The sequence below is a fragment of the Tamlana crocina genome (genome assembly GCA_040429635.1).
Taxonomy (GTDB): domain Bacteria; phylum Bacteroidota; class Bacteroidia; order Flavobacteriales; family Flavobacteriaceae; genus Flavisericum; species Flavisericum crocinum.
In genome coordinates this window covers 2,727,818-2,843,160 of sequence record CP158972.1, presented here as the reverse complement: position 1 = coordinate 2,843,160, position 115,343 = coordinate 2,727,818, and the positions used below count along the sequence as shown (strand labels likewise).

Annotated in this window: 74 protein-coding genes and 1 tRNA gene (2 of these 75 running past the window's edge); 57 read left to right on the top strand and 18 right to left on the bottom strand. The window is 36.8% G+C overall.

What is annotated here, in order from left to right; genetic code table 11:
* The 4 genes from ABI125_12390 to rho all read right to left on the bottom strand — a co-directional run.
* Positions 1-170: the start of a DUF6428 family protein gene (locus ABI125_12390; protein ID XCF05520.1), read on the bottom strand. The gene continues 298 nt to the left of window position 1, outside the view; only the first 170 of its 468 coding nucleotides appear in the window; it begins with the start codon at positions 168-170; its stop codon lies off the left edge, out of view.
* 7 nt (positions 171-177) lie between these two features.
* Positions 178-789, bottom strand: a complete 612-nt coding sequence (locus ABI125_12385) for a hypothetical protein (GenBank protein ID XCF05519.1) — start codon at positions 787-789, stop codon at positions 178-180.
* Between the two features lie 59 nt (positions 790-848).
* Positions 849-1,178 (bottom strand): metalloregulator ArsR/SmtB family transcription factor, encoded by a 330-nt coding sequence (locus ABI125_12380; GenBank protein ID XCF05518.1) that lies wholly within the window; start codon positions 1,176-1,178, stop codon positions 849-851.
* Positions 1,179-1,286: 108 nt separating this feature from the next.
* The gene (rho, locus tag ABI125_12375; protein XCF05517.1) at positions 1,287-2,906 is read right to left on the bottom strand and encodes a transcription termination factor Rho; all 1,620 of its coding nucleotides are present in this window, start codon (positions 2,904-2,906) and stop codon (positions 1,287-1,289) included.
* Between the two features lie 188 nt (positions 2,907-3,094).
* Between rho and ABI125_12370 the strand changes: the two genes are divergently transcribed.
* Complete coding sequence (locus ABI125_12370; GenBank protein ID XCF05516.1) at positions 3,095-3,505, top strand: DUF4293 domain-containing protein; 411 nt, start codon at positions 3,095-3,097, stop codon at positions 3,503-3,505.
* A gap of 275 nt (positions 3,506-3,780) precedes the next feature.
* Here the strand turns inward: ABI125_12370 and ABI125_12365 are convergent, their stop codons facing one another.
* Positions 3,781-4,275 (bottom strand): metallophosphoesterase family protein, encoded by a 495-nt coding sequence (locus ABI125_12365; GenBank protein ID XCF05515.1) that lies wholly within the window; start codon positions 4,273-4,275, stop codon positions 3,781-3,783.
* Positions 4,276-4,366: 91 nt separating this feature from the next.
* Between ABI125_12365 and truA the strand changes: the two genes are divergently transcribed.
* Together truA and ABI125_12355 are read left to right on the top strand one after the other, a co-directional pair.
* Positions 4,367-5,110 (top strand): tRNA pseudouridine(38-40) synthase TruA, encoded by a 744-nt coding sequence (gene truA / locus ABI125_12360; protein XCF05514.1) that lies wholly within the window; start codon positions 4,367-4,369, stop codon positions 5,108-5,110.
* Positions 5,111-6,880 (top strand): ABC transporter ATP-binding protein, encoded by a 1,770-nt coding sequence (locus tag ABI125_12355; GenBank protein XCF05513.1) that lies wholly within the window; start codon positions 5,111-5,113, stop codon positions 6,878-6,880. It abuts the gene before it with no gap.
* Here the strand turns inward: ABI125_12355 and ABI125_12350 are convergent.
* From ABI125_12350 to folP, 3 genes are read right to left on the bottom strand one after another with little or no spacing between them, the layout of a single operon-like run.
* Positions 6,877-7,662, bottom strand: a complete 786-nt coding sequence (locus ABI125_12350; GenBank protein XCF05512.1) for a diadenylate cyclase — start codon at positions 7,660-7,662, stop codon at positions 6,877-6,879. The genes ABI125_12355 and ABI125_12350 overlap by 4 nt on opposite strands.
* A gap of 35 nt (positions 7,663-7,697) precedes the next feature.
* Positions 7,698-8,378, bottom strand: coding sequence for a hypothetical protein (locus ABI125_12345; protein ID XCF05511.1), 681 nt, complete (start codon positions 8,376-8,378; stop codon positions 7,698-7,700).
* A gap of 19 nt (positions 8,379-8,397) precedes the next feature.
* Entirely contained in the window at positions 8,398-9,228 is an 831-nt protein-coding gene (gene folP, locus ABI125_12340) for a dihydropteroate synthase (protein ID XCF07904.1), read from the bottom strand.
* 195 nt (positions 9,229-9,423) lie between these two features.
* On the opposite strand from folP, the gene ABI125_12335 reads away from it, so the two are divergent.
* The 11 genes from ABI125_12335 to ABI125_12285 all read left to right on the top strand — a co-directional run bounded on the left by ABI125_12335 (position 9,424) and on the right by ABI125_12285 (position 20,215).
* Entirely contained in the window at positions 9,424-9,963 is a 540-nt protein-coding gene (locus ABI125_12335; GenBank protein ID XCF05510.1) for a DUF1599 domain-containing protein, read from the top strand.
* 114 nt (positions 9,964-10,077) lie between these two features.
* Positions 10,078-11,388, top strand: a complete 1,311-nt coding sequence (locus tag ABI125_12330; protein XCF05509.1) for a BT_3928 family protein — start codon at positions 10,078-10,080, stop codon at positions 11,386-11,388.
* Positions 11,389-11,394: 6 nt separating this feature from the next.
* Complete coding sequence (locus ABI125_12325; protein ID XCF05508.1) at positions 11,395-12,471, top strand: ABC transporter permease; 1,077 nt, start codon at positions 11,395-11,397, stop codon at positions 12,469-12,471.
* A gap of 145 nt (positions 12,472-12,616) precedes the next feature.
* Positions 12,617-13,108 (top strand): TlpA disulfide reductase family protein, encoded by a 492-nt coding sequence (locus ABI125_12320; protein XCF05507.1) that lies wholly within the window; start codon positions 12,617-12,619, stop codon positions 13,106-13,108.
* 35 nt (positions 13,109-13,143) lie between these two features.
* On the top strand, positions 13,144-13,893 hold the full coding sequence (gene tpiA, locus ABI125_12315; GenBank protein ID XCF05506.1) for a triose-phosphate isomerase: 750 nt from the start codon (positions 13,144-13,146) through the stop codon (positions 13,891-13,893).
* Positions 13,894-14,052: 159 nt separating this feature from the next.
* Entirely contained in the window at positions 14,053-15,189 is a 1,137-nt protein-coding gene (locus ABI125_12310) for a hypothetical protein (protein ID XCF05505.1), read from the top strand.
* 12 nt (positions 15,190-15,201) lie between these two features.
* The gene (locus tag ABI125_12305; protein ID XCF05504.1) at positions 15,202-16,392 is read left to right on the top strand and encodes a T9SS type A sorting domain-containing protein; all 1,191 of its coding nucleotides are present in this window, start codon (positions 15,202-15,204) and stop codon (positions 16,390-16,392) included.
* A gap of 87 nt (positions 16,393-16,479) precedes the next feature.
* Positions 16,480-18,411, top strand: a complete 1,932-nt coding sequence (locus tag ABI125_12300; protein XCF05503.1) for a sensor histidine kinase — start codon at positions 16,480-16,482, stop codon at positions 18,409-18,411.
* Positions 18,401-19,036, top strand: coding sequence for a response regulator transcription factor (locus tag ABI125_12295; protein ID XCF05502.1), 636 nt, complete (start codon positions 18,401-18,403; stop codon positions 19,034-19,036). Before ABI125_12300 ends, ABI125_12295 begins: the two co-directional genes overlap by 11 nt.
* A gap of 36 nt (positions 19,037-19,072) precedes the next feature.
* Positions 19,073-19,909 (top strand): 50S ribosomal protein L11 methyltransferase, encoded by an 837-nt coding sequence (gene prmA / locus ABI125_12290; protein ID XCF05501.1) that lies wholly within the window; start codon positions 19,073-19,075, stop codon positions 19,907-19,909.
* Positions 19,910-19,939: 30 nt separating this feature from the next.
* Positions 19,940-20,215 (top strand): ATP-dependent Clp protease adaptor ClpS, encoded by a 276-nt coding sequence (locus ABI125_12285; protein ID XCF05500.1) that lies wholly within the window; start codon positions 19,940-19,942, stop codon positions 20,213-20,215.
* Between the two features lie 58 nt (positions 20,216-20,273).
* Here ABI125_12285 and ABI125_12280 read toward each other — a convergent pair whose 3' ends face one another.
* The 6 genes from ABI125_12280 to ABI125_12255 form a co-directional block, all read right to left on the bottom strand.
* Positions 20,274-20,486, bottom strand: coding sequence for a DUF2892 domain-containing protein (locus ABI125_12280; GenBank protein XCF05499.1), 213 nt, complete (start codon positions 20,484-20,486; stop codon positions 20,274-20,276).
* A 136-nt stretch (positions 20,487-20,622) separates the two neighbouring features.
* Complete coding sequence (locus tag ABI125_12275; GenBank protein XCF05498.1) at positions 20,623-22,035, bottom strand: MBL fold metallo-hydrolase; 1,413 nt, start codon at positions 22,033-22,035, stop codon at positions 20,623-20,625.
* 68 nt (positions 22,036-22,103) lie between these two features.
* The gene (locus ABI125_12270) at positions 22,104-22,895 is read right to left on the bottom strand and encodes a sulfite exporter TauE/SafE family protein (protein XCF05497.1); all 792 of its coding nucleotides are present in this window, start codon (positions 22,893-22,895) and stop codon (positions 22,104-22,106) included.
* A 3-nt stretch (positions 22,896-22,898) separates the two neighbouring features.
* A complete protein-coding gene (locus tag ABI125_12265; GenBank protein XCF07903.1) occupies positions 22,899-23,312 on the bottom strand; it encodes a DUF6691 family protein in 414 nt (137 codons plus the stop codon).
* A 5-nt stretch (positions 23,313-23,317) separates the two neighbouring features.
* Entirely contained in the window at positions 23,318-23,875 is a 558-nt protein-coding gene (locus ABI125_12260) for a YeeE/YedE thiosulfate transporter family protein (protein XCF05496.1), read from the bottom strand.
* Between the two features lie 225 nt (positions 23,876-24,100).
* Positions 24,101-24,730: a Crp/Fnr family transcriptional regulator gene (locus ABI125_12255; protein ID XCF05495.1), complete on the bottom strand. Its 630-nt coding sequence runs from the start codon at positions 24,728-24,730 to the stop codon at positions 24,101-24,103.
* Positions 24,731-24,890: 160 nt separating this feature from the next.
* On the opposite strand from ABI125_12255, the gene ABI125_12250 reads away from it, so the two are divergent.
* The 20 genes from ABI125_12250 (at position 24,891) to ABI125_12155 (ending at position 66,814) form a co-directional block, all read left to right on the top strand.
* Positions 24,891-25,889, top strand: coding sequence for a metal-dependent hydrolase (locus ABI125_12250; GenBank protein ID XCF05494.1), 999 nt, complete (start codon positions 24,891-24,893; stop codon positions 25,887-25,889).
* A 187-nt stretch (positions 25,890-26,076) separates the two neighbouring features.
* Positions 26,077-26,150, top strand: a tRNA-Arg gene (locus ABI125_12245).
* A 760-nt stretch (positions 26,151-26,910) separates the two neighbouring features.
* Positions 26,911-27,969, top strand: coding sequence for a GntR family transcriptional regulator (locus ABI125_12240; protein XCF05493.1), 1,059 nt, complete (start codon positions 26,911-26,913; stop codon positions 27,967-27,969).
* Positions 27,970-28,129: 160 nt separating this feature from the next.
* Positions 28,130-32,170: a two-component regulator propeller domain-containing protein gene (locus ABI125_12235; GenBank protein ID XCF05492.1), complete on the top strand. Its 4,041-nt coding sequence runs from the start codon at positions 28,130-28,132 to the stop codon at positions 32,168-32,170.
* Positions 32,171-32,747: 577 nt separating this feature from the next.
* Positions 32,748-34,136 (top strand): DUF1080 domain-containing protein, encoded by a 1,389-nt coding sequence (locus tag ABI125_12230; GenBank protein ID XCF05491.1) that lies wholly within the window; start codon positions 32,748-32,750, stop codon positions 34,134-34,136.
* A gap of 2 nt (positions 34,137-34,138) precedes the next feature.
* Positions 34,139-35,482: a Gfo/Idh/MocA family oxidoreductase gene (locus ABI125_12225; protein ID XCF05490.1), complete on the top strand. Its 1,344-nt coding sequence runs from the start codon at positions 34,139-34,141 to the stop codon at positions 35,480-35,482.
* A 3-nt stretch (positions 35,483-35,485) separates the two neighbouring features.
* On the top strand, positions 35,486-36,697 hold the full coding sequence (locus ABI125_12220) for a Gfo/Idh/MocA family oxidoreductase (GenBank protein ID XCF05489.1): 1,212 nt from the start codon (positions 35,486-35,488) through the stop codon (positions 36,695-36,697).
* A 3-nt stretch (positions 36,698-36,700) separates the two neighbouring features.
* The gene (locus ABI125_12215) at positions 36,701-40,225 is read left to right on the top strand and encodes a sulfatase-like hydrolase/transferase (protein XCF05488.1); all 3,525 of its coding nucleotides are present in this window, start codon (positions 36,701-36,703) and stop codon (positions 40,223-40,225) included.
* A 109-nt stretch (positions 40,226-40,334) separates the two neighbouring features.
* Positions 40,335-42,431: a BNR-4 repeat-containing protein gene (locus ABI125_12210; GenBank protein ID XCF05487.1), complete on the top strand. Its 2,097-nt coding sequence runs from the start codon at positions 40,335-40,337 to the stop codon at positions 42,429-42,431.
* A 119-nt stretch (positions 42,432-42,550) separates the two neighbouring features.
* Entirely contained in the window at positions 42,551-44,302 is a 1,752-nt protein-coding gene (locus ABI125_12205) for a DUF5060 domain-containing protein (protein XCF05486.1), read from the top strand.
* Between the two features lie 263 nt (positions 44,303-44,565).
* Entirely contained in the window at positions 44,566-45,537 is a 972-nt protein-coding gene (locus ABI125_12200) for a Gfo/Idh/MocA family oxidoreductase (GenBank protein ID XCF05485.1), read from the top strand.
* A 43-nt stretch (positions 45,538-45,580) separates the two neighbouring features.
* Complete coding sequence (locus tag ABI125_12195) at positions 45,581-46,891, top strand: family 43 glycosylhydrolase (GenBank protein XCF05484.1); 1,311 nt, start codon at positions 45,581-45,583, stop codon at positions 46,889-46,891.
* Positions 46,892-46,914: 23 nt separating this feature from the next.
* Positions 46,915-49,176, top strand: coding sequence for a glycoside hydrolase family 3 N-terminal domain-containing protein (locus tag ABI125_12190; GenBank protein XCF05483.1), 2,262 nt, complete (start codon positions 46,915-46,917; stop codon positions 49,174-49,176).
* Positions 49,177-49,183: 7 nt separating this feature from the next.
* Positions 49,184-50,311, top strand: coding sequence for a glycoside hydrolase family 88 protein (locus tag ABI125_12185; protein XCF05482.1), 1,128 nt, complete (start codon positions 49,184-49,186; stop codon positions 50,309-50,311).
* Between the two features lie 68 nt (positions 50,312-50,379).
* Entirely contained in the window at positions 50,380-52,125 is a 1,746-nt protein-coding gene (locus ABI125_12180) for a sulfatase (protein XCF05481.1), read from the top strand.
* A gap of 29 nt (positions 52,126-52,154) precedes the next feature.
* Positions 52,155-54,752 carry a glycoside hydrolase family 2 TIM barrel-domain containing protein gene (locus ABI125_12175; GenBank protein ID XCF05480.1) on the top strand — a complete coding sequence of 866 codons (2,598 nt, stop codon included), beginning with the start codon at positions 52,155-52,157 and terminating at the stop codon, positions 54,750-54,752.
* A gap of 97 nt (positions 54,753-54,849) precedes the next feature.
* Entirely contained in the window at positions 54,850-58,311 is a 3,462-nt protein-coding gene (locus ABI125_12170; protein ID XCF05479.1) for a glycosyl hydrolase, read from the top strand.
* A gap of 1,575 nt (positions 58,312-59,886) precedes the next feature.
* Positions 59,887-63,105, top strand: coding sequence for a BNR-4 repeat-containing protein (locus ABI125_12165; protein XCF05478.1), 3,219 nt, complete (start codon positions 59,887-59,889; stop codon positions 63,103-63,105).
* 247 nt (positions 63,106-63,352) lie between these two features.
* Entirely contained in the window at positions 63,353-64,900 is a 1,548-nt protein-coding gene (locus ABI125_12160; GenBank protein ID XCF05477.1) for a T9SS type A sorting domain-containing protein, read from the top strand.
* Entirely contained in the window at positions 64,901-66,814 is a 1,914-nt protein-coding gene (locus ABI125_12155; protein XCF05476.1) for a hypothetical protein, read from the top strand.
* Between the two features lie 773 nt (positions 66,815-67,587).
* Here the strand turns inward: ABI125_12155 and ABI125_12150 are convergent.
* The 3 genes from ABI125_12150 to ABI125_12140 all read right to left on the bottom strand — a co-directional run bounded on the left by ABI125_12150 (position 67,588) and on the right by ABI125_12140 (position 69,701).
* Positions 67,588-68,037, bottom strand: coding sequence for a hypothetical protein (locus ABI125_12150; protein ID XCF05475.1), 450 nt, complete (start codon positions 68,035-68,037; stop codon positions 67,588-67,590).
* Between the two features lie 14 nt (positions 68,038-68,051).
* Positions 68,052-68,381, bottom strand: coding sequence for a hypothetical protein (locus ABI125_12145; protein ID XCF05474.1), 330 nt, complete (start codon positions 68,379-68,381; stop codon positions 68,052-68,054).
* Between the two features lie 393 nt (positions 68,382-68,774).
* Positions 68,775-69,701 carry a hypothetical protein gene (locus ABI125_12140; protein ID XCF05473.1) on the bottom strand — a complete coding sequence of 309 codons (927 nt, stop codon included), beginning with the start codon at positions 69,699-69,701 and terminating at the stop codon, positions 68,775-68,777.
* A gap of 1,100 nt (positions 69,702-70,801) precedes the next feature.
* Here ABI125_12140 and ABI125_12135 point away from each other — a divergent pair.
* The 5 genes from ABI125_12135 to ABI125_12115 are packed head-to-tail and all read left to right on the top strand — an operon-like array spanning position 70,802 to position 81,907.
* Positions 70,802-73,912, top strand: a complete 3,111-nt coding sequence (locus ABI125_12135; GenBank protein ID XCF05472.1) for a TonB-dependent receptor — start codon at positions 70,802-70,804, stop codon at positions 73,910-73,912.
* Between the two features lie 12 nt (positions 73,913-73,924).
* Positions 73,925-75,814 (top strand): RagB/SusD family nutrient uptake outer membrane protein, encoded by a 1,890-nt coding sequence (locus tag ABI125_12130; GenBank protein XCF05471.1) that lies wholly within the window; start codon positions 73,925-73,927, stop codon positions 75,812-75,814.
* A gap of 2 nt (positions 75,815-75,816) precedes the next feature.
* Positions 75,817-78,969 (top strand): SusC/RagA family TonB-linked outer membrane protein, encoded by a 3,153-nt coding sequence (locus tag ABI125_12125; protein ID XCF05470.1) that lies wholly within the window; start codon positions 75,817-75,819, stop codon positions 78,967-78,969.
* A 25-nt stretch (positions 78,970-78,994) separates the two neighbouring features.
* Positions 78,995-80,701, top strand: coding sequence for a RagB/SusD family nutrient uptake outer membrane protein (locus ABI125_12120; GenBank protein ID XCF05469.1), 1,707 nt, complete (start codon positions 78,995-78,997; stop codon positions 80,699-80,701).
* A 39-nt stretch (positions 80,702-80,740) separates the two neighbouring features.
* Positions 80,741-81,907, top strand: a complete 1,167-nt coding sequence (locus ABI125_12115; GenBank protein ID XCF05468.1) for a DUF5627 domain-containing protein — start codon at positions 80,741-80,743, stop codon at positions 81,905-81,907.
* Positions 81,908-81,977: 70 nt separating this feature from the next.
* Here ABI125_12115 and ABI125_12110 read toward each other — a convergent pair whose 3' ends face one another.
* On the bottom strand, positions 81,978-82,859 hold the full coding sequence (locus ABI125_12110) for an AraC family transcriptional regulator (GenBank protein ID XCF05467.1): 882 nt from the start codon (positions 82,857-82,859) through the stop codon (positions 81,978-81,980).
* A gap of 184 nt (positions 82,860-83,043) precedes the next feature.
* Here ABI125_12110 and ABI125_12105 point away from each other — a divergent pair, with 184 nt between their 5' ends.
* The 18 genes from ABI125_12105 to ABI125_12020 form a co-directional block, all read left to right on the top strand.
* Positions 83,044-86,304 (top strand): family 78 glycoside hydrolase catalytic domain, encoded by a 3,261-nt coding sequence (locus ABI125_12105; GenBank protein XCF05466.1) that lies wholly within the window; start codon positions 83,044-83,046, stop codon positions 86,302-86,304.
* Positions 86,305-86,318: 14 nt separating this feature from the next.
* Positions 86,319-87,764, top strand: a complete 1,446-nt coding sequence (locus ABI125_12100; GenBank protein ID XCF05465.1) for a sulfatase — start codon at positions 86,319-86,321, stop codon at positions 87,762-87,764.
* A gap of 28 nt (positions 87,765-87,792) precedes the next feature.
* Entirely contained in the window at positions 87,793-90,318 is a 2,526-nt protein-coding gene (locus ABI125_12095; GenBank protein ID XCF05464.1) for a family 78 glycoside hydrolase catalytic domain, read from the top strand.
* 17 nt (positions 90,319-90,335) lie between these two features.
* The gene (locus ABI125_12090) at positions 90,336-93,584 is read left to right on the top strand and encodes a family 78 glycoside hydrolase catalytic domain (protein XCF05463.1); all 3,249 of its coding nucleotides are present in this window, start codon (positions 90,336-90,338) and stop codon (positions 93,582-93,584) included.
* Between the two features lie 10 nt (positions 93,585-93,594).
* A complete protein-coding gene (locus tag ABI125_12085) occupies positions 93,595-95,004 on the top strand; it encodes an L-fucose/L-arabinose isomerase family protein (GenBank protein XCF05462.1) in 1,410 nt (469 codons plus the stop codon).
* Between the two features lie 102 nt (positions 95,005-95,106).
* Positions 95,107-97,488, top strand: coding sequence for an alpha-L-rhamnosidase C-terminal domain-containing protein (locus ABI125_12080; protein XCF05461.1), 2,382 nt, complete (start codon positions 95,107-95,109; stop codon positions 97,486-97,488).
* A 19-nt stretch (positions 97,489-97,507) separates the two neighbouring features.
* Entirely contained in the window at positions 97,508-98,212 is a 705-nt protein-coding gene (locus ABI125_12075; GenBank protein XCF05460.1) for a DUF1080 domain-containing protein, read from the top strand.
* Positions 98,213-98,254: 42 nt separating this feature from the next.
* Entirely contained in the window at positions 98,255-100,180 is a 1,926-nt protein-coding gene (locus ABI125_12070; GenBank protein ID XCF05459.1) for a heparinase II/III family protein, read from the top strand.
* Positions 100,181-100,197: 17 nt separating this feature from the next.
* Entirely contained in the window at positions 100,198-102,564 is a 2,367-nt protein-coding gene (locus ABI125_12065; GenBank protein ID XCF05458.1) for a beta-galactosidase, read from the top strand.
* 32 nt (positions 102,565-102,596) lie between these two features.
* Positions 102,597-104,147, top strand: a complete 1,551-nt coding sequence (locus ABI125_12060; protein XCF05457.1) for a sulfatase — start codon at positions 102,597-102,599, stop codon at positions 104,145-104,147.
* A gap of 3 nt (positions 104,148-104,150) precedes the next feature.
* The gene (locus ABI125_12055) at positions 104,151-105,239 is read left to right on the top strand and encodes a PKD domain-containing protein (protein XCF05456.1); all 1,089 of its coding nucleotides are present in this window, start codon (positions 104,151-104,153) and stop codon (positions 105,237-105,239) included.
* A 338-nt stretch (positions 105,240-105,577) separates the two neighbouring features.
* A complete protein-coding gene (locus ABI125_12050) occupies positions 105,578-106,981 on the top strand; it encodes a sulfatase (GenBank protein XCF05455.1) in 1,404 nt (467 codons plus the stop codon).
* Positions 106,982-107,005: 24 nt separating this feature from the next.
* Entirely contained in the window at positions 107,006-109,282 is a 2,277-nt protein-coding gene (locus ABI125_12045) for a glycoside hydrolase family 3 N-terminal domain-containing protein (GenBank protein XCF05454.1), read from the top strand.
* Positions 109,283-109,321: 39 nt separating this feature from the next.
* A complete protein-coding gene (rhaT, locus tag ABI125_12040) occupies positions 109,322-110,374 on the top strand; it encodes an L-rhamnose/proton symporter RhaT (protein ID XCF05453.1) in 1,053 nt (350 codons plus the stop codon).
* Positions 110,375-110,439: 65 nt separating this feature from the next.
* The gene (locus ABI125_12035; GenBank protein XCF05452.1) at positions 110,440-111,900 is read left to right on the top strand and encodes a sulfatase; all 1,461 of its coding nucleotides are present in this window, start codon (positions 110,440-110,442) and stop codon (positions 111,898-111,900) included.
* A gap of 15 nt (positions 111,901-111,915) precedes the next feature.
* On the top strand, positions 111,916-113,139 hold the full coding sequence (locus tag ABI125_12030; GenBank protein XCF05451.1) for a mandelate racemase/muconate lactonizing enzyme family protein: 1,224 nt from the start codon (positions 111,916-111,918) through the stop codon (positions 113,137-113,139).
* A gap of 110 nt (positions 113,140-113,249) precedes the next feature.
* Positions 113,250-114,932: a hypothetical protein gene (locus ABI125_12025; protein XCF05450.1), complete on the top strand. Its 1,683-nt coding sequence runs from the start codon at positions 113,250-113,252 to the stop codon at positions 114,930-114,932.
* A 311-nt stretch (positions 114,933-115,243) separates the two neighbouring features.
* Positions 115,244-115,343: the 5' end (the start) of an alpha-L-rhamnosidase gene (locus tag ABI125_12020; protein ID XCF05449.1), read on the top strand. Its footprint extends 2,759 nt past the window's final position; only the first 100 of its 2,859 coding nucleotides appear in the window; its start codon is at positions 115,244-115,246; its stop codon lies beyond the right edge, outside the window.

Here is a 115,343-nt window from a genome sequence, read left to right as displayed (position 1 = left end):
AAGTTTACTACTTCCTCGTTGCGAACGGTACCACCGCAATCAATAAAGTGCTTGGTTATTTTCCCTACTTCGGTAACATGAAAATGTTTTGGTACCAATTGTCGGTTTGGTAATTGAAAGGCGATGTTCTTTTCTCTTGCAAGGATGTTTTTTATTTCTGAAAGTTTCATGATGAAATTATTTAATTATTTGTTCTAAATTATTGATACGAGTTGCAATATATAGCATTTCTTTAGGGATACTATGGGTGTCGTTTAGGTGTAAAGTAATATGGTTTTTTAGAATTCCTTCTTCGGTGGCGATTTTAATGGTTCGAGGGGTTTCGGTTAAGCTTTCTATGTTTTTGGGGTGAATGTCCCAACTCCCGGAGCCAAACTTGAGTTTTATTTTGTTGTTTTTATCATTTTTAACCTTAAAACCGAATTGATTTAGCGAATTAAGATTTACATGTTTCGAATTATTTTCAATACCAGCAGACTCGATGTTGAATAGGTTTTCAAGTCCGTAATAATGAAGCCCTGTTTTTAACCAAATCATGGCAAGCTGGCTCGTTTTATCATTTTCTTTATCAATAAAAATGGCATGTGCAGTGTTATTTCCTTTTTTTTCTTTGTGTAGTTTGTAGGCTATTTGGTCTAAAATAAGTAATTCTTCTTTGGGAATTTCAGTAAAAGTTTCACCAATTTCAACAACAGATTTTTTAATTTTATTACTTAGCGATTGTGCTTGCATGGTAACTGTGCTTGCCAACAGAAGGCTTAAAAAGGCGATTAATGATTTTGTTTTCATGGCTGTGATGTTTTATTTATTGTTATATCGCAATATTGCAATTAACGTAGAGAAATTTTTTAGCAACAACTTTGCTTATTGAGGTCTTGGTCTAAAAACTGGAGCATGACATTTTTCATTTTAGTCCAGTTTTCAGAGTCGATGCAGTAACAAACACTAGTGCCTTCTACGCTGCCTTTAATCAATCCTAATTGTTTAAGTTCTTTTAAATGCTGTGAAATAGTGGGTTGGGCCAAACCGATTTCATCAACTAAATCGCCACAAACACAAGTGTCTATTTTAAATAAATGCTGTAAAATGGCGACTCTGGCTGGGTGGCCAAATACTTTTGCAAAAACAGCGATTTCGTTTTGCGCTTCGGTAAATATTTCAGTTTTTGATATTCCCATTTTATTATTTATATATTGCAATATTACGATTAATTAGTTTTTCCACAAAAAAAAGACCTTAAAAATTTTTAAAGGTCCTTTTAAAATTATATGTTTTTTGATGGGTTTTTAACCATTCATTGAAATCAAAAATTCCTCGTTGTTTCTGGTTTGCTTAATGCGGTCGTTAATAAATTCCATGGCCTCAATAGGATTCATGTCGGCCAAGTATTTACGCATTACCCACATACGTTGTATGGTATTGTCGTCCAATAATAAATCGTCGCGACGAGTGCTCGAAGACGTTAGGTCGATGGCAGGGAAAATTCTACGGTTGGAAATTTTTCTATCCAACTGAAGTTCCATGTTACCTGTTCCTTTAAATTCTTCAAAAATAACTTCGTCCATTTTAGATCCGGTTTCGGTAAGTGCCGTGGCGATAATGGTTAGTGACCCACCGTTTTCAATATTTCTAGCCGCACCAAAGAACCTTTTCGGTCTGTGCAACGCATTGGCGTCAACACCACCACTTAATATTTTACCGGATGCCGGCTGAACCGTGTTGTAGGCTCTGGCCAAACGGGTAATAGAATCTAAAAGAATCACCACATCGTGGCCGCATTCTACCAAACGCTTTGCTTTTTCAAGCACGATATCGGCAATTTTTACGTGTTCGTGAGCCTCTTTATCGAATGTAGAAGCAATCACTTCACCATGAACGTGGCGTTGCATATCGGTAACTTCTTCCGGGCGTTCATCAATTAATAAAATCATTTGGTACACTTCGGGATGGTTGGCGGCAATGGCGTTGGCTACATCCTTGAGTAACATGGTTTTCCCCGTTTTGGGTTGCGAAACGATCATACCACGTTGACCTTTCCCAATAGGAGAAAACAAGTCCATGATTCTAGTAGAAATGGTGCTCTGTCTTTCAGCAATATTGAATTTTTCCTGCGGGAACAACGGTGTTAAATGCTCGAACGATACGCGGTCGCGCACCACTTCCGGTTTTTGGCCGTTAATGCGGTTTACTTTAATGAGTGGGAAATATTTTTCGCCTTCTTTTGGTGGGCGTACATTTCCTAAAACGGTATCGCCTTTTTTAAGTCCGAATAAACGAATTTGCGATTGCGATACATAAATATCGTCTGGAGATGACAAATAATTATAGTCAGAAGAGCGTAAAAAGCCATACCCATCCTGCATAATATCCAACACGCCTTCACTTTCAATAATGGCATCAAATTCAAAATCAGGTTCGCGATAGCGATTTCTGTTGTCCTTATTGCCTTTATCTACGTTAGTATTCTTTTGGTTTTTATTTTGACCTTTGTTGTTGTGGGGTCTTTTGTTTTGCTTGGGCTGGTTGTCGTTTTGAGCCTTTTGTTTAGGGGCGTTATCTGTTTTTTGCTCTTCTACTTTTTGCTTCGGAGCGTTTTCCTCTTTTTTAGGGGCATCACTACTTTTCTCGGCAGCTGGTTTGTTGTCGGCTTTTGCAGGAGCATTGCGCTGCACCCTTTGCCTTGGTTTTCTTGCGGGCTTATTGTCGTCTTTAGCCTCTGTTTTTGCCTCACTTGGGTTAGGGGCAACTGCTTCTTTAACCGCATTTGGGTCGGCAGCCTGCTGGTCTAGTATTTGGTAAACTAAATCCAATTTTTTTAACGAACGGTATTTTGGTACGTTCAATTTTTTAGCAATCTCCTGTAGTTCAGCGAGCTTCTTTGCTTTTAATTGTGAAATTTCAAACATCTATGTTAATTGAAGATTTTATTTGCGAATACAAACCGTAGTTATATTCTGAAAAATGATTTTTTATTTTCTGAAGAAATAACCGCTTGTAAATGCGGTCGTTGAGAATTAATACTGCAATTATACAACTTTATTTTATTTTTTACCGCTAATTCTTTTATTTTTGCGGTCTAGTTTTAAAAAAAAGTATGCTACAGCGTATCCAAACCGTTTATCTTTTAATAGCTGCCGGAATTTCCGGAGGCTTGATTTTCGTATTTGAATTGTGGCAAACCGACGATGCCGAAAAAATATTTGCAGCCCATGTGCCTATTGTTTTAGTTGGGTTTTTATTATCGGTTTTGTTATCGTTGGTTGGTATAATGAGTTATAAAAATAGGAAGTCTCAGTTTATTTTGGGGCGACTTAACATCATATTAAACTTTATTTTACTAGGATTTTTCGTGTACCGATCGCTAAATTTATCTGGAGAAACGGCGGTTTCTGAGAAAGGTATTGGGATGCTTCTCCCTATTGTTTCTATCGTGTTTTTGGCCTTGGCCAATAAAGCCATCAAGAAGGATGAAGATCTTGTAAAATCTGTTGATCGATTGCGTTAAACCTAACATCTTAGTAGTATTAGTGCGTTAAAAACCCAAAGTGAAAGCTTTGGGTTTTTTTAATGAAACCCAGTTTTGAAAAGTTGCAAAAACAACGCATTCAAAAGTGTAGGTTAAATTAATTCCGATGCATATCGGGATCCCTTTATGTTTGGGCGTTACCCTGTCGGGTCGGGCTTTACGTTACAAGTCCTCGCTCGTGCCTCGCTGTGGGCTTTCCTCTGCAATCCCTAACGCACTTATCTGCCAAAAGCCGTTATAACCCCAAAGTACGATTACCGTTTATCAAACTCAATAACTTCTAAATTCTCAATCTTTTTCCCGTCAATAGTAAAACGCAGCATGGTACGCACTTTGTGGAAGCCATGTTTGCCAACGGCACCAGGGTTCATGTGGATTAAGTTCAATTTTTTATCCGGCATTACCTTTAAAATATGCGAATGCCCACAAATAAAAATCCGTGGCGGATTTTGTTTGATTTCACTGTAAACACGAGCATTGTATTTTGGCGGATAGCCACCAATATGAGTCACCCAAACATCAACATCTTCACACAAAAACCGATTATGCTCAGGAAATTCACCTCTCATTTTGGCATCATCAATATTACCATAAACCGCTTTTAATGGTTTCAATGCTTTTATGGCATCGGTCACCTTTAAATCGCCAATATCTCCGGCGTGCCAAACTTCATCGGCTTGCTTAACATATCTTAAAATGTCGTTGTCAATATATCCGTGGGTATCAGAAAGCAGTAATATTTTTGTCATTTCATTAAACTATTCTTAAAACTTCCGGCTTCCGTCTTCAAGCTTCGGTCTTTGTGTTATCTTTGTGCAGCTACAAAAGTATTAAAACACATTGAGGTATTTTTTAGAACTTTCGTATAACGGAACAGCCTATCACGGTTGGCAAAATCAGCCAAATGCCATTTCGGTGCAAGAAGTTATAGAAAAAGGGTTGTCGACATTATTGGGGGAGGATATGGTTATTGTTGGCGCCGGACGTACCGATGCCGGTGTGCATGCCAGCCAAATGTTCGCGCATTTCGATACGGAAAAGAAAATAAACGAGACTGATTTAGTTTATAAACTCAATTCCTTTTTGCCAAAAGATATCGCTATTCACGATGTTTTTAAAGTGAAGCCAGAAGCACATACGCGTTTTGATGCCTTGAGTCGTACGTATTTGTACCGAATCACATTGAGTAAAAATGTGTTTAATTTCGATTCGGCCTATTATGTGAAACAGCCTTTAAACGTTGAAAAAATGAACGAAGCATCAAAAATCTTGTTGCACTATAAAGATTTTCAATGCTTTTCAAAAAGTAAAACCGATGTAAAAACGTATTATTGTGATGTGGAGCAGGCCGATTGGTTTTTTAAGGATGGCGAGCTGCATTTTGTGGTGAAAGCCAACCGGTTTTTAAGAAACATGGTACGGGCTATTGTGGGCACTATGGTAAACATTGGTTTAGGCAAGATTGAGGTGGACGATTTGCATCAAATCATCCAATCGAAAAATAGGAGCGAAGCCGGGTTTTCGGTGCCAGCGCATGCACTGTATTTAACAAAAATTGAATATCCGGAGGATATAAAATTATAGATGAGTAAGACAAAGGAAAGTATTTTTGATTACCAACTGTTCAAACGCCTTTTTGAATACATAAAACCGTATAAAGGTATTTTTATAGGGCTTATCGTTTTGGTGGTGCTTTTGGCCATTTTTAGTTCGGCCACGCCATACATTACCAAAGATGCCATTGATGATAGTATTACCGATAAAGACACCGAAAACTTTTTATTTTACATCGTGTTGATGTTGGGTGTTTTAGTGTTGCAAACCGTATTCCAATTGCTGTTTATTTATTACGCGGCTTGGTTGGGGCAGAATTTGGTGATGGACGTTCGCGTAAAGCTTTTCGACCACCTGTTGAAATTTAAAATGAAATACTACGATAATTCTTCAGTGGGCGTGCTCATTACCCGAGCCGTGACCGATATGGAACGTATCGCCGATATTTTCGGGCAAGGCCTGTTTATGATCGTGCGCGATTTGCTTACCATGGCAGTGGTTTTTGCGGTAATGGTTTACATCAATGTGAAGCTTTCACTTATCGTTTTTGCCATGTTGCCCATTTTACTTTACGCGACGCGGGTATTCCAAAAATACATGAAAAAAGCTTTCGAGGAAGTGCGTACCGAAGTGTCCAACTTAAATTCTTTTGTGCAGGAGCGTTTAACTGGAATGAAAATTTTGCAGTTGTTCACCCGAGAAGCCGTTGAATACGAAAAATTCAAAGCCATAAACGAACGCCATAAAAAAGGTTGGCTAAAAACGGTTTGGTACAATTCCATATTTTTCCCGATAGCCGATTTGGCTTCGTCGGTAACCATTGGTTTGGTGGCTTGGTACGGCGGACTCAATGTGGTTTTTGATGGTACTAATGTATCCCAAGGTGATTTGGTGGCATTCATCATGTTCGTACCTATGTTGTTTAGGCCATTGCGCCAAATAGCCGATAAGTTCAATACTCTGCAAATGGGTATGGTGGCCGCTACGCGTGTGTTTAAGGTACTCGATACCTCTTCGCAAATTGATGACCATGGTCTTATTGAAGCCGATGGGTTTAAAGGTGAAATAAAATTTAACAATGTCTATTTCAGTTATGTTGAGGATGAAGACGTATTGAAGGGTATTTCATTTAATGTAAATGTGGGTGAAACTGTGGCCATTGTTGGGGCTACTGGGGCTGGAAAATCGACCATCATCAATTTATTGAACCGCTTTTACGAAATAAAAGGAGGTACCATTTCCATTGATGGAGTTGATATAAAGGAGGTAACATTGGCGTCGTTACGGACCCAAATTGCCGTGGTACTACAGGATGTGTTCTTGTTTGCCGATACTATTATGAGCAACATTACTCTTAACCATCCTGAGATTTCTGAAGAGCAGGTGTACCAAGCTGCAAAAGATATAGGTATCCATGATTTCATCATGAGCTTGCCCAACGGTTACCACTACAACGTTAAGGAGCGTGGGGCAATGTTGTCCTCTGGGCAACGCCAGCTTATTTCTTTCTTGAGGGCTTATGTGACCAACCCCAGTATTTTGGTGCTGGACGAAGCGACGAGTTCGGTCGATTCGTATTCCGAGCAACTTATTCAAAATGCTACCGATAAAATCACCAAAGGCCGTACCTCAATAGTGATTGCCCACAGATTGGCAACCGTGAAAAAGGCCGATAATATTATTGTAATGGATTCGGGAGAAATTGTGGAACAAGGCACACACAATGAATTGTTGAGCAAAGAAAACGGTTATTACAAAAACCTTTACGAAGTGCAGTTTTTACAGGAAGAGGCGGTTTAACCCAAGTCCTTTTTTATCATGGAACTGAGTTCGGAAGTGTCTTCAAAAACCACAAACTCTCCATCTTTAAAATAGGAAATATGCCCAGTTTCTTCGCTTACGGCCAAAGCCACAGCATCGGTTTTTTCGGTAACTCCAATGGCGGCCCGGTGACGTAAACCAAAGCGCTGCGGAATATTTTTGTCGTTATTTACAGGCAGAATAACCCTTGTAGCTTTTACCACGTTATTGCTGATGATAATGGCGCCATCGTGCAACGGACTGTTCTTAAAAAAGATACTTTCAATGATGGGTTGGGTGACTTTTATATTCATCTCGTCGCCCGATTCCGATAGGAAATCCAAATTGTTATTGCGTTCAAAAACAATAAGCGCGCCGGTTTTAGACATGCTCATTTTGTTACAGGCCGAAACCACCGCATCTACATCGGTTTCTATTTCCTGAACAGTTTTTAAAAATTTGAATTGCTGCATGAATTTTTTCCGACGGTTGAAATTGGTCGAACCCACCATGAGCAAAAACTTTCGTATTTCTGGTTGAAAAACCACAATCAATGCGATAATCCCCACTTGCATAAAACCACCAAAAATGCCGGTGAGCAGTTCCATTTCAAGAAAATCGGTCAGTTTCCAAACCAGATAAATAATGATGATGCCTATGAAAATATTAATGGCCACGGTGCCCTTTACCAGTTTGTAAACATAGTAGAGCAGGAGGGCTACCAAAATAACATCGATGATGTCTACTACAGAAAGATCAAGAATATCTTTAAAAATTTCCAAGGGCAATGGGTTTTGGTAAATTTAGTAATTTATGGTTAATTTGAAATGAGTTCTTCTTTCGATATTAAATTTCCTTTTTCCTCCAGTGTCTTTAGGAATGATTTAAAAGTAATATAATCTTGAAATGGCAAGTTTTTATCAAATGAAACATAAATTGAATCTTTCCTTAACTCGAAATCGAAATTGTTATAGTTTTTTAATAAATCTTTCCAGTCCGTTGTGGCGTGATTTCCATCGGACTGATGAATACTTATAGACTCTTTGGAATCAAAATCTATCGCTGTTGAATATAAAATTGAAACAGAATCTTCCTCAGAATTAATGGTTTCCTCATTAGGAGTTTTATATTTCACTTCGGTAAACTCAATAAACCCTAAATTGTTTCGACTGGTATCGTTGCAGGTAAAATAGTTTTTGGCGTTTTCGTTTTTGTGCATTTTAGCGTTTCGCCTTTTGTCCTGTAAATATTTTATATGCGGAATGGCCTGTTTTAAAGTCAGTCGTTTATCAACATTCACTAGCCAATTAGTAGTGCCAATTAGGTTTTTTCGGTTGAACTCTACACTGTCTTTTTGGGTTTCGTCGTAAAACAAATAGGCTGCTGATATGTCGTGTATTTCGGTGATTTCAGAATGGTCGATTTCTGGTAATTGGATGGTTTTTTCGGTTCCACAGGCAAAAATTAATAAAGATGTCGCCAATAAAATATATTTCATAACTTCTAACTTCTAACTTCTAACTTCTAACTTCTAACTTTTCAACCAACTTAATACATTCCATAGCCTCTTTTACATCATGCACCCTTAAAATGGAAGCGCCTTTTTGCAGCGCAACGGTATTTAAAACCGATGTGCCATTTAAGGCTTCGTTGGCCGTTGAACCTAAGCTTTTATAAATCATTGATTTTCTTGAAATGCCCACAAGCAAAGGTTTTTCAATTATTTTGAAAAGCTCCAATTGGTCCATCAATTCAAAATTCTGCTCCAAAGTTTTAGCAAATCCAAAACCGGGATCAACGATAATATCTTTTATGCCCAATGCCTGGGCGGCGTGTATTCTTTCAGAAAAATAAAAAAGAATATCCTTCGTAAGATTATTGTATTCTGTTTGCTGTTGCATGGTTTTTGGCGTGCCGCGCATGTGCATCATAATATAAGGTACGTGCAAGCTGGCAACGGTTGGTAGCATCTGTTCGTCCAATTTTCCCGCTGAAATATCATTAATCAGTGCCGCGCCAGCATCAATACATTGCTTGGCTACTTCACTTCTAAATGTGTCAATAGAGAGCAGTGTTTCCGGAAATTCCTTTAAAATAATTCCAATAATGGGGAGTATGCGCTTGAGTTCGGTGGCTTCATCTACATGATCGGCATTGGGGCGCGAGCTGTAAGCACCAACATCAATAAACGTAGCACCTTTGGTAAGCATGAGTTCCACATGGCTTAAAATATCGCTTTCGTTTTTGTGTTTTCCGCCATCGTAGAACGAATCGGGTGTGAGGTTTAAAATCCCCATCACTTTCGGCGATGATAAATCAATGAGCTGTCCTTTGCAGTTAATGGTCATGTTTTGGTTTCGGGTTTCAAGTTTCAGGTTCAAAATTCAAAGTTCAAAGTTTTGGGTTTTAGGTCTCTAATCTTTGAAATTAGTTGTTGGTTTTTGGAATTTTCGCCTCAAAGGTATTAACATAATCTTAAACTCTGGTTTGAGTTTTGAACTTTAAACTATTTAAGCGAAATTTACGCAAAATAAAACAGATACATGCAAAATACCTCACAACAGTACGATGCCGTAATCGATACTTGCAAAAGTTTATTTGAAAAGAAAATGAGCGATTATGGCAGTGCTTGGCGCATATTGCGATTACCTTCGTTAACCGATCAAATTTTTATAAAAGCACAGCGCATAAGAAGCCTTCAGGAAAACGAAGTTAGAAAAGTAGATGAAGGCGAGGCGAGTGAGTTTATTGGCATTATCAACTACTGTATCATGGCTTTGATTCAGTTGGAAAAGGGTGTGGCAGAACAGCCTGATATGAGCACCGAGGAAGCTGTTGAACTGTACACTGAAAAGATAGCCGAAACCAAACAACTCATGGAAAACAAAAACCACGATTACGGCGAGGCTTGGCGCGATATGAGGGTAAGCAGTTTAACTGATTTGATTTTGCAGAAACTATTGCGCGTTAAATCTATTGAAAACAATAAAGGAAAAACCCAAGTAAGTGAAGGCGTTGATGCCAATTATCAGGATATGATTAATTATTCGGTGTTTGCGTTGATTCACCTCAATGAAAAATAGCTAGAATTTAGTTGTGTCACACTGAGCGCAGTCGAAGTGTAAAGCGGCATTCGCCAATAAAAATTAATTAAGAATATAAAAGGCTTCTTTCCTTCCAAGAATATAAAAAAAAGCATGAAAGTACTCGTAAGTTTAAGCAGAATACTGGTCGGAATCCTATTCATTATTTCCGGGTTTATAAAACTGAACGACCCACTGGGGTTTTCGTATAAATTACAGGAATATTTTAGTCCAGATGTTTTGAATATGCCGTTTTTGGAGCCCTATGCACTGATTATTTCGGTGTTGGTGGTGGTTTTTGAAGTCGTTTTGGGCGTATTTTTAATCATTGGTTACAAACCCAAATTTACTGTTTGGAGCTTGTTGGCTATGATTGTGTTTTTTACGTTTTTAACCTTCTATTCGGCCTATTTCGATAAGGTAAAAGATTGCGGTTGCTTTGGCGATGCGCTTAAGCTCACCCCTTGGGAAAGCTTCACAAAAGACGTGGTACTGCTCATTTTTATCCTCATTTTATTTTTCGGAGTAAAGTACATAAAACCCGTGTTTGGAAAGTTGCAAACCACCGTTTTCGCCCTTTTGGGCTTTATTTTAAGTTTGTGGTTTGCTTACTATGTTTTGATGCATTTGCCGGCTATCGATTTCCGTGCTTATAAAATAGGAAATAATATAAAGGAGGGCATGGAAATTCCGGAAGATGCCCCAAAACCTGTTATTGAATACACTTGGAAATTCAACGTAAACGGTGAAGAACAAACGTTCGTTACCAACGGCTCATACCCTTCGGTGGAAGGTGATTTTGTTGGGGTGGATACCAAAGTTATCAAGGAGGGCTACACGCCACCGGTGGTTGATTTTTCGATTGAAAGTGAAGATGAAGATTTAACCGAACATTTTTTAAACGAAGAAAACCTGATTGTGGTGATTTCGTATAGTTTAGAAAAGATTGAACGCGATGGCGCTTTAAAGCTGAAAGCCTTACAGGATAAAGCGATTGAAAATGGTTATGCTGTTATCGGTCTGACAGCCTCGGGCGAAGATGCTAAAGCGTACATTAACAAAACCTACAAATTGGATTTCAATTGGTATTTGTGTGATGAAAAAGCACTGAAAACCGTGGTGCGCTCCAATCCGGGAGTTTTGGAATTGGATGCCGGAACAGTAAAGCAAAAAGTACATTGGAATGATTTGGAGGATTTGAAGTTGCCAAAGGTTGAACGAAAGGAAAAACCAAAAACCATCGAGGAAAATATCGCTTATTTTGTAAACGGCGAAGCCTCTTCAGAAGAAGCAGTTGAGGTTTTGGATTCCACAAAGATTGAAAGCGTTAATGTTATAAAGGATTCCGTTCAACTCAAAGAATTCAATACTGAAAACAATACCAGTTATACCGGAATCATTGAGGTGAAATTAAAAGACGAATAATTTTATTTGATTAGCTATTTCCTAAATAAAACCTTTTACGCACTGCTCACCTTATTCGGAGTGGTAACGGTGATATTCTTTTTGTTCAGTGTGCTTCCGGGCGATCCCGCACAAATGATGATGGGTCAAAACGAAGATAGTGAGCAATTGGCGGCCGTAAAACAAAAATACGGTTTCGATAAGCCCATCGGCACGCAATACCTGTATTATTTAAACGATTTGTCGCCCGTTTCATTCCATTCAAAAAACGAAGACGATTATACGTTTTTAAGAAAAGGAAAATACAGTGCAGCCAAATTGTTTTCCGTTGGAAATACCACAACGGTTATAAAGTGGCCTTATTTACGGGAATCGTTTACCAAGCAGGGCAAGCGGGTGAGCGAAGTTTTGGGGGAGACGTTGCCCAATACCTTTGTTTTGGCGGTGTCGGCCATAACCATAGCCATGATTTTAGGGATGTCCCTAGGCATTGTTTCCGCCTTGTATAAAGATAAATGGCTCGATAAAGCCATACAGGTGTTGAGTACTTTGGGTATGAGCGTACCGTCCTTTTTCAGTGCTATTTTGTTTGCCTGGTTTTTTGGATTTATCCTTCATGAATATACCAACTTGGAAATGACGGGCAGCCTTTACGAGCTCGACGATTTTGGCGAGGCCATGCACATAAAATGGAAAAACCTCATTCTGCCCGCCGTGGTATTGGGAATTCGTCCGTTGGCGGTGGTGATTCAACTCATGAGAAATTCGCTTTTGGAAGTGTTCAACCAAGATTATATCCGAACTGCACGCGCCAAAGGGTTAAGCGAATATCAAATTATAAAAAAGCATGCGGTTAAAAATGCATTAAACCCAGTGGTGACGGCTATTTCAGGGTGGTTTGCCTCCATGTTGGCAGGTGCCGTTTTTGTGGAGTATATTTTCGGGTGGAACGGCCTCGGAAAAGAAATCGTAAACGCACTAAATACCTTAGATTTGCCCGTAATTATGGGTTCGGTGTTAATTATCGCGGTATTGTTTATAATAATCAATATTTTTGTGGACGTTATTTACGTTTGGTTAGATCCGAAGGTAAAATTAGAGTAGAAGATTGTTCCGCGGAAGCGATAAAAAATAAAAGAAAAAGAATGAAACCGACATGTTTAAAATCATCATTTAATACACAGCGGAATGATTATTTTAAACATCAAAGTTTACATGTGACCGTTGAAAAAAAAATAAAAATAAACATATGAAAAAGTTACTTGGTGTTGTGGTGTTGTTTACCATTTTAAGCTGTAAAACGGAGGAACCCACGCAGTTTACGGAAGCTGCGTTAAATGATAATATGATTACTTTAGATGGCTCTTCCATCGCGTTTAAAGACATATTGAAACAATACGAAGGCAAAACCGTTTTTGTTGATGTTTGGGCCTCTTGGTGTGGCGATTGCATAAAAAACATGCCCAAGGTAAAGGCGCTTCAAGAAAAATATACAGACGTGGTTTATCTTTTTTTGTCTTTAGATAGAGGACAAAAATCGTGGAAAAAAGGCATAGAAAAATACAACGTACAGGGTGAGCACTATTTTATCCCCTCGGCTGATGACAGTGCGTTTACCGATTTCGCCGATGTGGGGTGGATTCCGCGTTACATGGTGCTTGGCCCGCAAGGAAATATAAAATTGTTTGAGGCTATTGAGGCTGATGACGCACGTATAAAAGAGAACTTAATTAATAACTAAAATAAAAAATCCTTTTTTGAAAAGGTAACGAGGTAATGAGAAAACAAATAGTAGCCGGAAACTGGAAAATGAACAACGATTTGGCACAAACCGAAACGTTGATTACCGCTTTAAAGTCACAAAAAAATACATCAAACGCTGAGGTGATGATAGCACCAACGGCAACCAACTTGTGGCAGGCATACAATAGTTTGAAAAACTCAAATATTGAAGTAATTGCACAAAACATGCACTTTGCAGAAAATGGTGCTTATACAGGCGAAATTAGTGCCAACATGCTAAAGAGCATTGGGATTAACACCGTTATTTTAGGACATAGCGAGCGTCGTGAATATTTTAATGAAACTGACGAACTTTTAGCAAAAAAGGTTGACGCAGCCTTGGCTAAGGGCATGAATGTTATTTTCTGTTTTGGTGAAGAATTGGCCGATAGAAAAGCTGGAAACCAAGAAAAAGTGGTGGAAAGCCAAATTAAAAACGCATTGTTCCATTTAGAAGGTTCAGCGTTTAGAAATATTATTTTAGCTTACGAACCCGTTTGGGCTATTGGTACGGGTGAAACTGCAAGCCCAGACCAAGCACAGGAAATGCATGCGTTTATTAGAAAAACTTTGGCCGATAAATACGGAAGTGATATCGCTGAGTCTGTGTCCATCCTTTACGGAGGAAGTGTTAAACCGAACAATGCTGAAGAGATTTTTTCGAAAACAGATGTTGATGGAGGTTTAATAGGTGGCGCTTCATTAAATGCAGATGACTTTTTTGCCATTGTAAATGCATTTTAAGTAAGAATGTCATTGAGAGCATAACGCGGCAATCTTATTAAAAATAACTAAGTTTTAAGGGTATTCCCTGATTTTTAATAAATCAAGGAATGCCCTTAATTTTTTCCGAATGTTTGAAAGTAACTTGTGAAGGTCTATTAACCAATAAAACTTTTAATCATGAAGCTTTCAAACAAACACCGTAATTTGGTCAATGCCAATCTTTTTGACCTTAAAAAATGTATGATAACATTCACTTTCCTTTTAGGGCTATGCTATATTCTTCCCGCCCAATCGGTTTACGTGGTAGATAATAACCAAGGCTCGGGAGCGGAATTCACGAGTTTACAGGCTGCTATTGATGCAGCGGCGGCAAACGATATCATTTATGTTCAACCATCACCCAACGGTTATGGAAACATAAATATGACCAAGCCAATTACCATTTACGGACTGGGGCACATTCCAGAATTAAATGCGGGACAGTATGCCAGTGTTTCTAACATTTTTTTTAGAAGTGCCAATGCGTCTGGATCAAAAATATCAGGGCTTTACATCAATAACATTTATTTGGATAACACAACTTACACCAACCATGATGTGGTGATTACAAACAACAGGGTGGCTTATATAGTGGGGAACAGTACCACCACTCAAGCCAACAACGTCATTATTTCGGGAAACTATATCAGAAATGCTAATTTTAATGCCATTGACCCTTACAATTCCCAAAACTGGATCATTTCAAACAATATTATGGAGCAGCCTAATACAAGTGCTACTTGGAGCTCTTTCAACCGATTTAATTCATCAATCATTTTTAATAACAACATTGTATTGACGCGGCAAAACGGCAACGGAAGCGGGGCTATTCAATTATTTGCTAATTGCAGCGGTACGCAAATCACCAATAATATTTTTCTGTTTAAAGGCACGAGTGTTTCAAACTTCAATTTAGGGTCAAACAACGCATTAAGCTTTCAGAATAACTTAACGTACAATTACAACGGTACTTTAGATGCACTTTCAGGTTCGGGAAATATCGATAATGCCGACCCTCAATTCGTGGCCTTCAACTCGAATGCATCGTTAAATACCACGGCCAACGATTATCACATTCAAACGGGGTCGCCAGCAGAAAACGCTGGGACAGATGGTAACGATTTAGGGGTTTACAATGGCGGTTTTCCGTTTAGTCCGCGAGGCTATCCAACCGAACTTCCTTATTTAACCGATTTTGTGATATTCAATAATATCATTACTCCCGGAAGTACCTTGAATGTTAATATAAAGGCCAATGCCAATCTTAATAATTAAAATCCAGTTATTATGAAAAGGCTTATTTTAATATTAATAATCCTCGTGGCTTTTACAGAGTTGCGGGCGCAGATAAGCGCCGGAGAGTATTTTTTCGATAATGATCCCGGGATAGGAAATGGCATCGCGTTAACACTTTCGGGCAATGAGTTGGATGTGGATTTTAATATCCCGACAACTGGACTTTCAAGCGGCGTGCATAAATTGTATGTACGGGTTTTAGACCAATTGGGAAATTGGAGCTTGTACGATAAAAACGTGTTTTATGTGAATGCCTATAACGAAAATTCGGCAAATATCGCTTCCGCGGAATATTTTTTTGATACCGACCCCGGTGTGGGTAACGGAAAGGCTTTAGCCGTTTCGGGTAATGTGGTTGATCAAGATTTTAGCATAGCAACCACAGGACTTTCAAGCGGTGTGCACAAATTGTACATAAGGTTAGTTAATACTGATGGCGCTTGGAGTCTGTACGATAAAAATGTGTTTTATGTGAGTCCGGACAATGAAAATTCAGCAAATATCGCTTCCGCAGAATATTTTTTTGATACCGATCCGGGAGTTGGCAACGGAACAGCTTTAGCAGTATCGGGCAATATAATTGATCAAAATTTGAGCATACCAACTACTGGGCTTTCAAACGGTATTCATAAATTATATGTTCGAATGGTCAATACCGATGGCACGTGGAGTCTGTACGATAAAAATGTGTTTTATGTGGATCAAGGCCATTCGAATACAGCATTGATTACAGCAGCAGAGTATTTTTTTGATATCGACCCCGGCATTGGAAATGCCACAGCAATTGATTTGGACGACGAGGAAACGATTGACATGGACATGGCCATTGATGTGCCCACCGATTTGCCTGCGGGCGACCATTTTTTGTACATGCGGGTTCAAAATACCAATGGCCAATGGAGTTTATATGCTTTAGGAGAGCTACAAGGCCCATTGTCGACTGTTGAAGAGGAAAAAATAGCATTTAGGTTTTATCCGAACCCCGTAAAAGATGTCGTGTACTTTCAGATACAAAATCAGAGAGCTATCGATTTAAAAGTTATCAATTTAAAAGGTGAAGTAGTGCTTGAAAGAAAATTGAGCAATCATCAAATAGACCTTAGTTTTTTAAGCTCGGGGGTATATTTGTTTTATTTAAAAAATGAAAACGTTCAAGTTTCGAGGACGTTTATAAAACATTAAAAGTTAAACGAAATATCTAATTCATGCGCCTAGGTTAAGAAATGGGCGCTGATTTTCTTAAATTTATTCGGAAAAAAAGTAAGAACGTTGAAATCGGTACTATCAATAGTTGGTCTGTGGTTTGTTTTGGCAAGTGCTTTTGCTCAAAACGAATCGCCCATTGATAGTTTAAAATTCGAATTGACAAAACCACAACCCGATAGTACCCAAGTTAAGATTTTAAATGAGTTGGCTTATTACTATTCGTACAAAAATATCGATACGTCCTTTGTTTATGCCAGGGATGCTTTAAAAAAAGCAAAACGGTTGGGGTTCCACGCTGGGCGGGCAAAAGCCAATTTATATATTGGAAATGCTTTTATGTTCACCAATCAATACGATTCGGCGCGATATTATTTTAATGCGGCTTCCAAAATTTGCGACAAACACAATGTTAAAAAATCGGCTGTGTATAGCTCGCTGGGCATTCTTTACAAAGCAGAGGGGAATTACGAAAAGGCCATTGATACTTATTTTGAGGGCATAGCTTACGATGAAAGTACCAATAACGACTATGGTAAATTCATTAAGCTGATTAATCTCGGGAACGTCTATTCCAAAACCGGAAATTTAAACAAAAGTACAGAGTATGAGTTGCAAGCGTTAAAGTTGGCCAAAACGTCAAAAAATGAAAACATGCAATTCGCCCTCGGCACTTTGTTAAACAATATTGGAGGAGGCTATGCACAATTGAAAGATTACGATAAGGCCTTACAGTATTTTAATGAGTCGTTGGCGGTCAACATCGAAAACCAAAACACCAAGGAAATAGCCAGAAATTACAATAATTTAGGGGTTGTTTACCATGAAAAGGGCGATTTCGAACAGGCTTTACATGTGCTCAAAAAAGCCTTGAAAATCAGGGAAGATTTAAAAGATGAAGACGAGCAGATTGAGACGCAAATGGTTCTGGGCACGGTTTACGGAAAAATGAAAAACGAAACCTTATCGGAATTGCATTTTTCAAAGGCATTGCAAATCGCCCGAAAAATAAACGATAAATCACTGATATCCGAAGTGTACTTGGCCATGAGCGATAGCTATGTGCTTCAAAACAAGCATTCAAGGGCGCTACAAAATTTTAAAAACCACGCTCAGTTTAAAGATAGCGTGTTGTTAGAGAATAATTTAAAGAACATCAGCGAAATTGAAATTAAATATCAAACCGAGAAAAAAGACAAGGCAATTGTTGAACAACAATTAAAACTGCAAAAACAGGAAGCTCAAAACAGCTTCATGCTCGGAACACTTATTTTTTTGGTACTGTTGGCAACCTTACTGTTTTTCCTATTTCAGCAACGCCAAAAACGCAAAAATCAAGAAATATTAACCTTAAAACGCGAGTTCCAAATAAAAACTTTAGAGTCGTTAATCGAAGGTGAAGAAAAAGAACGATTGCGCATTGCCAAAGAGTTGCACGATGGGGTAAACGGCGATCTTTCGGCCATAAAATATAAACTGTCTTCCCTCATGGAAATGAACAATAAGGTGATAAAAGAAACCATTGCTATGATTGACGATTCCTGTAAACAGGTGCGTGCCATTTCGCATAATTTGGTGCCGCCTTCGTTGGAAAGTTTTAATTTAGTGGAGGCCACCCAGGTGTATTGCGATAATTTAAACGAATTGCATTCGGGATTAAAGATTGTTTTTCAGCATTTGGGTGATGCGGTTAACATGCGTAAAAAGGCCGAGATAAATGCCTATCGAATCATTCAGGAGCTGGTGGCCAATAGCTTAAAGCACGCCGAAGCTACCACCATAAACGTACAAATCAGTTCGCACGGCGATACCGTTCAAATTACGGTTGAAGACGATGGAAAAGGGTTTGACAAAAACGAAGTGGACGCTTCTGGAATTGGGTTGAGCAATGTGCAATCCAGAGTGGATTATTTAAAGGCTGAAATTGATTTTATTTCAAACGACAACGGCACCTCTTGTATTATTGACATTGATAAAAAAGACTTCAATGAAAATTAAAATAGCCATAACAGACGATCATCCTTTGGTGCTTAACGGCATCGCGTCGATGCTCGAAGGTACACCCGATATTCAGGTGGTGGGTGCTTATGAAAATGCCAGCCAAACATTAGAAAGTATTGAAAAGGATTCACCTGATATTTTGCTTTTGGATATCAATCTACCTGATGTCAATGGTATTGATTTAAGCAAAAGGTTGCTGAAAGCATACCCAGAACTAAAAATTATAGCATTGACCAATTTTGAGGATTTATCGTATGTAAAGCGAATGTTGAAAAACGGGGTACATGGCTATTTGTTGAAAAATACCGATAAACTTGAATTGATTACAGCCATGAAAACGGTGTTGCAGGGAGAGTTGTTTTTGCCTGAAAACATCCAAAAGCGTTTATTGAGTCAAGCTCCTAAAAAGACGGTAGACAATGGATTGAAACCGAATTTAACACGTCGCGAACACGAAGTGCTTCTGGCTATCTCAGAAGAATTGACCACACAGGAAATTTCAGAAAAACTGTTCATTAGCCCTAAAACCGTTGAAACCCACCGTATGAATATTATGAGCAAACTTGGTGCAAAAAACAGCGTGGGCATCATTAAAATTGCTATTGAAAAGCAGCTGCTTTAACATTTAAGGCTATCTTTGTGCTTTCAAAAAGCAAGCATGTCGAACACCATTTATTTAGGATATTATTTTAAGGTAGAACCTTTGCAACCCGCTGTTGAAATTTTAATAGCGGAATTGGGGTATACAGGTTTTGAGAGTTTTGTTGAAACGGAAGATGGCGTTACGGCCTATATTCAACAAGATGAGTGGAATGAAGCCATTTTGGAGGATGTACAAATTTTGAATTCAGAGGAATTCAAAATCAGTTACACTTTCGAAGAAATAGAGCAGACCAATTGGAACGAAGAGTGGGAGAAAAATTTTAATCCCATTGAAGTGGATGGTATGGTAACGGTACGTGCACCGTTTCATGAGAAAACCGATACTGAATTCGATATAGTTATAGAACCAAAAATGAGTTTTGGCACGGGGCACCACGAAACGACTCATATGATGATTCAACATATTTTGAAAAACGATTTTAAAGATAAATCGGTACTCGATATGGGCTGCGGAACTGGGGTTTTAGCTATTCTAGCCGAAATGAAAGGTGCTAAACCCATTGATGCGGTCGATTATGACAACTGGTGTTACCTTAATAGCTTAGAAAATGTGGAGCGTAATAATTGCGAACACATTACAGTAATTGAAGGTGATGCTTCGGTTTTAAAAAACAAAACATACGACATCATAATAGCCAACATTAACAGAAATATTCTGCTGCAGGATATGGCTGTTTATGTCTCTTGCTTAAATAAAAAAGGGATGTTGTTTTTGAGCGGTTTTTACAATGATGATATCCCGATTATTCAGCAAGCCTGTGAAAATCAGATGTTAAAATTTGATGAAAAATTAGAAAGAAACCAATGGGTTGCCTTAAAATTTTTAAATTAGTGGCATAAAATTACCCCAAAAACGAGTATTATGAGTTCCCAAGAAAAAGTATCAGAGGAATTATTACTGGAAGAAGAGGTCGTTACCCAAAACGAAATCGTGTTGTACAATGACGATGTGAATACGTTCGATCATGTTATCGATACGCTTATTTACGCTTGCGATCACACGCCCGAGCAAGCCGAGCAATGTTCGTTGATTGTACACTACAAAGGAAAATGCACAGTCAAAACCGGGGTTTATGACGATTTAAAACCGCGTTGCTCTATTCTTTTGGAGGCAGGGTTGAGTGCTGAAATTGTTTAGCAACCGTCTTTTCAAAAAAATCAAAATAACTTCTTTTTGCCAAGATGCATTTGTGGTGTTAGTTTTCCGTTTTTTTATTCCGCGTTTTTATGTCGAAAAGTGAATATAGTGGGCAAAAACTAACAAATCCGGTAATTAGGCATATTACGGCAATTACCATTAAAATATAACCCAGCGCGCCATCAATAATACCTGTGTAATAAAGTATTCCCGTGATTATTGAGAGGATAATCCTTAGGACTTTATCTAGAACACCTAGATTTTTTTCCAATATAACTTCAAATTAATTAATCAAGGCAAAGGTAAGATTATTAATGAGTTAAGTGACGCTATTTGATTGAAATGCAAATCTTTTGTTAGTTTCGGAATATAACTAACCGTGTTTTGAATAGTTTGCTTTTTTAACATTATAAAGTTGACGGGCAAACAAAATCTGTGGTAGGTAAATCGGTTTCTTTAATGGCTCCAAATCCACCAGCTATATCTATTAATTTGTCAAAACCTCGCGCCTTTAATATTGAAGTTGCAATTAGCGAACGATATCCCCCAGCACAATGCAAATAATAGGTGCTTTTTTTGTCAATGGTATCCATGTTGTCATTTATAAAGTCTAGAGCAAAATGTTGCACTTGGTCACTTTTTATGTGCTCAGATTTGTATTCGCCATCTTTTCTAACGTCAAGAATATTCACGTTTTTTGTTTTGAATTCGTTTGCAAATTCATTGGCGGTAATTGAATTTACGGTTTCTATGTCTTTGCCAGCGGCTTTCCAAGCCTCCATGCCACCTTCTAAATAGCCAAGGGTATTGTCGTAGCCCACACGCGATAGTCGGGTAACGGCCTCTTCTTCTTTGCCTTCCGGGGTAACAAGCAAAATAGGTTGCTTCAAATCAGTGATTAGAGCGCCAACCCAAGGCGCAAATGAACCATGAAGACCAATAAAAATAGAGTTCGGGATGTGCGCTTTAATAAAATCTTTTTCCTTTCTCACATCAAGCACCAAGGCACTATATTGGTTGGCAACGGTTTCAAAAGTTTCAGGGCTTAAAGGCGTGTTTCCTTTTTCAAGTACAGACTCAAAATTATCGTATCCTAATTTGTTCATCATGGCATTTTTTTCAAAATACTGTGGTGGGGGAGCAATACCCGAAAGCACTTCTTCAATAAATTCTTCCTTGGTCATATCAGCTCTAAGGGCGTAATTTGTTTTTTTCTGTTCGCCCAAAATACCAACCGTTTCTTTGCTTAGGTTTTTGCCACAAGCAGAGCCTGCTCCGTGGGCTGGATAAACAATCACATCATCGGGTAAAGGCATGATTTTGTTACGTAGGGAATCGAACAGCATGCCAGCTAAATCTTCCTTGGTTAAATCGGACTTTATGGCCAAATCGGGTCGGCCCACATCGCCCAAAAACAGGGTGTCACCGGAGAAAATAGCGTGTTCCTTTCCGCTTTCGTCTAGTAAGAGATAGGTTGAAGATTCTAAGGTGTGACCCGGCGTGTGAAGCACTTTTATGGAGATTTTACCCAGTTTGAAAGTCTCATTGTCTTTGGCGGAGTAAATATCGTATTCCGTTTCTGCACCCGGCCCGTAAACAATGGTTGCGCCTGTTTTTTTAGCCAAATCGACATGTCCCGAAACAAAATCCGCATGAAAATGCGTTTCAAAAATGTACTTTATTTTAGCGTTTTCCTTTTTGGCTTTGTCTACATATTGTTGGGTTTCTCGTAAAGGGTCGATAATCGCCACTTCACCGTTAGATTCTATATAATAGGCACCCTGTGCCAAACAACCGGTATATATTTGTTCGATTTTCATCTGTTTAATTTTATTCAAAATTACAAAAGGTATCTTGTACAGTTTGTAACAAGTATTACATACCTAAATTAATTCAATTCTTTGTTTATAATGTAAATGGCCATAATCAAAATGAAAAAGCCGAAACCCTTTTTGAGCTTTTTGCTGCTGATATATTTCGAAAAAAATACCCCTAAAATGATGCCCAAAATAGCAATAGCGGTAAATGAAAGTAAAAATATCCAGTCGATTTCAAGGGTTTGTACATCGCCCAAAAAACCAATCAACGAATTGATGGAAATAATAATAAGTGAGGTGCCCACGGCTTTTTTCATAGGGATTCTCGCCCAAAGTACCAAAGAAGGGACATATAAGAACCCGCCACCAGCGCCTATTAAACCCGTAATAGTTCCAATAATTAAACCTTGGAAAAAGGTTTTGTAGTAGGATTGGTTTTCAGTTTTAAGATTTTTCGATTTTTGTTTTTTTATCATGGAAACCGAAGCCAATAACATGATGATAGCAAAGAAAATCATGATGGCTACATCTTTGGTTAAAGTTGTACTTCCGAAGGAAAAAATAGTATCCGGAATACTGGGCACTATGTAACGACGGGTAGCATATACGGCCACAAACGACGGGAAAGAAAATGCTAGCCCGGTTTTAAAATCGACCAGCCCTTTTTTATGTTTTTGAAAGGTGCCTACCACAGACGAAACACCCACCACAAACAACGAATAAGCTGTCGCAACAATGGGGTTTAGCCCCAAAACATACACCATAACTGGTACGGTTAAAATAGAACCGCCACCTCCAATAAGCCCCAAAACCAAACCGATTAGCAATGCGCCAACGTATCCTAAAATTGGGGTGTAATCCATAGATTAATGGGGCAGTTTGTCTTTTAAAATTCCGTAAATGAATGTGCCCAAAATGGCAGCGCCAATAACGATAAGCATGGTGTAAACGCCTGTGCCAAGAAGAATGTACATGGGGCCAGGGCAAGCACCGATTAAGGCCCATCCCAAACCAAAAATAGAACCCCCAATAATATATCTGGTTATACCGTTATCTTTTTTAGGAACGAAAATATCGGCACCACTAATGCTTTTAACGAATCCTTTTTTTGAAATTTGTAAAAACAGAACTCCGCATGCAATGGCTGTACCGATGATTCCATACATATGAAAGGATTGAAACCTGAACATTTCGTAAATACGGTACCAGGAAACTGCTTCAGATTTTACCAAAACAATACCGAAAAATATTCCAACCAATAAAAATTTTATAAACTTCATCATAACTAAAAGATTAAGGGGAGAATTAAATTGGCCATAATCAGTCCGCCTATAAAAAAGCCAATTACCGCGATTAATGAAGGTTTTTGAAGGCTGCTTAGCCCAGTAATGGCATGGCCCGAAGTACATCCGCCGGCATATCGGGTGCCAAAGCCTACTAAAATACCACCAATAATAAGGATGAGTAATATTTTTGGGGAATTGATAGCTTCCATACTAAACATTTCATCGGGAACCAGTGTAGCTCCTGCGTTTTTAAAACCCATGTTTTGAAGCTCGACAACGGTTTTAGGGTTGAGGTTGGTTTTACTGTCGTTTGATAAATATTGGGTGGCGATAAACCCGCCAATAATAGCGCCTAAAACTACGGTGAGGTTCCAGAGTTGGCTTTTCCAGTTGAACTTAAAAAAGCTTGAAAACTTACCCGCACCACCAATGGCACACAGCGTTCGTAGGTTTGAAGACATGCCGAAAGTTTTTCCGAAGTAGAGCAACAGCGCCATGACTAAGGCTATTAAAGGCCCCGAAACATACCAAGGCCAAGGGTTTAAAATGTGTTCCATGTTTAAATGTTTTTTACAAAATTAAATCTTGGCTTTTTATTGTTTGTAATAAATGTTACTTAGGAAAGTGATGCACAATTAATTTTGACAAATACCTTGGGAAGGTTGCGCTAGGGATTGAGGCTATTGTTGGAGCTCCTGGAACAGAGCGACTGCCGAAAGCCCGACCCAAGCGATGGATGTGGCTGCAGGGAAGGGGGGCGCCCAAATCGATTGATGGTTCCGTTAAAGGATTTCGATTTTACTGCGGCTAAGTTTTATTTTGTTTTCGTTTTCGAGTTGCTTTAGCACTCTTGAAATCACCACTCTGGAGGTATGTAAATCTTCAGCGATGTCTTGGTGCTTTATATTTATGTTTTCTGAACCATTTAGTATGGCTTTGTTTTTTAGGTAGTTGTATAGGCGCTCGTCCATTTTCATAAACGCGATATTGTCGATGGTGTTTAGCATTTCATCGAATCGTATTTGGTAGCTTTGAAGAATAAATTCTCTCCAACTGGCATTATTATGAAACCAAGTTTTCATGTTTTCCACCGGTACCATTATTAAGCTCGAATCTTTTTCGGCAACAGCCCTTATCTTACTTTTTGGAGTGCCTAAGCAACATGTAAGTGACATGGCACAGGTTTCGCCAGCTTCTAGAAAATATATGAGTAATTCGTTGCCATTTTGGTCTTCGCGTAAAATTTTAATGTCGCCAGATAAAATTAAAGGAATGTACTCCAGGGATTGGTTAACATCAATAATGATGTCGTTTTGCTTAAAAGTTTTAAACATCCCTATTTTAGAAATTTCCGATAAGATTTCGGTGTCTAAAATATGCGCAAATTTCTCTTGAAGTAAGTCTTTATCCATGCTCAAAAATAAGAATTAAAAAAGAACTTTTGTTGCAAGGAAACATAATTCTGAAGGAGGTAATTTAGGTGTTAAGGTCTATAATTAGCGAATAAATTAAGTTAAAAAGGGTGTGGTATGTTGCGTTTTTAACTTGACATGCTTTACTTTTATGCCGACCATGGATTCATTAACTCAAATTGTATTAGGTGCTGCTGTAGGAGAAGCGGTTTTAGGAAAGAAAGTAGGGAATAAAGCTATGCTTTATGGCGCTATTGCGGGTACCATTCCTGATTTTGACGTGTTTGCTTCGCATTTTACAGATACGGTAACAGCGCTTTCCATACACCGCGGTTTTACGCATTCGGTGGTGTTTTCGGTGTTATTTGCCCCCATTTTCGGGTGGTTGGTTTCTCGTATCGAAAGGCATAAATCCTTTAAAGATTGGTCGTGGTTGTTTTTTTGGGCGTTCATAACGCACCCAATATTAGATACCCACACTACTTGGGGTACACAATTGTTATGGCCTTTAGATTTGCGCCTGGCCTTTAAGACCATATTTGTTATCGATCCGCTTTACACCCTGCCGTTTTTAGCCTGTTTGGTGTTGGCTATGTTTCAGAATAAAACATCGCATAAACGACGATTTTATAATAACTTGGGCTTAACACTTAGTACAGCTTACTTAGTCCTGACTTTTTTGTTCAAACACATGGCTATTAGTGCGTTCGAGGAGGCGTTAATAAACCAGAATATTGATTATGATAACATAGATGTTAGGCCATCGCCATTAAATACGGTGCTGTGGAGCGCCAACGTAGACACTAAGGATGCTTATTTACTGGCCAATTATTCTTTTTTTGACACGCAGCCCATTTTGTTTGTAAACCATCAAAAAAATCATGATTTATTGGGAAGCCTTGCTGAAAATGAAAAAGTACAGCGTATGATTGCCATTTCTGAGGAATGGTTTACCATAACGGAAAACGAAGGAGATTTATATTTTAACGATTTGAGGTTCGGACTTTTGGGATTGAACCTGAATTCTGAAAACTTCGTATTTCAGTATAGGATTGACGTAGAAGATGGTGATAAGGTGAGTTTTGTAGAAATGCCAAAAACAAACCGTGATGCTAAAAAACTATTGGCAGAACTATGGAAACGCATTAAGGGAAATTGAAACATGCTTAAAACCTTATACCTCACCTAAAACTTAGTGGATTTGCATTTTGGTTATAAGTGAGTTGCAAAATGTTAATGAGTTCTGTTCTAGTCTACTATAAATGACCGTTCGAGTTTTTCAAATTATTTTAAAATAAGATTTGTTTTTGTTTTAATAAAAAATGTATATTTGCAACCGCAAAAACGGCCACGTGGCGCAACTGAATAGCGCACTTGATTACGGCTCAAGAGGTTCCAGGTTTGAATCCTGGCGTGGTCACTTCCTTAAAACCCCAGCAATGCTGGGGTTTTTTGTTTTCTGTCCGAAAAATAAAAATTTAAAAACATTGGTTTTTGGTGTCAAAAAGTGGTAAAATTGTATCAAAAGTGTATGTGAAATGTATGCAATTTGAAAGCTTCAGTTTTTTTATTCACATCACAAAGAAAGATAAAAAACGGCTATCCGATGTGTGTGGCGCTTTATGATTCGAATAGAAAAAAATTAGCTAAACTCTTCATGGTTAAAGCAAAATATTCCACATTCTTCATTAGTGCATAACTTTTATGCCAAACTTAAATGGTTTTGTTTTTTCAGCAAGACTGTATTGGTAAATTAGTTGGAAGGAAAGCATTTGAAAACTAACTGGGAAAACTATTTAAAAACATTATAATTACAGGAAGCTGTTTTGTAAATCAAATGAAACAGGGTACCCACTTGTTTATAACTAATTAGAATTAAATAAAGACATCAATCGATTTTTGTTCAGTGTAAATTTTCACTAAGGGTTCGGTAAGATAAAGAGGTGAAGAAATAAAAAAATAACAGAAGTTTAACTATTATTAGTTAAATTTGAGGACAGATCTTGGTGGTATAAAAAATCTAAGTATATAGAGAGTACTATGTGAAGTACTGTGGAGTTCTTTCCGTTTAGGGGTGTATGTCATCAAAAAGTACTTTTCGCCCCCTTTTAGGTATAATTTAACTCATCATTTACAGTAAATTGCATTTGTAATTTTTAAAACCTTAAGCCTTTTGATTTATGGAAACAGTGATGGACGCAATTAACTATATAGACATTAACAAGAATTCGAGGGTGCCAATGTACCAACAAATTGTTGATTCGATAATCAATAATATATCCAATGGCAACATTGTTCTAAATGAGAAGCTACCTTCTATCAATACCATTAGTGAGGATTTTTATTTATCCCGTGATACAGTTGAAAAAGCATACGGTATATTAAAAGAGAGAAATATAATAGTATCAATACCTAGAAGGGGGTATTATGTGTCTAAAATAGAGACCACGCACAAGTTGAAAATTCTGTTTCTTGTAAACAAACTGAGTTCGTATAAAATGAAAATGTACAATTCATTTCTCGATAGAATAGGGCTCAACTCAAAAATAGATTTAGTGGTTTATCATTGTGATGAATTTTTCTTTTTAAATACCCTAAAAAATAACAAGGCTGGGTATGATTATTATGTTATTATGCCCCATTTCAAAACAGAAACATTACAGCACACTAGCTATACAGATGCGGTTATCAAAGCCATAAACACCATACCAAAAAGCAAATTGATGATTTTAGATAATTTGATGCCTCCGTTTACAGACGGTATTGGGGCTGTTTATCAAGAATTTGACAAAGATATTTACGAAGCGTTGAATGATGGCATGTCTAAAATATCTAAGTATAAAAAAATGGTTTTAATTTATCCGGAAAATTCTGTTTACCCGTTTCCAAGAAGGATTTTACATGGTTTCAGAAAGTTCTGTTTAGAGAATGAAATTGATTATGAAATTCTGGGCGAAGTGTGTGACGATATGGTATTTAAGAAAGGAGATCTGTTTATAACCATTGAGGAATCCGATTTGGTTGATTTGGTTAATCAGATAAGAGAAAATGAACTCAAGATGGGAGATGAAGTAGGGGTGATCTCATACAATGACACACCGCTTAAGCAGTTGTTGGGAATAGCTGTAGTATCTACAGATTTTAGAATAATGGGTGAAATGGCGGCGCAAATGATTTTGAGTGGCGAAAATAGTAAAATTAAAGTTCCTTTTTATTTTATAGATAGAGCTTCCGTGTAATTTAAATATTAAATTAAAGATATATTTTTAAAGTATTAGAACAGGTATTTATGGATAAAAGAAATAAAGTTATCTAGTTTATCTCGCTTGGGGAAACAAAAACTTTGGTTAACTTTACTTGACCTTTAAAATACCATTAATTAAACAGTACTTTTTAAATATGCAAAAGTATTTTGCAATACTCTTTATTTTTTGTTTTGTAACCTTTGGGGCCTCTCAAAATGATGTTTATAAGTTTAAGCATTTAACGGCAGCCGATGGTTTATCACAGAACACAATAATAGATATCAACCAGGATTATTTAGGTCAAATTTGGATTGCTACAAGAGATGGGCTTAATAAATATGACGGGACAGAGTATACAATTTACAGACACAGCAAAAATGATTCTCTCTCAATAAGCAACAATGATGTACTTTGCATAGAAAATGGCAGTGATGGTTTCATGTGGGTGGGCACTTACTCTGGTTTAAATAAGTACGACCCCCGGAATGATACCTTTGAGACTTTTCTGAAAAGCGAACAAAACACTTCACTTGTAAGCAACATCATTTGGACAGTTAAGGAGCTGTCAAATAAAGAAATCTGGGTGGGCACCCCCTCGGGGCTTGCTGTGTACGATGTCTCTGAAGATTCTTTTAAAAATTTTTTAGTTACCGGTCAAGTACTCGTCATTTTTGAAACAAAAAATGGTTCAATTTTTTTAGGAACCAATAATGGGTTGGTAAAGCTACTTCATAAAGATAAAAAGGAATACAAATTTAAGTTGTTGGAGGGTACAGAAGGGATTGTAATACAAGATATTGAAGAAAGCCCAAGTGGAAAACTCCTTTTGGGGACTCGAACCCAAAATATTTTGCTCTATGATGCTCATGACAATTCGTTAACGCCTTATCTTCATGATTCTCAACTCAAGGAAGTAGATAGAAATGTTAGGGAACTGCAATTTGATGATATTGGAAATTTATGGGCAGGCACCTATCGAGGTGTTCAAATAATAGATCAAAATAAAAATTTATTACCTCTTTATAGTGATATAAATGATGATGAATCTATTAGTGGTAATTTTATAAAAAGTATATTCAAAGATAAAAAGGGGGCTATCTGGATAGGCACCTATTATGGAGGCATTAATATTTGGGATGTGTCAAATATCAATTTTATAAATATTACTCAAAAATCAGGTAGGAAAGGATTAGGGTTCAAGGCGGTAAGTACTATAGTGAATTATAATGATAAAGTGTTTTTTGGTACAGAAGGGGGAGGGGTTTCCATATTAAACACTAAAGATAAATCCTTTGAATACTTAACATCGAAAAATACACCTAGCTTAAAGAGCGATAATGTTAAATCCTTGTTTTTGTCTGGAAATGAGAACCTTTGGATAGGCACTTTTGAAGATGGACTGGCTTTGTATAACTTGAAAGATAAAAAAACAATAAATAATATCTTACCAAAAGAGTTACTTGATTACACCCAGAACATAGGTATAAGCTCAATAAGCGAAGATTTGAACAAGAATATATTAATTGGAACCAAGGGAAAAGGTTTAATAAAATACAATCCAATAAATAAATCTTTTAGTGTTATAAACGAAGGTTTAGCCATTAACATTGTAAAATCAATACATGTAGATTCTAAAAATAATATATGGGTAAACACGCTAAGGGGAATTAATTCTATTAGTCCAGAAGGGGCAATAAGCCACTATTTTTATGATTTAAATACAAAAATGGGCTTAAGTGCCACTACTGTTTTTGAAGATTCTAATGGTACAATATGGGTGGGAACCGAGTTTGACGGACTTTTTAGGTTTGTTGATGGAGAGTTTGTTTCGGTAGATTTAAAAATTGAAGATGATGCTTCTATTATTGGGGTAAGAAGCATAGTTGAAGACGATAACGGTAATTTATGGCTCGGCACAACAAATCAGGGTATAGTATGTTTTAACCGCCCAGAGAACAGCATTATTGAACACTATACCAAAAAGGATGGTTTGGTGGGTAATCAATTTAACAATAACGCTAGTTTGCGCATAGGAGATTCGCAGTTTGTGTTTGGCGGACAATCTGGAGTGTCTTATTTCAATTCCAAGAAAATAGTAAAAAACCAATATGCACCACAAGTGCTGATTACAGATTTTAAAATAAAAAATAAATCTGTTGGCGTAAATAGTAGTGATGGCGTGCTAAACCAAACAATTACCTTTACGGATAATCTAGAACTTTCGCATGGCCAAGGAAATTTCAGTATTACGTTTTCAATGCCCAACTTTATCAATTCAAGTAGAAACAGGTACTTATATCGTTTGAAAGGGCTAGAGGAAGAGTGGATAGAAACTACAGGGAACACCGCAACTTACACTATTCAAACCCCAGGGAATTATACCTTCGAAGTAAAAGGTATAAATAATGATGGCTTTTCCAATAAAGAACCAACACGATTAAATGTTTATGTAAGTCCTGCCCCTTGGCGATCTTGGTGGGCCTTTTTACTTTATGGATTACTTATTTTTTGTGTGCTCTATTATTTAATGAATATATTAAAATCAAGAACAAAGTTGAAACACCAATTGGCTTTAGAGCAAATCGAAGCAAAGCAAGCTAAAGATGTGAATAAAGCTAAATTAGAATTTTTCACCAATATCTCCCATGAGTTTCGAACGCCACTCACCTTGATTTTGGGGCCGTTAAATCAAATATTGGATAATTACAGAGGAAGCAGTTCCATGTACAAAAAGCTAAAAGTAATAGAAAGTAGCGCCAACCATTTGCTTCAGTTAATAAACCGGTTGATGGATTTCAGAAAACTTGAAAACAACTTGATGAAATTAGAGGCAGCAGAAGGCAATGTGGTAAAATTTTTGAGAGAAATTTATTTGTCTTTCACGGAATACGCTAAAAATGGAAATTACGATTATACTTTTGAGACCACATCTGATGATATACAGGTTTACTACGATCGCTATAAACTGGAGCGGGTATTTTACAACCTTATTTCAAATGCCTTCAGGTACACACCGAAAGGAGGAAAAATAGCATTGAGAGTTATTGAAGAGACCGATAAAATTTGTATTCGGGTTGAAGATTCGGGTGTTGGTATAGCCGAAGAATATAAAGATAAAATTTTTGAACGGTTTTTTGAGCTATCAATCAACAGAAAACCTGATAATAACTATAACAAGGGCACGGGGATAGGGCTTTCCATTGTGAAAAATATCGTAGACCTGCACAAAGGACAAATTAAGGTTTTTGATAACGAGGCTGGTTCAGGTTCCGTCTTTTCAGTTGAACTTCCATTAGGAAAAGAACATTTGGAGGATACTGAAATTATACAAGATTTTAAATTTTCTGATGATTTATCGCAATACGTTACGCAATTGGATGACGAACAAGTTTTACTTGAAAAAGATGTACTTGAACGAAAACATGTTGATGAGAAACCCACTATTTTAATTGTTGAAGATAATAAACAACTAAGAAAGTTTATACTGGACATTCTCATAAAAGAATATAACGTTTTAGAAGCAGAAAATGGTAAGGTTGCCTACAAATTGGCCATAGCAGAACAGATTGATCTTGTGGTAAGCGACGTGGTTATGCCAAAGATGACCGGTACAGAACTTTGTTCTTTAATTAAAGAAGATATTAGGACAAGCCACATTCCAGTAATTTTGTTAACCTCAAGATCATCCTTGATTTTCAAAATGGACGGATTGGAAAGTGGTGCGGACGATTACATCAGTAAGCCATTTAACGTTAAAGAATTTAGGCTTAGGATAAAAAATGTTTTGGCGACTATTTTACGCTTAAAGGAAAAGATAAATTCTAATGAAGTTCTTCAGCCCGATGATATTGTGCTATCTTCAATAGATGAAAAGTTATACAAAAAAGCATTGTCCATTGTTGAAGATAATATAAGTAACGAACAATTTGACATCCCGTTTTTTTGTGAAGAATTAGGCGTAAGCAGAACAGTGCTTTTTAAAAAAATAAAAGCGTGGACTGGTTTCTCTCCAAAAGATTTTATTCAACATATCCGATTGAAAAGGGGGGCTCAGTATTTAGAGCAAGGCAAACTCAATATTTCCCAAATCAGTTATAATCTTGGATTTAAAAATCCAAAATACTTCAGTAAATGTTTCAGGAAAAAATTCGGTAAAACTCCAACTGAATATATTAAAACCTTTTCAGATTACTAATAATTAGAGAGGTTTTGTTGGTTTTCTTCAAATTTAGCTAAGCCTACTTGTTAGTTATTTGTTTATCACTGTCCAAAAGTATTATCTCCTCCCTTTTGTGGACATATTTACTCCTGCTATTTGTTAATTTTGAAACACTGTAGCGAGTAATAGGTTGTTTCGCAATCTTTTTTGTGATTATAAAACGAATTAATTAAGCGAATGAAAAACAAGAAAACAAGTTTCTTGGAATTAACCATAATTCTTATTATGGTGTTGTTTTCTTTAATGATTATTTATTTTGCTGATTAGTTTTTTGAAAAAAATAAAGAAGTTTAATGGTGACGACGGTTTCTGGTCCATAAATGAACGAAAAAGATGCACTTTGTTTAGTAAAGCATCACAAAACAGGACAGAGGTTGTAATCTAAAACATTAACATTGTAATTATAACAAAATGATAGGTTTAAAAGTAGTTGATTGAGTTAGTCGTTGGAGTTTAGTTTAGTTTAAAGGGCCCTCTGTTTAAAAATATAGAGGGCTTTTATTTCGTCTAGCAATTGTTTCAAATTCAAACATCCAAAATAAAAATACAGATAATGAAAATTGTTAAAAATATTCAATTAAGTTTGGTTCTCACAATAATAACAGTATTGGGCTTGTACTCCTGTAAAAATGAGGCTAACAAAATTCCTTGGAAACAATTAATAACAGATAGCTCTCTGCAAGGTTGGAATATCAAAGGCGGTGAAGCAACCTATAAAAATGAAAATGGTATTATAATAGGAACTACTGCGGCCAATACACCCAATACGTTTTTAACTACAGATAAAATGTATGATGATTTTATTTTGGAGATTGAGTTTAATGCTGATTCGGTAATGAATTCCGGAATACAAATTCGAAGTAATAGTTATCCGTATTATGAAAATGGCCGTGTACATGGTTATCAAGTAGAAATAGATCCTTCAAAACGGTCGTGGAGTGGAGGTATTTACGATGAGGGTAGGCGGAAATGGCTCAATACACTAGAGCACAATAAAGATGCGCAAAAAGCATTTAAGCAAAACGACTGGAACCATTATAGAATAGAGGCCATAGGAGATACTATTAAAACATGGGTAAACAATGTGCCTGCGGCCTATTTGATTGATGATAAAACGGCATCAGGGTTTATAGGGTTGCAAGTGCACTCCATAGGGAAAAGTAAAGAAAAACTGGGTAAGCAAGTAAAATGGAGAAATGCTAAAATATTAACTAAAAACCTGTCTCAATATTCCAGAACATCACCGCTAAAACCTGTTATAACTAAAAACAACCTGACGGTGCTTGAGGAGAAAAATGGCTGGATAATGCTTTGGGATGGAAAAACCACCAAGGGCTGGCGAGGAGCTAAACTTGATGGATTTCCGGAAAAGGGCTGGTCTATTGAAAACGGTGAGTTGATAGTGGCCGATACTGGTGGAGCAGAATCTGCCGCAGGTGGAGATATTGTAACGGAAGACTCTTATAGCGATTTCGAATTAAAGGTAGATTTTAAACTAACGCCAGGAGCCAACAGCGGTATAAAATATTATGTAGATACCGAAATTAACAAAGGTCCTGGTTCGTCCATAGGCTTGGAATATCAAATATTGGATGACAATTTACATCCTGATGCAAAGTTGGGTTCGCATGAGGGGAGCAGAACGGTAGCTTCGCTTTACGATTTAATTCAGGCCGATCCTAATAAGCCTATAAATCCGATCGGTGAGTGGAACACGGCGCACATAAAATCGATTAATAATCATGTAGAACATTGGTTAAATGGAGTAAAGGTGTTGGAGTACGACCGAGGAAGCGATGCGTTTTTAAAACTGGTGTCTGAAAGTAAATACGAAAAATGGCCAAACTTTGGTATGTTGGAGAAAGGACAAATTTTGTTGCAGGATCACGGAGATAAAGTGGCGTTTAGAAATATTAAAATTCGTGTGCCAAAGAAGAAATAATTATGGATAACAAAAGAAGGGATTTTTTAAAGAAAGCTACATTGGCAACAGCAGGAATAACCATAGGCAGTGGTGTAAATGCCATGACGGCACAAAGTTATAATAATGTAATTGGTGCCAATGACCGGATAAATGTGGCTATTCAGGGTTTAGGAAGACGATATGGAGCTTTTATAGATGGGATAATTACTAAACAGAGTAATGCCCGTATAAGTTACTTATGTGATGTGATGCCTAGTCAAATGGATAAGGCACTTAAAAAGGTGGGTGAAAAAATCAACTACAAGCCAAGCTTAGAGGAAGATATCCGTAAGATACTGGGCGATAAAGAGGTTGATGCCGTTTTTATGGCTACCCCAGATCACTGGCACACCCCCGGAGCTATAATGGCTATGAAAGCGGGTAAACATGTTTATCTAGAAAAACCATGTAGCCATAACCCTCACGAAAATGAGCTGGTTGTTGCTGCACAAAAAAAATATAATAAAGTAGTGCAGATGGGGAATCAACAACGCTCCTCTGCGCAGAGTATAAAAGTCATAAAGGAAATCCATGATGGAAAAATAGGTGAGGCTTACAAAGCCATTGCGTTTTACGCAAATGCTAGGGGGAAGGTAACTTTACCGGTAAAGGCAACACCTCCCAATGGTTTGAATTGGGATTTGTTCCAAGGGCCTTCTCCCCGAAAAGATTATACCCACGATACATGGAATTATAACTGGCATTGGTACGGATGGGATTTCGGAACAGCAGAAATGGGAAACAATGCAACGCACGAGTTGGATATAGCACGTTGGGCATTGAACGTAAACTATCCAAAACATGTCGAGGCTTTGGGGTGGAAAAACCACTTTCAAGACGACGGTTGGGAAATGTATGATGAAATGTTGGCCACATACACTTTCGAAAAAGACAAGGTAATCCAATGGGACGGTGTGAGTAGAAATTCATACAAGAAATACGGTAAAGGCAGAGGCACCATCATAATGGGAACGGAGGGCTCTGCAATGATTGACCGAAGCGGATATGAACTTTTCGATAGACGTGGAGAAAAAATAGATGAATGGAAGTCTGGTAGCACAGAAGGCGGAGTCGCTTTGGGTGGTGGCGGAAACCTGTCAACCATGCATACCGTCAACTTTTTCAACGCGATTAGAGGTAAGGAAGCCTTAACCTCTCCCATCGAAATTGGTGCTATGTCACAAATGTTAACCCACTATGCAAATATCTCGTATAGGGTAAATAAAGGTTTTGAGGTTGATGAACAAACAGGTAGAATTTACGATAAGGAAGCCATGAAGTTATGGTCAAGACAGTATGAACCAGGTTGGGAACCAAAACTATAAAATTTGAAAAGACGATTATTTATACAAAAAGCAGGAATAGCTTCGGCAGCAATTGCCAGCTCATCATTGTTGTACGGTAATGTGTTCTCTGGTAGCGGTGCTAATAATATACTTAATATTGGGGTTATTGGTACAGGTGCTAGAGGCGGAGGACTCACTTCTATTATCAACTCAATAGATGGAATTAGCGTTGTGGCTTCTTGCGATGTTTTGCCATTTAGATTAGAAAATGGCCTGTCGAGAGCAGACTCCCAGAGTATGGGATACACTGATTATCGCAAATTATTGGAGGATAAAAACGTTGATGCTGTAATTGTGGCCACGCCATTCAGTACACATTCAAAAATAGCTTGTGATGCCCTTGATGCAGGAAAGCATGTGTATTGCGAAAAAACCTTGGCCATGGGGTATAGCGGGATTAATACTTTGGTCGAAAAAGTAAATCAATCCAATTTAATATTTCAAACAGGGCACCAATACCATAGTTCTCGGCTTTATACCCACGTACATGAGTTGATAAAAAATGGTTTGGTTGGTAAAATACAAGCTTTCGAGTGTCAATGGAACCGACATGGTAATTGGAGGCGGCCCGTACCAAAGCCAGAATATGAAGAGGCCGTAAACTGGAGAATGTATAAAGAGTTTTCGGGTGGTTTAACGGCTGAGTTGTGTTCGCATCAAATCGATTTTGTGAATTGGGTTTTAAATGAAGTGCCAAGTCAGGTTTTTGGTACCGGAGGTATTGATTACTGGAAGGATGGGAGGGAAACCTTTGACAATGTACACCTAATCTATTCATATCCAAGTGGTGTTAAAGCAAAATTTACCTGTTTAACAGGTAATGCCAATAATGGTTACCAAATAAAGGTATTAGGTGATAAAGGCACGATAGTTATAGATACCAAAAAAGCATGGTTTTATCCTGAAGGAAAGAAAAATAAGATAGTTACGGACGTTGATGGCGTTAGCGGTGCCACAAATTCATGGGATGAAGAAAAAGGCTATTCCTTGAATGTAGAGCACTTAAACCCGAGTGAACAAGCCCTATTGGATTTTAAAAAAGCAATCGATAACCAAAAACAACCTAAATCAAATATTAATACAGGTGCAAATACAGCGGTTTGTGTCCAGATGGGACTTGATGCCCTATACGAAAATAAAGTGGTCGAGTGGCCTGCCGAATTTCATAAAATATTAAGTTATAAACTAAACTAAGATATGTATAAAAACATTTTTTTAATTACAGTAATAAGTGTATTGGCTAGTTTGAATGTAGCCAAAGCTCAAAATAGTAATAGTGATAAACCAAATATCATTTTTATACTTACCGATGATCAACGGTTTGATGCTATTGGTTATGCCGGAAATAAATATGTTGATACTCCAGAGATGGATAACTTGGCTCAGTCGGGGGCGTATTTTCATAGTGCTGTTGTTACTACTCCTATCTGCGCTGCGAGTAGGGCAAGCATATTAACAGGGCTTCACGAGAGGTCACACAATTTCAATTTCCAAACAGGGAACGTTCGTGAGGAGTATATGGCAAATTCATATCCGAAGCTTTTAAAGGATAATGGTTACTATACTGGTTTTTACGGTAAGTATGGTGTGCGTTATAACGATTTAGATAAGCAATTTGATGAGCATGATGACTATGACCGCAATAACAGGTTTAAAGATAGACGAGGTTATTACTATAAGACTATAGATAAAGATACCGTTCACTTAACGAGGTATACCGGGCAACAGGCACTCGATTTTATTGAAAAGAATGCTAAAAATGAAAAACCATTTTGTTTGTCATTAAGCTTTAGCGCGCCTCATGCCCATGACGGTGCACCCGAACAATACTTTTGGCAAAATACCACCGACAATCTTTTGCAAAATACCACTATTCCTGGTCCAGAATTAGGAGAGGATAAGTATTTTGAAGCACAGCCAAAGGCCGTTAGAGATGGGTTTAATAGATTGCGCTGGACTTGGCGTTACGATACTCCTGAAAAGTACCAACACAGTTTAAAAGGCTATTACAGAATGATTTCAGGAATAGACTTGGAAATCAAAAAAATTAGGGAGAAGCTAAAAGAAAAGGGAGTAGATAAAAACACGGTTATCATTTTAATGGGTGATAACGGCTACTTTTTAGGCGAACGTCAATTGGCCGGAAAGTGGTTAATGTACGACAACTCGGTGCGTGTACCGTTAATCGTTTTTGATCCCCGAGTAAATAAGCATCAAGATATAACCGATATGGCACTTAATATTGATGTGCCATCAACCATAGCCGATTTAGCAGGAATAAAGGCTCCGGAATCTTGGCAGGGTAAAAGTTTAATGCCCATTGTAAAGCAAGAAACAAATACCATGGGTAGAGATACAATTCTTATAGAGCATTTATGGGATTTTGAAAACATTCCGCCAAGTGAGGGGGTACGCACCGAAGAATGGAAATATTTCCGTTATGTAAACGATAAAACCATTGAAGAGCTTTATAACCTCAAGAAAGATCCAAAAGAAGTTAATAACTTAATCGGGAAGAAAAAATATCAAAAAGTAGCAGATAAGCTTCGTGCAAAACTTGATGAACTAATAGCTGAAAATAGTAATGAATACAGAGCCGCACCAACCGATTTGACAGTTGAGTTGATAAGAGAGCCAGAAACAGAAGTTGAGGTATTCGATTTGAAACCAGAGTTTGGTTGGACGGTGCCTTTAGGTTCAACATTTCAATCGGCTTACCAGATATTGGTCGCATCAAACCAAGCCAGTATCAATGCTAATAACGGTAACGTTTGGGATAGCGGCCAAGTACGCTCATCTCAATCTACAGATGTAGAATACCAAGGTAACGCTTTAGAAATAGGCAAAACCTATTATTGGAAAGTTAGAATTTGGGACGAAGAAAATCGACTGGTTGATTATTCAAAAGCTCAAAAATTTACTACGGGAAAAAGTGATAGCTATATCATTTCTACCGAAAATAAATTTGTTACGGATAAAATAAAACCAACAAAATTTGAAAATAGAAATGGCGTATATTTTATCGATTTTGGTAAAGCCGCTTTTGCCACTATGGATTTTACTTACCATGCGGAAACCCCACATACTTTAACCGTAAGAGTTGGCGAAATGGTTGACGATAAAGGAAACGTTAACAGAACGCCTCCAGCCAAAAGTAACATACGCTACCAAGAATTAAAGATTAACGTAAAGCCTGGCAAAACCTCGTACAGAATTCCTGTTCAAACAGATGAAAGAAATACAAGGCCTAATATGGCCATTCCGTTGCCAGATGGTTTCCCGCCTCTAGTGCCGTTTAGGTATGCCGAAATTGAAGGCACTCAGTCGGAAATCAAATTAAGCGATGTTGAGCAACTGGCATTTCGTACCTATTGGGATGACAAAGCCAGTAATTTTGAAAGTGATAACGATATATTGAATCAAGTTTGGGATTTATGTAAATACTCCATAAAGGCAACAACCTTCAATGGTTTGTATGTTGATGGTGACAGAGAGCGTATTCCTTACGAAGCAGACGCCTACCTAAACCAGCTAAGTCATTATACCACCGACAGGGAGTATGCCATGGCAAGAAGAACCATTGAGTATTTTATGCAAAACCCCACATGGCCAACTGAGTGGCAACAACATGTGCCCCTTCTCATCTATGCAGATTATATGTACACTGGGAACATCGAGCTTATTGAGCGCTATTATGAAGCTTTAAAACATAAGTCGCTTTATGAACTTTCCAATGAAGATGGGCTTATTACTTCTACTAAAGTAGATGCCGAATTTATGAAAAAGTTAGGTTTTCCTGAAGGTTACAAAAAGCCGTTAACCGATATTGTAGATTGGCCCTCAAAGAATTTTGCAGGAAGTAAAACTAAAGGAGAACGCGATGGTTTTGTTTTCATGCCTTACAGTACCGTAATAAACTCGTTCTTCTATGAAAACATGAAAATCATGGCAGAATTTGCTCAGCTCTTAGGAAAAACGCAAGAAGCATTAGACTTTGAATATCGTGCAGCCAAAGCCAAAAAAGCGGTTAACGAGCAAATGTTTGATAAGGAACGAGGAATATATGTAGATGGTATTGGTACAGACCATGCTTCATTGCATGCCAATATGATGCCATTAGCCTTTGGTTTGGTGCCTAAGGAACATTTTGACTCTGTTGTAGATTACGTAAAATCCAGAGGCTTAGCCTGTAGTGTTTACGGAGCACAATTTTTAATGGATGGTTTATATAATGCAGGAGAAGAAGATTATGCACTTGAGTTATTAACGAGTAAAGCAAAAAGAAGTTGGTACAATATGATTAGGGTAGGTTCAACGATTACCTTAGAGGCTTGGGATTATGAGTATAAAGTGAACTTAGATTGGAATCATGCTTGGGGCGCAGCACCTGCTAATATAATACCAAGAGGATTATGGGGTATAAAGCCAAAAACTCCAGGGTTTGGTATTGCTACAATAAAACCACAAATGGGTAAGCTGAAGTCCAGTGAAATAGTTGTACCAACAGTACGCGGATCTATAAAAGCAAAGTACACTCATAATGGGCCAAGGTTGCAAACTTATGAAATTGAAATTCCAGGAAATATGGTTGGCGAATTTTCACTAAATGACTTAGGAGGTAAAGACCTAATCTATAATGGTGAAAAAGTACCATCTGCTTTTAAATATATAAGATTGTCACCAGGTAAACACACTATTCAGCTTAAAATTAATTCATTTTAAAGAAGAATGAATAAATAATTATAAGGCCAGTAAAAGATTATGTTTTTACTGGCTTTTTTGTAAGTCTTCTAAAGCAATAAGGACAAATAATTAAAATAAAATTAGAAAAATGAAAAAGAGTTACTTTGTATTGTTTTTGTTATTAGTGTTTTGTTCTTTAGTTGAAGCTCAAAAGGAATTAGTTGCCACATTAGACAGTTCAACTAGAGTGTCTGGTGATGGTGAAGGCGGTTTGTATTTTGCAGGAACTAGGAATGTAAACTATAGGTTTTCTCCAAGAATAACACCACATGGCGATTGTGTAGATGTTGTTAACGGTTATGCCTTTGTTACTTGGTACAAAGGAGGTATGGATGCACGAAATTTAATGTTGTCAAGAAAGAATTTGAATGTACCAAATTCCAATTGGGTTACTATTGAATTTCCGCACCAACATGTAGGACAAGGCGGTGAACTTCTAAATGGTACAGGTATACGTGGCGATTCTCATAATACAGCTGCTATTGGCGTAAGTACAATTGATAATACCATTCATATATTATATGACATGCATGCGTATAGGTCATCTTCATTGCCCAATCATTTCTTTAATTATTCAGTTTCAAAATCAAACATGGCTTTTGTACCTGATAATGAGTTTACTTTGGATATTTTTAATCCTAAGCGAAATTATTTAAAATCCGGAGAGGACTATGAGCGTATGACTTACCCGATGATCCACAGAGCTGATAATGGAAGTTTAATTGCGAGATACAGGCAAGGTGGTTCAGGTAATGGCGATATACTTTTAGCACATTATGATGGTAGTGTGTGGAGTGATAATTGGTTATTTCATGAAGGTACGCTTGCGTTACCTAATAGAAACAATATGTATGGTGGTGAGCGCTTTTTAAACGGCAAATTTTATTCTGGTTTTTCTATACGATACTCCACTAATAGTGATACAAATACTAGTAATGGGTATATGTTAAATAGCGGATTATATTATGCATACACCAACGGAATTCCTGCAAACGCATCTACACCTTGGTTTGATGTAAATGATACTTCTATTGCTTTACCAATCAGAAATAATATTAATCCTAATTCAGATCCGGTTCAAATAGCACAACCAGGAGATGATTATGGGACAGTTTCATTGCCTCGTTCGTCTTCCGATCCAGCGTGGACAGTTACTGAAAATGGTGCGATTCATTTTGTGCAACGTGTTGATAATAGAAATGTACACTATTACAAGTTGGCTACTGATATTAATTTTTCTAGCAATGTAGATGGGCTCATCCCAAATCCACAAGTTCGTGGGGAAATTTATAGCTATAAAAATCATGTGTTTATGGTAGAGCTTATAGCAGGAAAGGTCAATATAAAAACAACATTAGAAGGTGCAAGTGATTGGGAAATAGTATATACTGGAACAGAGTCTTTAAATTTCGCTCATTTTGATGCTTTCGTTACTGGTAATAAACTATATGTTTATCTCATGGAAGATACAGGGAACAATACACCAGGAGTTGGAGATAAGCGCCCATTGTATTTTCAGGAATTTACATTATCAGAAACTAATGCCCCAGTTTTAATAGCATTAGAAGCTGAAGATTATACAACAGCTAGTACTGACATAAATATAGGGTCGAGTACTTCGGCATCAGGAGGAGAATATATAGACGCTTTTGCTTCAAATCAGTTTATAGAACATAAATTTCAAGTTGCCACTGCTGGTACTTATGATTTTATTCTTTTTGCAGCAAATAGAAATAGAGATGATTCCATCATGGATATTGAAATAAACGGAACTTTATACGACGATGTTTTAATTACAAGGACCTTTGACTGGAATATATATTTAGAGACAAGAATTCCAAATATTACTTTAAATCAAGGTGAAAACACAGTAAGGCTTACGCAACGAAGATCATTATCAAGCGAACCTGATAAAATTGAGTTTGAGTTGAAGACAGCTTTAAGTGCAAACGACTTTAATATCCCAAAAGTATTGGTTTATCCTAATCCTAGCAAAGGTGTTTTCAACGTTAAATCTAATAGTCAAAACTTTAAGTATAACTTATTTAATATTCAAGGTCAAGTTATTCAAAGTGGAAGTGTTTCTGAAAACAAAGTAGACTTTTCAAACCAAACTCAAGGGATTTATTTTTTAGAATTATCCAACGAAAATAGTAAGCTAGTTAAAAAAATAGTTGTTGATTAAGTCAATATAAAATGAATAAACTTCTTAATTTTCTATTCTTCTTTCTCCTAATTCTCAGTTCTTGTCAACAACAAAAGGTTGCTAAAATTGATGGTCAATTAAAAAAGTGGCACAGAATTGTGCTTAATTTTAAAGGTCCGGAAACTAGTGAAATGGATGCTAACAATCCATTTTTGAACTATCGCTTGGATGTAACGTTCAAAAATGGTGAAAACACATTTGTTATCCCAGGGTTTTATGCTGCCGATGGCAATGCTGCCAATACAAGTGCAGATAAAGGAGATATTTGGCAGGTCCGTTTTACGCCCAATGCTATTGGGGAATGGACCTATAACGTTTCTTTTAAGGAAGGAGAAAATGTTGCCATTGCAGAAGATGTGTCCAATGCCTCAAATGCCGGTTTTGTGGATGGGCAAACGGGTAGTTTTACCATTACAGAATCTGATAAAACGGGTGTTGACAATAGGGCTAAAGGAAAGTTGCAGTATGTTGGTGAATCATATCTCAAGTTTGCGGACAGCCAAAAATATTTTATAAAATTGGGAGTGGATGCTCCCGAGAATTTACTCGCCTATACTGATTTTGATGTGTCTACCAATGCACTCGGTTTTCAAAAAGCATGGGAGCCACATGCTAAAGATTTTGATGATATTGCCGCTCCATACCTATGGCAAGAAACCAAAGGAAAGAACCTTATGGGAGCTATCAACTATTTGGCAAGTGAGGAATTAAATGTATTTTCTTTTTTAACCTTTAATGTTGATGGAGACGACCGAAATATTTTCCCTCATTTATTAAAAGTCCCGATTGAAGATTACGAAACTTACGCCAGTGTAAAGAAAAATAAAGAAGCGTGGGAAAGCATGTTCCACAAAACACGGTTTGATGTTTCTAAACTAGACCAATGGGAGCGCATATTTGAATATGCTGAAACCAAAGGCATGTTTTTACATTTTAAAACCCACGAAACTGAAACCGACCATTTAATGGATAAGGGCGTTTTTGGTACAGAAGGTAAATTGTATTACCGCGAGCTTATTGCACGTTTTGGGCACCATTTGTCATTGAACTGGAATTTAGGAGAAGAAAATAATCAACCTACTGAGGAAGTCCTAAAAGTAGCGGACTACGTTTCAAAATTAGATGCTTATAAGAGTCATTTGGTTTTGCATACCTTCCCAAATAAGGACGATAGGTACTACGATTTTATTGGAGACAAATCACCCTTAACGGGAGCGTCTTTGCAACTTAGTCATCCAGATTTTAATGATGTTCATGGAAGGGTTTTAAAATGGAGGGAAAAATCGGACGCCACAGGTAAAAAGTGGGCTTTGGCCGTTGATGAACCGGGAAAAGCAAATATTGCATTATTACCCGACGATGAAGATCCAGAACATAATTATGCCAGAGGAAGGGTTATGTACGGTACGCTGATGGCAGGTGGTTATGGGGTTGAATGGTATTTTGGCTATGCCAGTCCTAATTCCGATTTAACATGTCAGGATTTTAGAAGTCGCGACTTGTTTTGGGATCAAAACAGATATGCTTTGCATTTTTTCAATAATTATATCCCGTTTTGGAAAATGGAACCGAGTGATGATTTAGTAATTTCCGAAGAAATATCATATTGTTTAGCCAAGGAAGGGGAGGTTTATGCTATTTATACAGAAGCGAATGCAGGTGAAATAAACCTAGATTTAGGAGCCTCTACTAACTCATATAAAATAAAATGGTTTGACCCAAGGAAGGGCGGTGATTTGCAAGAAGGCAGGATTTCTTCGGTCAAGGGCCCGGGAATAGTTGAATTAGGAGAGCCACCGTCAGAAATTGATAAAGATTGGATGGTTTTAGTGAGTACGGATTCCATTTGAGCTAATTGGGTCAAAATGGTTTGTTCGTTCAATGTAAAGTGATTTTTTCTTTTTCGCTAGCAATTACCGCACAGTACAGGACAGGTCTACAGATTTCAAATTTTATCTTTAACATTATTTTTAAAAATTGAATTTAGGACCTCTGCCCTCGGGCATAAGTAGAGGTTTTAGTCAATGAATTTATCAATTTACATTATTTAAAATCAGACAAAACATCATCTCAAGTGCAAAATGCTACTTTAAGCGAGATAACTTGTAATTATATGACTATAAGAAATATCAATTGGGGGATTATAGGTTGTGGCGATGTTGCGGAAATTAAAAGTGGTCCTGCTTTTCAAAAGGTACAGAACTCGTCTTTAATAAGTGTCATGCGTCGAAATGAGGAAAAAGTAAAGGATTTTGCCGCGCGGCATCATGTACCAAATTATACTACGAGTGCTTCAGAGTTAATTAACGATAAAAAGGTGAATGCTGTGTATATAGCAACTCCGCCTTCTTCACACTTAAACTATACAAAACAAGCCATTCAAGCCGGTAAAAATGTGTACTTAGAAAAGCCCATGGTACTAAATAGTAAGGAGGCCGATGAGCTTTTAGGAATAGTGAACCAAAGCAATGTAAAGGTTACCGTAGCGCATTATCGTAGAAATTTACCTTTGTTTATCAAGGTTAAGGAATTGTTAGAAGCCAATGCAATTGGTAAAGTATCTTCGGCAGAAATTGATATTGCACAATCTCAAAACGCCAATTTAATAGCCAAAACCGATGAAAATTGGCGGATAAATCCTGAAGTTTCGGGTGGTGGTTATTTTCATGATATAGCACCACACCAAATAGATTTAATGTATCATTATTTTGGTGAAGTTGCCAAAATAAACAAAGGGTATATTGATAATAATATCTCAACAGGTGATGTTGTTAGGGGTGAATTGGCATTTAAAAATGGTGTTCATTTTAAAGGTAGTTGGGATTTCGCTGCTTCTAAAGACAGGGATAGATGTATTATTACTGGAGAAAAAGGCACTATTTCGTTTTCTTTTTACAGTGATGAAATTAGTGTTGAAACTAGTGATAAAACGGAAACTTTTAAGTTCGAAAGTCCTAAACACGTGCAGCAACCTATGATAGAGAAGGTGGTTGGCTACTTTTTAGGAGAAAACGAAAATCCATGCTCCGTAGAAGAGGCCGCAGTAGTTACAAAAATTATGGATACCTTTTGTGGAATTGAATAATTTGAAAAGAAATATTAAAATATCAAACGGAATTGTAGGAGTAATGCTATTAGTTATTACAACTGCATTTACTCAAAATCCTATTGTACCGAACGTAGGGTTAAACGATCCTCATATTCATATATTCAACGATACTGCTTACGTTTATGCTTCGCATGATAAATCTATAGACAATGATAAATTTATTATGGAAGATTGGTGGGTGTGGTCCTCGCCTGATTTGGTTAACTGGACCAAACGCAGTGTTTTAAGACCCAAAGACACCTATATTGGAAAAGAATTTTCAAGATGTTGGGCTACCGATGCGGCCTATAGAAATGGGAACTATTATTTTTATTTTTCCGAAGGTAACGAACAAACAGGGGTGGTAGTTGGAGAAACACCAGTAGGCCCTTGGAAGGATGTTTTAGGTAAACCACTATTGTCCTCAGATTTAACACCTACACATGAATACGATATGGCCATTTTTGAAGACAATGGTGAACATTATATCATATTTGGTGTATGGGATTATTATATAGCTAAACTAAATGAGGATATGATAAGTTTAGCAGAATCACCAAAGAAAATTGAAATAAATAACCCACGAGGGCCCTATAATCCCTATGGAGACAACAAAAAAATGCCAACAGACGATAAGCCTTTTGTACATAAATATAACGGCAAGTATTATTTATCATGGGGTTGTTTTTATGCTATGGCTGATAATCTTTATGGACCGTATGATTATAAAGATTCTGTGATAAAGGAATCTAGTTTTGCAGAAGGTTTTGAGGCGCCCACATGGCCTAACGGGTTTTTACAAGGGCGTCATGGGTCTTTCTTTGAATGGCATAACCAATGGTATTATATTTATTGTGATGTTAGTCAAACAGGAAATCGTTATTTTAGGGATAGTTTTATAAGTTATATTCATTATAAGGACGATGGCGAAATGGCGGCCATAAGAGTTGATGGTATTGGAGTAGGTAATTATGATGCCGATATGAGTATTGAGGCAGAGGATTATTTTAAAGCCGAAGACATCAAAAAAGTTGAAAACACGTTAGGAGGATTTTCTATTCAACCATTAAAAGATAACAGTTATGTGATTTACCCTAATGTGAAAGGGTTGGATGATAAAACAGTGTTGGAGTTAGAAGTTTTATCAAGCGAGGCTAGTATAATTGAATTAAGAGAATCCAATGCAGATGGTAAATTATTAGCAATCCTAGAAATACCTAAAAATGATATTTATACCTTTCAAAAAAGACAATTTGATATAAAAAATTTAAACGATGTAAACTCAATTTGCTTTGTGTTTAAAAATAATCATCAAACCTTAGCAATAAATCGATTTACATTCAATAACTAAAACTATACAAACATTACAAACTAATGAGAAAATTACTTTTTTTAGCGTTATTGGCAGTTTTTGTTTCATGTGAAAAGGGAGACTCAAATTCCAAAGATTACAAAGATGCTTCGTTGTCAATAGAGGAACGTGTAGAAGCACTATTACCAAAGTTGTCCATTGAAGAGAAGGTGGCACAAATGCGAATTTTTCATGCCAATATTGGTACAAAACCTGATGCTAATGGCAACTTAAAATTGTCAAAAAAAGTTATAGAAAAATTAAAGTTGGGCATTGCAGGAATTAAAAACCCCGGTGAGCATATTGATGCCGTTGCCGCCGCAAAAATGAACAACGAACTTCAAAAATACATCATTGAAAATAACCGTTGGGGTATTCCAGCGTTATTCGTAACAGAGTCATACAACGGTGTTGATGCAGAGGGATGTACTCGATTTGGACGCCCAATGACATCTGCAGCATCTTTTAACCCAGAATTGGTGCAGCGCCAATGGGATGTTGTGGGTAGAGAAGCAAGACTACGAGGGATGCACATGTGCCATTCACCCGAAGCAGATTTAGTGCGCGACCCTCGTTTTGGTCGTATGAGTGAGGCCTTTGGTGAAGACACATATTTAACCACGCAAATGGTAAAAAACGCTGTTATTGGTGTACAAGGTAATTACGAAGGCTTAGGTAATGGTACCCATATTGGTGCAGTAACTAAACATTTTGCAGCTTACGGACAAGTGTTAGGTGGCTCTAACTTTGCAGCTATTGAAATTTCTCCTAGAACATTAATTGATGAAATATATCCGCCCTTTGAAGCTGCGGTTAAGGAAGCTAAAACTTTAGGTATAATGGCATCACATGGTGATATAAATGGCGTGGCGTCTCATGGTAATCCAGAGTTGCTTACAGGTGTTTTAAGAGACCAATGGGGATTTGAAGGTTATGTAGTTTCAGACTCAAATGATATAGCCCGTTTATTTTATTTTATGAATGTTGCCGAATCTCCAGAAGCTGCTGCACAAATGGGACTAGAGGCTGGAATTGATATCGATTTATATGCAGAAGATTCTTATGCCTATCTTCCTGAAATGGTAAAGAAAAATCCAGAACTTGAAAAACTAATTGACAGATCTGTAAGACGTGTTTTAAGAACAAAATTCATTTTAGGGCTTTTTGATAATCCTTACATTAATATCGAAGATGTAGAGAAAGGAAACAGAGCAGAATCGTCTTTAGAATTAGCAAAAGAATCAGATTTAGAGTCTATTATTCTTCTAAAAAATGAAGCTAAAACGTTGCCACTTGATGCTAAAAAACCTACTAAAATTGCGCTTTTAGGTCCTCTTGTTACAGAAAATACCAAAGCTATGTTTGAATCTGTGGCAGACGACAATATTAAATTTGTTGCAGAAAAAGGGTTTCATTTAACAGATGAAAAAGGTGGTGAACCAAAACTGTTGCCAAGAGATGGAAAAGCCTTAGATAAATTGGTATCCATTGCTAGAAGTTCTGATGTTATTGTTTTATTTATGGGAGGGGATGAGTTTACCTCAAAAGAAGCGTTCTTTACGCATGCCTTAGGTGATAGAGCCACCATAGATCCGGTAGGACCACAAGACGAATTGATTGAGCGTGTAAAGGCCTTGGGTAAACCAGTTATTGTGGTATTAAAGCATAGAAGAACACTTTCTATTAATGCCATTGCGGAGCATGCTGATGCTATTCTGGATACTTGGGATTTAAGCGAGTTTGGGGACGAATCTACTGCAAGAATTATTTTCGGCGAGGTGTCTCCATCAGGTAAATCGCCTGTAACCATCCCAAGGTCTATTGGGCAAATACCGTTTCATTATAGTATGAAGGAAATCAATTATAAGAAAGAATACTTATTTCTTGGTAAAGGACCATTGTATCCGTTTGGCCATGGTTTAAGCTATGGTGATTTTGAATATTCAGATATTTCAATTTCTAACGGAGAAATTACACCAGATACTGAACTTGAGGTAAGTGTTAAGGTTACCAACAACGGAAGTATGAAAGCCAAGGAAGTGATTCAAATGTATATTAAAGACGAAATAGGGTCTGTTACAAGACCTGATAAAGAGCTCAAAGGATTCCAAAAGATAGAATTTAATGCAGGAGAAAGTAAAACGGTTTCATTCAAAATAACGCCTAAAATGCTCGAGTTCACTCGTCTAGACATGCAAAAGGGACTAGAAGCTGGAGATTACACCGTGATGCTTGGCACCTCTTCAAAAGATTATTTAGAAACTAAATTTAAACTTGTAAAATAAAAACATCATGAGTAAATCCATTGTAACACTAATAGCGGTTATGCTACTGTTCAACTGTTCCACTGCACAAAAAGTAGCAGAAGTACAGTCTATAAATAAGGAGGAGGTAAAGACCTCAATGATTAAGGCTCTGGAATGGCAAGAAGCTCACCCTATTTTTGCCCTAGCACCAACAGATTGGACGGCAGGAGCTTATTACGTAGGGGTTGCAAGAGCCCACAAGACCACCAAAGATATGATGTACATGGCGGCTCTAAAAAATCAAGCCTATTGGAACAATTGGCAAACCTATACGCGTCTGCACCATGCTGATGATGTGGCTATTTCATATAGTTATATATATATTGATAGGAATGAAAATAGGAAAAATTTTGTAGACTTAGAGCCTACGAAAAAGTTCTTAGATGCGCATTTGTACGAAGACGATAATTGGAAAGCAGGAACTGATAAAAGTGAATACGGCAGAACCATTCTTTGGTGGTGGTGCGATGCTCTTTTTATGGTGCCTCCTGTACTTAATTTATATGCCAAACATACCAATCAGCCCAAATATCTGGATGAGATGCATAAATTCTACATGCAAACTTACAATCAATTATACGATGAGGAAGAGCAGTTGTTTGCTAGAGATATGCGTTTTGTTTGGGAGGGTAATGACAACCCTACTAAAGAGCCTAATGGTAAAAAAGTATTTTGGTCTAGAGGAAATGGATGGGTAATTGCAGGTTTAGCTTTAATATTAGATGACATGCCAGCGGATTATGAGCACCGTCCATTTTACGAAAAACTATACAAGGAAATTGCCGAAAAAATATTAAAAATTCAGCCAGAGGATGGGTTGTGGCGTACAAGCTTATTGTGCCCAGAAACTTACGATCACGGCGAGGTAAGTGGTAGTGGTTTCCACACTTTTGCATTGACGTGGGGCATCAACAATGGTTTGGTAGATAAAAAACATACGCCGGCAGTTAAAAAAGCATGGAATGCCATAGCAAAATGCCAGCATGAAGATGGTCGCGTAGGTTGGGTACAAAACATTGGAGCTTTCCCAGAGCCGGCATCTGCAGATAGTTGGCAGAATTTTGGCACCGGGGCCTTTTTATTAGCGGGTAGCGAAATCTTAAAATTAGACTAAACCCAAAAATAACACTCAAAAAAGGATATTAATTTAATTACTATCCTTTTTTCTTTTCAATTCATATTATGAAACTTGTTCAAGCCTTTTTATTTGCATTTGTCTGTTTGGTGGGATGTCATTCAAAAGATAAATCACAAACAACGGTCAGTGAGGAGGCCACCTTAAGCCTTCCTGATAGACCAAATATTTTGTGGTTGGTAACCGAAGATATGGGACCGTACATACCGTCGTTTGGAGATTCTACTGTAGTAACACCAAATTTAAGTAAACTAGCTAGTGAAGGCGTTATTTATCCCAATTTATATTCCACCTCAGGGGTTTGTGCACCAAGTAGGGCCGCCATTGCAACGGGGATGTACCCATCAAGTATTGGTGCCAATCACATGCGCACAGACTCTTACACCGAGGTAACAGGCTTGCCAAAATACGAAGCTGTAACGCCTCCCGAAGTAAAAATGTTGAGTGAATGGTTACGCATACAAGGCTATTATTGCACCAACAATTATAAAACGGATTATCAGTTTAAAGAGCCCGTTACGGCCTGGGATGAAAGCAGTCCTTATGCACACTGGCGCAATAGAGAAGATAATCAACCATTTTTTGCCGTGTTTAATTTTACCGAAACCCACGAGTCTGGCTTATTTGAACCTTATGGCTTTAGGCAAATAGAAACCAGACATTACCATTCTGGGGATAGAAGTTACAGTTGGAAGAATAAAGGGGCGAATCACGCCAAAAATCGTACAGATGAAGATGCAACAAAACAGCATTTACCAAAAGATACCGAATTTACAATACCGCCATATCTTCCCGATACTGATTTAGTAAAGCGGGATATGTGGAAGCTTTATAATAATGTAGCTGAAATGGATAGCCAAGTAGGTGCCATACTCAAACAGTTGGAGGAAGATGGATTGCTGGAAAATACAATTATCTGCTTCTATGGAGATCACGGAGGGCCGTTGCCCCGGGAAAAACGTTTAATTTATGATTCTGGTTTAAATACCCCAATGATTATTCGGTTTCCAAATAAGTTAAAGGCGGGTACAAAAGATGAGCAACTAATAAGTTTTGTAGATTTTGCACCTACCTTATTGTCCATAATAGGAGAAGCTCCCAAACCATACATGCAAGGTCAAGCCTTTTTAGGAAAACATAAAGCCGAAGAACGTCAATACATTCACGCCGCCGCCGACAGGTTTGATGGCTTTACCGATGCAATACGAGCAGTAAGAGATAGTAGATTCAAATACATCCGTAATTACAGACCTGAACAAGGGTATTATTTGCCTGTGGAGTATCGCGAAAAAATACCAACCATGCAGGAGTTATTAAGACTAAAGGCAGAAGGTAAATTAAACGATATCCAGATGCAGTGGTTTAGGGAGCAAAAACCCAAAGTAGAATTATTTGACTGTGCAGTTGATCCCTACGAACTGAACAATCTGGCAGACCAACCAGAATATCAGGAAAAGTTGGACGAACTCAGTGCTGAAATGGATCGATGGATGAGTGAAATTGGGGACGAACCAAATCTTGACGAGGCTAAATTAGTTGAAAAACTATGGTCTGGTAAAGACACCAAGCCCGTAACATCTCACCCCATTATTACAGCTAAAGATGGTTTGGTGCAAGTAACTTGTGAAACCGAAGGTGCTTCCATTGGCTATAAAATAATGGGTCAGGACGGCAACACACCACAATCGTGGGAAGTCTATCAGGAGCCGGTTCAACTGCCCAAAGGAACTAAATTACTGGTTCAAACGCATCGTATCGGTTTTGAACCAAGCGATGTTGTTGAGTTTAACTAAGATAATATTTAAGAAATAGACTAAACTAAATGAAAAAACTACTATCACTACTATTATTGCTATCTTCTTTGTGGAATTATGCGCAACAAATACGGCACATAGAAACCATAAATGAAGCTTGGCATTTTTATAAAGGAAGTTTAGAGCAACCTTTTGATAATGATGAGACTATTGTTTGGGAAAATGTAACGATTCCACATTCATGGAATACGGAAGATATTTTAGATGATGAAGATGGCTATTATCGTGGGGAGGGCTGGTATAAAAAGACTTTAAATATTCCAGAGATTTACGAGAATCAGCAGGTATTTTTATTATTTGAAGCGGCCAATCAAGTAACCTCTCTTTACGTAAATGGCAAAGCCGTAGGTGAAGATCATATCGGTGGCTATACCACATTTGCAAGAGATATTACCGCTTCGTTACAACCGGGTAAAAATGAAATCACTGTAAAAGTAGATAATGCCCATAACGACGAAATTATTCCACAATCGGCTGACTTTTCGTTTTATGGAGGCATATATCGCGATGTACATTTAATTATTACAAAACCTGTACACTTTGAAGTGGCCAATTTAGGAGCGAACCCCATTTTTATAAGAACACCAGAGGTTTCGGAAGCCTCGGCAAAAGTTTCGGTACAGTCTAAGTTGGTACGACCGAAAAAAGGAACCTATTACGTGAAGCAGTCTTTGTATGATGCTAGTAATAATTTAGTAAATCAGGTAAAAACTAAATCTTCTTTCGGAAAAGATGTATCCAGCGAATTTTCAATTTCAAATCCGAATTTATGGTCGCCAGAAAGCCCGTATCTGTACAAGCTGGTTTCAGAAATTGTAGATAAAAAAGGTGAGGTTTACGATAGAATTGAAAATCCAGTGGGCTTTAGATGGTTTAGTTTTGATGCTAATAAGGGCTTTTTTATTAACGGCAAACAAACCAAATTAATAGGGACATGTCGTCATCAGGATTTTTTGGGAAAGGCCAATGCGGTAAGTGATGAAATTCACCGTAACGATATGAAATTGCTTAAAGATATGGGATCCAATTTTTTACGCATTGCCCATTACCCACAAGACCCCGCTATTTTAGAAATGTGCAATAAAATGGGTTTTGTGGCAACACTAGAAATCCCTTTTGTGGATAAGGCGGCGGCCAATGAATCCGGAAAACAGAACAGTATTAAAATGCTTAGAGAGGCTATTCGTTTTAATTATAATAACCCATCTATTGTAGCTTGGAATTTAGGAAACGAAACTACGATGCAAGCCCCGGATAAGTTAGGGGAAGATTACACAAAACATTTTATAGAGACGCATAAAGCTTTAGCTAAAACGATAAAAGAAGAAGATGAAACACGCTATTCATACACCGTGTTCTTCAGGGAACCGGCGTATCAGGATAAACTAGGTATTCGGGTAACCGAACTGGTGGGCTATAATAAATACTATGGTTGGTATAGGGATGAACTGGAGCAAATAGATGAAATCTTACGCGATTTAGTGAAACGAACACTGGCCTTTAATCCTGATAAACCCTTAATTTTAAGTGAATACGGGGGAGGTGCGGACCCAAGATTAAGAACCTACAACCCCACCCGATTTGATTTTAGTGTAGAGTACCAATTTTTGTTACATAAAGCTTATATGAAGGCTATTTTGGATATACCCGAAATTGTTGGGGCGAATGTCTGGAATTACGCCGATTTTCAGGTAGAACACAGAATAGATGCTGTGCCCCATATTAATAATAAAGGTATTGTATCGGCCTCGAGGGAAAAGAAAGACGCCTATTATTTATATCAAGCGCTTTTAAAGAAAACACCCTTTTTAGCTATTGCCTCAAAGGGATGGAATAAGCGCTCCGGTGTTGAAGATAATGAAGGGGCTAATGTAGCCACCCAACCCATAACTGTGGTTGGAAATGGAGCGGAGGTCGAATTATTTATCAACGGCACTTCTCTAGGAAAACAAACATTTGATTTTGCCACGGTAACGTTTAATGTGCCTTTTACACATGGGCAAAATTTAATTGAAGTGGTCTCAGAAAAAGATGGAAAAACGCTTAAGGACTTTGCTATTGTTGATTTTACCCTTCAGCCTAAAAATTTGAAAAGTGAAACCAATCCATTCCAAGAAATAGCCATTAATGTGGGTTCATATTGCTATTTTATTGAAACCGATAATGTAGATTATTTATGGATGCCCGATAAACCTTATGAAGAGGGTGGATTTGGGTATGTTGGGGGCGATTTTTTAAGGTTCAAAAGTAAACGAAGGAATAATATTGGTACCAATGTGAGTGTTAAGGGCACTGAGAACGACCCGATTTATCAAACCCAACGTATCGGTATTGAAGCCTATAAATTTGACGTGCCTGACGGAACGTATGAGTTGTCCCTACTGTTAGCTGAACTCAAATCTAAAGGTGAAAATGTGATGACTATCGCTGTAAATGGAAAACCAATTTGGAAGGATTTGAATGTGAAAGAACAGTTTGGGGACGATCGGAGTGTTTCTAAACGTTTTTTAATTACTGTTGAGGACGATAAGGGTTTAACTGTTGACTTTAAGGCCGAAAAAGGGGAAACCCGATTGAGTGGAATAAAGCTGAGAAAGGTAAATTAATTTGGAGACTAAAACTTCTAGATTTCCAATAGATTTAAACCTTGTCGATCATTTAATGCTTAATCAGTAAATTATATTGAGTTAATAAAAATTACAAATGAAAAGTCTTTCTGTATTAAGCATTTTTGCAATTTTATTTTTTACTTGTCAATCGAAACTTGAAAAAAATAAAACTGCTCAAAACACGATTAGCCTTGAACAACTAGGTCAAGGTTTTAATAATCCCGAAAAGCAGTTTCGCCCCGAAACTTGGTTTCACCTTAACGGGAATAATATATCTAAAGAGGGTTTGACCTTAGATTTAGAGGCCATAAAAGAAGCCGGTTTGCAAGGCATTCATTTATTTAATAAAGCAGGAAGACCTTACCCAGGTGTAGACCCAATAAAGATTCTCTCGCCCGAATGGGAAGATATGATTCGTCATGCGGCTGACGAATGCCAACGTTTAGGTTTAAAGTTTACCATGCAAAATTGCCCAGGCTGGTCTATGACTGGTGGGCCATGGGTGCCTGTTGAGGAGGCGCAACGTGAAGTTGTTGAAACTACATATCACATTTCCGGAGGAAAAACTTTCGATGAAATATTAGAAATAGATTCCTTATATCATACAGCAGATTTTGATTATAAAGATATTCAAGTTTTAGCTTTTCCAACGGTTGAAGGCGATGATTCAAAGCCTTTTACCCCTTCAAAGATTGAAACCAATAATACTGTAGTGCCTTGGGAGGATATGTTCAACCCAAATTCAAAAATTATCGTTACTCGAAAAACGACGCGTTTAGACAAACCTATTGAAGCATATCGTTCAAAAGGGATATCAAAAGTAAATAATCAAAATACTTGGGTGAAAACAAGTTTTGATGCACCTGTTACTTTAAGAACCATTACCTTCCCGCAAACGCGACACATGATTATGGGTACAGAATACCCCGTTATAGATGTTGATGTTAAAGTAGAAGCATTAATTGATAATAAACGCGTAAAGATTGCAACCTTAAATATTCCAGATGCAAATTGGAATGACCGACGAAAACACCTCACGTTAACCATTCCTGAAACTACTGCAAAAGAGTTCATTTTTACGTTTGAAGGCAGCCATAGTATTGCTCCAGAATTTATTCGATTAAATTCTAATCCAAGGTTGCATAATCACGAAGCAAAAGCCGCCAAAGTGTTACGCCGTTTAGAGAAAGATGTAGAGATTGATTATGCTGAAAATACCATAATAAATACAGAATCTATTGTTAATCTAACCGATAATATGTCTGCCAATGGAAAATTAACATGGGATATTCCAGAAGGCAATTGGACCATTGTTCGTTTTGGGCATATCAATATGCGTTTAACCAACAAGCCAGCAGTTCCCGAGGCAACAGGTTGGGAGTCGAGCAAACTCGATAAAGTAGCTATTGAAAACCATTTGAGAAATGGAATGATTGGTAACTTAATAAAAGACGGTGGCCCCATAGGCGATGGAAAATTGCATGGCTTATTAATTGATAGCTGGGAGAGCCATGTGCCAACTTGGACAATGAATTCTGAAGATATGTTCAAAGAATTTGAAACCAGACGTGGCTACAGTATGAAAAAATACCTGCCAGCAACTATGGGGTACATTGTGGATAACAAAAAAGCGACAACAAAGTTTTTAAGGGATTTAAGGCAAACGATGGATGAAGTTTTTATAGACAATTTCTTCAAGCATTTTGCAACCGTAGCACACGATATGGGAGCCGAAGTTTACACCGAAGGAGCTGGAGGGGAAGTACTGCCTGTAGACCCTATGAGATATTATGGAGTGAGTGATATTCCTATGACGGAGTTTTGGTATCCTAGTGCACCGTCAGCTCAAAATGAGTATGCCAAACCCATTTACAATGCGGCCTCGGCCACCCATTTATACAACAAACTCATGTTGGCTGCCGAGGCTTGCACACAAGTTGGTGTAAAGTGGAATGAACATCCGTTTTCTGTTAAATATTTAATTGATTATAATTTTACCAAAGGTGTAAATCACTTGGTGTTCCACACGTTTTCGCATACACCGCAAAAAAAGGTGTATCCAGGGTCAAGCTTTGGAGGTAATATTGGATTTCCTTTGGTTAGAGAACAAACATGGTGGCCATACATGAAGGATTGGACTGATTATTTAACAAGAAACCAGTATTTACTACAGCAAGGCGAATATGTGGCAGATGTACTGTGGTATTATGGCGACCATTATGAGCGTCCGCCGTTTGATTTAGATGCATTCCCCAAAGGCTATCGTTTTGATTACTTAAATGCTGAAATTCTTCAAGAAAAGCTAAGTGTGGAAAACGGTAAAATTCATGTGGAAAACGGAGGTGATTACAGAGTTATTAAACTTAGGGATTCTGAAAATATGTTGCTTTCAACGGCTAGAAAACTAAAAGAACTGGTTGAAAATGGGGCAGTTATTTTAGGAAATAAACCTAAAGACTCACCTAGTTTAATGGATAATGACAATGAGGTAAAAGAGTTACTTGCCATTGCAGACACAATGTGGGATGATACAGAGAGCGGCGTAAAACAAGTTGGTAAAGGAAAAGTATATTGGGGTAAAACCTTGGAAGAGGTTTTGCAAGAAGAACAAATTGAAAAAGACGTAATTGTACCCGGTGCCTTAAATATCAACTGGATACATCGTGAAACACAAGATGCCGATATTTATTTTGTGGCTTCAAAGGAAAATAAGCCTATTAATGTTGCTTTAAGTTTCCGAGTGGCAGACCGAACCCCTAAAATATGGGACGCTTTCACTGGGCATCAACAAAATGCCAAAATTTGGAAAAAGCTTAAAGATAGAACTAATGTAGCATTATCTTTACCTTCAAATGGGAGTGCTGTTATTGTGTTTTCAAAAGAGAATAATCAAGCCCTAGCTTCAAAAGTAACTAAAGGTGGTCTTACAATTTTAGATACGGAAACGGGTTGGTTCAAAAGACTTTCAGAAGAAAACCATGTTCAAATAGCTTTTCAAAATGAAGACTTTTTAGCCACAACTTCAGGTGAATATGTGTTTCATCAAAAAGAAAACACCTTAGCAAAAACCATAGCAGTTAAAGAAACACCACTTCAAAATAATTGGATTTTAACTTTTGAGGATGGTTGGGATACCCCGAAAACTCTAAGTGTTTCAGAATTAAAATCGTTAACAAAATTTGATGACGAGGCCATAAAACACTATTCAGGCACCACTATATATTCCAAAACTGTAAACCTTGAGGGGCTGGGGAGGCATACCATTCTAGATTTAGGCGAGGTCGCCAATATTGCAGAACTCTGGTGCAATGGAAAAAAAGTGGGGGTAAAATGGGCGCCACCGTTTCAGTTTGATGTTAGCGATTTTGTGAAAAAAGGAGAAAATATACTTGAAATTAAAGTAACCAACACTTGGCGCAACCAACTTATTTTTGATAATTCACGACCCAAAGACCAAAAGAAAACGTGGACTACGGCTGGGCCCAAAACAGACGAAACTGAATTGGAGCGTTCAGGTTTAGTAGGAAAGGTTACTATAAAAACTATTTCGCATTAATAATTTCAAAATGTAACCCGTTGTGCATTTTGAAAAAAAATCGTCAATTCGAGCGGATTTTTCGATTGAAATGAGAAAAATTTGTATCGAGAATTAAAATTTTAGCAACCAAAAGTTCTCGATACGATTTTTCTTGTCTCAAAATCATTCAAATTGACGTTCAAACTAAATTTTATGCTCAAAATGCACAACGGGTAAAATGTATATTTTTTATAAGGTATACAGGACAGAACAGGACATAATTTGTAAGTAAATACTTTTTATTTGTGTAAGTCTTTACGATGTATCATTAGGCGTCTCTCACAAAAAGTAACATAGAATATAAAAATACCTATGGTTAGAGAGAAAATTGCTTCGTTCTTTAGTCTCGCTTCGGGTTGTAGCCCAACAGCGATGGGAGTTGCACTGGCACCATCCTGCGTCGCAACAGGCCTATACTATGTTTCTGTAGGACTAGCTTGTGATGATATTTAAAAATGATAGGTATGAAAAATTTTTGGATAAAGTACCCGATTATATACTTGCTCTTATTCTGCTTATTAGCAGGATTCGCAGGAGTTGATACTGGTATTATGATTAAAAATGGGTTTCCTGAACAGAAAGGGATTTTGTATTTAAAAATATTTCAAATAGTTACCGGTTTTATTGTCTCTTTCTGTTTTTTATTTACTTATGTGAAAATTAAAAACAAAAAAGAGAATCATTAAAAATAAATTGGTATAACACGAGTCATGATAAAAAATGAAAATAGACGAATAAGGATTATGGTTATAATTATGGGAATTCTATTTGTTAGAAGTTTATTTTTATTTATAGAAAAAGGAGTTCCGAACGAGTTTGATAGTTGGAAATTTTATGCATCCCTTTTAGGAGCTATAGGCTTTTTAGGTCTTTTTATTTTTTCCATTAAACAAATCATTAATAAATAATGACTTTATAAATAACTATCGTAAAAAAATAGCAGTTAAGGGCTAAACTAAAAAGTTTGTCCTTTGCTGCTGTTTTTATATTTTTTTAACTGAAAATAGTAGAATTTCTATTTGATAACATACGGAATTTAAGTATTAAAAACATTATAAACCAACTCACTATCTACCAACTTATTTTTGATAATTCACGACCCAAAGACCAAAAGAAAACGTGGACTACGGCTGGGCCCAAAACAAACGAAACTGAATTGGAGCGTTCTGGTTTAGTAGGGCCTGTGAGACTGAGGTTGGTAGATTGATTTAATTTACCTCATTCTTTTTTTTTTTTTTTTCATTTAGAAGAGAACACCCAACCATATAGGGCAGGATAGTTATTTACATTGTGTTTTAGATATTTATATCTAATAATATCAACTAAACTTTACCACAATAATGCATAACATATCTCAGAGAGTCCTTTGCATTCTTTTTTTGGATGGTGTTTCTATTTCATATAACATATGGAATGGATTGCCTTCCCTTTAATTTGCTTCAGGTAACATAACCAAGCTCAGGTTTTATATAGGCCCTCATGGTAAAGTTATGAGCACCTAATAATAAATCGGCAAGTAAACATACCAACTAAATATTACAAACTAAACTTATTATGAAAACAGCTTTACAACTAAAAGTATTTAGGAACTACAAACTATTTTTATTGTTCCTATTGGTGGCTAATGCATTCACAAAAGAATTATCGGCACAAGTCACTTTTTTAGAAAATACAAAAATTACCGACGAAGCGTTTTATTTCTGGAAACCAGATGACCCAAAACCGTATCACTACGGAGCCAGTATAAACCCACATGGTAATTGTATGAAAGTAACGAACGGTTATGTGTTTTACACTTGGTATCGCGGTGGGTGGGCAGACCGTACATTAATGGTATCTCGCAAAAAGATTGGTGAGGGCAATTGGGTGCATGTAGAGCTGCCAGCAAAGTTGAGTTTGGTTGGCGGAAAGGGCGATACCCATTTAACCACCAATATTGGCATTTGCCCCATCGACGGCACGGTGCACCTTATGTTCGATCACCATAACGAAGATTTGAATTACATTAGGTCTAAAAAGAACATTGCATTTGGCCCAGATGAAGATTTTATTGCAGACAACTTTCTTCCACAGCAAAATTATTTAATCCCTGGAAAAAAAGTAACCGGTGTTACCTATCCAGATTTATTCAATAATGATCAAGGCGAGATGTATTTTGAACGCCGATTGGGGTCTGCTGTTGGTGGAGACATTGTAATGACCTATTACAATGGCGATACATGGTCGGAAGAAGTTATCATTATTAAAGGAAGAGGTAACGAAGTAACCCAAGGCGAACGCAACTTCTGCTATGGGAGTGCTAATTTTATAAACGGGAAATTTTATTATTCATACTCACCGCGCTGGGCCGAATCTCCCACAAGGTTAAACGAAGGCGTTTACGTGATGGAATTGGGTGCCCGTATGGACAGTAAGGCAACAACTTTAGATGGAAAAAGTTATGACTTACCAATAATCGATCATGAGCCATTTTTTATAGCCGACCCTCGAAGTGTGCCAACAACAGAAGGTTGGGCAGGAGGGCCACAGTTGGCGATTTCTCCTAAAAATGATATTTATACTTATATAAATCCTAAAGGAACAAGCCCTTATAATTATCTAAGAAAACAAAACGAAACAGAGTTTACAGAAGATAGAAACAAAGGCTCTTTAGGAGTGTTTTATGGAAATCGAATGTATAAATTCAACTTAACCGGAGGCGATTTTATTGTAACAAGTGCCTTGGCCGGCACGTATAATTGGCGGGAAGATTTTAGAACTACTATAGGTGTAAACGATAGAAAGAGCATTACAGTCATGGATGACGGAGTAATTGCTGTAGTATTTAGTGAGGCCGTAAATAGCGATACCGTGCCAATTCATTGTTTTGTGTTCCAGTTACAAAAAGAAGAATACACAGCACAAACCATCAGTTTCGATACCTTAGCAGAAAAAACAGAAGGGGATTCTAATTTTACATTAAATGGAACGGCAAGTTCTGGATTACCCGTATCTTATGTGTCTTCAAACCCAAATATAGCACGTATTGTTAATGGCAATGAAGTGCAAATTATGGGGGTAGGATCTTGCGAAATTATTGCAAGCCAAAAAGGTGATGGCACTTATGATGAAGCACCAGAGATACCACAAACTTTAGTGGTTAATGCAAACACATCAAAGTTAAACCAAACTATCGATTTCACTTTAGCCACAACGACTCATACTTGGGGAAATCCAGACGAAACTTTAAATGCTACTTCCAGTTCTGGTTTGCCAGTACAGTACGAAAGCACGAATACTGATGTGGCTGAAATAGTAAATGGCAATAAGTTACATGTAAAGCGTGCTGGTACAGCTACAATAAATGCCATACAGTTTGGTGACGAAACGTATAATGCGGCACCAATTGTGGGGCACGAACTTACAGTTCCAATACGTCAACAGGAAATTATTTTTCAGGATATTCCCGAAGTAACTTCTGGAGATCCAGCATTTAGTCTGGTTGCAACCAGTAATAATCCAGATGCCAATTTAAGGTTCTTATGCCCAAATAATCAAATCGCCGTAGTGTGGGATGACCAAGTACGGCAGATTTTGGGAGCAGGTAGTGCAACGATAACGGTTTCAGAAAATGGAAACGATTATTTTACTTCCGCACAAGCATCAAAAACCCTTACTGTAAACCCTAAAACACATCAAGTTCCATCAACTATAGAAGCAGAGTATTATACTTCTAAAAGTGGGGTAAATGTTACCAGATGGAGTAATACGGTATTTTATCTAAACTCTTGGGGAGCTAATGATTTTGCAGAGTATACTATAAACGTTCCTGAAGATGGAGAATATGATGTTGAAGTATTTGCTGCATCACCTGGAGCCACAAAAAAACTAAAAATAGTCAAAGGAACAACCATTCTCGCTTCAATATCACTTACCAAAACCCCCAATTTAACAAATTTTAAAGGGACTAAAGCGACCATTTCACTTCAAAAAGGTGTTCAAAACATTAAAGTTGTAGGTGAAGTAGGAGGTTTTAATTACGATAAAATGAAAATATCTGGGAGTACTGGTGGCAGTACTGGAGGTGATGGCGAAGGCGTTTATCAACTGGTTAATGTAGCTACCGGAAAATATCTAGGAACTAATTCCACTGCTGGTCAACCAGTGATAATGCACGATACTGGAGATGGAAATGATACAAAATGGGAGTTTATAAAAACCACTCGAGACGGTATAGATTACTATAATATTGATAGCCGTATTAATGGTATTTTACGTGCTACTGGAGAAGGTTTTTCAGCGGGACCATATTTAACTGTTAGCACGGGTAAAGCGCCGCCAGCAGCAGATACTGATAAAATATGGACAGTACACTATAACGAAGTAGATGATACTTTTAGGTTTGAAGCTAGAAACTACGGAAGGTTTCTATATCATCAAACCGATGACAAGTGCTATAACCTTGAAGCGAATGCAGATGATGATAGAGGTAAATGGCGAATAGAAGGCACAGGGGGACCGTTGCTAAGTGCCAAAAACAAAGACTTCATGGTTTCTTCTTTAAGAGTATATCCTAATCCTACAGAAGATAAGTTCACTATAACGTTTGAAAATTTTGGAGATGAAAAGCATATAGAAATATATAATCTCTTGGGTGAACGAGTATACAGTAACACCTTATCAAATAATTCAATAGAAATACAAAGCCAGTCTATATTAGAATCTGGGATGTATCATGTTAAAGTATTTTCAGAAGATAACAGAGTGTATCATTCTAAGTTGATTGTAAAATAATCAGTGTAAAAATCAGCATAGAAAATTTACAATAACATATCATATTACCGAAACTAGTTTGCTTCTATTTCAAGGAAGTGTAAAATCTAGATTTAGTGTTTGGATTTTTTTACTTAGTTAAATAAAAATAGTTTTGGTCTCTATTTATTTTTTGTTAAACCATGATAATACAGGATAGAGGTTTAAGAGGCTGTTATTAAATTAGTAGAATGACTATGCGTCATATAAATTGTAACTTAATATAGCTATGAAAAAAATTACAATTAAATTAATCTTGTTTATAAGTCTAACTCTTTCTTCTTATATGGTATCCTCTCAAGTAACGGCGCCTGATGAAGATATAAGTTCAGACTTAAGCTGTACACCTGAATACACGAATGCAACCAGAACGTCTTCAGATTTACCAAATCCTGTTAACGTTGGAATGATAGATGATAGAAGTTGTTACGCAGATTATTCAGAAAGCAGTGTTTACGGAAAAACTTGGGGCGTATATAATATCACCTTTAATTCCAATCATTTAGATACGAGTTTGCAACCTAGAATCGAGAGGTCGTTAAGCCGATCCCAAGAAACAGGTGTGGGTAGCTATGCAAAGTTCTCAGGAACATTTAGGATTCTTGAAGTTGGTGATACCTCGGGTACTGGTGGTGATGGTACCTATATTGCGCAAGCCAAAGGAAAACATACCGGAGGTGGTGGTTCGCCAGACCCGGCAATTTGCTTGTATTTGGCAAAACCTGTTTATGGTACAGGCACAAATGCTGGTAAACAGGTGTCATTCGATATTTATGCCGAGCGTATTCTGTTTCGTGGAGGAGAAGGCAGTGGAAGGGAAATCGTGTTTTTAAAGAACGTTCTTAAAGATGCCGAAACGAGCTTTGAGTTGGAAGTGGGTTTTGCGCAAGACCCAAGTGATGCCTCGAAGAAAATTCATTATTGTAATGCGAAAATTGGGGGTACAGATTTCAATTGGAATATTCCTGGACCCGAAAGAGGTACAGAATCTGGTATTAGATATGGTGCTTATAGAGTCAAAGGAGGTAGAGCTCAAATTAGATGGGCAAATACTACCTACCAAAAGGAAGAAGTTGCAGATAACAGCAGCCCTGGTTTAACCGGTGAGGTATACAGTTTAAAAAACGTGGCAACAGGGAAATTTTTAACCGATGCCGGTGCTGGAGCAACACCCGTTACCATGAGTGATTCAAATGAAGCAGAAAACACGCGTTGGAACTTTGTTGAAAGTGGCGCTTTTTATAACATCGATAGTGAGAGCTACGGCATCTTGAGAGCCACAGGTTCTGGGTTTTCTGGAGGAGCCTATGCGGTTGTTAGTACCGCCAAAGCCCCTCCAGCAAGTGATGGTGATAAAGTATGGACCGTACATTATAACGAATCAGACAACACTTATAGGTTAGAAGCCGGTAGCAGTGGAAGGTTTATATACCACGAAGTAGGAGGTAACGTTACTAATATAGAAGCTCTTGCTACTGATGATAGAAGTAAATGGCAACTCATTGCGGAAAGCTTAAGTCTTGGTGATACCAACTTTTCATCATCTTTAAAAGTATTTCCCAATCCAACAAACGGTGAGTTTTCTGTTACACTGAGTAATTCAAGCAAAGTAAGCGTTAAGTTGTATAATATTTTAGGTGAGTTGGTTTTAGATGAAACTATCAGTAATGGAAAAATGTTAATCCGCAATGATAAAAATCTTCAATCTGGCTTATATTTATTAAAAGTATTTGGAGACGATAATAGGGAGTACCATTCTAAACTCGTTATACGCTAAATGAAAAGACGCAATTTTATACAATTATCAACCTTGGCAGGTGTGGGGCTTACACTACCAATTTCAGGGCTTTTTAATTCATGTGAAAACCATTCAGAACATTCATTGGAATTTAAAAACCTGATTTCTAGTTTATTAGATGAATGGTGTGAAGGTATGTTGAAGCAACAAATATTTGAGCCATCTAATTTAGAACTGCATGGTGCTTTAGATTGTCCGTCATGCGAACATATACACGGACGCTGTATGGATGCGGTGTATCCGTTTTTGTATATGGCAGATAAAACTGGCGATGAAAAGTATATAAAAGGAGCTAAATTAGTGATGCTTTGGGCTGAAAACAATGTGTCTCAAGAAGATGGTAGTTGGACGGTGATTACTAACCCTAAATCATGGAAGGGGATAACCGTATTTGGTGCCATTGCTTTGGCCGAAGCATTACATTATCATGGTCATGTTTTAGATGAAGAAACTCATATATCTTGGATGACGCGTCTTGAAAAAGCAGGACAGTATATACACGATACCTTTACAATTGATTTTACAAATATCAATTACCCAGGTACGGCAGTCTATGGTTTAGATTTAATAGGAGATGTTTTAAAAAGAGATGACTTTAAGGAAAAGAGTAAAGCATTGGCGTCAGAAGTAAAATCGTATTTCACAGCTAATGAAGGATTGTTGTTTGGTGAATGTAAAAAGAGTTCCAGTAAACTAAGTGAAAAAGGTCTGCATGGTGTAGATTTGGGATATAACGTAGAGGAAACTTTAAATAGTTTGGTGATGTATGCTTTGAAACATAACGATGAGGAGTTAATACAAATATTAACCAAATCTTTAAATAGTCACCTAGAATTTATGATGCCAGATGGTGGTTGGGACAACAGCTGGGGTAACCGCATGTACAAATGGACCTATTGGGGTAGTAGAACTTGTGATGGCAGTCAACCAGCATTCGGTATGATGGCGCACATCAATCCCGCTTTTGGAACAGCCGCTGTAAAAAACACAGAGCTTTTAAAACAATGTACATCAGATGGTCTAATTCATGGCGGACCGCATTACGTGTCTGCAGGTATTTTACCCTGTATTCACCATACCTTTACACATGCAAAACCTTTAACAGCGCTTTTAGACCATTGGGAGCATCTTCCTGAAATAAATACAAACACAGAGTTGCCGAGAGCCACTGCAGACGGTGTAACACATTTTAAAGATTTAGATGTGTACTTATTTGCCAGAGGTGATTGGAGGGGAACGGTAAGTGCTTATGATGCCGAATACCATTACAAAGAAGATTTTAGGCAAGCGTCAGGTGGTAGTTTAGGTATTTTGTATCACAATAAAGTTGGTTTAATCTGTGCCGCAAGTATGGCAAAATATGAAATGGTTGAAAAGAATAACCAACAAGTACAACCAGGAAAGGACATTTGCTTAACGCCGCGTATAGAAACTTTTAAAGATGAGGTTTGGTATACCAATTTATACGATTTACCTGCTACTGTAGCCACAAAAGATACAGATGGTATTGTAGATTTGGTTGCCGATGTAAAATTGAAAAATGGAGATAGAGAATTAGTAGAAGGAACTGCAAACGATTTTGATATTACCTATAGATGCAGCGCCAATGGAACAACTATTTTGGCTAAAACGAATCAAGAAATTACTTCTCCTACAGCTTTTGTATTGCCAATTGTTTCATCAAATAATGAAGTAGTAACAACGGTGAGTGACACTGAAATTACAGTTCAAAAACCAGAAGGCTTAGTTACAATAAAGGCAAACGCACCGATTAAAATCAAAGCTCTTGAAGGCAAAAGAACTTTTAACATGGTGCCTGGGGTAGAAGCACTGCCTTTTGAAGTATTCTTTAATGAAGCAAAGCTTATAGAAGTTAGTATTTCTGTGGGGTAATTTGAACTTGGTGTTTAGTCTTGGTATAAGGGTACTGTAGAAGTTGTTGTCTTTACTTAGGCATAAAATTTAAGACTGTTTGTTACAAAATATCTTAGAAACCATGAAAAACGATATTTAAAGCCCAGAATTTTGGAACAGCTTACAGTATATCGAGGTACAGAGTGGCTAAAATTATGATGGAATTGGGGCAGTCAAATATATAAGGGAGTTAAAGGCTGCGACAGATTCCAATCACAATTATCCTGTTTTCAAAAACCTACTGAACAGAGACTTTAACCTCATTAGGTCAAACGAAGCTTGGGTCAGGGATATTACATACATCCAGACAAAGACCACCCAAGGTTGGCTATACCTAACGACCATGATTGATTTGTTTGACGGGTAAGTAATTCTGTGGTCATTGACCACAGGCCTGCATGTTACCTAAATGTTGTGCCGACATGTAAAATAAAATGGCCACTGGTAAATAAAATATAAGTAACAATTCGATTTTTGATTCAGACCTTGGGATTACAGTACGCCTCAAAAACATTTAGGGCATTTATTAAATCCACCCGTTGGTAGTCCAATCCATTAACAGAAGGGGGATTGTTGGGGCACATTCAGAAAATAGCATCATTAATTATATTTTGGTGCTATTTTTTGTTTTCAATACTTCCCTTTGACAGTTTTCCTTTGGCTAGCGATAAAAAAGAAAATTAAATACACAAAAGGCATGTGTTTTTTTAACGTCACGGCGCACGTTCCCCATTAATGGAAATCACTTTTTTTTAAGCGACTTGCTTTGGGGCGTTTTGCATTCGCCTTCCCATTTCTAAGGCATTGGCAGTATGTATGCCAAAGAAGACCCATAACATTTCATTTGGTTTTGTTTTCGCCTTGATTTCTTTGAGGTGGCAATGTTCCTTTTCTTTACCAAAACTACCTTCTAATCGTGAAGCTCTTTCTTTTGTTATGGCTGCTTTTAGCCTGTTTCCACCTTGGTGGTCTTTCGGTAATTTTCCCTTGCGCTTAAAATCGGTCTTTATCTGGTGCTTGGTTACAAAACTTCGGTTCTTGTTGGTGGCGTCTATCTGTAATTTATTGACCTTGGCTCCAAACTCCACGGGTTTTGTTTCTTTACCTCTTACTATAGGGCGCAGGTAATCTTTGGATATGCTTACAATGCGGTCTTTTATCTTTTGGCCTGTTTTAAAATAGCTGCTTTGTTGCTCGTACACTTGTTTTACAGTGACTACTCTGCGGTAATATTGGGCAGTAAAATCAATATTGTTATGTTTTTGTAATTGAGACTCAAAATCTGTTCCATGAGCTTCCTGTCCGAACAGCCTGCATAGTGTTTTAAAAACATTGGGGCTAAACGACCGCGTGGACCGAACAACATGCTGTTGCCCAATTTTTGTTCTTTGACCTTAAATTGTAAAACTAAATCATCCCAAGGAATCGCTTGATGGATTTTTCCGAGATTGCCCTCTAAAAAGCGCGCGTAGAAAAGGTCATAATCTTCACTGGGGGGAAAAAGGGAAAGACGACCTTGTAGGTCAGAAATTCTTTGTATTTCCATTTTAATAGAAACTGAAAACCCCGTTTTCGACCCTTTTTGGCCGTTTTCGGGGGTTATTTATACCTCTATATACAACAAAACCCTCATGTTTACAAGGGTTTTTGTGTTTTGTGAAGGTGCCTGTTGGGATAATTCAGGTGCTGAGTGCCTATTCAAAATATTAAAGGGCGAGCTTGTTTATTGTGATGGTTTTAAAACTACAGAACTGGCAAAGACAGCTTTTTTGAGAACATGTAGTACAACTGGAGGCGATTACAATCGTATTTGTGATATAAAACCCTATTATGAAAGTAGAAACTAAATTTTACCAATTTTAAATTTGGCATAGACCTCAAAAAAATCAAAAATTAATTTTTACAGCTTTCTTGTTTTTCAATGAAAAAGTTAATCATATTACATCTCAACTTTTTCATGTGTAGTATTACTCCATCTAATTTGAGCTCTACCTCCTTTGACTCTATAAGCACCATATCTAATTTTTGATTGCGTTCCTCTTTCAGGGGAAGGAATATCCCAATTAAATGCTTCGTCACCAATTATCGCATTACAATAGTGTATCTTTTTAGCAGAATCGCTAGGGTCCACTTTAAAACCAACCTCTAACTCAAAAGAAGTTATTTCGTTTTTATTAACCCTTTTTAATAGAACAACCTCTCTACCATTACCTTCTCCACCACGTTCCAAGATACGTTCTGCATATATATCGAATGCTATTTGCTTGTCTGCATTTTCACCAGTGCCATAAATGGGTTTAGCTAAATATAAGCAAATTGCTGGGTCTGCAGAACCGCCACCACCAGTATGCTGACCTTTGGCTTGTGCAATGTATGTGCCATCTTGACTAAAAGAGCCTGCATCACCCACTTCAAGAATTCTAAAGTCTCCTGTAAATTTAACAAATGACCCTACGTTAGAGTTAGCAATGGGTAATGAGCGTTCCATTCGAGGTTGTAAAGTGGTATCAAATTTGTTTGAACCGTCAGTTATATTGTATATTCCCCATGTAACACCATCAATAACAGTTTCTTTATAATTCGCATAACAAGTCCTGTCGTCAATAGTTCCTACATTAACAGGGTTTGGTAAATCGTTTGATGTTCTTGTAGCATTTTCACCGTCCGGGTTACATATCGTGAAAGAACCTGTATCTTCATCAATAGCAACAACTGAATCTGAATCTGAATCTGAATCTGTACTGTCATCAAATACTAATATGTCTTCAGAGAGCCCAAGCCCATCTTTTGTACAAGAAAATACGGATACAAAAACAACTAATGCTACAATCGATAATGGTCTGTAAATAAGATATACTTTTTTCATAAAAAATGTTTTTTTACAAAAATATATTATTAATTTAAAGGTGTTGTCCTGTTTTATCCTGATTGGAAGATTTTCTGATTATTTAGGGCCCTATGATTGCTATACGGTTACAAAAAGCGAAATTGAACTTTGGTGTTTTTTTGAGACTTCTTATTGTCAATGTACGAATATCTAAAATTATAATGAGTTGACAGTTTCAGTATGATATAGTAGGATGTTTATAATACATATTACTTGTCAGCATGTCAATTATCCCTTAGTTTTCGATCGTTGATTTTTTTCCCTATGGTTGAGTTTTCGAAGAGTGAAAGCAAGATGCAGTAAGAGTCATAATAAAAAGAAAGTATGGCGATATATACTATTTCATCTTAAAAACAAATATTTCAAGTTTAATTGCACTAATGACAGTATTTCTTGAAAATTAAGGGTTTAGATTTAATTTATTGTCTCTTGTTTTGTATTGTTTGAGTTTATCATGACAATACAGGACAGGCCATCAATTTTTAGTTTGTACTTTAGAAACTTCAAATTTAAACTAAACAATATGATATTAAGAACTACCTTGAAAATTGTGTGTGGAAGAGCCATGCTCAATATGCAATGACCAAAGCTTAACTGTCCTGAAAATGATTTTGTGGTTAAGTTCTGAAAAATAAAATTTCAAGACTATCTTAATTCCAACAAAATAAAAAGCTAGGATTTTTTGACTAATAATTTTCTTAACAGATGTAAGGGGGCAAACTTTATAATTTTTAATCATCAATGATATTTTACTGCAAGTTACCTGGAAAAAGTCGATAATTTCAGAGTTTTATAGGATATTTACTTAACCTTTAAATGCTTAATAGAGTTATAGAGTATTTAAGTATACTAAATATGTTTTCATTGAAATCCTTTGCTTTCGTATAATCAACAGAAATCGGGACTTTTAAACCACTTTTGCGTACAGATGCACCCCTTAGGTTGCTTAATTTTGAGGAGTAAAGAAGTGCTCATGGATTGCGTATTGTAAAAAGCCCTTACAACACAGGACAGATTTAAGATATTTTAACAATTACATTTGTAAAACTAATTTATGAACTAAATTTATGAAATTAAAAATGAAACAAAAGCTAACGCCAGACATTAGGCGAATTTTAATTGCAGCTGGTTTGATAATATGCTGTATGGCTATGACAAATGCCCAGACGGTTGAAGGGACTGTGAGTGCTGACGGATTTCCATTGCCTGGGGCTACAGTTATAGTAAAAGGTACCACTAAGGGGGCAGTCACTGATTTTGACGGAAAATATAGCATCGAAGCTGGAGGAGCAAGTGTTTTGCAGTTTTCATATGTTGGATATCAAGCTAAAGAAGTTCCTGTTAATGGGAGAACAACTATAAATGTTGTTCTAGAGGAAGACATAGCAAGTCTAGATGAAGTAATAGTAGTAGGTTACGGTACTCAGAAAAAAGAGAGTGTAGTTGCGGCAATTGTTCAAGTAAAAGGAGAGGATTTGATGGAAAGAGCAGCTGGTATTTCTAATATTGAAGAGGCATTGCAGGGTAATTTGCCTGGGGTTACTGCCATACAGGGTAGTGGTACTCCTGGGGCATCTAATACGAGAATTACCATTCGAGGAAATAGTTCAATTAATGGTGATGGCGGCCCTCTAATACTTGTAGATGGGGTTAAGAGACAAATGTCAGACATTGATATGAACGACGTTGAAAACCTATCTGTATTAAAGGATGCTTCTGCAACAGCAGTTTTTGGTGTTGAGGGAGCCAATGGTGTGATTTTGATTACAACCAAAAGAGGGCAAACTGGTAAAGCGGAGTTGTCGTTAAATGTGAATTCAACAATTAAATTTGTTTCTCAATTACCTACAAAGCTAGATTCCTATGATGCAATACAGCAAGTTAATAGCGCTATTTTAAGAGGGGTAGCTGTGGCTCCAGCTTCATGGAATAATTATACCCCGGGGGCCATTCTAGAAAGATATCGCAACCCATCAAGTTTAGAGGAAAGTTTTGCTTATCCTAATGTAGATTGGGAGGATGAACTCTTAAAAGATTATGCACAAGATTATAGGATTAATTTATCGGTACGTGGTGGTAATAAAACGGCCAAATATTTTGGTAGTTTAGCATATCAAACTGTCGAAGATATTTTTGACGGAGGTAAATATGACAACGGTAGAGGATATGTAGGTGAATTCAGTTATGAGCGATTTAACTACAGAAGTAATATTGATTTTAATATTACAAAAACCACAGAGTTGTCTGTAAATCTTTCCGGTTACTTAGGGATCAGAGAAGAACCAGCCAGAATAGGTAATGTAACAAATGGAATTTACTTTATTCCACCAAACCTTTTCCAACCTATATATCCAGATGGTTATTATGGTGATGATCAAAATGTTGATATTTTTAGGAACTCACTTCGAAGTTTGTCGGCTACAGGATATGATACCTATACGAACTTTCAAGTAAATACAGATTTTATATTGAAACAAAATTTAGATTTTATAACAGATGGTTTGTCGTTTAAAGGACGATTTTCTCTTGATAACAATATGCGGAGTGAGCAGTCTTTAAACGATGGAGGTTCTCTTATAAAACGATACACTATTGATGGTGAAGAGGTTTTAGATGGTAATCCAACTGGTGTGAATCAATTTGATTATGTTCAAGCACCATGGACTTTAACGCCTTCACAAGTAGAAGATACCAGTACTAGTACTGGTAGAGCACGACAGTTGGTTTATGATTTTTCTTTAAATTATAATAGAACATTTGCCGACAAGCATAACTTTACAGCTCTGTTTCTAGTAAGAAGACAGGAAAGTGCTACAGGTAGCCAGTTCCCGAGAAGACGTGAGGATTGGGTAGGAAGGGTTACTTATGACTACGATTCACGATACTTTTTCGATATAAACGGCGCGTACAATGGTTCCGAAAAATTTGGTCCAGGTTATCGTTTTGATCTTTTCCCTTCAGTAGCCTTAGGATGGACGCCTTCTAACGAAGCTTTTTTGGAAGATGCTGATTGGTTGACTAAATTGAAGTTAAGAGGGTCTTACGGGCTTGTTGGAGATGACAATTCAGGTGGGAGATTCAAGTATTTAAGCCAATGGGCTAGTGGTAATTCTTCATATTTAGTACCAAGCAATTTTACTGGGGGAAAATCTCCTTATACTTGGTATAGAGAGTCGATTGTTGGCAATCCCGATCTTCAATGGGAAACTGCTGTTAAATATAATATAGGTGCAGAATTCTCTATATTTAATGGTTTGTTATCAGGTGAAATGGATTATTTTGCAGAAAACCGCGACGATATTGTTATTCTTGGTAGAAACCGTAATGTGCCTGATTGGTTTGGGCAAACACCTCCCGATTTTAATAGAGGAAAAACAGAGGTAAAAGGTTTCGAGGTCGTTCTTGCATCTACATACACATTCGATAATGGTTTAAATGTTTTTGGTAATTTCAACTTTACACAGTCAAAAGGTTTAGTTGTATTAGAAGACGACCCATTATTCTTACAAGAACATTTGCGTAAGGCCGGGTATGCAATAAATCAACAAAGAACTCCCATTCCTGCAGGAATATTAACGAGCTGGGATGATGTCTATATGTCAACACCTCAAACTTTAAATCAGAGCCTAACTCGAGTAGGGTATTATGATGTTGTTGATTTTGACGGTGATGGTATTTTTAACGGTGATTTTGATAGAGCGCCTTTTGGCTATCCAGAGAGTCCTTTAAGAACTTGGGCGGCTACATTAGGGGCGAGTTACAAAGGTTGGACTGTCTCAGCACAATTGTATGGAACGCAAAATGCGAACAGACGTTTTGCAAACAATACGTTTGCACAAGGAACACCTTTAATTTTTACGCAAGATTTAGATTATTGGACTGTAGATACGCCTAGCAACACAGATACTCAACCAGCAGTGGGTGTCGCGGGTGATACCAACCCTAGAGATGCTTGGTTAGACGGCTCATTAACAAGATTGAAAGCCGTAAGCCTATCTTATGACGTGCCAAGTAAAACATGCGAAAAGCTAGGTCTTAAGAAATTGAACCTTTTTGTGAATGGTAATAACTTGTTTTTATGGTCTAACTTACCAGATGATCGAGAGTTTAATAATGATAGTAGTGCTGAATCCAGAGGAGATTATCCTACCTTAAAAAGAATCAACTTTGGTTTTAATATGAATTTTTAAAAAAAAAAAATAATGAAAAACTATAAAATAATATTAGGAGTATTTTTGGGGCTGATGTTCTTCTTTTCCTGCGAAGACTACTTGGATATAGCTCCTGAATCAGTATTGGATGAAGAAGAAGTTTTTTCAACTTTTAAGAACGCACAAGGTTTTGTTGAAGAAATGTACACCTTGGTGGTTCCTTATGAAAGAGGATCGCACACCTTTCAAGATTTCTTATATGGAGACGATACGTTTACAAGTAGATCTTTTAAAGCAGGTTGGAAAATTGATGAAGGAAGTTTAAATGACCTAGGAAGCTATAGTTACTTATATAATTGGCAAAATAATAGTTTTGATAGTCCGGCAATTAATATTAATAACCAATTTGCCAGTAGAAGACCAGGTGTTTGGGATGGTAGTCTGCGAGGAATTCGTAAAGCTAATATTGTAATTGATAATGTTGAAAATAAAGGCTTAATGGTAAATGCCACTCAAGACGAAAGAGATGTTATATTAGGGCAAGCTTATTTTTTTAGAGCATTTTTCCATAATGAGATAATGAAATTTTGGGGGCGTTTTCCTCATATAACGGAAGTGTACGCTGGAGAAATATCCATACCACGGCCAGAAACTTATAAAGAATGTGCTTTAGCAGTCAATGAAGATTATAAGAAAGCCATCGAGTTATTGCCAGTAAATTGGGACGACGAGCCTTATGGGCAACGAACATTAGGAGAGAATAAAATGAGGGTTACTAAGGGTGCGGCCTATGCTTTTCAGGGTAAAAATTTGCTTTTGGCGGCAAGCCCATTAATGCATTTTAACAATCAACCGGGTATAAACACTTATGAGTATGATACCGAATTATGTGATATGGCTGTTGATGCTTTTTCAGGGATTCTTAAATTAGCCGACCAAGGACGTTATCGTTTAGCAACTACATTGGAAGAATTAGAAGAAGTGTTTTGGAAATCACCAGCACCAAGAACTTTGCCGGGGAGTACAGAGTTTATATTTTCAGCTACTGGAAGTAATAACAGAGATATCCTAGCTTTTACGTTGGCAGGAGTCCCTAGATCTGTACATAACGCACTTTCAGAAACTGTTGATCCAACACATAATTTTATTCACAATAATTTTGGAATGGCTAATGGTCTTTCAACAGAACACCCAAATAGTGGTTATGATCCATTAAACCCTTTTGACAATCGTGACCCACGTTTTTACAAATGGCATATTATTGATGGACAAGTGTTATCTCCAAGTGCTACTGGATCTAATAAAGCAAGGCACGAATTTGCTCAACTTTGGTATGTGAGTCAGGCCGATAAAGGCTTTCATAGAGACAATACCATTGATACCAGAGAAAGTGCTCTAAACAATAAAACGGGGTATATGCAAGCAAAGTTTTATCCGATAATCAATGGAGAGTTTGCTAGTCAATGGAATGGGCCTCTTAATACATATGTTGGTGCGCTATTGCACATGAGACTAACGGATGTTTACTTAATGTACGCAGAGGCATTACATGCTTCTAAAGGAGCAACCTCAGCACCAGCTTCTTACCCGTCGTTAACGGCTGAGGGAGCTATTAATAAATTCCGTGATAGAGCTGGTGTGCCTCACGTCCTCCCAAGTATTGTATCTAATAGAAATAGTTTTATGGATGAGCTTAGAAGAGAAAGAGCTGTAGAATTAAGCTATGAAGCACATAGATGGGTAGATATTCGTCGTTGGGGAGTAGCACATTTAGATAGATATAAAATAAAATATGGTTTAAATTTCCCTGAAGATCATTCTAGTTTTGCGCCAGTAATTCTTAAAGAAAGAGTATGTGAATACCCTAAACACTATTGGGTGCCATTTGAGCCTTCTCAAACGCAAATTTACGAGGGCTTCCCTCAGAACCCAGGATGGTAATCTTGTACAAATTCGTTTTAATTAATATAAAGAAAAAAATGAAGATAAATAAATTATATAGGTTGTTTACTCTAGCTTGTTTAATGTTGTTTTGCTTAAGCAATATTGCAACAGCACAAACAAAAGGTAAAAAGGTATCAGCAACCGTGGTCGATGAACAAGGGAATCCACTAAGTGATGTTAATGTTTTTGGATCTAAAGGCGTTCGAACGTCAACAGATGTTAATGGAAAATTTCTAATTGCCATAGATGATGATGAGTCTTTAGTAATACAAAAAAAGGGTTATGAATCGGAACTCATTAATGAGGCTGATTTCACTAAAAACATTACTTTAGTAAAATCTCCATTCTTGGCGACTGAAGATGACGAAATTAAGATGGGTGTTACTACCAAAGATCGCCGTGAAATTGTAGGAGCGGTTTCAACAATAAACACAAGAGACCGTTTAACCTATGACAATACCCAATGGGTAAGGAATTACATTAACGGCCTAACCTTAGGGGTAAGAGGCTCCGATAATGTGAGAGGTTTAGGGAACGCCGTTTTTGTTATTGATGGTGTAATTGGCCGTGACCCAAATATTTTGAATATGGAAGAGGTTGAGCAGATAACGGTTCTTAAAGACGCTAATGCGGTGGCATTATATGGTAGTCAAGGTAGAAATGGTGTTATTGTGATTAACACCAAGCGCGGAAAAATAAATAAAAAAGAAATTAACGTTAATGTACGTACTGGAATTAGTGTGCCAATAGCCTTGCCTAACTATTTGAGTTCAGCTGCCTACATGCAACTTTTTAATGAAGCAAGAAATAATGATGGATTAGATAATTTTTATGATTCAGCACTTATTCAAAATTTTAGGTCAGGTTCAAACAAATACAAATATCCTGATGTAGATTTATATTCAAGTGAATATGTGCAACCTTTTATTAGTACTACAAGTATTATATCTGAGTTTTCTGGTGGAAATGATAAAAATCAGTACTACGTTAATGTTGGATGGAATCGTAACGAAGACTGGGTAAATATAAATGATGATATCAATGCAGGCACGAACCGTTTTAATCTAAGGGGTAATATAGATTTTAAAATAAACGATTGGATTACAAGTAGTCTTGATGGTATCGCAGTTATTAGCTCAAATAAGGGTTCTAGGGCTAATTTGTTAAGTGCGGGTACAACTTTAAAGCCTAATGCTTATTCACCATTCTTACCTGCAAATTTAGTAGATACAAGTGATGAAACAGTTGCAGGTCAATTACAGGCAGCTAGTTTATTTAATGGAATGCTTTTGGGAACTTCGCAAGAACTGCAACTAGACGCACCTATTGCCTTGGCAATAGCGGGTGGGTATCGAAATACTGTGTTTCGTTCTACACAGTTTAATAACTCACTTAATTTTGATTTAAGCAAAATAACAAAAGGCTTATCTGCTAAAACTTATTTAAGTTTTGATTTTTATGATTCTTATAACTTATCAATAAATAATCAATTTAAAACCTATGCACCAGAATGGAATGGAGATAGAATAGCAAATTTTGGTAGAGTTGATCATGATAATGATCCTTTAACACCTGATATAACAGATGATTCTCGAATTTATGGAGAGGACTTGAAAGATCTAACAGAAAATGTTAGTACTAATGGATTTGTATCCCGATTTGGTTTCTATGGATTGGTAAATTATCAGAAAAATATCGATCAGAACAACTCTATAAACACGACCTTTTTAGGATATTATAATTCGGAAAAGAGTAACAATGTAATCCAAACTAATATAGATTCCCACTTAGGGTTGCAAATGACTTATGATTTCAAGAAAAAAGTGTTTGTTGATTTTACTGCTGCCTATACACATTCTATTAAATTACCTGAAGGTAATAGAAACGGTTTAGCACCAACATTTGGTTTAGCATATATTTTAAGTGAAGAGCCGTTTTTAAAAGATAGTAAATTTATAAACTATTTGAAGTTAAAAGCTACAGGAGGCATTATAAAATCAGATCAGGGTATTACAGCTCTTAATGATAATGGGACTGTTGATAATGGTGCTAGCAATTACTATTTATATGATGAAAATTATTCCCGAGGAGGTAATTTTGTTTGGGCAGATGGGTCTAGTAACTCTAGACAAGTCCTATCACAAGGTGCAAATCCTAACCTAGGCTTTGAAGAACGAATAGATTTCAATTTAGGTTTTGAAACTTATTTAATGAATTCACTTTGGATAGAAGCTAATTATTTTAGAACAGAACTTGACAAACAATTAACATTCTTGCAAGATCAATATCCTTCTTTTTATAACGCGTTTAGGCCATATGATAATTTCAATAACAATTTATATACTGGTTTTGAATTGGGGATAAATTTCAATAAAACCATTAACGATTTTAAAGTTGGTATAGGAGCCAATATTTTGTATAGTCAAACAGAAGCATTAAAACGCTCTGAAACAAACGAGTTTGATTACCAAAATAGAGTAGGAAAAGAGCTTTCTACAATTTTTGGATTGGTTGATGGAGGCTTTTATTCTGAGGCTGATTTTGATGCAAGCGGTAATTTAAATGCTGGTTTGCCAGTACCTCAATTTGGCGAGGTGCAACCTGGTGATATAAAATACCTAGATCAAAACGGTGATGATATTATTGATAATGATGACAATGTAGCTATAGGACAGACTAGTAGCCCTTTTACTTATGGTGTAAACCTAAACTTAAAGTATAAAGCATTTAATCTGTTTATACTTGGAACGGGACAAACAGGGGGCGATGCTAACAAGTTAAGTAATAGTTTTAACAATTATTATGAAGCTAACGGAAACAACAAATACTCTGAAGTAGCTATAGGACGTTGGACACCAGCAACGGCCAGTACAGCAACATACCCAAGATTATCTTCACAGAGTAATCAAAACAACTTTAAAACATCCACCTTTTGGTTGTACAACAACAATTTCTTTGAGATTACCCGTGCTCAGTTAACTTATGAATTTACTGATGATTTATGTAATAGATTAGGTTTGGATGATTTTAGTTTAAATATTCAAGGAACTAATCTTTTTGAAGTCGCTAAGAACAGAGATATTCGTCAATTAACTATTGGCGGTACGCCTCAAGCTAGAGCGTATACCCTTGGTTTAAGAATGTCATTTTAATACAATAAAAATATAGAGAAATAAAATGAAAAATTTAATAAAATATATATTAATTGTGTTGGTATTCACAGGCATGATTGCTTGCGATACCTTTGAGCCTATCGATGAGAATAGACCAGACTTTGATTTTGTAAATTCAAACCCTGCAGCTGCAGAAGGCATTTTGTTAAATGCATATACAGGTTTGGTAGATCAGTATTCCTTTTCTGAAGCTGCAACTGATGATGCTGTTAATAATCAATTGACTAACGGTTATAAAAGAATCGCGAAAGGTGAGTTAACAGCTCAATTTAACCCAGCTGCCCGATGGAATAATTATGAACAGGTACTTTGGGTAAATAAATTTTTACAAATTGTTAACGCGGGAGAAATAGCTTGGAGTTTAGATGAGGTGACAAACAATTTATTTAATGACCGCTTGAAAGGTGAAGCATTAGCGCTAAGAGCATTGCATCATTTTTATGTGCTTCAGGCACATGCAGGAAAAAATGCTTCTGGAGAGTTGTTAGGTATTCCGTATTTCACTGAGTTTATTGAAGCTGATGGTAATTTTAATGTACCCCGTTTGTCATTTGAGGCTACTGTTCAAGCCATTATGAAAGACTTTGACGATGCATTAGAGTTGTTGCCAACAGACTATAGTGAGAGTCCAAGTGATGACAAATATGACGGTATAGATATTAATGTTTACAGAAGGGTAAATGGTGCTCAAAATAATTTACGTATATCAGGTAGAATTGTAAGAGCCTTAAAAGCGCGTTTAGCTCTTTTTGCAGCAAGTCCAGCATTTTTAAATGGCCAAGGAAATTACTATGAAATTGCAGCAGAAAACGCAGCTTCTGTTTTAGAAACTATAGGAGGAGTTTCTGGTTTAGATCCAAATGGTATTGAGTTTTATACATCAGATGATAACATAAAGAGTATAGAATCCCTTTGGCGCGGTTCTATTGGTGGTAATAGCTCAACTTATGAAGAAAGAATGTTTCCACCTTCTGTAAATGGTAGAGGGGAAATTAATCCAACACATAATTTTGTAATGGCATTCCCAATGATGGACGGAACTCCTGCCATTCAAGCTAATGGCTTTGATCCACAAAATCCGTATGCTAATAGAGACCCGAGGCTGGATAAATATGTAGTTCTTAATGGATCTTCTTTTGGTGGCGGAACTATCAATACTGGTCTTGGCGGAGGAATAAATAGGTTAGATTCTATTCCTGAACGATCTACAACTACTGGATATTACCTTAAAAAATTATTACAACCAGATGTTAGAATCAATAGTGACGGAACTAAAAGTGGAAAACCACATGCTGATGTGTACTTTAGATACACAGAATTATTTTTAATTTTAGCAGAAGCCGCTAATGAAATTGGAGGGCCTGACCATCAGGTTAAGGGAATGTCTGCGCGTAGTATTATAACAGCAATTCGTGAAAGAGCCGGTATTTCGCCAGATAACTACATAGGGTCTATTACTACTAAAGAAGCTATGAGAGAACTTATTAGAAATGAACGACGTATAGAGCTAAGTTTTGAAGGACACAGGTTCTGGGACCTTAGAAGATGGGGAGTGTCACTAAATGAAACAGCAAAAGGTTATTTTTATGATGGAAGTAATTATGTGGAGTTACCATCCATTGAAAGAAGAGACTTTAAATCTATTTATATGCCAATCCCAAATGCTGAGACTTTAAAGTTTCCTGAACTTGAGCAAAATAATGGCTGGTAGGGTAATTGTGTAAATTAAAAGAATAAAAAAATATTAAACATGAAAATAAAATATTTAATAATATGCGCAATAGCCTTTAGTTTAATGGCTTGCGAAAATCAGGAAAATGAGTTTGACGATTTTGGCTCAACTTCAGTATATTTTCCATTTCAAACCCCTGTAAGAACATTAATTCAAGGGAAGTATGATTTAGGTTTTAATGAGAATGATAATAATGGGCGATTTGAAATTGGTGTTATTATGTCGGGAGTTTATAACAATGATAAAAACCGAAGAGTACATTTTGAGTTAGCTCCCGATTTGGTAGATGCTGCTACTTTAGGATTAGATACTGTAAATGTGAAGGTGTTACCAGCGTCTTACTATACTATTGAACAGGAAAGCCCCGTGACAATTCCTTCCGGTTCTACGAAGGGGCGTATCCCGGTGCAGCTTTCAGATGCTTTTTTTGATGACCCACAATCATTTGCGGAGTTTGGTGAAGTACATTATGTAATTCCATTAAGAATTACAGATTATGAAGAATTAGATTCGCTTTTAACAGGTGTGCCGGCTGATGGCGTTACTGACCCTATAAAGATTAAAGCAGATGATTGGCAAACACAACCTAAAGACTATACACTTTTTGGTATCAAGTTTATGAATAAATATCAAGGTATCTATTTAAGGCGCGGTGAAGATGAAGCTGTAGGGTCTAACGAATCGGTTACGGTTTATGAAAATGGAGATCCAACAGAAATAGTGTCAGAGACCATTGAGGGGTCCACCGTTTATAGATCTGAGTTTGTTGTCCGTGATGAATTGCTCCCTGTATCAACTGCAGGAAGAAATAAAGCGATTACTACAATTGATGTTAGAAGACCAGGTGTTGCTACAAATAGTAAGTTGTCTTTACTATTGACATTTAACGATAATGAAGAAATTACGGTTTCTAATGCTGATCCAAGTAGTACCGTTACTGTAACTGGCTCAGGAAAATTTGTTGAAGATGGTGATGAATGGGGAGGAAAAAGCCGAGACGTAATTTACTTAGATTTTCAATACCGTGAGCAAGAAGTTGAAGTTACTGAAGATCGTTTTTTTGGTTCGTTAATTTCAACAACAACAGCAACATTTGATTTATTGCATACAGTAAAAGATACTCTAGTAATAAGAGACAGGGATGTTAAGTTTGAAGAGTTTACTTTGGAATTGACTACAGAATAATAGGTAATAGTTTAGAGTTTATTTTTACTTGTTATAAAAAGCGGGAGCGACTAATTGCTCCCGTTTTTTATTATTCCTTTTTTTCATAAACTCTATATTGTCCAGGAGTCATTCCTGTTTTGCTTTTAAATAGTCGGTTAAAATAATAGTCAGATTCAAACCCCAATTCAAACGCAATTTCTTTTTGGGATCTATCGGTGTTTAAAAGCAATTCTTTGGATTTTTCAATTTTCAGCAATAAAAAATATTGTAGAGGGGAAATACCGGTTTGTTTTTTAAAGTCTACTCTGAATTTTGAATAGCTAATTCCTATGTGGATTGCTATATCGTGTAGTTGTATGGTTTTGTTGATGTTCTTGTACATAATGCTTTTTGCTTTGGAAATCATGGAGTTGAGGTTCTCGATGTTGTTGCCGCCCGATTTGATATTGTAAAGTTCTGCCATAAGTTGCAAGCAAATACCAGAAGCCAATCTTTGGTAACCATAAGGTTCTTCGTCAAATAATTTGAATAAGGCATTGAAATGATTTAATATGGAAGATTTATTGCATTTTGAAATTATAGGTTCACTAGCACTAAAAAAACCATTGGATAGAAATTGAGAAGCTATTTTTCCAGAGAACCCCACCCAACGTTCGGTCCAGCCTATGCTTTTTTTAGGCTTATATCGGTGCCAAACCCCTGGAAATAATAAAAAAATGTCACCGTCAGAAACATTTATTTCTCCAGTAGTTTCACTTTCAAATACACCTTTTCCTTTTGTAATAAAAACAAGATGAAATTCATTTAAAACGCGCCCCTTTTCCCAAGTAAAAACATACTGGTCAGGGTGGTCTCTAGATGGATATCCAGAGTGTTTTTCTATAACATTTCGTCCAATATTGTTTATGTGAAACCCCCATAATTTATCAATATTTGTTGTAATTAGGTATTTCCGAAACTTATTCTTCATATCATTTTGTGCAACTAATATATCAATTTGTCAATTGTTTTTAACAATAAAATAAAAGAAATTTACATCATCTAGATTAGAATAATCGTAGGCATACAGGTTTCAGCATGATGCATTTGTAAAAGTGTTTTTCTAATTTATCGATCATACTAACTAAACTAAACTAAACTAAACTTTCTAAAAAATGAAAATTACACCTATTACCACTAGGTTTTCATCACTCGTCATAATTATTACATTTTTTTCATTGGTGGCGTGCAAACCTTCTTCAATTACTATTGAAGAATTGAAGTGCGAATACCGAACTAATCCTTTAGGCATTGACAATACAGCCCCAAGATTTAGTTGGATTATGGTGGACGCTGAGAAATCCCGTGGTCAAAAACAAACCGCTTACCAAATTTTAGTCGCTAGTAGTTTAGAACAATTAAATGCTGATACAGGAGATCTATGGGATTCTGGAAAAATAACATCCAATCAATCAGTTAATGTGAAGTTTGATGGAAATACTTTAGAATCAGGAAAGCACTATTTCTGGAAGGTGAAGATTTGGGATGCGAATGGTTTCGAGTCTAATTGGAGCGAGATAACTCATTTTTCAATGGGATTATTGAACCCAGAAGATTGGAAAGGCGAATGGATTTATAAAAAAGACCAAAACAAAAAAGACCATAATTGGTATAGAAAAAATGTGTCTTTAGATAAAACACCGCAATCTGCATTTATTTATATAGCGTCTTTTGGATATCATGAATTGTACGTGAATGGAAAGAAAGTGGGTGATGAGGTGATGAATCCAGTAAATTCCTTTTTCAAAAAACGCTTACCGTATCTAACTTATGATATTAAGGATTATTTAAAGAAAGGTGATAACGTCATCGGAATTTGGCATGCGGCAGGTTGGGCAAGATGGGGACGTGTAAAAGATTATTTCGATCCGCCTTTTGTATTTAAAGCTCAGGCTAATATTGATTTAGGTGAAGACAGGATGACCATAGTTTCAGATGCCTCATGGAAATGCAAAAAAAGCTACAGTTCTTACAATAGTTCATGGGATATATTAGATTTTGGCGGTGAAATTATTGATGAACGTTTACGTGAAGACGATTGGAATACTGCTGAATACGATGATAGTAATTGGGCAAATGCCGTTGTTTTTGATGAAACAGAAATGCAGGATGTTGCATTAGCTGATATTAATTTAGGGCCAAAAGGGGCTATAAGAGCACCAAGCACAGATGCTAATCCGCCTACAAGTAAAATTACAGCGACCTTAAGTGCACAAATGGTAGAGCCACAAGTGAAGTTTAAGGAAGTAAAACCTATTGGAGTCGCTAAAAATGAAGAAGGCAATTATGTGATTGATATGGGCGAAAACTACACCGGTTATTTCGAAATGAACCTTTATAATGGTAAAGCGGGCGATACCGTTACTTTTGAAATTGCCGACCATAAAGAGGTGTCCACATCATGGGAACAGCGCAGTAAATATATTTATGATAAAACCGGCAAAGGCCATTTTACCAATCGATTCAATTTGGCGGGAGGACGTTTTGTAACCATTTATGGTATTAATTATAAACCAGAATTAAAAGATATTAAAGGCTATGTTATTACCAATAATCGCAAACAAATAAGTCAGTTTGAAAGCTCAAGCGAGTTACTAAATAAGATTTACCAAGTGAATCTGAATACCTACATCGCTAATACGATAGATGGTATTTTGGTAGATTGCCCACACCGCGAACGACGAGGTTGGGGAGAAGTGACCGTTGCCGCTATGTACGGTGACGCTCTACCTAATTTTGAAAGTGGCGCCTACATGATGCAATATGCGCAATTGATGCAAGATACTCAGGCCGAAGACGGTAAAATGAGAGCAGTTATAAATGGCGACGATTTTGAGTTTTTAATGTGGATGGCCAACAGCCCAATAACCATTTGGGAAACCTACCGTATGTTGGGCGATAAGCAACTATTGGAAAATCACTACCCAACATTAAAAAAATGGATGCACTGGTTATATGAACATTCTAATTTTGATACCCAAGATGCTTTAAGAATTGGTGAACGAGGTACTTTAGAATTCCCAGGATTGGGCGATTGGTGTACACCACGAGGTAATTTTTGGACGTCTAGTAACTCTCCAGAATCAGAACATTTCAATAATTGTGTGTATGCTTTTATGCTCAAATCAGCATTCGAAATAGCCAAGACTTTAGATAAAACGGACGATGTAAAACTGTTTTCTGACCGTTTGGAAGTACAGCGAAAAGCAACACATCAAAAGATATACGATGCCCAAACTGGGAAATATGGTGAAGGGCATCAAGTAAATCAGGCTTTCGCTTTACTTTCAGGCGTTACTCCCGAGTCAGAACAACAAAAAGTTTACGATAATTTGGTGGACCAAGTTTTATATAAATTCCCATATTACGATACTGGTAGTTCGGGTCAGGCTCTTTACACCCGCTATTTTATAGAGCATGGGGAGCGTATGGATTTAATTTATGAACTGTTAAAAGACAAACGTCATCCTAGTTACGGCTACTTTTTGGAACAAGGTAAAACCGTGTGGCCAGAGCGTTGGTCGGCTATTGGTAACAGTCAAATCCATACTTGCTATACTGGCATTGGAGGGTATTTTATTAAAGGCTTTGCTGGTATTCGTCCAGATGCCGAAAACCCTGGGATGCAACAATTTGTGGTTAAACCGGCTCCTGTGGACGATTTGTCTTTTGCAAACACTAGCTACAAATCCATGTATGGTACCATTGTTTCTAATTGGAATAAAAGTGCTGAAGGTGCAGCCTTTCATATTGAAATTCCAGTCAATACATCTGCAAAAATTTACATTCCGGCAAACCAAAAAGAAGATGTCTTAGAGGGTGGAACCATCGCTGAAAAATCGAAAGGCATAAAGTATATGGGGACCGAGAAAAGTAATGCGGTTGGAAATTATGCGATTTTTGAAGTTGAATCGGGTGTTTATGATTTCAAAGTAACTGAGTTGCCAAAAGTAATTTACCCAGACCCTCTAAACAAACCTGATAATTTAGCATTAATAGGACGAATGAATGCGTCTTCAATGACAATTGATTCTGAAAAATTACCGCTTTTTGAGGCGTTTAGAGCAAACGATGAAAGCCTAGAAACATACTGGAAATCTGCTTCTACAACCAACGAATGGCTGGAAGTAGAGTGGTTTAAACCACAGACCTTTAATAAAATTGTAGTTAGCGAGAACGGATTAAACATTACAAACTATCAGTTACAATTTTGGGATGGTTCGCAATGGAAAGGTATTACCAATGGGACTTTATGTGGAGCAAATAAAGTACATGAGTTTGATGAGGTAACGTCAAATAAATGCCGACTTTTTATAAACCAAGCTAAAACCAAAGTGGGGATTTCAGAAATTCAGGTTTTCAATACAATAAAATAATTTAAAAAGATACGATGAGTTTAAAATACAGATTGATAATAACGCTTTTCACATTAGTTGGTTTAGTAAGTTGTGAAAAGGAAGAAACGGTAAAAAAACCAAATATTATATATGTGTGCGCCGACCAATGGCGCGCATCTTCAGTTGGTTTTGGTGGGGATAAAACAGTAAAAACACCAAATATCGACAAGTTAGCTGATGCAGGTCTTAATTTTACCAACTGTGTTTCTGTAGACCCAGTTTGTACTCCTTATAGAGCGGCTTTAATGACAGGGAAATATCCAACATCTACTGGTATGTTTTTAAACGATTTGTATTTGCCATCAGATGAATTGTGTATGGGAGAAATTTATCAACAAGCAGGGTATAACACAGCATATATTGGCAAATGGCATTTAGATGGTCATGGTCGCAAAGGTTATATTCCGCCAGAGCGTCGTCAAGGTTGGGAGTATTGGAAAGGTGCAGAATGCGACCACCATAACCCTCGTTCACATTACTACACAGGGAATTCAAACGAAATACAATATTGGGAAGGCTTTGATGTGTTTGCACAAACTGCAGATGCGCAAAATTACATCCAAGAACATGCGAAAGATGACAACCCTTTTGTTTTAATGCTGTCTTATGGGCCTCCGCATCCTGCTTCTCCACCGGCACCAAAAGAATATAGAGACATGTATCCGTTAGGTGATATTGAGTTATTACCCAATGTGCCTGAGGAATATCATGATGAAGCACGTGCAGCATTGCAAAATTATTATGCGCTTGGTTCGGCTGTAGACAGCAGTGTAGGAGAATTAATCCAAACTATAAAGGCAGCAGGTATAGAAGATAACACTATTCTGGTATTTACCTCAGACCATGGTGGAATGATTCGCTCTCATAGTTTACCAGTAGTATGGAAACAAGTACATTGGGATGAATCTGCCAGAGTACCTTTTTTAATGTATTATCCAGGTTTGAAGGAGCATACATCAAGACAAGTAAAAACACCTATTAATACCCCGGATATTTTACCAACCCTATTAGGGCTTTCTGGTATAAGCATTCCAAAAACCATCGAAGGAGAAGATGTTTCCGCTATGCTTAAAGAAGGTAGTGAAATTGAAGGACGCTCTTCTCTTTACATGTCCGTGGCGCCAATTGTAGGGCAAGGAGACGCCTATCGTGCCATTAGAACAGACCGTTATTCATATACACGTTTGGTAGATGGCACACGTTTGCTTTTTGATATTATAGACGACCCTTATGAAATGAATAACCTTATCGGTAATATAGAATTTGAAGACATAAGCAATACATTAGAAAAGAAATTGCAAGAGCATCTGGAGAAGATTGGAGATACTTTTGAAGCACCTGCACATTATATTGAAAAATGGGGTTATGTACTGGGAGACAAAGATGAAATACCATACAAAGGAGAAACAATTGTTCAGTCTCCAAAGCCAATAAATTAATAATAAATTCATATTATTTAGTTAAACTATGATGCAACATAAAAAGAAAGCAACACTACTTTTTTTAGTGTTTACCGTGTTTTTCCTTTGCGTAAATGCCAACAAAAATCTATTCAGAAGTGATTCTGACGAGAAAGGGAACGTAATTGCCGATACTGTAAATTGGGGCAGCGCCAAATGGATTGGCTATACCAAAGACCATCGTCCTGAAGAATGGGCAGCTAGAGATTTAGTAAGTAACCAGCCACCTATGAATATTAATACTTGGGAGCCCACGGAAGAAGATTTGAAAGTAACCAGACGCAAAACCCATCCTTCTGTGCTTCTAAGAAAATCATTTTCAGTAACTAAAGAAGTAGCATCAGCAGAAGTAGCCATTTGTGGATTAGGACTTTATGAGCTGTATTTAAATGGTAAAAAAGTAGGCGATCGTGTGCTCGACCCTGCCCAAACCTCATACGATAAGCGGGCTTTTTATGTGCGTCATGATATTACAGAAGCGATTAGTAAAAACAACGGTTTAGGGGTAATGTTGGGTAATGGGTTTTATGGTCAAAATATGGCGTTTTGGCCAGGGCTAGCTTATGGAAAACCACGTGCAATTATGGTATTAAATATCCTCTACAAAGACGGGACTAAAGAACAAATTATTACCGATGAAAGTTGGAAAGCACATAGTAGCCCTATACTTTTTGATAATATTTACTTAGGTGAAACTTATGATGCACGAGCTGATTTGAACGATTGGAGCACCTTTAATTTTGATGATACCTCATGGGAAACTTCAGAAATAATGAAAGCACCAACGCATAATTTATTGGAGCAGGATTTAGAGCCCATGCGAAAGATTAGAACAGTTAAACCTATAGCTGTATGGAAAGCAGAAAATGGTTGGATTTTAGACATGGGACAAAACATGACGGGTTGGTTGGCAATTTCTGTAAAAGAAAAAGCAGGTACTGTTGTAAAAATGCGTTTTGCTGAACATCTCATGCCCGATAAACAAAATATAGACCCTGCATCTACTGGAATTCACGTAACTGGAAATACCCAAACCGATGTATATATCTGTAAGGGCAATGGGACTGAAACTTGGGAACCCCGTTTTACCTATCATGCCTTTCGATATGTTCAAATTGAAGGCTTAAGTAAAGAACCAGATTTAAGTCAATTTACAGGTTGGTTGGTTCGAACAGATGCAGAACGTATAGGGACTTTTAAATGTTCAGACCCACTAATAAATAAGTTTTATGAGGTGTCTATGTGGACTATCGAAGACAATATTCAAGGATTATTAAGTGATTGTCCGCACCGAGAACGTTGTGCGTGGATGGGAGATGCTTATGTGGTGGCTGAAGCCGCTAGTTTTAATTTTGATTTAAAACGCTTGTGGCAAAAAACATCTTCAGATATGGAAACAGTTTTGGGTGTGTCTAAAGCACATTTTAAAGACCCCTTTCCTTATGATTTGCGAGCGCCGTCTAATATTTCCGTTGGAAAACGCCTCTGTTTACAAGCGCGACCGGATTGGGGAGCAGCCACAATTATGGTTCCATGGTTTTCGTACGTATACTATGGAGATACAGCCATCATTGAAGGCGCTTGGGATATGATGGAAGGCTGGATGGCTTACCTAGACGAAAAGGTACAAGAAGATGGGATTATTAATGGCGGATTTGGAGATTGGTGCCCTCCTGGAGGTAACCCAGAAATGGATACAGCACCGGCATTAACGTCAACAGCTTTGTATTATCAATCTTTAATATCTATGGAAAAAATGGCATTAGTGTTGGATAAAAAAGAAGCTGCCAATAGTTATGCTGAAAAAGCGAAAATGGTAAAAATCGCTTTTAATCAAACTTTTTTTAATGCAGAAACGAAGTCATATCGTTCCCAAACGGGTAATGCATTTGCATTGTATTCTGGTTTGGTTCCTGAAGGTTTGGAGCAGTTGGTTGCCGATAATTTGGCAAGCCTTATCATGAAAGATAAAAATGGACATTACAGTACAGGTATTTTTGGGCATCGTCCGTTATACAGCGTATTGAACGATTACGGGCATGATGCTGTGACAAAGCACTTATGGAGTATTACCGATTATCCGAGTTTGGGATTTATGACCGAGGAGCACGATTTAACCGTATGGCCAGAGGGTGTTAGCAATTGGGATAAAACGGAGCGGTATTATCGACATTCGTTTAACCACCCAATGCAAAGTGGTTTTGCAGCAGCTTTTCATGAAAGTTTAGGTGGTATCAGACCTAATGCAGATTATCCTGGGTTTAAACAGTTCTATTTAAAACCAACGTTTCTTGAAGGTGTAGATTGGGTAGAAGTAACTCATAAATCACCACAGGGTATGATAGAAAGTTCTTGGAAAAAAGAGGGTAAAGAAATAGTTTGGACCATTTCAGTACCTGAGAATTCTGAAGCTCATGTTCAGTTGCCAAACTATCCAAAAGAACTAATCAAATTAAATAATACATCAGTTGTTGCCAATGATTTTCAATTGTCATCAGGCAAACATATCATACTAATATCAGACTCAAAATAAAAAAACAAAGTTTTAAAATGAAGTATCTAAGGAATTTTGGAACATGTTTATTCATAACATTGGTTATTAGTCTGTTAAATTGTTGTAAAACCAAACCTTCCGAAGTAAAGGTAACGGAGCTGAAATGTGAATATAAATCGAACCCTTTAGGAATTGATAATGCCTCACCAAGGTTAAGCTGGAAATTACTAGAGGATTTACAAACAAGAGGACAAAAACAAACTGCTTATCAAATATTAGTGTCAAGTACTTTAGAACATTTGGAAAGCAATAATGCTGATGTTTGGGATTCTGGAAAAGTAGAAACCAACCAATCAGTAAATGCCAATTATCAAGGAAAAGCATTAGAATCGGCGAAACAATACTTCTGGAAGGTAAAAATTTGGGATAAAGATGAAGTCGCTTCAAACTGGAGCGAACCCGCTACATTTTCAATGGGCTTATTAAACCAATCTGACTGGAAAGGGGACTGGATTATGAAACCAGACCAAGAAAAGACAGACCATAATTGGTACAGAAAGAATTTTGAATTAAAGGATGCTCCTTCCTCAGCATTTGTGTTTGTGGGCTCTTTCGGTTATCACGAATTGTATGTTAACGGTGAAAAAATCACGGATAATGTGTTGAATCCGGTGTCTTCATACATGAAAAAAAGGATTCCGTACCTAACTTATGATGTGTCAGATAAATTACAAAAAGGCGATAACGTCATTGCTATATGGCATGCTGCGGGTTGGTCAAGATGGCGACGCATTAGGGAATACCGAAGCATTCCTTTTGTTTTTAAGGCTCAAGCTGAAATTGTTGTTGGAGACCAGAATATCACTCTAAAAACAGATACCTCATGGAAAACTAAAAAAAGCCATTCTGAATATTATGGTGATTGGGATATTCTACGTTTTGGAGGAGAAACTATTGATGATAGAAAACGAGAAGACGATTGGAACACTGCTGAGTATGACGATACGGATTGGATAAATGCAACCGTTTATAATCACGAAGAACTGAACGCTAAAATTCCAGAAGGGAATAATATTAGTTTTGCTTTGAATAGTAGAAAAAATAGGGAAGTACGTGCTTTGTATAGTCCAATTAAAGCTGAGTTAAGCACGCAAATAGTAGAACCTCAAGTTAAATTTGAAGAAATAAAGCCAATCGCTATTAGAAGAAACAAAGACGGGACCTATCGAATAGATATGGGGAGAAATTACACTGGATTTTTCGAAATGAAGTTACAAAATGGAGTGGAAGGCGATTCCATACTTTTTGAAATAAGTGACCAAAAAGAGGTGGTGATGAATTGGAAGCAAAAAAGTAAATACATTTTTGGAAAGTCTGGAAAGGGCACATTTACCAATCGTTTTAACGTAGCCGGAGGTCGGTATATTACGGTTTATGGTTTAAAGTATGAGCCAAGGGTGTATCACGCAAAAGGTTATGTGGTAACTAATGATAGAAAGCAAATAAGCCAATTTAAATCTTCCGATTCGTTGTTGAATCGAATTTACAAAGTAAATCTCGATACGTATTTAGCAAATACAATGGATGGTATTTTGGTTGATTGTCCACATCGCGAACGTCGTGGTTGGGGAGAAGTAACGGTAGCTGCAATGTATGGTGACGCTTTACCTAATTTTGAAAGTGGCGCTTACATGGACCAATATTTACAATATACCAGAGATGCGCAACTTGCCGATGGGAAAATACGTGCTGTAATTAATGAGGAAGACCGTCCATTTTTAATGTGGAAAGCTAATAGTCCTTTAACTGTTTGGGAGACCTATCGTATGTTGGGTGATAAAAAGGTACTAGAAGATAATTATGAATCCATGCAAAAATGGATGCATTGGTTATATGAGCATTCAAACTACGAATCTAATGGACCGTTAAAAGCTGGCAAACAAGGGGCAAGGGAGTTTCCTGGCCTTGGTGATTGGTGTACACCACGAGGCAATTTTTGGACTAGTAGTAATTCACCAGAAGCGCTTCATTTTAATAACACTCTCTATGCTTTCATGCTCGATAATGCAGTAAAAATTGCCAAGGCGTTAGGAAAAGATGATGATGCTAAAATGTACCAAGACAGGTTAAAAGTGCAACAACTAGCAACCCATGGGTTATACTATGATGAAACAACTGGTAGGTATGGTAATGGGCAACAAGTTAACCAAGCGTTCGCATTATTAACAGGGGTAACTCCTGAAGAAGAAATCGAAAAAGTAACCTCCCAATTGGAAAATAATGTGTTATACGATTTTCCATACTACGATACAGGAAGTTCAGGACAGGCGCTTTACACGCGTTATTTTATTGAATCGGGAGAACGTATGGATTTGATTTACGAGTTGTTAAAAGACAAACATCACCCAAGTTATGGTTACTTTTTAGAGCAAGGACATACCACATGGCCAGAGCGTTGGTCTGCTGTTGGTAATAGTCAAATACATACCTGTTATACCGGTATTGGTGGTTATTTTATCAAAGGTTTTGGTGGCATTCGTCCCAATCCAGAACAACCAGGCATGCAACATATGCTCATTAAACCTGTAATTGTTGGCGATTTAAAATTTGCAAATACTGAATATAAATCTATGTATGGTAATGTGGTAGTAAATTGGGAAAAACAGGATAACGATGCTTCATTTCATATTGAAATTCCAGCAAATACTTCGGCTAAAGTCTATTTACCAGCAAATGATAAAAATGATATTTATGAAGGTGAACAACTAGCTGAAAAATCTGAAGGCATTGAATATGTTGGTTCAGAAAAAAACAAAGCTGTTGGTAATTACATCATATACAATGTAGCCTCTGGAATTTATGATTTTAAAGTGAATACCTTACCAAAAACAGAATTTCCAGACCCGATACATTCACCCAGCAACTTAGCATCAATTGCAAGAATGAATGCCTCATCCATGTTTATTGAAACCGAAAAATTACCTGGTTTTGAAGCCTTCAAAGCTAATGATGACAATGAAGAAACTAGATGGCTCGCCAATGGTAATACAAACCAATATTTAGAGATAGAATGGGTAAAGTCTCAAACATTTAGCAAAGTGCTCATTGATGAATACGGACATAATATTTCAAAATATACCATTGAATATTTTCAAAATGATGAATGGGTTATTTTGACTAACGGCTCTAAATGTGGAGCGAATAAAGAGCATGTTTTTGATGAGGTAACTTCCAATAAGTGTAGGGTATTTATTGAAGCAGCAGATAAAGCCCCCTCAATTAAAGAAATTAAAATTTTTAAATAAATAGTAACAGATGAAAGTAGGATTATTTGGTATCGGTTTAGATACGTATTGGCCGCAGTTTGAAGGTTTATTAGAACGATTAGAAGGCTATCAGCAGCAAATTGCAGATAAAATGGAAGGCTTTGGTGCCGAGGTGATAAATGTTGGTTTGGTAGATGCGCCTCAAGTAGCACGAGATAAAGCAGAAATTCTAAAAAAGGAAGATGTTGATATCTTGTTTTTATACGTGTCTACGTATGCATTATCCTCAACTGTATTGCCAGTAGTTCAAAAATTAAAATGTCCAACTATCATTTTAAATATTCAACCTGTGGCTGCGATTGATTATGAGAGTTTTAATAAACTTGGAGACCGAGGCGTAATGACAGGTGAATGGCTTGCGCATTGTCAGGCATGTTCGGTGCCAGAATTAGCTAATGTATTTAACCGTTCGGGAATAGATTATGAGTTTGTTACGGGATATTTAGACGAACCAGCCGTTTGGGATGATATTCAAGATTGGATTGATGCTGCCAAAGTCGCTAAAGTTATGGCTAATAATCGCTTGGGTGTTTTAGGGCATTATTACTGTGGTATGTTAGATGTGTATGCGGACTTGACAAAACAATCTGCAGCTTTTGGTACACACATTGAAATTGTAGAAATGTGTGAAGTTAAAAAATACCGCGATGCTGTGACTGAGCAAGAGGTTGAAGAAAAAATCACTGAATTTAGAAACACTTTTGAAGTCATTGATGCCTGTGAACAATCCGAATTGGTCCGTGCTGCAAAAACTTCAATAGCTTTAGATAAATTGGTTGAAAACCATAATTTGGGCTCTATGGCCTATTATTATGAAGGCGAAACAGCCAACGAATATGAAAATATTGTTACCTCTGTTATCGCAGGAAATACACTTCTAACAGGTAAAAATGTGCCTGTGGCTGGTGAATATGAAGTTAAAAATGCCCAAGCCATGAAAATTATGGATGCGTTTGGGGTTGGCGGTTCGTTCTCAGAGTTCTATGCTATGGATTTTAATGATGACATCGTCATGTTAGGACACGATGGTCCTGCACATTTTGCCATTGCTGAAGGAAAAGTGCAATTAGTTCCGCTTCCTGTTTATCATGGTAAACCAGGAAAAGGCTTATCTATTCAAATGACGGTGCAACATGGTCCAGTGACCTTGTTATCTGTGGTAGAAGGTAAAGACGATGTGTTTTTGTTAGTTGCAGAAGGCGAATCTGTTGAAGGGCCAGTGCTTCATATTGGTAATACCAACAGCCGTTATCGTTTTTCTATTGGTGCTAGAGCATTTATGAACGAATGGTCTAAACAAGGGCCTTCTCACCATTGTGCCATAGGTGTAGGGCACATAGCGAATAAGATTGAGAAGTTAGGGAATTTATTGAACCTAAGAGTGGTTAGAATTTGTTGAAAATTTAGTTTAAACCATGATATTACAGGATAATTAAAAGCTAATCTTTGGTTAATTTTCCATTCTAAAAAAAAATCAAAAGTTTTTAATCCTAAATTAGTAATGTCAACACTACTTAAAACAATACAATTTCTAAAACAATCAATTGCATTTTTGTTAGTAATACTTTGCACATCAGCTTTTGATAATACTTCAAATTGGGGTAGTGCACAATGGATTTGGCAAGAAGAAGCTGGACCTACCAATACTTGGGTGGCCTTTAGAAAGGAATTCAACCTTAAAGACATTCCTGAAAACGCTCTGGCAAATATTGCTGTAGATACTAAATACTGGCTTTGGGTTAATGGGGAAATGGTCTTGTTTGAAGGTGGTTTAGCACGAGGAGCTGCACCAGACACCAATTATTACGATGAGGTCAATTTAAAATCCTATCTAAAGGAAGGAAAAAACACCATTGCTATTTTAGTGTGGTATTGGGGCAGAACCCGAAAAGTACATGATGATAGTGGTAAAGGAGGTTTATTGTTTTATACGGATTTAGGACAACAAGTTTTAGAATCTGATACAACTTGGAAAATCAAAGTTCACCCTGCTTACGATCCGAAAAGCGCTGGAGGAGGAGGTAGTGCCAACCGAGTCAATGCATACAATGTAAAATTTGATGCCCAAAAAAGTTTAGGTGATTGGACAGATAATGCTTGGTACACGAACAATTATGATGATGGAAACTGGGAAAAACCATCTGTAAAAGGTGTTGCCAACGGTAAACCTTGGGGAACTTTAGTGAAAAGAGCCATTCCACAATGGAATGATAGAGGTTTAGTAGATTATAACTCATTATCCTTAGGGAAAACTAAGGAAAAAATTATAGAATTACCCTTTACAAACACAACAGATTCTGTCGTTGTGATACATGCTAAATTACCTTTCAACCAGCAAATAACACCTTATATAAAATTAAATAGTGAAGCGGGAAAAACGGTTGTTGCAGATATGGACAATCCCTTCAATATGCTAAAGGGAACCTACATTACCAAATCTGGTGTTCAGGAATTTGAAAGTTATTCCTGGATTAATGGTCATTTTGTGGAATATTCAATTCCTCCAGGGGTAGAAGTGCTAGAACTAAAATACAGATGGACAGGTGTTGGAGAAATGACAGGTCATTTTGATACAAGTGATCCTTATTTTTCACGTCTGTGGTGGATGGCTCGAAACACGCTATATGTTTGCGCAAGAAATAGTTATATGGATTGTCCCGATAGAGAACGTGGTTTATGGATTGGTGATGTAGCAGACCAGACAGGAGCAGTTTTTTATACTTTGGATGAACCTGGGCGTTTGTTACTAAAAAAAGGAATCGATAATACCATTGCGTATCGAAGTGGTGATACCATTCAGGGGTTAGCACCTGGATTTGGAGCATATAGAGGAAAAAGTAGTGAGTTAACAGGGCAGAGTTTGCAATATATAGATCAAGGTATTTGGCAATACTACTACAATACAGGAGACAAAGCCACACTTGAAAATGCATATCCTGCTGTTGTGAGTTATTTAAAACTATGGTCTATGCAACCTAATGGATTGCCACAACATAGAAAAGGTTATGCCAATTGGGTAGATTGGGGAATAGATACAGACCCTGTCGCAACAAACGTAGTTCTTTATTATATGGCATTAAAGTCAGCCAAAAAAATGGCAATGGCTTTAGGAGAAACCAAAGATATTGCTTGGTACGATTCACGTATCAACAGTATTAAAAGTAATTTCGAAAAGGAATATTGGCAAGGAAATCGTTATGGTTCTAAAAATAAATTAATTGAAGAGCGTGTAAGTGCATTGGCTATTCTTAGTGGTTTAGCTAAAGAGGAACACCATACTATTTTAGTTGATAGCGTTCTAGTTCCTGTAAAAAAGTCAAGTCCACACATGGAATGGATAGCAGAAGAAGCGATTATGATTACTGGTCAATATGATAAAGGTTTGCAACGTATGAAAGACCGTTATCAAGAACAAGTAAACATGAAGTGGTTGACAACACTTTATGAAAAATACCAACCAAAATTAAGAGGTACGTATAATCACGCTTGGAATGCGCCTAATTACGTGTTGTCTAGATATATTGCAGGTATAAAGGCAACTGATGTGGCTTGGTCTTCATACGAAGTAAAACCAAATTTAGCTCACATGACTTCTGTAAAACAGATTGTACCTTCGGTACAAGGAGATATTACTGTAGAAGTTAATAAAACAGCAAACAACTATCAACTAGATTTAATTTCTCCAGAAAAAACTACAGCCACAGTTTACATTCCTAAAGAAGAGAAAGAAATTGCAAAAATTTTGGTAAATGGTAAAAATGTTTGGAGAAAAAATAAGTTGAAAAAGCAAATAGAAGGATTTGATTTTAAAAGTGAAGATGATGAATTTTTAGTTTTTCAGATTAAACCTGGTACATGGCAGTTGACAGCTTCTTATAAATAACTGACAAAAAAACTTTCTTATGAATACAAAAAAACAACTTATCTTTTTATTTAGTGCAGTGCTACTATCAATTACAGCAATAGCACAAAACAATCAAAAAAATAAAGAACAACTACTAAACACAGATAAAGAACCAAAACTAAAAAGTAAAAAATTCAAATCGTTGTTTGATGGAGAAACTTTAAACGGATGGTCACCAAAGCAAGGAACAATGAAATTTGAAGTTGTAAACGGCGAAATTGTAGGAGTCTGTAGTGCAGGCCCAAGTACTTTTTTATGTACCGATAAAGAGTATAAAGATTTTATTTTTACTTGTGAAATGAAATGGGAAGTGGACGGCAATTCAGGCGTACAAATTCGTTCAAGAATTAGAAAAGACCCCAATAGAAACACCGTAATTGGTCCACAAGCCGAAATGGAAGATTTGGCTAAAAATGGCCGTGGTTGGTCAGGTGGTATTTATGGTCAAAACTGTGGAGGTTGGTTTTATCCTTTAAAAGCGCCTGAACATGAACCCTTAAAAAATGCTATTGATCGCAGTGGTTGGAATCGATTGACTATTAAAGTAGTAGGGAATGTTTTTAAAACTTGGGTAAACGGTATTCCGGCCGCATATTGGGTTGATGAAAAGAATGAATTTCCTAAAGGGTTTATCGGACTTCAGGTGCACGGCGGAAAACAAGGCATTATTCATTGGAGAAATTTAAAAATTAGAGAACTTTAAAATTGAGTTGGAGTCAATTTATTTCAAATAAAAACAAGGTTTATGAAGAAATCAGTGATTTTATTTCTTGGGTTGGTTTGCTTAATTCAGCTCTCTGCTTCTGCTCAACGTAATTTCTTAACAAAATCTTGTACACTCGAAGAGCTCAAAGAAATGCTGGTGATGGATCAGCAATGGGTCAATTATCCCGCTTATACAAATCGGGAAGCGTGGAATAAATTACTTGGTAATCATAAGGAAGCCTTAGTTAGTCATGGTGAAGACTATTTAAATTATGAGTGGCAAGTAGTTAGGGCAACCGATTATCTCGATTATTCCAGAACGGGTAATCGCGATACCATGCAAGATCCATATTTTGATAATCAGGATGCGCTTAGTGCACTACTTCTAGCGGAATTGGCCGAAGGAAAAGGACGGTTTTTAGATCAGATTATTGATGGTGTATTTGTGAATTGCGAGATGACTAGTTGGGTGTTATCGGCACATTTTAAAATTTCAGCCAAGGAAGTTAAAAACCATTTCCCCGATATAAACGAAAACTTGATTGGCTTGTATTCTTCGCAAACCGGGGCTATGTTATCATGGGCATATTATTTCCTGAATAAGGAGTTTGATAAAGTCAATCCACTTATTTCAGAACGTATTCAATTTGAGGTGAAAAAGCGTATTCTAGAACCTTATATGAATATGAATTATTGGTGGACAGCACTTCCGCCTTATGCCAAAAACAAACCAAAAGTAAACAACTGGAATCCGTGGTGTAATGCTAATGTGTTGCAATGTTTTATGTTGATGGAAAATGATAAGGATAAATTGGCTGAAGCTGTGTATCGTTCCATGCAATCTGTAGACATGTTTATCAATGAAGATAAAGATGGTGCTTGCGACGAAGGTCCAGGTTATTGGGGTGTTGCCGCAGGAAAAATGTTTGATTATTTGGACTTACTAGAAAAACTTACCTCAGGAAAGGTTTCCATTTTTGACAAACCCGAAATAAAAGCCATGGCAGAATATGTTTATCGAGCTAATGTTGGCAAAGGCTGGGTAGTTAATTTTTCGGATGCATCAGCAAAAGCAAAAGGAAATCCTTATTTTATTTATGCTTTTGGAAAAGCGGTTGCAAGTCGAGATATGATGAGTTTTGCAGCCTATCTAAAGAAACAAAACCAAGAAACCACGATAGCTTACAAAAGAGATATAGATAGAGCCTTGAGAAGTGCAACCATTTCCAAAGCATTAGAAAGTACGACGCCAGTTTTTAAAGTCCCAGAGTATTCGTGGTATCCTAAAACAGAATACTGTTTTATGAGTAATAAAGAAGGACTTTTTTTAGCAGCTAAAGGAGGGTGCAATCAAGAAAACCATAACCATAATGATGTTGGGTCGTTTATGTTTTATGTAAATGCAATACCCTTATTTATTGATACAGGAGTGGGTGCTTACACGGCCAAAACGTTTGGCCCTGATCGTTACAGTATTTGGACCATGCAAAGCAACTATCACAATGTGCCGCTTATTAATGGCGTTGCACAAAGTCCAGGAGCAATTTTTAAAGCTACCAATACACGTTTTAATAAAAACCAAAAAACATTTACTACCGATATTTCTAAAGCATATCCAGAAAATGCAGGAATTACGTCGTGGATACGTACCTATCAATTACAAAAAGATGGTTTAATAATTAAAGATGAATTTGCATTGTCAGAGACATTCAAACCCAATCAGCTTAATTTTATGGCCTGGGGAGAGGTGAATTTGGAAAAACCAGGTGAAATTCTGGTAACTGCCAGGAACGAAATTGTTAAGCTCCTTTACGACGAAAACCAGTTTGAAGCTACCATAGAACCAATAGCGCTTACAGAAAAGAAATTGTCAAAAGTCTGGGGAAATACCATTTATAGGCTCACGCTAAAAGCTAAATCTATGGATATGGTTGGAAAGTATGAATTTGTAATACTAAAAATCTAAAAAAGAACAACTTGATTATGAAAAAAAGAATGCGTGTAGTCGTTTTATTGAGTGTGAATTTATTGATATGTTTTACAACTCATGCTCAAAAGCACACTGTTAACGTAAAAGGAAGAGGTTTGAATCCAATGCCTGTATTAGATAATTGGGGTGGAAAAAGAGCTGGTGGCACCCGTGTTTATGCCAACAATTATCACATTATGGAGGGAGGTAAACCTGTGGCAATAACCATGGGTGAGTTCCATCCACAGCGTTACCCTCAAGAGGAATGGGAAAACGCACTGCTTGAAATAAAAGCTGGCGGTATTAATACGATTTCTTTTTACGTATTCTGGTCACTTATAGAAGCCTATCCAGGACAATTTAATTTTTCTGGGAATAACAATATTCGATATTTTCTTGAGCTTTGTCAAAAGCACGGCTTAAAGGCTATTCCTCGTATTGGCCCTTTCAATAATTCCGAGTTTCTGGCTGGTGGACTTCCTCCTTGGATTTATGGAATGCCATATAATGAAAGAAGTAATGACTCTGGTTACTTAGAAGCTGTAAAGAAATATTACGGAGCACTATCTGAGCAAATGAAAGATTTATACTGGCAACAAGGTGGCCCAATTTACTATGTTCAGCTTGAAAATGAATTATCGAATGCACCTGTTTCTTGGGAAACATATTATAAAACTGCTGCAAGTGATGAACATAGAGGTCCTAAAGATGGAGAAGAGTGGACCAAACACTACAACAATTTGAGAGACATTGCTCAAGAAGTGGGTATAAATCCGTTGTATTTTTCAGCTACAGCATGGGGTAAATATCCTGGAGGTTTTCCTGAAGGATTTCTTCCTTTTTTTGGTGGTTATATGTATTTATTTCCTCCAGGCAAAAATAATAGTCCTATCACATCCTTCCGAACTTTTAAACATGTTGGAAAAGTGCCTGTAGGATTTTGTGAGTTGGGTGCAGCAGGAACTCCAGCTCGATTAAACTTTTCTATTTATCCACCAGCTCTAAGTGCAACTACTACTGCCACCACGGCATTGGGCAGTATGGAAACGCTAACCCTTGGTTATTATATGTATCACGGAGGTAGTAATCCTGTAAGCGAGCGTTTTGGCTTTATGGGTAAAACGAATAACATGGCAATGATTTCTTATGATTTCAGAGCGCCATTGAGTGAATTTGGAAAACCTCGTCCCGCATATTATATGCTTCGACCAATTCACCAGTTTTTGCTAAATTATTCAGAAGAATTAGCGAATACACAATTAGTAAAGCAAGATATAGAAGAGAAAAACCTAGATCATGCATGGATGAGATTAAGGGCACGCGCAAATAATAATAGTGGTTTTTTAATTACCTCTTATTATGGAAACGTGAATCACTTTAACGATACAGAAGTTAAAATTGAAGTAACTACAGATGATGGTATTATTCATTTTCCAAGTTCAGATAAAATAGCTGTTAAAAATGGTTTCAATTGTATTTTTCCTTTTAACTTAAATCTTAAAAATGGTGTCAAACTTATTTCGGCAACAGCACAACCAACATCAATTCTAAATACAAATGGTGAACATTACCAGTTTTTTATTTCTCCTTACGATCAGCTAGCGGAGTTTGTTATTGCAACAAAAGGTGCTAAGAGTATTTCTTATAATGGGCAAAATTTTAATGTAAATAAACCAAAGGTAACTATTAAAATAAGTCCTGATAAGAATAAAAAAATAAAAATTGTTTCGGAAAGTGGCAAAATTACCAATCTTGTCTTGCTGTCTAATGATGATGCAGAACATTCTATAGAGACAAATTTCAATGGGCAAAAGTATTTGCTCATTTCCAATCAAGATATTATTAGTACAAATTCTTCTATTTCACTATCAAAGTGTAAAACAAATGACTTTTCTTTTTTATCATTTCCACAGATAAAAGGTGTTTCCATAAAAGGGAAATCGGTTAAACCTAAAAAGAAAGGTCTTTTTACGGAATATAATATTTCGTTACCAAAAAAAAATGTGGCTCTAGATATTGTTAAAATTAATGATGTAAAAACTTCCCTTTTCTTAAAGCCTGAAGTGTTTGAAGAATTAAATGATGTTTATATAAGTTTTAATTTTAGTGGAGATATTTGCCGACTTTTTGATTTGAAAGATGGTACTATGATTGGAGATGAATTTGGTGGTTTTTGGCAAATAGGTTTAAAACGTTTTAAAGATCAGTTGGCTAATGATGGGCTCATGTTGCGAACAACTGCAGGTGCCGTAACTAAGAAAGTTACAACAGATGACGGTATGCTTCTTGATGAAAAAGCCACTGCAAAACAGAATAAAGTACGTATTGGCGAAATAATTGTTGAGCCAGAATATAAGGTGACTTTTGATATAAAAAACTAAAAAAATATTTTGAATAGTAATAAGAATTTATAATGAAAAAAATAGTAAATATTTTATTGATTGGTTTAGTATTCGTTACTACCCAAGCCCAAAGCAAGGACAACCAAAAAATGAATGTCGTATTTATTTTGGCCGACGATTTGGGTTGGGCAGATGTAACACTTTACGGCAAAACAAAGTTATATGAAACACCTAATTTAGAACGTTTAGCTGCACGTGGTGTCACTTTTAATCGTGCTTATGCTGCAAGTCCATTATGCTCACCTACAAGAGCAAGTATTTTAACAGGACAAACACCCGCAAGAACAGGAATTACTTCTCCTGCGGCACATCTACCTAAAATACAGTTAAAAGCCTCAAGACCTCCAAAATCAGACCCTGGTTCTAAATCTATAGCCTGTACACCGGTAACCAGATTAGATACCATAATTCCAACGCTCGGTAAACTATTAAAAGCAGATGGTTACAACACCGCTCATTTCGGGAAATGGCATTTGGGCAAAGAACCATATACGCCTATACAGCATGGTTTTGATGTTGATATTCCGCATTGGCATGGACCAGGCCCTGCAGGTAGTTTTGTAGCACCATGGAAATACCCAAATTTTAAAGCGAATTATGAAAATGAGCACATTGAAGATAGAATGGCAGATGAAGCCATTAACTGGTTACGTTCTATAGATTTAAATGAGCCATTTTTTATGAATTACTGGCAATTTTCGGTACATGCCCCTTTTGATGCTAAAGAAAGTTTAATAAAATATTACCAGTCTAAAATAGATTTTACAGACTTACAACATTCGCCAACCTACGCAGCTATGGTACATTCTTTAGACCAAGCAGTTGGGAGACTTTTAGATGAAATTGATAGGTTAGGCATTAGTGATAGAACCGCCATTGTATTTTTTAGTGATAATGGAGGAAACATGTATAATGGAATTCGTGAAACAACGCAATCAGGAGAAGAATTTATTACAGAACCAACCAGTAACCGTCCTTTAAGAGGTGGTAAAGCTACGATTTATGAAGGCGGAACAAGAGTGCCTTGCATCGTGGCTTGGCCAAAATTAACAGCACCTGGATCTAGATCAGATGTTATGATTCAATCAACCGATTTTTACCCAACAATATTGAATCAGTTAGGCATTAAATTACCTAAAAAACATAACATTGATGGTGTTGATATTGCCAACGCCTTAAAAGGAGAAGATCAGGATAGGGGACCAATAATCACGTTCTTTCCTGATCAGCCTAAAATACCAGATTGGTTGCCGCCATCGGTTTCAGTTCATGAAGGTGAATGGAAGCTCATAAGAGTGTTTCATAACGGACAGGATTTTGCACACCAATATTTCTTATACAATTTAAAGCAAGATATTGGGGAGGTACATAATCTTGCCGCAAAGTATCCCGAAAAAGTAAAACAATTAGATGCTATTATTGAAGCCCATTTAAAGGATGCCAACACAGTGGTGCCAATTCCAAATCCAACATTCGACCCAGAAAAATATCATCCAGAAGATATAGGAATTCAAAAAGGAGGTTTGCGTGTGGCAAAAAGAATTGATAGGACTAAAAAATAGAAAATGCGTTCACTATTTTATTTTCTGGTAATTATGTTTTTTGGTTTAGGTATGCCACAGTCGCATGCCCAATCCAATCGCGATACCATTTACCCGATTTTTCAATTTCCAAAACACAAAATGCCGCGAATAGATGGCGACTTTTCCGATTGGAATCTGGTTCCAGATACGTATGCCATAGGTTTAGACCAAATGAAAGAATCTATTAATGGTATTGGCTTTAATCTTGATGCAAACGATTTGGATATCAGTGTTAAAGTGGGATGGGTAAAAGACCTGAACCGATTATATTTTTACGTTGAGGTTTTTGATGATTTCTGGGAATTTGAACAACTCGATATTAGACAAGATATTTTTGAATTGGTAGTTGATGCCGATGTTTCTGGTGGTAATTTCATAAAAAAATGGAACGCAAACAAAAAACATATTCCTATTGAAGAATTACATTTTAGAGGTCATGGGGCGCATGCACAGAACTACCACGTTTTTATGCCTGCCGTAAATAAGGACTGGGCCATGGTTTGGGGTAATACGCCTTGGATTAAAGACTTCCCTTATGCCAATGCTGCCTATCAACATAATTTAGAACAAGGAAAATCCGGAACACTTAAAATGGAATTTTGGATTACGCCATTCGATTATGCCGCCATTGAAGGTATCGACCGTTCTGCGGTTTCAAAACTAAAAGAAAATGAAATTATTGCTTTATCATGGTGTGTTTTGGATTATGATGACGAAAATAAGGAAAGAAAGGATTTTATAAACCTAGCACATAATATTAAAATGATTCATGATGGCGATTTTATGAATCATTTTAGGTTGATGCCTTTAATAAGCGAATTGAAGCCAGAATTGCAGGCCAATTGGTCTTTTGTTGAGGTAGATAGAGACAGGCGTGTTTTCGCTTTTAAAGATGAGTCTGTTGGTGACGTTGAAAAGTGGACTTGGGATTTTGGAGATGGAACTACATCTAGTGAACAAAATCCGGTGCATCAATACAATATAGGAGACCATTGGACGGTGGTGCTTACTGTTGAAAATAAAGATGGCAAATCCATACGCTCTAAAGTTTGGGATGTGGTTACAAAATAGGTTGAAATAGTTTTTTATGCTTAAAAATGAAAACTATCAATCTGAGAAATAAAAATCAGCAACAAAACCACAGCTATTTATATTAGGGGGGGGAACGAAAGACAAGGCTCTATACAAGCAGTAAGAAAAAAAAATTGGAAAGTTGTAAAGTTTGACCAGAAACCTGTGGACCTTTACAACCTAAATCAGGATATAAGCGAGCAAAATAATATTGTAAGAACAGCATCCTGAAAAAACCAAAGAACTATTATATTTAATCAATAATTCTAGAACAGAACATCTAGAGTTTCCTTTGATAAAAAAGACGCTTAAAAAATAATCATTTGCATCACCTAAATATGAGAATACATCTAATACTATTCACTCTTTTGAGTACCTTGATTAGCTCTTGTAATAGCAAATCAAATCGAAAGCAAAATACCAAACCCAATATCGTTATCATTAATGTAGATGATATGGGTTGGCGAGATGTAGGTTTTATGGGAAGTGAGTATTACGAAACACCAAATATTGATGCGCTTTCTGCTCAAGGTATGGTATTTACAAATGGCTATGCCGCATCAGCGAATTGTGCGCCGAGTAGAGCCTGTTTAATGACAGGGTTATGGACACCACGTCATGGTATTTACACGGTTAATTCTTCTGAAAGAGGACAATCGAGAGACCGAAAACTTATTCCAACACCAAATACAACCATATTAGCACCAACTCATGCAATCATTCCTAAGGTTTTAAAAAAGAATGGTTATAAAACCTGTCATGCAGGGAAATGGCACTTGAGTCACAACCCCTTAGAATATGGGTTTGATGTGAATATTGGAGGAAGTCATGCAGGAGCTCCAAGAAGCTATAATCCTCCCTACAAAAATGTAAAACTGGAGAAAGGAAAAAGCGAATATTTAACCGATTTGATAATGGAAAACACATTGAAATTTGTAGATACAATTTCATCTCCCTTTTTTCTCTATTATTCGCCTTATGCAGTACACACGCCCATAATGCCAGTAGATAGTTTGTTACCTAAATACAAAAATAAAGCGTCTTGGAATGGTCAAGGAAATTCAAATTACGCAACTATGGTGGATAATTTAGATAGAAATATTGGGTTGCTCATCAAAGTACTAAAAGACAAAAATCTTTTTGATAATACTTTGATTGTATTTACCTCAGATAATGGTGGTTTGTATGGTATTACTAAACAAAAACCCTTGCGAGCAGGAAAGGGCAGTTATTATGAGGGTGGTATTAGAGAGCCGTTTTTCTTTGTCTTAAACGATAGAATTAAACCAAATGTTAAGAGTGAAGTACCCATATCTAACTTAGATGTATTTCCAACAATTTTGAAATATGCTGGAGTGAAAAATTCTAGTTTAGCTTTAGATGGTAATAATCTATCTTCAATTTTAGAAGGAAATGAAGACAAGTTAGAGCGTTCCTTATTTTGGCATTTTCCTATCTATCTTCAGGCTTATTATAAAAACGATAATGAAAATAGAGACCCTTTATTTAGAACACGCCCAGGTTCTGTAATACGAAAAGGCGATTGGAAATTGCATTATTATTTTGAAGACGATGGTATAGAATTGTACAATTTAGCTGAAGATATTGGAGAATTAAATAATCTGGCATCTGCAAAATCAAGTAAAAAAGAAGAATTATTAGGCGATTTAAAAAGCTGGTGGAAAACAACCAATGCTCCAATACCTATTGAATTAAATCCAGAGTATATCAACGAAAAATAACCCTATTTAAAATTTAACTGAAAAATGAAGTTTTTATCAAACTATAACACACGTATTTTATCAATTATTTTGATGATATTACCATCAATAATTACCGCACAAAAATTAATCTATAAAGACGCTTCTCTACCAATTGAAGAAAGAGTAAGTGATTTATTGAGTAGAATGACCGTTGAAGAAAAAGTTGGTCAAATGTTAATGTTTGGAGCTCATAGGATTACAAAAAAAGGTACAGATGGAGCCTTGGTTATAACCCAATGGGGTAAACCACATTTATCAAACAGTTTAGGTGGTATAAAATTTCCTTTTCAAGAAGAATCTCCTGAAGAATCTGCAAGACTAAATAATAAACTTCAAAAAAAGATTATAGAATCAAATCGATTTGGAATTCCTACGTTATTTGTTGGAGAAGCCTACAATGGTGTAGATGCTAAAGGATGTACTGTTTTTGGTCGCCCACTTAATTTAGCAACTTCTTGGAATTTAGAACTTACCAATGATGTTTGGAGTGTTATTGGGCGCGAATCTCGTTTAAGAGGATGGCATATGGTACATTCACCAGTTGGAGATATTGCCAGAGACCCTCGTTTTGGAAGAATGAGTGAAGGTTATGGAGAAGATACTTATTTAACTACAGAAATGTTAGTCGCAGCAGTAAAGGGTGTGCAGGGTAGTTATGATAAAAGCGCTCCTAATACGACACATATTGGCGCCGTTGTGAAGCATTTTGCTGGGTATAGCCAAGTGGTTGGTGGTCGTAATTTTGCTGCTGTAGAGGTTTCTCCTCGTGTTTTACGAGATGAATTATTACCTCCTTTTAAAGCGGCAGTTCAAAGAGGGCATGCTTTAGCCATAATGCCATCTCATGGAGATATTAATGGAGTAGCGAGTCATGGAAACCCATGGCTGTTAACAGAATTGTTACGTAATCAGTGGGGGTTTAATGGTTATGTGGTTTCCGATGCTTATGATGTTGGGCGTTTAAACTTTCTAATGAAGGTAGCAGAAAATAAGGAAGAAGCTGTAAAACTTGGTTTAAAAGCAGGAGTGGATTTAGATTTATATAGTGAAGACGTATATGTACTCCTTCCAGAAATGGTGAAAAAGGATCCAAGTTTACTGCCTTATATTGATAGGGCAGCAGCAAATATGTTACGCACAAAATTTATTTTAGGACTTTTTGACAATCCATATATAGATGCTAATGAAACAAAGAAAGAAGTGCGTTCTAAAACTAACCTGTTGTTAGCTAAAAAGATGGATCAAGAGTCTTTGGTTTTATTAAAAAACGAGAATGATATATTACCTCTAAGTAAAAAAACACCTCGTAAAATAGCTTTAATTGGTCCTCTTTTAGGTGAAGAAACAGTAAGTGCTTTTAATAAAATAGCTGGTAAAAAAGTTTCTTTTGTTGCAGAAAAAGGATATGAATTAACAAACAGAAATACGAAACATCCTGAGTTAACACCAAGAAATGACAAAGCTCTTGATAAAATGGTAAATCTTGCTAAAGATGCCGATATTTCCATACTTTTTGTTGGAGGAGATCGTTTTACAGCCCAAGAAGCAACCTTTTTTAAATGGGTTATTGGAGATCGTGCCACAATTGAACCTGTTGGGGAACAAAATGAGTTAATTCAAAGAGTAAAAGCTTTAGGCAAACCTGTTATTGTGGTGTTAAAACACCGAAGAACGTTGGCATTTAACGTTATAAATGAAAATGCTGATGCTGTTTTAGATTGTTGGGAAATGACAGAATTTGGCGATGAGTTAATCGCAAAAGCATTGTTTGGAGAGTTTTCTCCTTCAGGGAAGTTACCTGTAACGGTGCCACGTACAATTGGTCAAATTCCTTACCATTATAGTATGAAAGAAATTAGTTTCTTTAAAGATTATTTATTTTTAGAATCTGGACCATTATATCCTTTTGGTTTTGGATTGAGTTATACCAAGTTCGCATATTCGGAACCTAAATTATCAAGTGATGTTTTAGAAAGAGATGGAATCATAAAAGTAAGTGTAAATGTTACCAATACAGGAAAAGTTACGGCTAAAGAAGTGGTGCAAATGTATGTTAAAGATATGTTTGGTTCGGTATTGCGACCTGATAAAGAGCTAAAAGGTTTTGAAAAAATTGAATTAAAACCAAATGAAACAAAAACGGTTGAGTTTACAATTAGACCAGAAATGTTAGTTTTTACAGGAATAGAAATGAAGCCTGTTTTAGAGGCTGGAGATTATGAAGTTATGATTGGTACGTCTTCTCAAGAATATAAGAAAACATCATTTCGATTAAAATAACAGCATTCAAAATAGAATTAGGATTTAAATTAAAAAAAGATGCAAGCAATATTAGGAGTATTATTTCATTCGTTAGGAGGTATAGCAGCAGGTAGCTTTTACATGCCTTACAACAAAGTAAAAGGTTGGTCTTGGGAAACCTATTGGATGGTAGGAGGCGTAATGTCTTGGCTCATTGTGCCGCCAATAGCTGCTTATTTAACAGTTCCGGGTTTTTTAGAAATTATTACTGCTAGCCCTAGTACAATTATTGGTTTTACTTTTTTAATGGGACTGCTATGGGGTGTAGGAGGATTGTCTTATGGTTTGGGGGTGCGTTATTTGGGCATGTCTTTAGGGAACTCTGTTGTACTTGGTTTTTGCTCAGTTTTTGGAGCATTAGTGCCTTCAATATATTATAATTTTAATCCTGAAGCAGGTAAAACTACGTTTACAGAGATGTTAGCTTCATCAGGTGGAAGAGTAGTTTTATTGGGGGTTTTGGTTTGTTTACTAGGTATTATTCTTTCTGGTAAAGCAGGCATGATGAAAGAAGGAGAACTTTCTGAGGAGGAAAAAAAGAAAAGTGTTCTAGAATTTAATTTAGTAAAAGGGCTGATTGTGGCTACACTTTCTGGAATACTAAGTGCATTTTTTAGCTTTGGGATTGAGGCAGGAAAACCACTAGCAGATGCAGCAGTTGCCGCAGGTTATGACCATTTGTATGCAAACAACGTTACTTTTGTTGTAATTCTTTGGGGCGGTTTGGTAACAAATTTCATCTGGACAACTTATTTAAGTATTAAAAATAAGGCCTATAAAGACTTTACAAACAAGCAAACACCAATTTCTAAAAATTTACTATTTTCTGCTTTAGCAGGAACTATATGGTTTTTGCAATTCTTCTTTTATGGTATGGGAGAGAGCAAATTGGGTAGTGGTGCTAGTTCTTGGATTTTACATATGTCCACCATTATTTTAACAGCGAACCTTTGGGGTATCTATAGAAAGGAATGGAAAGGTGTTGCTAAAAAGACTAAACTAACAATAACAGCAGGTATTGTTGTAATTTTACTTTCAGTTGTTTTAGTAGGAATTGGTAACTCTATATAATTTTACCAAATGGATATTACTCTCCTTATTGAAGAGATTTTTTTGAATAAATTAAATGTAGAATAATGAAAAATCAAAGATTAAAATATTACTTATTAGTTTTAGTAACTATAATCATGTGCTCATGTAAAAATAAATCACTCGAAGAAAAGAGTGTAACTCAAAAACCCAACCTGCTCTTCATTTTTGCAGACCAATACAGGCAAGCATCACTAGGATTTTTAAACGAAGACCCTGTGTACACACCCAACATAGACCAATTAGCAAAAGAAGGTGTGTTTTTTAGTGAAGCAGTAGCAAACAACCCTTTATGTAGTCCGTATAGAGCTATGTTAATGACAGGACGTTATTCACTCTCAAATGGTGTCGTAGAAAATTGTAATTCCCAAAGAACGGCCTTGGGTAACTATTTAAAGAAGAGTGAAGTTTGTATTTCAGATGTTTTGGCAACCAATGGTTATAGTGCTGGTTATGTAGGGAAATGGCATTTAGATGGTCCAGAACCTACACCACCAGATGTAAAACGCGTTTGGGATGCTTGGTGTCCTCCAGATAGAAGGCATGGCTTCTCTTTTTGGTATGCGTATGGCACTCACAATAGGCATAATGCACCTTATTATTGGACTACAAATGCTAAAGAAGATGAAAAAACATACATCAAAAAATGGTCTGCAGAACACGAGGCTGATGTTATTATGGATTATTTAGATAACACTGAGAATCAGCGAAAAAGTAAAGAGCCATTTGCCTTGTTTTGGTCTATTAATCCACCACATACACCGTTCAAGCAAGTGCCAGAACGGTACCAAAAACGTTATGAAGGGCTAGATTATAAGGAGGTTTTAAATCGCCCAAATGTTCAATTTACTGATAATTATGAATTAAAACGAGGAGACCATGGTGTAGAAAAACGATTAAATGAAGCTACAGATTATTTTGCATCTGTAAATGGGGTTGATGACCAAATAGGTCGTGTTATCAAAAAATTAAAGGAGAAAGGTTTATATGACAATACTATTATTGTGTTTTCTTCAGACCATGGAGAAATGTTAGGAAGCCAAGGGTTGATGCATAAAAATGTATGGTTTAAAGAGGCTTATAGGATTCCTTTAATTGTTCATTATCCGAAAAAAATAAAACCAAAAACTGAAGATTTGTTGATTTCTGTTCCAGATTATATGCCAACACTTTTGGGGTTAATGGATTTAAAGACTGAAATCCCTAAAGCGGTTGAAGGTATTGATTATTCTAATCTGTTTTTCGATAAAGAAGTGATACGCCCAGAAAAACAGTTGTATTTTGCTGGTAAAAGTTTTGCGTCTAAAGGTGATGCCAGAGGCTTCAGGACTAAAGACTATACCTTTGCTGTGGTAAAACATGAAAATGGCGATAAGTTTCATTATCTCTATCATGATGCTGAAGACCCATATCAAATGACCAATATTTGGGGTAAAAATCCTGAGCTAGACCAAAAAATGGAAACAGAATTAGCTGAATTGCTAACCTCGATGAATGACCCTTGGTAAACTAAATTAGCACAAATGAAAACAAACCGTCGAAATTTTATAAAAGGTATCTCTAGTGTTGGATTATTCAGTTTGTCCTATCCTTTATTATCATCTTGTATCAGTGATAAAAACGTATTGACTGAGAAAATCACAAAAATTGAATTTTACCAATACAACATCAATATTCCACGTTATTTTTCTTTTGGTACGTGGCTGAATCGTCAGCATATATTTATGAAAATTAATGCAGGCGATTATTATGGTTGGTCCGAAATTCCTGCTTCAAGAAATAATCCAGATGTAGATTTAAGTCCATGGGTACAATATGTAAAACAATTTAAAGGATTAAGTGTTTTAGAAGCACAAAAGTTGTTGCAATCGCAACAAGTAAAGGGTTCTAAAATATCTTTTAAATATTTAGAGTTGATGGATATGGGCTTGCTTGATTTGGCGGGTCGTTTGCAAAATAAGCCTTCAATTGAATTGTTAGGTTTGCATCAAAAAGAAGCAGTTCCTGGCTTGTATTGCATTCTCCATAAGGATGAAGATAAAGTACGTGAAGAAGCCCAAAAAAGTCTAAAACAAAACCTTGGACATCATATGAAATTCAAAATGTATGGAGATGTTGAGGTTGATTTAAAATTACTTCGAATTATTCGCGAGGTTCTAGGAAAAGATGCTGTTGTGATTTCAGATGTCAATAAAGGGTATAAAAAATGGAAATCGCTAGAAGAATTGGCTGAGATTATGAATACTTTTAAAGAGAATGGACTTAATGCCATTGAAGACCCAGCACCATTAACCACAGATCAATGGATTGCGCTTCAAAACATGACTGGAAATTTAGATTTAATTCCAGATGCACCCATGCGACCTGCTTGGGTTGGAGCAGATAAATTACAAAAAGGCATGGGGCGCATTATAAACTTGCATCCATCAACCATGGGAAGTTTTTACCATACAGCCTTGTTGGTAAAAGAGGTGCAAGCTATTGGCGCAAAAGTGATGATTGGAGATGATAGTTTGGTGGGGCCTGCATGTACCGCGTGGCAACAAATAGCCATTGGAGCTGGAGCCAATTGGGTTGAGGCGATAGAAAAGGAAGAAGACTCCAAACTTTACTTAGAATGCGTTCAATCTTCGGCCACAAAAAAGCGTAATAATGGCTATTATGAGCTTAACCCAAAACCAGGTTTTGGATTGGAATTGGACGAAAAAAGACTAAAAACAGTTTGTAGTTCTTATATAGTGGTATAAAAGGAAAATATGTTCTTCCTTAAACAATGCTGAAACTTTATCAATTTAGATAACCTTTTTTAAGTACTTGGTTTTTTTGTTAGAAATTAACTGAAATGGATTCACAGTAAATGATATTTATTGAAATGAAAATACCTATCCTACTAAAATGTACTTTATTAGTCTTTATAAACCTTAACATATGTGGAGCTCAGGTGAAGTTGTTTACTGATTTTACAAATGAAAAATCAAGGAAATTGCCTGTTCATGATATATGGAGTGTTGCCAATAGAATTAGTCCAACAGCGGGTTCAAATGTTCGTGAAGGATTAAAAATGAACATCGTAAGGATGATTGGTGGTATTAAAAAAGACGTTAACGGAGTTCCTCAAAAAGATTTGGATTTCGACCCATGTTTATATGATTCAATCAATAACGTTTATGTTTACAGGTGGGAGCCTCTTATTGAAAGATTAGATAAGCTCATAAATTCGCATACAGAAATTTTTCAAATTGCTTTAGACCAACCACCATGGGCTTTTCAGCATGGTTATACATTTATTCCAAATGAAGAAAGAGATAGTATTAACTTTCGCGAACATGAAAAAATGTCAAAATATGGTAACTCGCTTCCTCCAGCTAATAAACAGGCCTACCATGATTTTATAAAGGCATTAATGATTAAATTGGTTGAAACCTATGGAAAAGAGAAGGTTCTGTCATGGCGTTTTAGAGTAGGCTCAGAAATAGAAACTCCAGAACATTGGTACGGTACCAAACAGGATTTTATTGAGCATTTTGCAAATACTGAAAGTGCCGTAAGATCTGTTTTGCCAGAGGCAGTAATAGGTTTGCATACCAGAGAGCCTGGGTTTTTAAAAAAAGGGAAAAAGTTAAATTATAAGGGAGAACCTTTTGCTTCTTTTATAGAAGATTTAATAGATTATAATTACGCTAATAACATTAAGTGTGACTTTTGGGGGCTTTCAAACTATATAACAATTGATGACACTGAAGATAGAGATATGCGAAGTAAGTACTCCGAGATTTTCGCACCTCTTATTAATAATCCGAAATGGAACCCAGAGACTACAATAGACCTCATGGAATATAGTACGGTAACAACAATGAATGGAGCTGATGATAGGGGTGTTCTGGTTACCTGTGAAACCTCACATAGAGACATTTTAGAGTTGGCTTACTCCAATATGTTTTACAAGAATAGAGACAAAGGTTTAAGGTTTATTTACAGGTGGTCCAACGGAATTGGAAGTGAAGATCCTGCGGGCATTAAAGAGTTGAAAAATATGTTGGGTTTGATTCGTTATGAAACTAGTGTAATTGGAAACCCAAATACTTCTACCAACGAATTGGATGCTATTTTTGCAAGAAATGCCACGAAAAATGAGTATGATGTTTTAGTTTACAATTATAATAGTAATTCACTTGACTATAGAAAAAGCGAACCAATAGTTGTTTCCTTTATTACAGATTTACCAGTAGGAACGAAGCTGTATTACAGAAGTAAAATCTACGGCGAAGCGAACAACAAGCTTCAAAATTTTTTAGTTAGTAACTCAAATTTTGTGAAAAGTGATTTTGACAATAAAGGAGCTCCGCATCGTACTTTAACGCGTGAAGGCTATAGAGCCTACAAAAAATATAAAAATCCAAATCCTAGTGTGTTTACAGAATGGAGAAGTGTAATTACTACGGCAAGAAAAGATGGTAAAGCTGGATCTGAAGTTAGCGTGAAAACAGAAATAAGGTCTTTTGCTTTTGAGAAATTAGGGTTTAGGCCCAAAATGTTGTAATGTATTCTACAACGCTGGTATTTGAATGGTATTGGGAATTATATATATCAATATTTGGTGAGTGTCGATTCCCAAAACTCATTTGCTTTTATAGGAACTTCCAATGTTTAGCCTATTTACAGAAAAGAAAGTCAGAGATGAGTCTGAATTGACCATTTACATCCGGCATTGCAGTTGTCTCATTGTCTGTGGTTTTAGTGGGAATTGGTAATTCCTTGTAATTTACGTAGCCGATAAAACAGGACAAGTGTTTAAAAACATAGCTGTAACTTTCAAGTATTATTTTACCCTTAACACTAAATTTATCCTAAATGAGATTAATTAAATTTTCGTTTAAACTTTTTGTATGCCTTTTGTTTGTAGCATGTAAGCAAGAACCACAATTGGTAGAATCGATTTTAAAATTTGAAT

Excerpts from the sequence above, each read along its gene's own strand:
- ABI125_12355 (XCF05513.1), top strand. The coding sequence starts at position 5,111 with ATGAGTAAGACAAAGGAAAGTATTTTTGATTACCAACTGTTCAAACGC.
- ABI125_12095 (XCF05464.1), top strand. The coding sequence starts at position 87,793 with ATGATGCAACATAAAAAGAAAGCAACACTACTTTTTTTAGTGTTTACC.
- ABI125_12075 (XCF05460.1), top strand. The coding sequence starts at position 97,508 with ATGAATACAAAAAAACAACTTATCTTTTTATTTAGTGCAGTGCTACTA.
- ABI125_12155 (XCF05476.1), top strand. The coding sequence starts at position 64,901 with ATGAAAAGACGCAATTTTATACAATTATCAACCTTGGCAGGTGTGGGG.
- ABI125_12130 (XCF05471.1), top strand. The coding sequence starts at position 73,925 with ATGAAAAACTATAAAATAATATTAGGAGTATTTTTGGGGCTGATGTTC.
- ABI125_12275 (XCF05498.1), bottom strand. The coding sequence starts at position 22,035 with ATGAAAATCGAACAAATATATACCGGTTGTTTGGCACAGGGTGCCTAT.
- ABI125_12090 (XCF05463.1), top strand. The coding sequence starts at position 90,336 with ATGAAGTATCTAAGGAATTTTGGAACATGTTTATTCATAACATTGGTT.
- ABI125_12195 (XCF05484.1), top strand. The coding sequence starts at position 45,581 with ATGCTATTAGTTATTACAACTGCATTTACTCAAAATCCTATTGTACCG.
- ABI125_12370 (XCF05516.1), top strand. The coding sequence starts at position 3,095 with ATGCTACAGCGTATCCAAACCGTTTATCTTTTAATAGCTGCCGGAATT.
- ABI125_12055 (XCF05456.1), top strand. The coding sequence starts at position 104,151 with ATGCGTTCACTATTTTATTTTCTGGTAATTATGTTTTTTGGTTTAGGT.
- ABI125_12080 (XCF05461.1), top strand. The coding sequence starts at position 95,107 with ATGTCAACACTACTTAAAACAATACAATTTCTAAAACAATCAATTGCA.
- ABI125_12305 (XCF05504.1), top strand. The coding sequence starts at position 15,202 with ATGAAAAGGCTTATTTTAATATTAATAATCCTCGTGGCTTTTACAGAG.
- ABI125_12045 (XCF05454.1), top strand. The coding sequence starts at position 107,006 with ATGAAGTTTTTATCAAACTATAACACACGTATTTTATCAATTATTTTG.
- ABI125_12160 (XCF05477.1), top strand. The coding sequence starts at position 63,353 with ATGAAAAAAATTACAATTAAATTAATCTTGTTTATAAGTCTAACTCTT.
- ABI125_12330 (XCF05509.1), top strand. The coding sequence starts at position 10,078 with ATGAAAGTACTCGTAAGTTTAAGCAGAATACTGGTCGGAATCCTATTC.
- ABI125_12270 (XCF05497.1), bottom strand. The coding sequence starts at position 22,895 with ATGGATTACACCCCAATTTTAGGATACGTTGGCGCATTGCTAATCGGT.
- ABI125_12060 (XCF05457.1), top strand. The coding sequence starts at position 102,597 with ATGAAAAAAATAGTAAATATTTTATTGATTGGTTTAGTATTCGTTACT.
- ABI125_12085 (XCF05462.1), top strand. The coding sequence starts at position 93,595 with ATGAAAGTAGGATTATTTGGTATCGGTTTAGATACGTATTGGCCGCAG.
- ABI125_12135 (XCF05472.1), top strand. The coding sequence starts at position 70,802 with ATGAAACAAAAGCTAACGCCAGACATTAGGCGAATTTTAATTGCAGCT.
- ABI125_12175 (XCF05480.1), top strand. The coding sequence starts at position 52,155 with ATGAAAAAACTACTATCACTACTATTATTGCTATCTTCTTTGTGGAAT.
- ABI125_12070 (XCF05459.1), top strand. The coding sequence starts at position 98,255 with ATGAAGAAATCAGTGATTTTATTTCTTGGGTTGGTTTGCTTAATTCAG.
- ABI125_12320 (XCF05507.1), top strand. The coding sequence starts at position 12,617 with ATGAAAAAGTTACTTGGTGTTGTGGTGTTGTTTACCATTTTAAGCTGT.
- ABI125_12180 (XCF05481.1), top strand. The coding sequence starts at position 50,380 with ATGAAACTTGTTCAAGCCTTTTTATTTGCATTTGTCTGTTTGGTGGGA.
- ABI125_12030 (XCF05451.1), top strand. The coding sequence starts at position 111,916 with ATGAAAACAAACCGTCGAAATTTTATAAAAGGTATCTCTAGTGTTGGA.
- rhaT (XCF05453.1), top strand. The coding sequence starts at position 109,322 with ATGCAAGCAATATTAGGAGTATTATTTCATTCGTTAGGAGGTATAGCA.
- ABI125_12185 (XCF05482.1), top strand. The coding sequence starts at position 49,184 with ATGAGTAAATCCATTGTAACACTAATAGCGGTTATGCTACTGTTCAAC.
- prmA (XCF05501.1), top strand. The coding sequence starts at position 19,073 with ATGTCGAACACCATTTATTTAGGATATTATTTTAAGGTAGAACCTTTG.
- ABI125_12225 (XCF05490.1), top strand. The coding sequence starts at position 34,139 with ATGGATAACAAAAGAAGGGATTTTTTAAAGAAAGCTACATTGGCAACA.
- ABI125_12365 (XCF05515.1), bottom strand. The coding sequence starts at position 4,275 with ATGACAAAAATATTACTGCTTTCTGATACCCACGGATATATTGACAAC.
- folP (XCF07904.1), bottom strand. The coding sequence starts at position 9,228 with ATGACCATTAACTGCAAAGGACAGCTCATTGATTTATCATCGCCGAAA.
- ABI125_12310 (XCF05505.1), top strand. The coding sequence starts at position 14,053 with ATGAAGCTTTCAAACAAACACCGTAATTTGGTCAATGCCAATCTTTTT.
- ABI125_12285 (XCF05500.1), top strand. The coding sequence starts at position 19,940 with ATGAGTTCCCAAGAAAAAGTATCAGAGGAATTATTACTGGAAGAAGAG.
- ABI125_12050 (XCF05455.1), top strand. The coding sequence starts at position 105,578 with ATGAGAATACATCTAATACTATTCACTCTTTTGAGTACCTTGATTAGC.
- ABI125_12335 (XCF05510.1), top strand. The coding sequence starts at position 9,424 with ATGCAAAATACCTCACAACAGTACGATGCCGTAATCGATACTTGCAAA.
- ABI125_12380 (XCF05518.1), bottom strand. The coding sequence starts at position 1,178 with ATGGGAATATCAAAAACTGAAATATTTACCGAAGCGCAAAACGAAATC.
- ABI125_12295 (XCF05502.1), top strand. The coding sequence starts at position 18,401 with ATGAAAATTAAAATAGCCATAACAGACGATCATCCTTTGGTGCTTAAC.
- ABI125_12215 (XCF05488.1), top strand. The coding sequence starts at position 36,701 with ATGTATAAAAACATTTTTTTAATTACAGTAATAAGTGTATTGGCTAGT.
- ABI125_12035 (XCF05452.1), top strand. The coding sequence starts at position 110,440 with ATGAAAAATCAAAGATTAAAATATTACTTATTAGTTTTAGTAACTATA.
- ABI125_12165 (XCF05478.1), top strand. The coding sequence starts at position 59,887 with ATGAAAACAGCTTTACAACTAAAAGTATTTAGGAACTACAAACTATTT.
- ABI125_12105 (XCF05466.1), top strand. The coding sequence starts at position 83,044 with ATGAAAATTACACCTATTACCACTAGGTTTTCATCACTCGTCATAATT.
- ABI125_12260 (XCF05496.1), bottom strand. The coding sequence starts at position 23,875 with ATGGAACACATTTTAAACCCTTGGCCTTGGTATGTTTCGGGGCCTTTA.
- ABI125_12120 (XCF05469.1), top strand. The coding sequence starts at position 78,995 with ATGAAAAATTTAATAAAATATATATTAATTGTGTTGGTATTCACAGGC.
- ABI125_12110 (XCF05467.1), bottom strand. The coding sequence starts at position 82,859 with ATGAAGAATAAGTTTCGGAAATACCTAATTACAACAAATATTGATAAA.
- ABI125_12170 (XCF05479.1), top strand. The coding sequence starts at position 54,850 with ATGAAAAGTCTTTCTGTATTAAGCATTTTTGCAATTTTATTTTTTACT.
- ABI125_12240 (XCF05493.1), top strand. The coding sequence starts at position 26,911 with ATGGAAACAGTGATGGACGCAATTAACTATATAGACATTAACAAGAAT.
- ABI125_12100 (XCF05465.1), top strand. The coding sequence starts at position 86,319 with ATGAGTTTAAAATACAGATTGATAATAACGCTTTTCACATTAGTTGGT.
- ABI125_12025 (XCF05450.1), top strand. The coding sequence starts at position 113,250 with ATGATATTTATTGAAATGAAAATACCTATCCTACTAAAATGTACTTTA.
- tpiA (XCF05506.1), top strand. The coding sequence starts at position 13,144 with ATGAGAAAACAAATAGTAGCCGGAAACTGGAAAATGAACAACGATTTG.
- ABI125_12235 (XCF05492.1), top strand. The coding sequence starts at position 28,130 with ATGCAAAAGTATTTTGCAATACTCTTTATTTTTTGTTTTGTAACCTTT.
- ABI125_12065 (XCF05458.1), top strand. The coding sequence starts at position 100,198 with ATGAAAAAAAGAATGCGTGTAGTCGTTTTATTGAGTGTGAATTTATTG.
- ABI125_12250 (XCF05494.1), top strand. The coding sequence starts at position 24,891 with ATGGATTCATTAACTCAAATTGTATTAGGTGCTGCTGTAGGAGAAGCG.
- ABI125_12265 (XCF07903.1), bottom strand. The coding sequence starts at position 23,312 with ATGAAGTTTATAAAATTTTTATTGGTTGGAATATTTTTCGGTATTGTT.
- ABI125_12230 (XCF05491.1), top strand. The coding sequence starts at position 32,748 with ATGAAAATTGTTAAAAATATTCAATTAAGTTTGGTTCTCACAATAATA.
- ABI125_12200 (XCF05485.1), top strand. The coding sequence starts at position 44,566 with ATGACTATAAGAAATATCAATTGGGGGATTATAGGTTGTGGCGATGTT.
- ABI125_12255 (XCF05495.1), bottom strand. The coding sequence starts at position 24,730 with ATGGATAAAGACTTACTTCAAGAGAAATTTGCGCATATTTTAGACACC.
- ABI125_12140 (XCF05473.1), bottom strand. The coding sequence starts at position 69,701 with ATGAAAAAAGTATATCTTATTTACAGACCATTATCGATTGTAGCATTA.
- ABI125_12190 (XCF05483.1), top strand. The coding sequence starts at position 46,915 with ATGAGAAAATTACTTTTTTTAGCGTTATTGGCAGTTTTTGTTTCATGT.
- ABI125_12115 (XCF05468.1), top strand. The coding sequence starts at position 80,741 with ATGAAAATAAAATATTTAATAATATGCGCAATAGCCTTTAGTTTAATG.
- ABI125_12385 (XCF05519.1), bottom strand. The coding sequence starts at position 789 with ATGAAAACAAAATCATTAATCGCCTTTTTAAGCCTTCTGTTGGCAAGC.
- ABI125_12345 (XCF05511.1), bottom strand. The coding sequence starts at position 8,378 with ATGAAATATATTTTATTGGCGACATCTTTATTAATTTTTGCCTGTGGA.
- ABI125_12145 (XCF05474.1), bottom strand. The coding sequence starts at position 68,381 with ATGGAAATACAAAGAATTTCTGACCTACAAGGTCGTCTTTCCCTTTTT.
- rho (XCF05517.1), bottom strand. The coding sequence starts at position 2,906 with ATGTTTGAAATTTCACAATTAAAAGCAAAGAAGCTCGCTGAACTACAG.
- ABI125_12210 (XCF05487.1), top strand. The coding sequence starts at position 40,335 with ATGAAAAAGAGTTACTTTGTATTGTTTTTGTTATTAGTGTTTTGTTCT.